Below are 109,443 nucleotides of genomic sequence, written 5' to 3'. Positions count from 1 at the left end.
GCTCTCGGCGTCGCCGCAGTACCCCGACGGTCTCGCGAACTCCTCGGGGCTCGTCGGCCGGTACTTCATGGATCACGTCTTCGCTGGCATGGGCGGCCGACTCGACCGACCGACGAGACAGAACCACGTCGGGTTCAACACCAGCGAGTGCCACCAGTTCTACGACGACGAAGCGCCGGTGAACGGCCTCAAGCTGGAGTTTCTCAACTACGCCGGCCCCTCGCCCGTGATGGAGGCGCTGCGGAGCGAGACGTGGGGCGACGAACTGCTCGGCCAGTTACGCGAGTCGTACGGCTCTCACGTCGCGATGGGTGCGCTCGTCGAACAGCTGCCACGCGAGGAGAACGCGGTCACGCTCGACGACTCCCGAACCGACGACCACGGCAACCCCGTCCCCGACGTTCGCTGGTCCGTCGACAGCGAGACGGAGGCGGCGCTCGAACGGGCCAACGAGATCCAGCGACGCGTGTTCGCGGAACTCGGCGTCGACGTCGAGTGGTCGGTCGGCCCGGCGGAGACGGGACCGGCGTTCCACCACATGGGGACGACGCGGATGGGGACGGACCCGGCCGAGAGCGTCGTCGACGCCGATCTCCGGACGCACGACGTCTCGAACCTCTGGCTCGTCGGCAGCGGCGTCTTCCCGACGGGCGGGGCGATGAACCCGACGCTGACCATCGCGGCGCTGTCGCTGCGGGCGGCCGACGCGCTCGACGACGCGTTCTGACTCGCCGCTTCGACGATCGGGGTGTGTCACGAGCTGTCGAACCACCACCGCACTCTTGTGTCACCCGTCCAATCACTCTCCAGAGCCCGATGCTCCTCGACTGAACTGTCCTCCGGTCGCGTCGCTCGACGGACACAGCCCTCGTGCTGGACGGCGACTCGACCCCTCGTCTTCGGTCACCCCGTGTGACCACGCACCGGTCTCCGATCCTCGCCGTCGCACCTGACTGCGGCGGCGGCCGGCCGGCGGGCAGTTCGGACGCTCCGTCACGTTCGTCTCGTCACGGCGGTCGGCACCACAGACGCGTATGCAACAGTCACGACAGCAGCCAGCACTCGTCGTCGCCCGACACGACCCGAGAGAGAAGCGAACGACCGCCGAACTGACGGCCCTCGCCGAGACGGCGGGATACACCGTCGTCGGCGAACTCACTCAGACCCGCCCCGAGGACGCCGCCTACCAGTTCGGCCGCGGGAAGGCCGAGGAGCTCGCTCGCCGCGTCGCCGAGCACGGGGTCGACACCGTCCTCGTCGACAACGCGCTCTCGCCGCAGCAGGCGCACAATCTCCGCGCACTCGCGCCCGACGGGACGCAGTTCGTCGACCGTCACCGACTCGTCCTCGACATCTTCGCCCAGCGCGCGGGGACGAGAGCGGCGAAACTGCAGGTCCGACTCGCCGAACTCCGGTACGAACTGCCCCGAGTCCGCCAGGAGATCCGCCTCGAAGCCGAGGCGGCCAACGAACGCCGAACGGTCGCGGGGATGAACGAGAAGGAGCACCGCCGCGTGCTCGACATCCAGGAACGCATCCAGCGCGTCGAACGGAGACTCGACTCGCTCGGCAGCGTCGAGAGCGACCGACGAGCGCGTCACCGACACGCGGGTCGCGACCTCGTCGCACTCGCCGGCTACACCAACGCCGGGAAGTCGACGCTTCTGCGACGACTCGCCGACGACCTCGACGTCGAGGGTGACGGAGCGACCGACCCCGATCATCCCGACGAAGCGACGACGGCCGCGACGGCCGACCGACTGTTCGAGACGCTGGAGACGACGACTCGCGGCGTCTCGACCGACGGTCGACGGCTACTCGTCACCGACACGGTCGGGTTCGTCCGCGACCTGCCGCCGTGGCTCGTCGACGCCTTCGAGTCGACGCTGTCGACGGTCTACCACGCCGACGTCGTCCTCCTCGTCGTCGACGCGAGCGACCCCCGTTCGGAGGTCCGCGAGAAGGTCGACACCTGTCGGGACGTGCTCGACGACGCCGACGGCGTGATCCTCCCCGTGTTGAACAAGGTCGACCGGTGTTCGACCGCACACGTCGACCGACTCCACGAACTGTGTTCGGGGTTCGACGCCGACCCGGTCGCCGTCAGTGCCACCGCGGGGACCGGTGTCGACGAACTCCTCGCCCGCGTCCGGTCGGCGGTTCCGACCGCCGAGGCGACGCTCACCGTCCCGAACACGGGCGAGTCGCAGGCGCTGCTCTCGTGGGCACACGACCACGGGAGCGTCGCCGACGTCCACTACGACGGCGAGACCGTCACCTTCGGGTTCGTCGGTCGGCCGACCGTCGTCGAGAGAGCGCATTCGAAGGCGGCGGACGTGAACGAACCGGGGTGAACGAGGAGCGCAGACAGCGGGACGGGGTCGCGTGTCGTCCGCGGATTCATCCCGTCAGAGCGCGTATCTCTCCTCTCATGCCGACAGTGCAGACGAACGGTGTCGAGACGTACTACGAGGAGCGAGGCGAGGGACGGCCGGTGGTGTTCGTCCACGCCGCGTTCGTCGACCACGTGATGTGGGACGAGCAGGTCGCCGCGCTCGACGACTACCGGACCGTCGTCTACGACGTCCGCGGCCACGGACGGACCGGCGGGTCGCCGCTCTCCGAGTACTCGGCGACGCTCTACGCTGCAGACCTCCGCGCGCTCGTCGAGGCGCTAGAACTCGAGCGGCCGGTGCTCTGCGGGCTCTCGCTGGGTGGACTGATCGCCCAGACGTACGCGGCGACGTACCCCGACGAGATCGCCGGTCTGGTACTCGCCGACACGTTCACGCCGCCGATCCTCACGCGCGGCGAGTGGTTCCTGCGTCGCGTCGTGCTGAACGCGCTGATCCCGCCGGTCCGACTGCTCGGGCTCGAACGCGTCGAGAAGGCCAACGTGTGGCTGACGGAGCGGTTCTTCGGCGGCGCCGGTGGCGACTACGAGAAGGTCGAAGCGTTGCGCGCGGCGGGGCCGACGGTCACCACCGACGAGTTCGTCAAGATCGTTCGCTCGATGACGCGGTTCCACGACGTGACCGTCGACCTCCCGGCCATCCCGGTCCCGACGCTGGTCGTCTACGGCGAGCAGGAACTCCCGTTCGTCAAACAGCACGCGGCGCGACTCGCCGCCCACCTCTCCCGCGTCGACGTCGTCGAGATCCCCGGGGCGGGCCACGCCTCGAACCTCGACGATCCCGAGACGTTCACCGGCGCACTCCGGGCGTTCCTCGGGGAGATCGTATCGGTCGGAGACGGCGAAGACGTCGACCCAGAGACGGAGCGTCGGCGACCGTCGTCGGCCTGACCGGACTCTCACAGCGATCTGCGGAAGTCATCGTCTCTTTCGACGTTGCAGACGTCTCACCTGTTGAGGTCTGCGTGCTGAAGAGAGAGGATATGTTCAGTACCGCTCACTGCCAGATAGACTCGATGAGTCAGCATCGAACGCGGCTGTGTCGAGCGGTTCAGAACGCTTCCGATACGCTTCGATCAACTCGTGACCCCACGAACGCACCACCTCGTTCTCGGTTTCGACGAACGCGATGCTCTCGAGTCGACGATTCCCTATCAGTACCGTCTCGTCGAAGATAAACAGGATACAGGGAATGGAGCCATCGTAACAGTAGAGGTTGGCGCCTGCCTCGAGGTACTTTTTCCAACGGGTAGACCTGTCTGTGTCTTGGCGGAGAACGTCGAGTTCGTCAGCAGTGATGACATGCTTTGTTTGCAGGTCACCGTCGACCGCACTCTCGACCATCACCTGTTCCAGACCCACGGTTGGCGCGGTATTCACGAGGCACGAAAACACGTCGGAGCCCCGAAACAGATCGATGAGTCGTGTATCGCCTGCACCGACGGCGTTCGGCTCTGGCCTTCGGACGGTCGCGTCGCTGAAATGGTGTAGACCGATGGTCAGTTCTTCCTCCGGCAGCCAGGACACCGCTTCCCCGAGTGTTCGAATCGCGTCGAGGGCTCGAATGTATCGCTCAGTCTCGACCGACACGTACTTGCCCGCTTGGGTGGCCACATACTCGCCGTCGATCGTTCGCTCAGCCCATCCACGTTCGACCAGCTCGGTTAGTATTCGGCGAAGGGTCGAACGTGGGATATCGGTCGACTCGGATAGCATTCGAGGAGTGTACGAGTCTGTCGAGATTACCTTCAGGAGTTGGAGACGGTTTGCCGACCGCGACAGGTGCGCCATGTCTTCCAGAGCGTCGTCTGGATGGTCAGTGACGTCCTCGAGCATAGCGTACTGTTTCGTGCTATGTGGTATCAATGTTCGTACACTGGGGATCTACTTACGGCGTGGGAGAGTTCTCACGGGGTAATTCGATAGTTCTCCCGAGCCACATCATAGGCAGAACGGAGCGTAATCATGGCTACGACCACCGATCTCGAAACATCGACCGTCGAATCGTTCAGAGGTCAACTTCGTGGGGAGGTCCTGCAGCCAGGCGACGGGGGTTACGACGAAGCTCGCACAGTCTGGAACGCGATGATCGACAAAGAGCCTACACTCGTGGCGAGATGCAAGGGAACTGCCGACGTAATCAGGGCAGTGAATTTCGCCCGAGAGCTCGGTCTCCTGGCTGCAGTCAAGGGTGGAGGTCACAACATCGCTGGCAAAGCCGTCTGCGACGACGGTCTACTAATCGACCTCTCGGCTATAAACAACGTCCGGGTCGATCCGGACTCGAAAACCGCCCGTGTCGGGGGTGGGGCGACATGGGGTGACTTCGATCACGAGGCCCAGGCGTTCGGCCTCGCTACCACTGGAGGCATCGTCTCGTCGACAGGCGTGGCGGGACTTACGCTCGGAGGCGGACTCGGCCACCTCGACCGCAAGTACGGCCTCGCTTCCGACAACCTGCGTTCTGTAGATATCGTGACCGCCGATGGTGAGTTGGTGCATGCGAGTGAAGACAAGAATCGAGACCTATTTTGGGGGGTTCGCGGTGGTGGCGGTAACTTCGGTATCGTGACGTCGTTCGAGTTCGACCTCCACGAGGTCGGACCCGAGGTGCTGGCTGGACCGATCATCTACCGCTACGAGGACGCTGCTGCTGTCTTCCGTTTCTACCGCGACTTCATGCGCGAGGCGCGAGACGAGATCCAGTGTTATGCGTTCTTCTCGAAAGGCTCTGCCGAGCTGGGTGTCCCCGAACCGCTTCACGGTGAGACCATCTTCGTCCTGTTCCCCTCCTACGCAGGCGAAGTCGACGAGGGAAGTGAGGAACTTGCGCCGCTCCGGAACTTCGGAGATCCAATCGCCGACGCAGTGCAACCCATGCCATACACGGCGTTACAGAGTTTCGTCGACGACCGGTGGGAAGAGGGCGCTCGCAACTATTGGAAATCGCGGTTCTTCGACGAACTCACGGACGAGGCGATCGACACCATAGTCGAGTACTGTGACTCGTCGGCACCGTTCACGTCGGTGTTCACCGATGGCTGGCTCGGCGGAGCGATCAGCCGTCCCGACCACGACGCGACGGCCTTCCCCCACCGAGACAAGGCGTTCTCGTTCACGATTGGCATGCGCTGGGAGGATCCGACACGGGACGACGAGCACATCGCTTGGGCACGGGACTTCCACGAGGCGTTGGAACCGTATGCCTCCGACGGAGTGTACGTGAACCTCCTCGACCGGGACGACTCCAAACGGGTCCCGGACGCGTACGGAGAACGATACGATCGGCTCCGCGAACTCAAACGAGAGTGGGATCCGGAGAACCTGTTCAGGCTGAACCAGAACATCGAACCAGCCGAGTGAACAGACCTTCTGCTCCTCTGTACGGACGGGTTCAGTCTCAACTGCTGAAGTACGCACTCTCTATTCAGCACACCCACAGAACCCGACTCTGGTATTGTCAAAATCGGTGTGGTGGATAGAGAGAATGTGGGCAGCAGAGAGTCGGTCTTACTCTTCGCTGAGGCCAAGTTGGTCGAACACTTCCTGAAGATCGTAGTAGAGCCGGTCTTCTTGCACTTTCCCGTTCTCAGTTAGTATCTTCGCCATACCGCTGATTTCCATCCCGCGGTGGGTCGGTGGAATCCCGTTGTACTCTCCTTCGTGAGTTGCCGTTACCGTCCACTCCTTCATCACCATCCCGTCGCTGGCGAGTATGTCGTCCACCGTAACGTGCCAGTCGGGGAACCCCGTCCGGAGACCACGGAGGTACGCTTCGAACGCGTCGCGTCCGTGAATCTCGCCGTCGGACATCGAGGGAACGGAAACGTCGACCGATTCGGAGACTACCTCGAGTTTCGAGAAGTCCCCGTTCCACAACTCTCGATACTCCTGTTCGACCTCTCGTGCGGTCGTCGCCATGGGTTGTCACCCCGTTCGACTATGTGGTGTGTTAACAAATAACTGTATATTTCGCAGGTAACCCGACTGTGGGTAGTCCGTTGACAGATGACCGACTTGCGCCCTCTATTTAACACCGCATTTCTGACGACGACCGAAGAGGACACCGACTCGATGTCTGGGCTCTTTTGCTGTCCCTCAACAGTTGCCCCGGCGCGTAGACCTTTATTCGAGGCCGAGCGACTCGGCGTATGAGCCTACTGCACGCAGCGATCGACGTCACCGATATGGAAGCGACCACCGCGTTCTACGGCGACGTTCTCGGGTTCGAACCGGTCGCCGAACTGGAGGCTGGCGGCGTCACCAACGTCTTCTACGGCCACGGCGACGAGATGGAACTCCAGTTCGTCCCGACCGAGGGCGAGGTCGACCCCTCGGGACTGAACCACCTCGCCGTCGACGTCGACGACGTGGACGCGCTGGTCGAGGAACTCGGCGAGGACCGCGTCGAACGCGGCCCCTTCGCCGTCGACGAGTTCGGCCTCTATGTCGCGTTCGTCACCGACCCCGACGGCTACGTCGTCGAGATCATCCAGCCGCAGGAGTAGCGTTCGGTCGGTGTAAGCACCCTTAAGAGTCGTCGCCTGCATCCCACGACTATGCAACCACGGGACCTCTCAGACCACGCTCCGTACGTTCCCGGCCGCGGGACGGAGGAGGTCGCCCGCGAACTCGGCATCGACCCCGAGGCGCTGACGAAACTGTCGTCGAACGAGAACCCGTTCGGACCGAGTCCGAAGGCCGTCGAGGCGGCGCGGGAGGCGGCCCCCGAGATCGACGTCTACCCGACCACCTCGCACGCCGACCTCACCGAGAAACTGGCCGCGAAGTGGGAACTCGACCCCGAACAGGTGTGGGTGAGCGCCGGCGCCGACGGCGCGCTCGACTACCTCTCGCGGGCGATGCTCGAACCGGACGACCGCGTGCTCGTGCCGACGCCCGGGTTCTCCTACTACGGGATGAGCGCCAAGTACCACCACGGCGAGGTGGCGACGTACGAACTCACCGCCGACGACGGGTTCGCACAGACGCCCGAGAGGGTGCTTGAGTTCTACGACGGCGAGCGGATCGTCTACCTGACGACGCCGCACAACCCGACCGGCGCCGAGTTCTCTCGCGACGCCGTCCGCGAGATCGCCGAGTCGGTCGACGACGAGACGCTCGTCGTCGTCGACGAAGCCTACGGGGAGTACTCCGAGCGGCCGAGCAGCATCGGCCTGCTGAGCGAGTACGACAACCTCGCGGTCACGCGCACGTTCTCGAAGGCGTACGGCATCGCCGGTCTCCGCATCGGGTGGGCGGCGGTGCCCGAGGCGTGGGCCGACGCCTACGCGCGCGTGAACACGCCGTTCGCCGCCAACGAGGTCGCCTGCCGGGCCGCCCTCGCCGCTCTCGACGACGAGGACCACGTCGAGCGGACGGTCGAGCAGGCGCGGTGGGCACGGGAGTATCTCGCCGACAACCTCGAAGCACCCACCTACGACAGCGCGGGCAACTTCGTCCTCGCGGAGGTCGGCGACGCGAGCGCCGTCGCCGAGGCCAGCCAGCGCGAGGGCGTCATCGTCCGCGACTGTTCGAGCTTCGGCCTCCCGACCTGCATCCGCATCTCCTGTGGGACCGAGGAGGGGACGAAGCAGGCCGTCGACGTGCTCAACGGAATCCTCGCCGAGGTGGCGGAGGCGTGAGAGTCGTCGTCACCGGGACGCCAGGGACGGGGAAGACGACGGCGGTGGACGCGTTGGAGACAGAGGAGCGGGTCGTCCACCTCAACGACGCCATCCGCGACCACGAGCTGTGGACCGAACGCGACGCCGACCGCGACACGCTCGTCACCGATCTCGACGCCGTCCGCGAGTGGTTGGGTGACTGGGACGGGCTAGTGGAGTCCCATCTGGCGCACCACCTCGACGCCGACAAGGTTGTCGTTCTTCGCTGTCGCCCCGACGTGCTCGAAGAACGGCTTCGGGAGCGCGGCGAGTCGGAAACAAAAGCGAAAGAAAACGCCGAGAGCGAGGCGCTCGACGTGATCCTCTCCGAGGCGGTCGAGTTCCACGGCGAGGAGTCTGTGTACGAGATCGACACCACCGACCGGACGCCCGAGGCGGTCGCCGCCGAGGTCCGGGCCGTCCTCGACGGCGAGCGGGAACCGAGCGCCGGGACGGTGAACTTCCTCGACTATCTATGACGCTCGACCAGTACCGATCCGTCGCCGACCGACTGCTCCGCCCGTTCGTCTCGCTGGCCGACAGCGCCGGTCTCTCGCCGGACGGAGTGAGCGTCATCGCCTTCGGGTTCGCCGTCGCCGCCGGCGGCGCCTTCTACGTCGCTACTCCGCTCTGGTACGCCCTCGGAGCGTTCTTCGTCTTCTGCAACGGGTGGCTCGACCTCGTCGACGGCGCGCTCGCCCGCGAACAGGACGTCGCCTCCGCTGGCGGCGATCTGCTCGATCACGTGCTGGATCGCTACGCCGACATCGTCATCCTCGCCGGGTTGGCGGCGGGGATCGACAACTACGCACTCGGCCTCGCCGCCGTCACCGGCGTGCTCATGACTTCCTACCTCGGCACGCAGATCCAGGCCGTGGGGCTGGGGCGGGAGTACGGCGGTCTGCTCGGTCGCGCCGACCGACTCGCACTCGTCGGGGTGACGGGCGTCCTCGCGGCGGTCGTCCCCGGCGAACTCGTCGCGGGGCTGACGCTCGTCGGGTTTCTGCTTGTGTTGTTCGCTGTCGTCGGTCACGTCACCGCGCTCCAGCGGTTCTGGGGTGCGTGGTCGGATCTCTAAGTCGGCGTCGTCGACTCCGCGACGTCTGAGAATCGACCGCGTGACGGCGGCGGGGCGTGCGTTTTATACCTCGGGCTCCTCTACCACAGACCATGCCCCAGTGCGAGATGTGCGGTGCCGACAAGCCGTCACTCACCACTACGAAAGTCGAAGGTGCCGAACTGCAGCTCTGTGACAGCTGCAAGGACTTCGGGACCGAGGTCCGCACTGAATCTACGAGTTCTACGTCGACGAAGTACTCGACGTCGTCTTCGAAGGCGGATCAGTCCTCGGGGTCGTCGGGGAGTTCGACGTCCTCGTCGTCCGGCGGGAGTACGCGCCGTCGCGACATGTTCGACGATATGGACGAGATCGCGGCGGACTACGACGAGCGGATTCGGACGGCCCGCGAGAAGCAGGGTCTGAGTCAGGAGGACCTCGCCGGTCAGCTGAACGAGAAGGCGAGTCTCATCCGCAAACTCGAACGCGGCGACACTCTCCCCAGCGACGACGTCCAGAAGAAACTCGAGAAGAAACTCGGTATCTCGCTCACCGAAGGGTCGAGCGACGAGGACGCCGACTGGTCCGGCGGGTCGTCGACGACGACGACGCTCGGCGACGTCGTCAAACGGAAGGACTGAACGCGCAGCCGAGGCGAGACCGCCGACGCTTCTGGGTCCGCCGTCTTCACACTCGAATCACCTGCTGTGTTGAATAGACAGACGGCGTCGGGATAGACCGTCAAATCAGTAAGGATGAAGCCGAGGAGGTCGGGTATGGTGGAAGTCGATCTCCTCGACTTCGTTGAGTGGTTCAAGCGTCTAGCCAAACAAGCCTTGGGAAAGCACGCGGGCGAGCCCGCCACCGGCGGGTTCGCCCGCTGGAAGCACGTCGTTATTCACGGGTTTCGGCTCGAAGAGGAGCACAGCTTCCGAGAAACCGCAAATCGGCTGAAGTACATGGGTGACATACGGGACGTCCTTGAGTTGAACAGGAGCGACGTCCCAGATTACACGACGCTGAACAAGTCGTTCGATCGGTTCAAGATGTGGGTGTGGCGGGCGTTGCTGCGCGTTTCAGCGCAGCAACACCCGCAGTCTGGATTCGCCGCTCTCGACAGCACGTTTTTTGATCGAGGCCACGCCTCTGCGCATTATCTCGATCGGTCGAACCAGACGGTTGAGACGATGAAAGTGACGACATTGACCGATACAGCGTCACTCGCTGTTCTTGACGTGCAGTGCCACGCGCAGTGGCCACATGATACGAAATCAGGGCCGCAGGTCGTCCGCCGGAACGCGGACGACCTGCATACAGTCGCTGCTGATAACGGCTTCCAGGATTGGCACTCTGAATACGAGTTCTACAGCCTCAGCGTGGAACCGTTGATTCACTACCGTGGATCGTCTGCGAACGCGCTCAGCAACAACGCGCTCATTCGAGAGCGTGGCTACACCCAGCGTTGGATGGCTGAAACGTCGTATTCGTCCGTGAAGCGCTCGCTCGGCGATGCCGTGCGAGCGCAAACCTGGTATCGAGAGTTCCGTGAAATCGTCCTGATGTTCGCCATCATCAACATCGAACAACTCTGTGATCCGCTCTGATCCCTACGCCGTACCCCTATTCAACACAGCAGAATCACCCGCTCTCTACCTGTCGCGCCGTTCGCTCGGGAGTCGCGACACTCGGTCGAAACGGCCAACGTCCATATGTGGGTGGATTGTGTAGAATCAATGATGGTAAACCGCGTGCCCCTCCACCGTCGCTCGGGCGAAGCCGACGACAGCGGACCTCTCGGACCGACGGAGATCGTCGCTTTCCGTGCACTCCGGTCGCATGCCTGATCTCCCGACGAGCGCCGCCTCCGGAGGTCGCTCTGTGGTCGAGGTGCTCCTCTCGAGGGTCGTCACGAGGTGGTCGCCGCTCGGCGCGCTGGTACCGGCGAGCTGGCTCGTCGTCGGGAGCCACATCCGCGTCGACGTCCAGAGGTTCGACAACGAAGTCCGGTCGACGGTGTTCCGAGCGATCGTAGACTCGCCGGGGGTGTACGTCGCCGCACTCGCCGAGGAGACCGACGTCCCCCGGTCGACCGTTCGTTACCACGTCCGGGTGCTCGAACGGGAGGGAGCGGTGTTCGGAGAGAAGATCAGGGGGAAACGTCGGTGCTTCCCGAGCCACGACGACGACCCGGCGCTCACCGCCGCCCTCGCCGACGAGGTCCTCGCCGACGTCCTCGGGGCCATCGCTCGCGCCGAACCCGCGAGTACCAGCGAGTTGGCGGTCGAACTCGACCGCGCGCCGAGTACGGTGTCCCACCACGTCTCGCGGTTGGCCGAGGACGGACTGGTCGACCGCGAGCGCGACGGTGGCGCCGTCCTCACGCGACTCGTCGACGACGTCCGGCGTCACGTCGAGAGGCGACGACGCAGGTGGAGTTCGCTCGATCTTCCCGCCGACGACTGAACGGGGGGGGACGATCAGAGGGTTTCGACGGTTCGGTTAGAACGCCTTTTCGTTTGTAGACCGTTCTCTGTGACGGGCCAACGCGGCCTGGAGACCCCTATGAAAGACGACACGACGTTCACACTCGACCGTCGAACGGCAGTGAAAGGGCTCGGTGCGGTCGCGACCGCGTCGCTCGCCGGCCTCGCAGGGTGTGCCGACAACGGCGGTGAGGGCACCGAGACCGAGGCGACGACCGAACCCGGAGCGGGCGAGGAAGAGACGACCGAACCCGGAGCGGGTGAAGAGGAGACGACAGAGTCACCCGAAGAGACGACAGAGCCACCCGAGGAGACGGGAACGGCCGAGACGACCACCGAGGACGGTGAGATGCTCGGCAACGAGACGACCGCCAACGGAACGACGACGGAAGACGACTCGATGCTCGGCAACGAGACGACGACCACCACCGAGGAGAGCGCGTAACGCGACCGTCGGTCGAAGACACGTCGACTCCCGGCAGGTGCCCGCTTTCCGGTCGTCCCACTCGTCCGTTCGCCGTCATTCGTTCGCCGTCGTTCCCGTCGACCTCACCTCGCTCAGTACCGACTCCGACTCCGATGACGCCGACTCGTGAACGCGAGGTCCGCACACGGAGCCTGCGGGTAAATCAAGCTATTTACCGCCGCAGTCGAATCCCTCGGTATGTTCATCTTGGTGAACCTGAAGGCGTACCCCTGTGACCCGATCGAGGTCGCGACCGCCGCACGCGACGTCGCCGACGAGGCCGACGTCCGAATCGCCGTCTCCCCGCAGGCGGCGCAGCTCTCGCCGGTGGCCGACACCGGCGTCGAGACGTGGGCCCAGCACGTCTCGCCCAACGAGCACGGGAGCCACACCGGAAGCACGCTCGCCGAGGCCGTCGCCGACGCAGGCGCGGTGGGGACGCTCCTCAACCACTCCGAGAAGCGGATGAAGCTCGCCGACATCGACGCGTCGCTCGACGCGGCCGACCGGGCCGACCTCGAGACGATCGTCTGCGCCAACAATCCGACCCAGGTCGGCGCCGCGGCGGCGCTCTCGCCGGACGCCGTCGCCGTCGAACCGCCGGAGCTCATCGGTGGCGACGTCTCCGTGTCGACCGCAGATCCGGGGATCGTCGAAGACGCGGTCGACGCGGCCGCCGCCGTCGACGAGAACGTCGACGTCTTCTGTGGGGCGGGCGTCTCGACCGGCGAGGACGTCGTCGCGGCGCAGGATCTCGGTGCGACGGGTATCCTGCTGGCCAGCGGCGTCGCCAAGGCCGACGACCCGAAGGCGGCGCTCGAAGACCTCGTCTCCGGGCTGTAACACGGAACATCGCGATATCTCGTTTTCGACGCGCCGTCGACGCCGATACGACCGTCAGCTCAGCGTTCGGGCCACGGCGTCGGGTCGTCGTCGCTGTCGTTGCCGTCGGTCACGCCACCGTCGCCGTCGCGTACATCGCCGACGTCGCCGACGTCGCCGACGTCGCCGACGTCACTCGCCGTCGAGTCGTCTGCGGCGAGGAACGCTGCCTCGATCGCGTCGACCGTCTCGCCGAACTCGTCGGCGTCGAGTCTGTCGGCGTACTCCTCGCGGACGAGTTCCGGAAGTGCGTAGGCGTACTGTCCCCGCCCGGCGTGGTCGACGAACCCGTGTTGTCGGAGCGGTCGGTTTCGGCCGTACGCACGCTGGCTGTCGCCGGTGCCGCCGGCGGCGACGTGGGCGTCGACCGGGTCGCTGACGCGTTGCTCGCGGTAGTGACGGAGCATCCCCCGCGAGACCGGGTCGAGCGACTCGATGACGCTCGTGAACTCTCTGACGACGTCCCGCTGGTCGCGAACCGGCCCGTCGTCAGCCGTCTCGTCTGTCTCCGCCTTCTCCGGGGTAGTCGTCTCCTCGTGCCCCTGGCCTTCGAAGCCGGGGTAGCCACGACCGTCAGGTTCCTCGTGGTCTTCGAGCTCGCCGTCCGCAGCCGTCTCGGCCGCTCGCGTCTCTGTGCTGTCGCGTCCGTCTCTCGCTGGTCGTCCGTCCGTCGCGCCCTGCCCGTCTTCGGCGTTCGCCTCGTAGTCGTCCAGTCCGCGCTGGTGCTCCGGCCGGTTCAGGTTCCGTCCGTCGCCGCCCCGGTACGGTGCCTCCGCGCGCTGCAGCATCGCCTGCGCGAACGTGTCGGCCATGCGGCTCATGTCCTGTGCCTCCTCGAGTTCGCGTCTGAGTTGGCGGATAGTGGCCTCCTTCTCCTCTACCTCCTGTCGGAGGTCGGCGATCTCGCTCTCCCGACGCGCCTTCTCGTCGGAGATGTCACGCAGTTCGGAGACGAGGTCGCCGCTGACTGACTTCAGTTCGGGACGCTCGAAGTCGTCGAGTCCGGGCGTCGCGCCCGCGTCGAACGTCTGCTTGCGGTGGAACTGGACGCGTCGGAGCGACTCGCTCCAGTCGGTCATCAGGAACGCCTCGCCGTTGCCCATGTCCTCGATGGCGTCGGCGTACTCGCTACCGAGGATCCGTCCGACGACTTTGGTGTCGTTGCGCCAGGTCAGGCGGTGCCACACCAGCCAGTCGCACTGCGTGATGTAGTCCTTCTTGACGTCAGCCGGACGCTGGCTGATGCCGACGATTCCGAGGCCGTGTTTCCGGCCGCGTTTGGCGATCTTGATGAGCATCTTGCCGGCCTCGCCCATCCCGCCCTTCTCGGGGATGTACTCGTGGCACTCCTCGACGAGCATCAGGAACGGCTTCTTCAGTTTCTTCTCCTTGGCGAATAGCTGTCGGGAGACCTGCAGCAGCATCTCCTCGGCGTCGGCCTCGTCGAGGTAGCCCGAGACGTCGAGGATGATCGGGACGTTCTGTTCGAGCGCGAGGTTCGCGATCTTCTCTGCGTGTTCGGGGCTGACCTGGATGTCACACTCGTCGTCCGCGCCCGCGTGGAGGATCTCGTACTGCTCTTTCAGCCCGTAGTACTCGCCGTCGGTGTCGACGATGAGCACCGGGAACTGCGAGTCGAGCAGGTTCTCGATGACGACGCTCGCCGTGTTAGACTTTCCGCCTCCCGACTTGCCGGTGATGAACCCACGGCCGGTGAGAATCTCGACGACTGGAAGCGAGACGGGCGTGCCGGTCGGGTCGTCGCCGTCGCCACCGGGTCCGTCGCTCACCTCCGCGACGGTGATAGTTTCCTCGTCTGTCATTCGGTTGGTGGCAACTCCGACCGTGGCCCCATAACTCCTGCTGTCGGCCCGCGACGGCTCACGCTTCGACGGTTCGGCGGAGCCGGAACTGATAACCCGACGGCGACGAGGCGTACTCGTCGAAGACGAACTCGTCGGTCGCCGCCTGTCCCGGTTCGACGGTCGCCGTCCGCTCGCTCCGGAGTCGTCGCCCGTTCTGTAGCCGTACTGTCGCCTCGAACGTCACCGAGACGGCGACGTCGTTCTCGTTGCGAACGCTGTACAGCACCCGGTAGGCGTCGTCGTCGTCGAACCCCCGGGAGTGGACGTCGAGGTTGCGCTGGAGGTCGGGAGCCGTCGTCGCGGTCGGTTCGGCCGTCGGCGTCGGCGACGCCGTCGCGGTGGGCGTGGGCTCGGGCGTCGGCGTCGACGTGGGCCGGTCGGTCGCCGTCGGAGTCGGGTCGCTCGTCGTCGGCGACTGCGTGGTCGCCTCGGTCGACCGAGGGGTCGCCGTCGCGTTCTCACTACTACCACGATCGGCGGAGGGAGGGGCGTCGTCACCGTCGACGACCGTCGCACCCGTCCACCCGACTGCCGCGCCGCCGAGGAGGACGAGCAGGGACCGTCTGTTCACAGTTGCGTCCTGTAACCACCAGTAAAAAATTCCATCGCTCATTCGAACTCACCCAACGACGCCTGTCCGTTCCGCTGTCGTCCGGGACCCGAATCGGCCGCCGCCGTGTCGTCGTGTTCGTCGACGTCGGTGTCGGCGTCGAGCCACCGCCGGAGGTCGTCTGTCGTCTCGGTCACCTCGGTCCCGTCGTCCGACCGGTCGGCGTCTCTCTCGGACGTCTGCGCCGTCTTCGACCCTTCCCAGCCGTCGAGACTCGCCTGCTCTTCGGCCGCGAAACTAAGCTTCGAGACGCGGACGCCCAGTTTCCGAACCTCGGTGTCGGCGAACTCCGCGAGGAGTTCGAGTGCAACCGACTCGACGAGTTCCGGGTCGTCGACCGGCCCGGAGAGCGACCGAGCGCGGGTGTTGACGTCGAACGGGGGCGTGACGGCCTTGATACCGATGGTTCGGTACATCGCCCCGCGCCGTCGGGCCCGATCGGCGACGTCGGCAGCCAGCGCACGAACCTTCTCGCGTTTCGCGTCGGTCTCGGCCGTCGCCTCGACGAACGCCGACTCCCGCGAGAGGCTCTTGGGGCGGCCAGTCGGCGTCACCTCCCGGTCGTCGTACCCCCGGGCCCTGTCGTACAGCTCCCGGCCGCGTTCGCCGAACCGGTTCCGGAGCACCGTCGGGTCGGCGGCCGCGAGGTCGCCCGCCGTCTCGATCCCCAACTCGCCCAGTTCGCGTGCGGTCACGGGGCCGACGCCGTGGACCGACTCGACCGGCAGCGGTGCGAGAAACTGCTGGACTTCGCCGGGTTCGACGACGACGAGCCCGTCGGGCTTGTCGTAGTCGCTGGCGACCTTGGCGGTGCTCATGTTGGGGGCGACGCCGACGCTCGCCGGGACGCCGACCTCGCGGTCGATCCGATCTCGGACGTGGCGGGCGAACCCCTCGGCGAGCGTCCGGTCGTCGCCGTCGACGGGCTGCCACGACGTCCGGCCCGTCACGTCGAGGTACGCCTCGTCGATGCTCACTTCGCGGACGACGTCCGCACAGTCGTGCAGCACCTCTCTGACCTGATCGGCGATCCCCTCGTAGAACTCCAGATCGACGGGTCGGTAGTAACCCCCGTCGGTGTCGTCGCCGTCGAGCCGCTCCTCGTCCTCGTCGCGTGGGGGGAGCAGTTCGAGCGCTTTCGAGATGGGCTGGGCGCTCTCGACGCCGAACTCCCGTGCCTCGTAGCTCGCGGTGGCGACCGCACCGTGCGTCTCCCCGTCGTCGTAGCCCATCCCCACGACGAGGGGTTCGCCCGCCAGGTCGGGTTCTCGGAGTCGCTCACAGGAGGCGTAGAAACAGTCCATGTCGACGTGGAGGACGATGCGTCGCTCCTCGGCGTCGGGCGTGCCGGGTAGCGTCTCTCCGCTCATCGTCTGTCTCTGGGAGGGCGGGGATGCTGAAAGTTCGGGGTGCGGAGTGAAAGTGAACGCTCGGAGCGACGTCACGTCAGTTCACTTCAGTCGTTCCTGCAGGAACGACGGGTGGGCGGCGGTGACGCCGTCGATCGAGAGGATGTCGTCGCTGATGACGTCGCCGAGAGCGTCGCCGTCGGAGGCGCGCACCTCGGCCATCAGCATGTGGTCCCCCGAGGAGGTGTAGAGCGTCTCGACGGCGTCGAGACCCTTCAGTGCGCGTGTCGCCTCGACGTAGCGCTCGCTCTCGACGTCGATACCGACGAGGGCGATCGACTGTCCGGAGAGTTTCTTCGGGTCGACGTCGGCGGAGTAGCCGACGATGACGCCGTCGTCTTCGAGTTTGTTGATGTACTTGCGGACCGTCGGCTTGGACACCCCCGCACTCTCGGCGATGTCGGCGTAGGAGGCCTGCGCATCCGCTTCGAGGGCGGCGAGGATGCGGTCCTCGGTGGAGACGGAGCTCATACGAACCAGTTTCTGTTGCCAGAAAAAATACCTTGCGAACCGGAAACCTGTTGTCCACCTCGAGAAAGGGGCGCACGAACCGGTCTCCGACGGCGAGCGCAGCGGCTGTGCGGTCGTACAATAAAGAAAGCACGCCGAAGACGCGAGACGGCGTTACTTGTGCTTGTCGAGGAACATGTCGTACGAGCGTTCCCACTCGTAGTCCTCGTCGAAGTAACGCTCTGCGAGCGGCTCTTCGGGCATCTCGCCGATGCGCTGTTTCTCCTGCTGGTAGGACGGGCGGTCCTCGTCGACGTAGAACCGACCGGTGAGGACTTTGCCCTCGTGGAGCGCGTCCTCGGTCTCGTGCATCATCTCGGCCGCCTCGCGACGGTCGTGGATGTCGAAGTCGTAGTCGTCGGAGTCCTGCACGTCGATGTACGGGACGTACTGGCGGGCGTCCTTGTTCCAGGTCGGACACTGCGTCAGGAAGTCCACGTGGGCGAACCCGTCGTGGTTCATCGCCTCGATGAGGATCTCCTTGGCCTGGTTCGGGTTGACGGCCGCCGTCCGGGCGACGTACGAGGCACCCGAGTTCAGCGACATCGACAGCGGGCGGAGCGGCTCCTTGGCGCTGCCGTGCGGCTGGGTCTTCGACTTGTGACCCTTCGGGCTCGTCGGCGAGGTCTGGCCCTTCGTGAGGCCGAAGATCTCGTTGTTGAACACGATGTAGGTCATGTCGTGGTTCTCACGAGCCGTGTGCATGAAGTGGTTCCCACCGATGCCGTAGCCGTCGCCGTCACCGCCGGCCGCGATCACTTCGAGGCCGGGGTTGGCGAGCTTCGCGGCCCGAGCGACGGGCAGCGAGCGGCCGTGGATGGTGTGGAACCCGTAGCTGTCGAGGTAGCTGTTGAGCTTCCCCGAGCAGCCGATACCCGTGACGAGCATCGTCTCGTCGGGCGTGCGGCCGACTTCGGGGAGGGCCTGTTTCAGTGCCTTCAGGACACCGAAGTCACCACAGCCCGGACACCACGTCGGCTGCGGTTCGAGGCCCGGCGTGAACTCCTCGCGGTCGATCTCGCGTTCTTCACCGATTGCGCTGAATGCACTCATGTTTAGTCACCTGCCGCGGGGACGAACTTCGTCCGGTTGTGGTCGAGTTCGCCGCCCTCGATGATGTTGACTTCGAACCCTTCGACGACCTCTGCCGGCTCGAAGGGGTTTCCGTTGTACTTCAGGAGACTGGACAGCTTCTCGCCGTACAGTCCGAGCTCCTTCTGCATCAGACCGCGGAACTGGGCCGACGCAGTCATCTCGACGACGAGCGCCTCGTCGACGCTCTCGATGAACTCCGCGACCTCCTCCTCTGCGAACGGCATCACGTCGGAGACGCCGAGCGCCTTGACCGAGTGACCGTTCTCGTTGAGGACGTCGACGGCCTCTTCGACGGTACCCTGCTGGCTACCGAAGGTGATGAGCCCGTAGTCGGCGTCTTCCGGACCGTAGTAGGTCTGGTGGCTGTCTTCCTTGCTCGCCGAATCGAGTTCGGCGCGGATGGCCTCCTTCTTCTGGACGCGACGGTTCAACTGGGCGACGCGGTTCTCGGGAGACTCCGAGATGTGCCCTTCGGGGTTGTGTTCGTTGCCCGTCGCGAGGAAGCGCCCACCCTTCTGGCCGGGGATGGAACGCGGGCTGACGCCATCTTCGACGTCGTGCTGGAAGCGTTTGTACTTGCCTGTGTCGCTGTGGGGCGCGTCCTCGAGCTCCGCCTCCGTCAGGGTCGAACCCAGCGACGGGTTCGGCTCCTCGTCGAAGACGCTGGCGGAACGTTCGCGAGCTCGCCGCCGAGCTTCTGGTCGTAGAGGATGATCGACGGGATCTGGTACTCGTAGGCGATCTGAAACGCCTTTCGCGTCTGCTTGTACGCCTCGGCGGCTGTCCCGGGCGCGAAGACGATGCGCTGGGAGTCGCCTTGCGAGGTGTACATGACGTGCTCCAGGTCGGACTGCTCGGGCTTCGTCGGCATCCCCGTCGACGGCCCTGCACGCATGGCTTCGACGAGGACGACGGGGGTCTCCGTCATCTCGGCGAGGCCGAGCGGTTCGCCCATCAGTGCGAACCCGCCGCCGGACGACCCGGACATGGCCTTCGCGCCGGCGTGGCTCGCACCGATCGCGAGCGCCGCCGCCGCGATCTCGTCTTCGACCTGCTCGGAGATGCCGCCGACCTCGGGGAGGTTCTGCGACATGATGGTGAAGACTTCCGTCCACGGGGTCATCGGGTAGCCCGCGATGAAGCGGCAGCCTTCGTCGAGTGCGCCGTAGGCGATGGCGTCGGAGCCCGAGAGGAGCACCTGCTCCTCGTCGTGCTCGCCGGAGGGAACCTTGACGTCGTGTGCGTCGACGTCGTACTCCTCTTGGACCATCTCGTACGCTTCGTTGAGGATCTCGATGTTGGGTTCGAGGATCTTCTCCGGCATGGCGCTGCTCATCAGCTCCTCGATCCACTCGAGCTTGATGCCGGTGAGTGCACACGTCACACCGACACCGGCCGTGTTCCGCATGACCTCGCGACCGTGGTCACGAGCCATACTGCGGAGGTCGATGTCGTAGACGTGCCAGTCGTTCTCTTCGACCCGCTCGTCGAAGTCCTCGATCTCGCTCGCGTCGAGCAGACCCGAGTCGTAGATGATGACTCCGCCCTCGCGGAGTTCGTCGAGGTTCTCCGACAACGGCTTGATCTCCTCGTTGCCGTAGTAGGCGTTCTCCTGCGGGTTCCGAGCGAACGAGTCGCCGAGCGCGAGGAGGAAGTTGTAGCCGTCGCCGCGTGACTTTACTTCGTCGGCGGAGACACGTACCTCGGTGTACGTGTGACCGCCGCGGATGCGCGAGGGGTAGTGTCGATGGGTGAACACGTGGAGCCCCGCTCGCATCAGGGCCTTCGCGAAGTTCTGGCTCGTCGAGGCGATCCCGTCACCGGATCCCCCTGCGATTCGCCAGATGAGTTCGTCTTCAGTCATATTTGATGTCACGGCCCGCCGTGTCGGGCCACAGTGTCCGATTGTTACGAGGGTCAGACTAAAGACTTTGCTATGGATTAGCAAGAAACGATAATGATGAATCTAGGAGTCTCGAACCATCTGCAGCGATAACCGATAGATTCGAATTCCCTTTTCTGCCGAATAAATCTTTATGAACGATTCTCCGCGCTCGCTCAACCCCTCGGTTTGGAGTGAGCGGTAGATGCGTCGTCGCGAGAGACAAAGGGCGACTGTCACAACAGCTTTTTGACCTATCATATATTTCATTAGTTTTAAAAACCGAAAGGAGATTAACCTCCTCCGAACGAGGATGAAGATCTATCCAGTGATCGCCGCCCTCCTGGTGGTTACGACGTTGGTCCCCGCTGGAGTGGTCGGTTCGGTAGACGAGCCGCCGCTCCCGGATGCGGGGCTCGACCAGACCGTGAAACGTGGTTCAGAAGTGTTACTCGACGGAACAGGTTCTCGTGATCCGGATGGAGAGATCGTTCGATACGAGTGGTCGATCACCACTCCCGACGGTCGCACGGTCACTCCGAGAGACGAGTCGGTTCCGCGCACTGACTTCGCTGCAACAGACCGAGGCCGATACGAGGTGACGCTGACTGTCACCGACGACGACGGTGCATCAAGAACGGACACGATGTACGTCACTGTCGTTCGCGGAGCGGGTCCGGCCGTGCGTATCTCGGGTCCGGAGACGCCGACTGCCGGTTCGGAAGTGACGTACACTGCGTCGCTCGACCGCGGTGCCGCACCGCTCGACCGGATCGAGTGGCAGGTCGACGGCGTCCGCGTCGCCAACCGCTCGTTGACGAGCGATCAGTCGTCGGCGTCGCTCTCCCAGACGTTCGGGACAACCGGGTCTCACACCGTCTCTGCGACTGTCTACGATACGGACGGGCTGAACGACTCTACCAACCACCGACTGGCGGTCGAATCGGTGTCGCTCGATTCGCCGGACTCCGGGTCGACGTCTCCTCTCGCCAGCCGACATTCGCCGACCGTCGACGGGGCTCGACTCGTGACCGGCGAACGTCCGCTCTCGGCGACGTATCGACTGCGAGCTGCCCCCTCGTCCGCCGTTCGGTCGGTCACGTGGCGGACGGAACAGGGAACGGTCGCCACCGGTCGATCGACCTCCATTCGATGGACGCCGGGAGACCACAGACTGTTCGCGATCGTCGACTACACCGACGGCTCGCGCGACGTCGCCCGATTCACGGGCGGAGAGACGGACGTCACCGCCGACCCGGAGCCGACGGTCTCGATAGAGAACCTCGTCACGTCGGGTCGGTTGTCGGGCGACGCACTCGCGACGGACGGCTACGACAACCTCCAGTCAGTCGAGGTCGAACTGGACGGTGACCGACTCGCCCGATGGCCGCGCAACCTCGTCGACACGGGCAAGCGACTGTCCAGTGAGCGACGCGTCTCGTTCGCGAAACGGATCGAGGCGGGGACGGAGCGGACGCTTACGGTCACTGCGACGGACCAACGTGGCCAGACTGTGACGGTCTCGAGAGAACTCTCTCCGACGGGAACGCCGGAGATCGTCGAATCCGGATTCGTCAACACGCCGGTCGACTCGTACCACGAACGGATCGATCCCGAGCGGTACGTCGCGAAGCACGTGGTGAAGATCGATCTGAATGGGGTTGACCCGGAGAATGTATCGACAGATGTTAATCCCGAGATCGGCTCTGTAATAAACCGCGTAGATTCTCCAGAGTATAGTAAACGCCGAGATTACGATCAATCAGATGGCGTACTTAAGATCGTGAGTTATTGGAGTGCTAATGAGCCAGAATTGTACTCTATGGAGCTCACACTATTTCATGATGGCACAAATATAAACGAAATGGATAACAAGTTTACAGTTCAGAATAGTCCTCCTGAAATTCGTCTAAATGTAATCCAGAGCGGTACACCTAAACAGAAGGCAGAGTGGGGCATTATTGTTGACGCAAGTTCTTCCTTTGACCCAGATGGAACACGACTCAACTACGTCTGGTCTCAAGGTGCAGAACCCATTACCTCAGATAACACTACTGCAAAATTTGATTCGCTTCAGAGAGCCAAGGTAGAAGTTTATGACCAAGATGGATATCATTCCTCTCGAAACCATTCTTATCATCAGTACTATGTCCCCGAAATAGGTGAGGTTAGTGCGATACAGGAAGGTCCGTATGGTCCAAACGAAACGATTGAATTCGTAGTGAAGACAGAACCGTATCGGTTTAGCAAAAACACATACGAGGTTGATTTGGGTACTGATATCTCTGGAATAGACTATCACGTAAATGGTTGGACTCGAGCCGGCGAAAATAGACCTGGAAATCCGACAGATATCCGTTACTGGAAGGGAACTATTAGAGTCCCTGCTTCAGAGTTACGAGAACCATCTAATATAACAGTTAGTGTGTTCAACAGAGAGAATCCCGACCGAATCAGAACCTCCACATCGGTCCCTTCAGTGACGGTACTGACGAACGCGACACCTGTTCGGCGAGATCTCGAAGTAAACAACCTACGCTACGTACTCGACCAACAGCAGACCGACCGGCGACGAGTTGGATCCGAAGAGACACGAAACCGCTTGTTCCGAAGAGGGTACACACTCGAAGAACGGGTCCAAACGGGGACAGAGCACGTTCTACAGCAACGGGTTAAAGTTCGAGATGCACAGTACGAAACTGAGAGTAAGCAGTTCTACAGCGCGAGTGTTCGACGGCAGTTCGTCCAACAGTCCTCGGAGTGGACTACTGGTGGTTCGAGAAGAGCCACGGACACTTGGACTTCGACCGAGACTGAGTGGCGAAGCGATCGGTCTGGCCGTGGCGAGTTTACTGGGGAGACTCGTGAAAAGATGGTCGACGATGCTGACTATAGACGCCAACACCAGTACGAATACACACGAGAGATTACGAAGACAGGAACCCGAACCGACTGGGAAACTCGAACCAGAACCGTTGAGGAGACGCGAACCCGAACTGTGAGGAAATGTTCTCGGTATGGCTGCTTCAAGTACGAACGACCCTACACAGTGACGGTAACCGAGAGCTATCGTGTTCCAGTTACCGAGAGATACACGTATACCGTTACGGAGACAGATACGTATTGGAGTTACAATCCTCACCACTATAGCCATACAAATACAGGAAAGAGTCGACTGATCCAGATCGAACCGCCAGAGTACGAAACGCAGTACAAATATCGATTTACCGAGACGCACGAACAGACATATAGAGTATACGAAGCGACTCGCCAAGTCCAAGTCGAACCCCCGCAATACGGTTGGAAGCGTGTTGGTACAGTCAATGGCCGAATGGACGCTTACCGTCGGTCGAGAGACCCTGATTATCGAATCACCGATTCCTCTGTCAGTTACGACTGGATATTGACTAAGAATGTAGGACAGTCGAAAGTAATATCAGATACCTACCAAGATGAGAGTAACGTGCTCGAAACGCGGGCTCGTGTGCAAGGTACGCTTGTTGAACGGATGCTTAACCCGGAGACTGGAGAATTTGTGAGTACAGGTCAAAGTACATACGAGGAAATACATACTGGAGATGGACTAGAAACGCGTTGGGAGATCATCTCACAGCATAGATCAGATAGCGATACAGGATGTAATATTCAGAACCGAGGACACACGTCTTGCGGAGAGATTTCAGCATGATTCGTGTCAGATGGAGTAGTGTATTTGCGACGATTTGCTGTTTATTAGTCGTTTCACAATTTGCGGCCCCAGTAGTTGCACATCCGACATCTGAGGGACCCCCAGCTCTCGGGTTGTCAAACACTACGAGCGATTCTCCTCAGGATCGGACATTGAACTCTTCATCCGGGTCCACATATCCAGTTAGTCTAGTCCATAATGAATCCCTGTCAATCTCTTTGTCAAATTCGAAGAAAAGAACGGATCTAACCAGCATACATGTGTCTGTTGACGGGCGAAAGTTGTATGATTCGACGTTTAACCTCTCGTACAGAGAGACGCGCAACTGGACCTTCAACGTCACACCCCACCTCGACGTCACACGCGACAATCACACAGTGACAGTCTCGACGTACGGTGATTACACGCAGTACAACTTCACCAGAGAGATAAACAGTTCGACCACCGAGTCGATTCCCAAACCCCACATCACCAACGTCGAAGTCACAGACGGCACGATCGACGGAGAGCCCTCCGCAGTCGCGAAAGTCTCCGTCTCCAATCCGAGCATCCAGGCGTACGGGACGAAGCTCATGGTCTTCACCGAGGGTACAGACGGGAGCTTCTACGACGCGACGCTTCCCCCCGGTGAGAACCGAACTATCACCGTCGAACTGCTCGACCAGCGCGGAGCGAAGGTCGCGGGAGAGGCGCGACTCTACACGGAGAACCTCTCGCGATCCGACGGCGCGATGGACCAAGTCGAGTTCGTCGGACAGGCGGGTGAGGACACTACCGTCTGGAACGAGTCGTACGAACCCGTGAAGGCACCGTGGCGCACCGACAACTACGAGTATCAGAACGAGTCGATACAGACTGGTGCAGACGAGACCGGCGTCGTTCCCGGGCTGAGTTGGACCCAGGAGTTATACGCCGGTCTCGGCGTCGCCCTCCTCGGGGTCGTCGGTCTCAAACGAAAGCTGACCTGACTTACTCTTCCACGTTGTCCGGACTTCGCGGGTGGTAGTCCGTCAGGTACTCGCCGACCTTCCCGTCCATCCGGTCGGGGTTGATGTGCCCGCCGAGGAGCATAAAGTCCAGAACAGTGAGTTGGATCATCGACTCGACGACCGGGACGCCGCGGGGCGGCAGCACCGGGTCGTGGCGGCCGACGACCTGGATCTCCTTCTCCTCGCCCGTCTCCCAGTCGACCGTCGTCTGTTTCTTCGGGATCGACGTCGGTGCGTGGAGCGTCAGCTCGCCGTAGATCGGCTGCCCAGTGGTGATGCCGCCCTGAATCCCGCCGTGGGTGTTGCCGACCGGAACCGGCTCACCATCGTCGTCGAACTCCCAGTCCTCGTTGCGGTCGTGGCCGGTCCACTCGCGGGCCTCCTTGCCGAGCCCGAACTCGAACGCCGTCGCCGCCGGGACAGCCATCAGCGCCTGGCCGAGGCGGGCCGAGAAGGAGTCGAAGCGCGGTGCGCCGAGTCCGCGCGGGACGCCGCGAGCCTCGAAGTAGATGCTGCCGCCGATGGAGTCGCCCTCCGTCTGGTACTCGTCGATACGGTCGAGCATCTCCTCGGCCGTCTCGGGGTGGGCACAGCGGACGTCGTTCTCCTCGGAGTGTTCGAGGAGCTCTTCCCACGTCACCTCGGGCGCTTCGATATCGCCGATCTGGTTGACGTGCGCTTTGATCTCGACGTCGTGTTCGGCGAGGATCTTCTTGGCGATCGCGCCGGCGGCGACCCAGTTGACCGTCTCGCGCGCCGAGGAGCGCCCACCGCCGCCCCAGTTGCGCGTCCCGAACTTCGCGGAGTAGGTGAAGTCGCCGTGGCTCGGTCGCGGCGCGGTGACGTAGGGTTCGTACTTGCCGGAGCGGGCGTCCTTGTTCTGGATGACCATCCCGATGGGCGTGCCGGTGGTGTAGCCGTCCTGGACGCCGGAGTTGATGGTGACCTCGTCGGGTTCGCCGCGGGAGGTCGTGATCATCGACTGCCCGGGTTTCCGGCGGTCGAGGTCGCGCTGGATGTCTTCCTCGTTCAGTTCCAGCCCGGCGGGACAGCCGCTGACCGTGACGCCCATCGCCTCGCCGTGGCTCTCTCCGTAGGTGGTGACCTGAAACAGTCGACCGAAGCGATTTCCGTTCATTACCCGTGGGTGTGGGTTCCGGGCATTTAGCGTTTGCAGAAGACGCAAGCAGAGGGCCGTCCCCGACGGAAGAGAAGAGGTGAGAAGAGAAGAAATGAGAAGAGAAGGGGAAGGGGAGAGGAGGAGAGCGAAGAGTGAACCGCTCTACGTACGTCGGACGTCGGCCCCGAGGTCGTAGAGTACGTCGAAGAACTCCGGAAACGACACGTCGACGTGCTCGCCGCCGGCGACGGTGGTCGTCCCGTCGGCGACGAGCGCGGCGACGGCCAGCGACATGACGATGCGATGGTCGCCGTGGCCGTCGACGGTGGCCCCTTCCAGTTCCGACTCGTCGCCGTGGATCGTCAGTACGTCCTCCTCTTCCGTGACCGCGGCACCGAGCGTCCCGAGTTCTTCGGCCATCGCGCTCACGCGGTCGGTCTCCTTGTACCGGACGTGTTCGCAGTTGACGATTCGAGTGTCGCCGTCAGCGACGGCACCGAGCGTGGCGATGGTCGGCAGGAGATCCGGCGTGTCGCCGACGTCGACTTCGACGCCCGAGAGGTCGGACTTGTGGACCGTGATGTAGCCGTCGTCCCGGTTCCACTCGACGTCCGCACCCATCCGCTCGAGCACGTCGACGATGGCGCTGTCGCCCTGCGCGCTCGGGTACGCGCCCGCGACCACGACCTCCTTTCCTTCTTCGGCGGCGACGGCACCGGCGGCGAGGAGATACGACATCGACGAGAAGTCGCCGGGGACGTGGTACTCGCCGTCCGTCGGTTCGTACGACTGACCGCCGGTGACCGAGAACCCGTTGTCGGTCTGCTCGGCGTCGACGCCGAACGCCTCGAGCACCTCGAGGGTGATGTCGACGTACGGGGCGGATTTGAGTTCGGTCTCGAGTTCGACATCGATCCCCTCCTCGGTGATGGCACCGGCCATCAGGAGTGCGGAGATGTACTGCGAGGAGACGTCGCCGGGGATCGAGACTGATCCGCCCGAGATGGGACCTCTGATGGCGAGCGGTGCCTGACCGTTGTCTCTCGTGCTCTCGGCACGACCGCCGAGGTCGTCGATGGCGTCGAGCAGCGGTCCCTGCGGACGCGACCGCAGCGAGGAGTCGCCAGTGAGGACCGTGATCCCGTCGGCGAGCGCGGCGCAGGCGGTGACCAGTCGCATCGTCGTCCCGCTGTTGGCGCAGTCGACGACGTCCGCGGGCACCGCGGGGCGACCGTCGAACCCGGTAACGTCCAGTCGGTCCTCCGTCGCGTCGCGGTCGACGTCACCGCCGAACGCCTCGACCGCTCGCATCGTCGCCTTCGTGTCGGCGCTGTCCAGTGGGTCGTAGACGAGGGCACCGGCGCTGTAGCCGGCGGCGAGGATCGCTCGGTGCGTGTAACTCTTCGAGGGCGGTGCGCGTGCGCGTCCGCGAACGCGAGACTGTGAGAGTTCGATGTCCATACCCGCGTGTCACTGTGTACCCGTATCAGGCTACCGGAGGCGGTGAGTCTGCCGGACGCGACGCCGGTGAACCGCTCACGCGACCGACGGACAGCAACCGATTTACGCACTCGGCGTGCCACGTCGAACCATGCAACCGGACTTCTCTGCACTCGACGACTATCTCGACGAGGTCGACGCCGACGGCTATCTCGTCGACGCCGCCAGCGACGACTCCACGCAACGTTACGTCTCCGGCTTCGACGCACCAGACCCGTTCTTCACGCTCTACACGCCCGACGGGACGTACCTCCTCGTCTCGGGGCTGGAGTACGGCCGCGCCAAGAAGGAGGCCCGCGCCGACGAGGTTCGGCGTGGCTCCGACTTCGACATGCGCGAGAAGATGCAGGAGTACGGCCGCTACGAGGCGGCGGCGCGCGCCCGTGCGGAGTTCTTAGAGGAATACGGCGTCGAGTCGGTCGTCACCCCGCGGCGGTTCCCGCTCGGGTCGGCGGACGAACTCCGTGACCTCGGCGTCGCCGTCGAGGCCGAGACCGAGGACGTCGTCACCACGATCCGCGCCGTCAAGCAGGACGAGGAGATCGAACACGTCCGCGAGGCACAGAAGGCGAACGAGAGAGCGATGCAGGCCGCCGAAGCGCTCGTCGCCGACGCCGACGTCGTAGACGGCGTCCTCCACCACGAGGAAGAACCGCTGACGAGCGAGCGCGTCAAGGAGGAGATCGAGGTCACGCTGCTCCGCGAGGGCTGTGCGCTCGACGAGACCATCGTCGCCTGCGGTGCCGACGCCGCCGACCCGCACGACCGCGGGAGCGGTCCACTCGCCGCCGGAGAGCCCATCATCGTCGACATCTTCCCGCGGAACAAGGCGACGAAGTATCACGCCGACATGACCCGAACGTTCTGTAAGGGCGAACCCAGCGAGACGGTGCGCGAGTGGTACGACCTCACCCACGAGGCGCTCGACGCCGCGCTCGCGGCGGTCGAACCCGGCGTGACCGGCGAGGACGTCCACGACGCTGCCTGCGACGTCTACCAGGAGGCCGGGCTGCCGACGCTCCGCGACGAGCCGACGACCGAGACGGGCTACATCCACAGCACCGGTCACGGCGTCGGTCTCGACGTCCACGAACTGCCGCACGTGAGCACGAACGGCGAGGAACTGAAAGCCGGTCACGTCATCACCATCGAACCGGGTCTGTACGACCCCGACGTCGGTGGCGTCCGCATCGAGGACCTCGTCGTCGTCACGGAGGACGGCTACGAGAACCTGACCGACTACCCGATCGAACTGGTCGTCGACTGATTCGGAAGAGGAGCGGCGGTTCTCCGGTCTACTCCGGTCGTTCGTACTCCGGGTCGAACAGCCACGCCGACGTCGGCCCGGGGTCGGTCCCCTCGACGACGGCGTACTGCGAGAAGTCCTCGACGCCGGCATCCCGGAGCAGGTCCTCGTCGTAGAACTGGTTGCCCGTACACTCGGCCGGGTCACGGGTCAGAATCTCCATCGTCGCGTCGCAGACGACTTCCGGCGTCCGCCAGTCTTCGGGTCGACCGAGGTCGAAGTGTCGGGTCGCCTCGGTCTCGATGGCCGCGACGGGCCACAGGCTGTTGACACCGATTTCGTCGCCGGCGAGTTCCTCCGCCAGCGAGTTGGCGACGAACGTCATCCCGAGTTTCGAGAGCGCGTAGGCCGCCTTGCCGGGGGCGGCCTCCATCCCGAGCGGCGGCGACATCGTCACCACGTGGGCGTGGTCGCTCTCGCGGAGATGCGGCAGTGCAGCGTGCGTCGTCGTGTACGCGCCACGGGCGTTGACGTCCATCAGGAGGTCGAACCGATTCGGCGGCGTCTCCTCGAACGGCGCGAGGTGGATCGCTCCGGCGTTGTTGACGACGATATCCAACTGCCCCCACTCGTCGACCGTCTCGTCGATAGCGCGTTGGACGCTCGACTCGTCTCGGACGTCGAGTTCGGTGTAGATGGACTCACCGCCGCGTTCGCGGATCGTCTCGGTCGTCTCGACGATGGTACCGGGTAACTTCTCGTGCGGTTCGACGCTCTTGCCGGTCGAGACGACCTTCGCACCGGCGTCGGCGAGGCGAAGCGCGAGCGCCTTGCCGATGCCGCGACTCGTCCCGGTGATGAACGCGACCCGTCCGTCGAGCGGCGTCTCCGTATCAGGTGTGTCAGCCATGCCCACGCGTTCGACGGGGGGTCACTTCACCGTTCGTGCACGCGTGACCACGCGTGAAGAGTTGTATGAGGAGCGGCCGCACCGAACCCCTTTTGAAACGTGACGGGCTATCCTCGCGCAATGAACCTGCTCATCGTCGGTGCGGGTGCGATGGGCCGCTGGGTCGCCGACACCGTCGACGCCGACGTCGCCTTTCTGGACCGCGACGCCGACACGGCGGAGACGGCGGCCGAGGCAGTCGCGGGACGCGTCGTCCCGGTCGACACCGAGGAGCGTTTCGACGCCGTCTGCCTCGCGGTCCCCATGTCAGCCGTCATCGACACTGTCGAGAGCTACGCACCGCTGGCCGAGCGAGCGGTGTTCGACGTCACCGGCGCGATGGCCGCGCCGGTCGCCGCGATGCGGGAGCACGCGCCCGACTGCGAGCGCGTCAGTTTCCACCCGCTCTTCGCCCCGCGGAACGCCCCCGGCAACGTCGCCGTCGTCGCCGACGACCCCGGGCCGGTGACCGACGCCGTCCGCGAGGAGATGGCCGCCGCCGACAACCACGTCTTCGAGACGACCGTCGAGGAACACGACGAGGCGATGGAGACGGTCCAGGCGGGTGCACACACGGCCGTGTTGGCCTACGCGCTCGCCGCCGGCGACGTCCGCGAGGAGTTCGCCACGCCCGTCTCGGCGGGGCTCCGCGAGCTCGTCGAGACGGTCACCGACGGGTCGCCGCGGGTGTACGCCGAGATCCAGTCGGTGTTCGGAGGAGCCGACGACGTCGCCGCCGCCGCCGCCGAACTCGCGGCGGCCGACGACGAGGAGTTCGCGGCGCTGTACCGGGAGGTCGCGACGCGGTTCGAGCCGCGGACCGACGAGTCCCTGACGGACGAGTTGCCGGCGACACGCGGCGGAACCGACGCGAGCGACGGGGAGGGTCGCCGATGATCGACCGCGAGGCCGTCCGCGACAACGCGAAGTATCTCCGGCAGGTCCGCCCCATCGACCCCGAGGAGATCGCCGAGTACGTCGAGGGCAACCCTCACCCCGCCGTCGTCAAACAGACGCTGCGCGAGGAGGCGTTCGACCTCGGCCTGCTCGAACAGGAGGACGGCACGTTCGTCCCGGTCGACGACGACCCGGTCGCCGTCCAGCGCTGGGCACCGGAGGCGTTCCCCGACGAGTACGGGTTCGCTCTCGAGGACCTACTCGTCCGCGAGTACGGCGCGAACTGGCACATGGGCGAGTCGGGCGACGCGCTCCGCGAGTCGATCCGCCGGCTGAAGACCGACTACTTCTATCAGAACCCCGTCGAGTACGACGAGGTGGCCGCACTCGGCTACGCCGTCTACCACCTGCCGGACAACTACGCCGTCGTCGGCTACGTCCTCGAGGACCTCGCGAAGAAGGGGCTGCTCCCCCGGACCCTCCGCGTGCTCGACGTCGGTGCGGGAACGGGCGGGCCGGCGCTCGGCCTGCACGACTACGTCGGCGACGACGCGCTCGTCGACTACCACGCGCTCGAACCGAGCGCGAACGCCGACGTGCTCGAACGGCTGCTGGAGGAGACGGGAGAGAACTTCCACACCACCGTCCACCGGGAGACGGCGGAGGCGTTCGATCCGAACGCGTTCGGCGAGTTCGACCTGTTACTCTTCGGCAACGTGCTCTCGGAACTGGAAGACCCCGAAACAGTGGTCGAAAAGTACCTCGACGTCGTCGCCGACGACGGGTCGCTCGTCGCCGTCGAACCGGCCGACCTGAATACGTCGACCGGACTCCGCGAGGTCGAACGCGCCGTCGCCGGTCCCGGGTCCGGCGTCACCGTCTACGCGCCGACGCTGCGTCTCTGGGACGGCGACGAACCGTCGGACCGCGGCTGGTCGTTCGACGTCCGCGACGACCTCGAAGTCCCGGGCTTTCAGCGTCGCCTCGACGAAGCCGAAGACCGCGACGCCGAGGACGACTCCGGGACGTTCGTCAACGTCGACGTGCAGTTCTCCCACTCGATTCTCCGCAAGGACGGGCAGCGCCGGTTCGAGATTCGCGCCGACGGAACGCGACACGCCCGGATGGCCGACATGGAGAGACACGTCACCGAACGCATCGATCTCCTTGCCGTGAAGCTGAGCCACGACCTCTCCGACGACGGCAATCGGGTGTTCAAGGTCGGCGACGGCAGCGAGCAGGTCGAACACTACGCCGTGCTCACCCGACAGTCCGTGCTGAACGAGGAGTTGGCGTACGCCCCGTACGGCGCGGTGCTCGGCTTCCAGAACGTGCTCTGTCTGTGGAACGACGACGAGGAGGCGTACAACCTCGTCGTCGACGCGGAGACCGTCGTCGACGTCGTCGCCGCGTGAATCGGGGGGTCGCTCGCTTCGGATGCCTGCGTCGTCGCTTCGATCGCACCGACGACTCCGGGGTTTCGGTGAACGGCACGAGAAGCGGGAGACGTTCGAAGGGACGGCGACGTGCCCGAGGCGTCGCCGCGTCTGATCAGTCGTCTGCGGGAGCCGCTGCGTCGGTCGCTTCGGGTGTTCGGCCTCGTTGCCAGACGTTCGTCACCGAGACGCCGGCCGGCGGTGTGTGGCTGACGTCTTTCATCGTCTCTGTGGTGTTCTCTTCCGTCATCGTGCAACTCGTTAGCACGGACGACATATTAACTCTTTCTCGAAGGAAATATAGAGGGTTATTACCACATATATTCCCTTAAGGACAGAGTTACACGCCGCCCGTCCGACGACCGACCGTGAGCAGAACCGACGTCTCCCTCCGCCGAACGCCCGACGGTCGCCGTCTGGAGGTCGCCCGCACCGTCGACGCACCCGCCGACGTCGTCTGGGGGCTCCTCACCGACCCCTCCCAGTGGCCCGAATGGGGACCCAGCGTCGGGGCCGTCGACTGCGCGGCCGGCCGCATTCGGACCGGGACGACGGGTCGCGTCCGCGTCGCGGGTGTGTGGATCCCGTTCGAGATCGACCGTTGTGACGACGAGAACTACCGCTGGACGTGGCGAGTCGCGAGGGTTCCGGCCACGGGTCACCGGGTCGACCCGGTCGGCGAGCATCGGTGTCGTGCCGTGTTCGAGGTGCCGCTCCTCGCGGCGGGGTACGCCGTCGTCTGTGAGCGCGCACTGCGGCACATCGAGCGGTTGGCGACGCGACGAGAGTAGTCGGTCCGGTCGCTCCAGTCAGTCCGGTCGCTCCAACGAGAACCGGTCGCGGGTCGTCGCGTAGTAACTGCCCGAGAGGCGGCCGACGGCGTCGAGTTTCGTCACGTCGAGTTTGCCGTCCACCGTCACCTCGTCGGCGACGTGGGCGTACACCACCTCGCCGAGCACCATCGTCGATCTGCCGACCTCGACGGCGTCGGAGAGTTCGCACTCGAAGGCCACCTTCGCGTCGGCGACGCGTGGGGCGTCGACGGTCGTCGCCTCCGCCGCCTCGATGCCGGCGTGGTCGAACTCGCTTTGGCCCTCGGGGAGCGTCGCACTCGTCGCGTTCATCGCCTCGACGAGGTCCTCGGTGACGACGTTGACGACGAACGCCTCGCTGTCGAGGACGTTCCGCGGCGTGTCCTTCAGCTCGTCGCCCGTGCCGACGGGCGCGAACATCACGACCGGGGGATCGTAGGCGACGACGTTGAAGAAACTGTACGGCGCGAGGTTGTCGACGCCCTCGGCGCTCCGACTCGACACCCACGCGATGGGGCGCGGGACGACGCCGCCGGCGAGCAGTCGGTACGCGCCGAACTCGTCGGGGCTCCCCTCCATCTACGCGTCTCCCCCGTCGCCCGCGTTCGTCTCCTCGTCTGCGAACGGATCGATCTCCGTCGTCCCCGGTTCGGCCTCGTCGACGCCGAACCCCGGCCCCGCCGTCGCGAACTCGAAGACGAGTCCATCGGGGTCGGTGAAGTAGATACTCTTGAAGTAGGTGCGGTCTTTGACGGCCGAGACGCGGACGTCGTGGGCCAGCAGGTGGTCGCGCCACTCCCGGAGCGCCTCCTCGTCCTCGACGCCGAACGCGAAGTGGTGGCTCGCGCCGGGACCGGGTCGGCCACGGGAGTCGGGATACTCGAAGTAGGTGACGGTCGTCCCCGGTTCGCCCGCCGGCGTCGGCGAGAAGTAGTAGTGTTTCGTCCCCGGGTCGTCGTAGTTCTGGGTTCGCTTGACGGTGTGCCAGCCGAGGACGTCCTCGTAGAACGCCCGGGTCTCGTCCATGTCGGTGCAGATGTTCGTCACGTGATGCAGGCCGGTGGTGGGAGGTACGTCGGTCATAGAGAGCGTTGAAGTCGTGATCGTAGCGGCGTGTCGATGGCGGCGGTTCGGTGTCCGATACTGCCCGCTAGGACGCCCACGGATATACCCGTTATCGGACACGACCGTCACCAGGTGACGTCGACGTCAGTGGGTCGGGCGCGGTCCGTCACAGAGAACTGCCATCGACGCGGAGCAGTAGTGGCCGAATAGACATATTATCTGAGTAAACTGCGACGTTCGTCACACTAGCTGCCGATATAGTGTGTTAATATTCATTAGTACGAACACTTTTATTACTCTGTCCAGTAGATGTCGGTGGCGCGACCCGCCCTGCGAGCCAGCCTGTCACGTGTGAGCCACGACCGCCCCGCGGCCGCGCCCACCAGAGAACTTCTCGGCCGACGTGAGGCGGACACCAGCGTCCGTCCGCGCCGGTTGCTACGATTGTTTTGGAGCGAGGGCGCTCCGTCCGGCTCGGCTAGAGTGCCGACACTAGTCCCGACGACGGCGACGCCGGTTCCGACGCCATCGAAGAGCTCGACGACGGCTGCGTCTCCCCTTCGGAGTGGTCAAAACCGGAGACCGACACGAACGATCGCGATGTTCGAGGCCAACACCAGACCTGTTTGTAGAAATTTACAACACGTTATATGCGAGGGGTGACAAGGAGGCGAGTAACGGCCACGAGACGACTCGGTGGCCATCAATCAGTTCGGGACCGAGACTTCTCGGTCGCGGGCGGAGCGAACATGAAGAAGACACAGCTACTCACCATCCTTATCGTCGGTCTGGTACTGGTCCCGACGTCGGCACTCGCCGTCGTCGAGGGAGAACCGAATCTGAGCGTCACTGCACCGAACAACCGCGTCGTCGCCGGAGAGGAGGTTGAGTTCACCGTCAACCTCCAGAACGAAGGCGACATCAGCCAGAGTTCGAACCCGTCGCTCAACAGTCAGGTGACGACGGCGAAGGCGGTCACCGCCGAACTCCGCGAAGAGGGGAGTTTCGGCAACCAGGACCCGCCCATCACGGTCAAGACGAACAAGCAGGCCATCGGGAGCATCCCCGACGGTCAGTCGGTGCCGGCGACGTTCTCCATCCACGTCGACGAGGACGCCGACCCCGGCAACTACAAGATCCCGGTCCGGATCACCTACGCCTACACCGAGTCGTACGACCCCCAGAGCGGCGACTACGACCAGGAGACCGAACGCCGGACGGTCAACGTGAACCTCAACGTCGTCGACAGCGCGCGCTTCGAGATCGAGGAGGCCAGCGGCGACCTCGCCGTCGGCGACAGCGGCCCCGTCTCGGTCAGCATCACGAACACGGGCAGCGAGACGGCCAGCGACGCCAACGTGGCGGTGACCTCCGAGAACGCCGACCTCACCTTCTCGGAGTCGAACACGGCGTCGAACTACGTCGGCTCGTGGGAGCCCGGCGAGACCCGGACGCTCACCTACGACGCGACCGTCGTCCCCGGAGCGTCCCCGCGGAACTACGCGCTCTCGGCGACGGTGAACTACGAGGACGGCGACGGCGCGGCGCAGTCCTCGAAGGCGCTCTCCTTCGGGGTGACCCCGCGCGACGAACAGTCGTTCGCCGTCGAGAACACCGAGAGCACGCTCCGCGTCGGACAGGAGGGCGTGCTCAGCGGCGAGATCGTCAACGAGGGCGAGACGGCCGTCCGCAACGCCGTCCTCCGCTTCGAGACGGAGAACCCCAACGTCAACCCGATCGAGACGGAGTACGCCCTCGGCACCGTCGAGGCGGGCGAGCGGGCGAACTTCAGTTTCGACACGGAGATCTCCGAATCCGCGACGGCCGGCCCCCGACAGTTCACGCTGACCGTCGAGTACCGCAACAACGACGGCGAGTCCCGCACGAGCGACCCGCTCGACGTGCAGGCCGCCGTCGACGGGAAACAGAAGGAGTTCTCCGTCGAGGGCGTCAACACGACGTTCGCCGCCGGCGACGACGGCGAGATGACGATGACCGTGACGAACAACCGCGCGGAGACGCTGTCGGACATCTCCGCGAAACTGTTCGTCGACTCGCCCATCTCCGCCAGCGACGACGAGGCGTTCGTCGAACAGCTCGAGCCCGGCGAGAGCGAAACGATCGTCTTCGGGACGAGCGTCGGCAGCGACGCTATCGCCAAGACATACCCCGTCAAGCTCGACTTCCGCTACGACACGCCCGACGGCGACACGTTCATCTCCGAGACGTATCAGGTGCCGGTGACGGTGACAGAGCCCGAAGACGACGGCGGCATCCCGCTGCCCATCGTCGTCGGCGTCGTCGTCTTCGGCCTGCTCGGTGCCGTCGGCTACCTCTACAGTCGGAACTCGTAGATGGACTACCAGCGACTCATCGACTGGACCGACGAACGCATCGTCGAGCGCCCCGAGAGGGTCATCGTCGTCTTCCTGCTCTTGACGAGCGTGTTCGCGGTCGGTCTCGGTAACGTCTCGACGGAGGCCGGCACGGAGCAGTTCGCCTCTGACATCCCGGCGAACGACGCGTTGGAGGCGATCAACGACGAGTTCGGCTCGTCGTTCGCTGCCGACACCGGGAGTACACAGCTCATCCAGCGCGGCGACAACGTCCTCGCGAAGGACCAACTGCTGTACATGCTCCGCGCGCAGGAACGACTCCAGGAGAAGGAGGACCTCCGCGTGAGCAGCACCTCCAGCGCCGCGAGGGTCGTCGCGCAGACGCTCGACCCCGAAGCGACGACGCTCAAAGGGCAGATCGACGCCGTCGAGCGGGCGACGCCGACGCAGATCCGCTCGGCCGTCCGGCAGAACGCCGACAACCCCGGCTTCACGGGGACACTGAGCAACGACTTCAACCGCAGGTCCGCCTCGGCGTCGGCCACCATCGGCGTCGTCACCCACGAGGTCCCCGGTGCGGGCGGGAGCGGCGGCGCGGGACAGAGCGGGTCGAGCCCGCTCACCGACATCCAGCTCCAGTCGGAGCGCGTCGTCGACACCGTCGGCGGCGACATCACCGTCTTCGGCAGCGGCATCACCGCCGCCGAGTTCGGCAACGTCATCACCGACTCGCTGCTCATCGTCACGCCCGCGGCCGTGCTGTTCATCATCTTCTTCCTCGTCGTCGCCTACCGCGACCTGCTCGACCTGCTGCTCGGGTCGTTCGCGCTCCTGATGGCGGTCGTCTGGACCTTCGGCTTCCTCGGACTGGCGGGCATCCCGTTCAGTCAGATGATGATCGCAGTCCCACCGTTGCTGCTGGCAGTGGGGATCGACTTCGGCATCCACGCCGTCAACCGCTACCGCGAGGACCGACAGGACGGGCTCGGCATCGACGAGGCGATGACCGAGGCGACCGACCAACTGCTGGTCGCGTTCTTCATCGTGACGGGGACGACGGTCATTGGCTTCCTCTCGAACCTCGCGAGCGACCTCCCCCCGATTCGGGACTTCGGCATCGTCGCGGCGGTCGGGATCGTCTTTACCTTCCTCATCTTCGGGGTGTTCCTCCCCGCGGCGAAGGTGTGGCTCGACCGCAAGGCCGAGACGTATCCGCTACCGGTGTTCAGCCAGTCGCCGCTCGGCGCGGAGGGGTCGCGCCTCGGCGAGGTGCTCCGCGGCGGCGTCGTCGTCGCGAAGTACACGCCCGTGCTGTTCCTCCTGCTCGCGCTCGTCGCCAGCGCCGGTGCCGGCTGGTACGCCAGCGACGTCGACACCACGTTCACACAGGAGGACTTCCTCCCACCCGAGGAGGTGCCGGGCTACCTGCAGCAGCTCCCCGAACCGTTCGCACCGGGCGACTACTCGGTCGTCGCGACGCTGAACTTCCTCGAAGAGAAGTTCCAGACCACTCAAGGGGGGTCGGTGACGGTGTACTACGAGACGCGGATGGAACGCGACACCGCCCTCGAGGAGATCTATCGGGCGGGCGAGGACCCGCCGGGGTCGTTCGTCAGCGAGGACCGCCGTGCGGACTCCGAGAGCATCGTCACCGTCGTCCAGTCGCAGGCCGAACGCGACCCCGAGTTCCGCCGCCTCGTCCAGCGGAACGACCGCAACGGCAACGGCGTCCCCGACGACAATCTCGGGAAGGTGTACGACCGCCTGCTGGACTCGCCGGCCCGCGATCAGGCGCTGAACTACCTGGCCGAGGACCGCCGGAGCACGCGCGTCGTCTACTCGGTGTCCGCGGACGCCTCGCAGTCCGAGGTGACCGAGGACGGCCGGATGGTCGCAGACCGGTTCCGCGGCGACGACAACGACGCCGTCGCCACCGGCAACACCGTCGTGTTCAAGGCCGTCTCTGACCTCATCTTCCAGTCGGCGGTCACCAGCCTCGCGCTCGCGCTCGGCGCGACGGTGGTGTTCCTCGTCGTCATCTACTGGATTCTGGAGGGGCTGCCGTCGCTCGGCGTGGTCAACACGTTGCCCATCGCCGTCGCCGTCGCGTTCGTCGCGGGGACGATGCGGCTGTTGGGCATCTCGTTCAACGCCTTCACCGCGACCATCCTCTCGCTCACCATCGGGCTCGGTATCGACTACTCGGTCCACGTCGTCCACCGCTTCGTCGACGAGCGCCGCGAACACGATCTGTTCACCGCGCTCGATCGGACCGTCCGCGGGACGGGCGGTGCGCTCGCCGGCAGCATGCTGACGACGACGTTCGGCATCGGCGTGCTCGTGCTCTCGCTGCTGAGCGTGCTCGGTCAGTTCGGCGTGTTGACGGCGCTGAGTATCGTCTACTCCTTCGTGGCGTCGCTGTTCGTCCTCCCCTCGGCGCTCGTCGTCTGGGACCGCTTCGTCAACGACGACCCGAGCGTCCCGATGGGCTACCCGAACGAGTCGCCGTCCGACGACCCGACGACCGGGCGGACGGTCGCCACCGACGGAGGGAGCGAATGACCGACAGCGAACACGACGCCGTCGAGTCGCTCGAGCGACTCGGCCTCTCGAACTACGAGGCGCGGATGTTCGTCGCCCTGCAGAAACTCGGAACGGGAACCGCCCGAGAGGTCCACCGCGTCGCCGACATCCCGCGGTCGCAGGTGTACGGGGCCGCAGACGAACTCGAGGAGCGCGGGCTCGTCGAGATCCAGCAGTCGACGCCGAAGCGCTACCGTCCCGTGAGCCTGGAGGCGGCCCGCAACCGACTCGAGGAACGACTCGAACGCGAACGCAAGCAGGCGTTCGACTACCTCGAGACCGTCCAACGCGAGAAGCGCGGCGAGGAGACGCGCGACGACGTATGGACCGTCCGCGGCCGGGAGTCGGTCGACGACCGGACCGTCGATCTCGCCAGGGGTGCGACCGACCGGATTCTCTTCGCGGCCGTCGACCTGTCGTCGGTCCCCGACGACCTCCTCGACGTCCTCCGCGACCGGGCGGCCGCCGGCGTCGACGTCGTCGTCGTGAGCGAGAACCCCGACGTCCGGGCCCACTTCGAGGCGGCGTCCGCCGACTCGATCGTCGTCGTCGAACCGGTCAGAGAGACGCCGACCGACTTCATGGGACGGGTGTTGCTCTGTGACGACGCCACCGTCCTCCTGTCGGTGCTGGCCGACGCCGCCCTCCCCGACGTGCGAGACGAGACGGCCATCTGGAGCACGGACACGGCGATGGCGGCCGTCCTCGTGCAGATCATCCGCGGCGGCATCATGTCGGTCGTCGACCCGGACGGGTTCGACGGGTAGGCTGCCGTCACTGTCCCGGGGAGCTTTTTCCGCCGTCCCGACGCAGTAGCCGTATGGGTCGACCGGAGCGGTGTCCCGAGTGCGGTGCTCGCGAGTCGCTGACGTCGCGGTACGCCACCGGCGGTGGCTGGCGCGTCGTCGGCTATCGATGCGAGGAGTGCGGTGCACGCATCGACGCAGACGCCCACGGGAGACGGTGAGGCGACTCGGGGCGACGTCGCAGACGGACTCGGCGACAGTCGTGAGCGACCAGCGGCTCCTGTGAACGTGTCACACAGACACATACATATCGCTGCCCCGCGAACGACATCTCGATGAGCGAGCAGGGCCAGGCCGCGGGGACCAGACTCACGCTGGAACTGTGGCATCCGAACTGCTGGGCGCTCGAAGCGACCGCTCGGGCCGACGGCGGCGTGTTGGCACACGCCATCTACTCCACTCCGACGACGGCCGACGAGTCGGTCAACGGGCTGTTCACCGCCTACGCCGACAGCGACGCAGCGGTCGAGGCGCTGTTGGACGCGGTCCGCGAGTCACCCCACGCGGGGACGGTCCGGGAGTTGCAAGAGCGGTTCGGCGGACACAGAGAGGGGAGTCCGCCGGGGAGCGTCGTCCGCGAGTTCTTCCTCGAGTACGACCCCCGCGACATGATCTGTCCGGTGTTGCGAGAACAGGGGTTCGTCCACGGTGCGCCGGTCCGTATCGAGGGTGGCCGAGAGTTCTGGGAGGTGTGTTTCGCCGGGGACAGACGCGACGTCGAACCGCGTCTGGACGACGTTCGCGAGGCGGCAGACGCGGAGGTCGACGTCGTCCGCATCACCGCCGCGGAGCGAGGCGACTCCGAACGCGAGCGGCGACGGCGGACGCTGACGACGACCCAGCGGAAGGTGTTCGACCTGGCGCGAGACCGCGGGTACTACCGGTGGCCCCGCGGGGTTTCGACCCGCGAACTGGCCGACGAGTGTGGGATCGCGAAGACGACGCTGCTCGAACATCTGCGGAAGGCGGAGGCGAAACTGCTCGACCCCGACGGGTGAACGCCTCGACGCCCGCGACGACCGGGCACCGCCGACCCGGAGCCGACGGTCTCGATGGGTCGAACGACGCCCCCACGACTGCGACCGCGACGGGGTCGCCGCCGTCCCAGGGAACGCCGACCGGAACCCGACCATGGTCGGGCAGCACTATATCGACAGCGTTCGGTTAGTAGCTCCTATCAGTCATGATACCAAATGGCAATGACGGGGTGACTCGCAGAGAGCTACTGAAGACGACGGGAACGGGAGGACTCGTCGTTCTCGGCACGACGGCCGGCTGTCTGGAGTCGTCCGACGGCTCCGGCGACGGCGGAACGGGTGGCAACGGGACGGGAGACGGGGGAACGGGGGACGGTGAGACGCAGAGTTCCGGCGACGGGGGTGGCGGACAGGGCAGCTACACGATCGGGATGGTCAACGCCCTCACGGGGTCGCTCGCGCCGTACGGCGAGCGCAACCAGCGCGGGACGCAACTCGCGCTGGCGGCCATCAACGAGGTCGGCGTCGGTCCCGACGAGGGCGAGTTCGCGGTCACTGAGGAGGACAGCGAGAGTACGAACCAGGCCGGCGTCAACGCGGCGCGCAAGCTCGTCACGCAGGACGGCGTCCCGCTGCTCATCGGGGCGGTCGGCTCCGGCGTCTCCATCGCCATCTTCGACAGCGTCGTCTCCGGGACGGACGTCGTCCAGATCTCACAGAACAGTACCAGTCCCGAACTGACCAACAAACCGGACCTCCTCCGGACGAGTCCGTCCGGGTCCGCGAAGGGGAAGGCGCTCGCGAGCCTCGTCGCAGAGGAGCACGACACCGTCGCCGTGACCTGGATCAACAACGACTACGGGACGGGGCTGTCGGAGGTGTTCGCCGACTCCTTCGAGGGCGAGGTCGCCTACAACACGCCGCACGACCAAGACCAGTCGTCCTACCGTGGCATCCTCTCGGAGATGGCCGGGACGGACGCGACCGCGTGGGTGTTCATCACGTACGCCAACGAGTACACCATCATGGTCAACGAGGCGTACGACCAGGGGTACAACGAGCAGGTCGACTACTACGGTGCGGAGTCGACCGTCGCCGACGCCATCATCGAGAACACCGAACCCGGCAGCATGGACGGGATGACCGGCATCACCGAGAGCGCGCCGGTCGACCAGGAGAGCTACCAGCAGTTCCAGTCGGCCTTCGAGTCGGAGTTCGACGCCTCGCCGACCGTCTGGGCGGCCTACGCCTACGACGCCGTCACCATCGCGGCCATCGCCACCGAGGCGGCCGACGAGTTCACCGGCGCGGCGTTACAGGAGGTCGTTCGCGACGTCACGCGACCCGAGGGCGAGAAAGTGTACACCTTCGAGGAGGCGAAAGGGATTCTCGCCGACGGCGGCAGCGCCAGCGACGTCAACTACGAGGGCGTCTCCGGTCCGGTCGACCTCGACGAGAACGGTGACCCGCCGGGATTCTACCAGATCTACCGGGTCGCCGACCACAGCTACGAGTACGGCGACTTCATCACCGGGTAAGATGGTCGACCGTCTGCCGACCGTCCCGGCGCACTCGGAGGTGGCGTAGATGGTCGAACTCGCCCAACTCCTCGTCAACGGGCTGGTGTTCTCGAGCATCATCGTCCTCGCTGCCATCGGCCTCTCGCTCGTCTACAGCATCGCCGACTTCGCGAACTTCGCCCACGGCGATCTGATGACGGTCGGCGCGTTCGGCACGCTCGTCGCCGCAGGGGTGTTCGGCGGTGCGCCGCCGACGCTGTTCGGCGTGACGCTGCCGTCGCTACCGATCCCCGGCGCCGACGTCGTCGTCTTCGAGCTGCCGCTCTCGCTGTATCTGGGTATCGTCGTCGGGATGGCGCTCGCCGCCCTCGTCGCCGTCCTCACCGAACGGTTCGTCTACGACCCGCTCGACGCCGGGTCGATCGAGCTGCTCATCACGAGCATCGGCGTCGCGCTGGGGTACCGCGCGCTCGTCCAACTCGGGTTCGGTGCCGGACAGCGCACGTACGAGATCCAGCGGTCGGGGCGAATCGAGTGGGTACAGGACCTCCTCGGCGTCGCCGTGACGCCGCGCGACGTCGTCATCCTCGGGTTGACCGCCGTGTTGGTCGTCGGTCTACACGCCCTGCTGCAGTACACGACGCTCGGACGGAAGATGCGCGCGACGGCCGACAACGCCGACCTCGCCCGCGTCTCCGGTATCCGAACGGGGGAGGTGATCCTCGCGATGTGGGTCATCGGCGGGGCGCTCGCCGCGGCGGGTGGCGTGTTTCTCGGACTCGACACGCTCGTCCGCCCGCGGATGGGGTTCGACGTCCTGCTGGTCGTCTTCGCCGCCGTCATCCTCGGCGGTATCGGCAGCGTCTACGGCGCGATGCTCGGCGGGTTGGTCATCGGGATGGCTCACGAACTGACGCCGGCGATCCCGTTCGTCAGCGTCGAGTACTCCTCGGCCGTCGCGTTCGTCCTCATGGTCGCCATCCTGCTCGTCCGTCCGAAGGGCATCGCAGGAGAGGTGACCTGAGATGGCCGACAACGACACGTTCGGGGTCGACACCGGCGAGAGACGGATCCTCGGCGGCGTCGCGCTCGTCGTCGTACTCCTCGCCGTCGCCGTCGTCACCGGCGTCGTCCAACTGGCGTTCCTCCTCCCGACGCTCGCGCTCACGGGGATGTGGGCGCTGCTCGCACTCGGCCTGAACGTCCAGTGGGGGTATGCGGGGCTCATCAACTTCTCCGTCGCCGCGTTCTGGGGGATCGGGATGTACTCGGTGGCGCTTTTCACCGCACCGGGGTCACCGCTCGGTTTCGAGCGGGGGTTCCTCGTCGCGCTCGTCGTCGCCGTCGTCGCGTCGGCCGTCGTGGCGCTGCTCATCGGTATCCCGACGCTCCGCCTCCGGACGGACTATCTCGCCATCGCCAGTCTCGGTCTCGCGGAGGTTATCCGCCTCGTGATCCTGAACGAGCGAGAGGTGACGGCTGGGAGTCAGGGGATCAGCGTCGACGCGCTGTTCCCGTGGCTCGTGACGCTCCTCGACGGACTGTTCGCGCCGGACGCACCCGCGTTCCCCTACCGCGGACTCGTCGACCTGCTGTTGGTCGGACTCGCAGTCATCCTGGTCTACGCGTTCCTGCGGCGCATCCACCGCTCGCCGTGGGGACGACTCGTGCGGACGATCCGCTCGGACGAGGAGCTCGCGGAGGCGCTCGGGAAGAACACGTACCGATACAAGATGCAAGCGTTCGTCGTCGGGAGCGTCCTGATGGCGCTGGCGGGCGTCTTCTACGCCTACCAGTTCCGGTACGTCGCTCCGAGCGATCTCGAACCCATCAACACCTTCTACGTGTGGGTCGCCGTCATCCTCGGCGGTACCGGGAGCAACCGCGGTGCGGTACTCGGCGCGTTCACGATCATCCTGATTCGCGAGGGAACGCGGTTCCTCGGCGGAGCGGGACTCGGCGTCGACGTCGACTTCGCCGCCCTCAGACTGCTGTTGGTCGGGCTGCTCATCGTCCTCGTCGTGCGCTACCGCTCGGAGGGGCTCCTGCCGCCGCGACGCGAACTCATCTGGCCCGCCGCCAGGGAGGACGACCGATGAGCGAGAACGGGATGGTCTACGAGGGCGCCAACATGAACAAGGGAGACGTCGTCCTCCGCGCGGAGGGTTTGCGAAAGACCTTCGGCGGCCTCGTCGCGACCGACGACGCCTCCTTCGCCGTCGAGCGCGGCAGCATCACCGGGATGGTCGGCCCGAACGGGGCGGGGAAGTCGACGCTGTTCAACCTCGTCTCGGGGTTCTACGCGCCCGAGGCGGGGTCGGTCCACGTCAACGGCACCGACGTCACGGGGAAACCGCCGCACGACGTCGCCCGCGAGGGCCTCATCCGGACGTTCCAGACGCCGCGAAAACTGGAGGGGATGACCGTCCGCGAGGCGATGATGGTCGGTGCGACGCCACAGACCGGCGAGTCGATCCTCCCGCTGTTTCTCTCGCCGGGGAGAGTCACGACCGAAGAGCGGGCGAACCTCGAGCGAGCGGAGGAACTGCTCGAACGGTTCGAAATCGCCCACCTCGTCGACGAGCCGTCGACCGATCTCTCGGGCGGGCAGTTGAAGCTGGTCGAACTCGCCCGCGGCATCACGACCGATCCGGATATCCTCCTGTTGGACGAACCGGTCGCGGGCGTCAACCCGACGCTCGCGAACGACATCAAGCGGTTCATCCGCGAACTCAACGAGGAGGGACAGACGTTCCTCATCATCGAGCACGACATGCCCTTCATCATGGATCTGGCCGACCCGATAATCGTCCTCGACCAGGGGCGCGTTCTGATGGAAGGGACACCCCGAGAGGTTCGAACCGACGATCGCGTCATCGACGCCTACCTCGGCGGGGCCGACAGCGGTCGGTCGGGGTCGGGAGGTGAGGAGTGAGCGACCACGACCACGTCCTCGAGGTCGACGACGTCGACAGCGGCTACGGCGAGGTGCAGGTGCTCGACGAGCTGAGCCTCTCTCTCGACGACGGGGAGATCGTCTGTCTCGTCGGGCCGAACGGAGCGGGGAAGTCGACGGTGTTGAAGACCGTCTTCGGCCTGCTCAGACCGTGGACCGGATCGATCACGCTCCGCGGCGAGGAGATCGGCGGCGTCGACCCGGCCGATCTGGTCCGGATGGGCGTCGGCTACGTCCCACAGGTCGACAACGTGTTCGGATCACTCTCCATCGACGAGAACCTCCGGATGGGCGGCGTCGCCCGCGACTCCGGCCTCGACGACGTTATCGACCGGCTGTACGACCGGTTTCCGATCCTCGACGAGAAGCGCGCCGCGAAGGCGCGGACGCTCTCCGGCGGCCAGCGACAGGTGCTCGCCTTCTCACGGGCGCTCGTGATGGAACCGGACGTGCTGCTCATCGACGAACCGTCGGCCGGGTTGGCCCCGTCGATCGTCGAGGACGTGTTCCGGAACGTCCAGACGGTCAACGAACTCGGCACGTCCATCCTGATGGTCGAACAGAACGCCCGCGAGGGGTTGGCCATCTCCGACCGTGGCTACGTGCTCGATCAGGGAACCGTCGCCTACGAGGGTGAAGCAGGGGAACTACTCGACGACCCCGAGGTGTCACAGCTCTACCTCGGCGGCGCCGACTACGAGTAGGAAGGAGAACTCGGGTGCGTCTTCGCTCTACGCGAAGACGTCTTCGTAGTCGTTGCGGAGGAAGTAGCGCACCCAGTTGCCGTACGTGCGGTCGGCCGGGTGGTCGGCGATCTGTTCGTACTGGACGACGCCGTCCTCGTCGACGACGTACGTCGCGGCGACACCGGTCACTCCGTGGCTGGTCTGCTCGGTGCCGCTGTACTGCTCTGCGACCTCGCCGTCGGGGTCGGCCAGCAGTTGGATATCTAGATCGAACCGGTCGCGCATCTCGGTGAGCGCGCCCACGTCGTCGGTGACGATCGGGAGCACGTCGACGCCGTCGTTGAACCAGAGGTCGTAGGAGACCTCGCTGAACGTCTGAAGCTGCTCGGCGCAGAAGCTACACCACGCGCCGCGGTTGACGAGCACGACCGTCGGGCCGCGCTCCAGCGTCTCCGAGAGCGAGACCGCCTCGCCTGCCGTGCGCTGCAGCGTGAAGTCGGGTGCGTCGGATCCGTCGAGTGTCACGCCTCTCCGTTCGTGCGGGTGCCTGTAATGGGATTCGCCCCGTGGCGTCGGACGCGCACCGACGCCGAACAGTCTTGTAGGGAGAGGTGAGAGGAGTGGCTCGGTCGATGAGTGACCCCGACGACTCGGTCGGTCAGAACCCCGTGTAGACGCGTGCCAGTTTCGACCCGCCGAGTGCGAGGACGACGAGGCCGACGACGAAGACGCCGAGTGCGACGAGCAGGAGGCGCGCACCGAGCGTCGGACCACCGAGGAACGGGCCGCGGACGATCAGATACCCCGTCGTGCCCGTCAGCAGGAAGCCGAGAGCGGTCAGTGACAGCCACGGGATGGCGACGATATTCATGGATTCGAGACGGTGTAGCTATCCGAAGGCAAACCGTCGTAAAGAAGGTTTCTGCGCGGTCGGGCGGTCCGCCTCGAAGATCGGTCGGCGGTCGACGGAGGAGCGAGGGGCTGTACTCGGCGTCAGCGGCGAATGCGGAACCCCTCTTCGCCCTCGGGTTCGCCGTACTCGACGTCGACCCCGTCGACGTCCGCGGCCGGACTCCCCGTGTGACACCACTCGACCATCGACTCGACCGCCGTCTCGGGTCCCTCGAACACGGCTTCGACGCGGCCGTCGTCGAGGTTCCGAACCCAGCCGTCGACGCCGTGTTCTTCGGCGGTCTCCCGGGTGTTGGCACGGTAGAAGACGCCCTGTACGGTCCCGGTCACGTACACGTGCGCTCGCGTTCGGTCGGACATGGGACAGCGTACACGGCCTGGCGTCAAAAATCCGGCCGCTGTCGACTCCGGCAGAGGGCGAACAGACGGCACAATCAAGTCACAGCGGCGCGAGGCAGTGTGCCGTACGTCCGCAGGTCGCCTCGCGGTGGCTGGCTACGTCACGTGACGTGGTGGTCACGGCATTCCACTTGAACGACGGGCCTGACTCATCAACCTCAAGACAGTTCCCGAACCGCGGTACTCTAAGTGTCGCCAGCGAAACGAGCAGATATGGAACTCTTCGGAACTGCCGGAATCCGGGGGAGCGTCACCGAGACGGTGACGCCGGAACTGGCACTCGCCGTCGGGCGGGCTGCGGCTGCGGACGGAGACGAGTTCGTCGTCGGCCGTGACGGCCGGGTCACCGGCCCGGCGCTCGCCGCCGCGATGGAGGCAGGCCTCGAATCGGCGGGAGCGACCGTCTACCGAGCGGGGATGCTGCCGACGCCCGCACTCGCGTTCGCCTCGCAGGGTCGCCGCGGCGTCATGCTCACCGCCTCGCACAACCCGCCGACGGACAACGGGATCAAGGTCTTCACGGATGGAGTCGAGTACGATCGCGATTCGGAGCGCGGCATCGAATCTCGCGTCGACGCCGGTGTCGGCCCGGTCGCCTGGGACGAGTGGGGCGAGAACGAGCACGTCGAACCGCTCGTCGAGTATCGACGGGCGGTCACCGACTTCGCCGAGAGCCGTGGTGCCGACCTCGAGGGTCTCCGTGTCGCCGTCGACTGCGGCAACGGGATGGGCGCGTTGGCGACGCCGCAGGTGCTGCGCGAACTCGGTGCACAAGTCGTCACGCTCAACGCCAACGTCGACGGTCACTTCCCCGGCCGCGAGTCGAAACCGACGCCGGAGACGCTCTCTGACCTCCGGGAGTTCGTCGCCGACGGCGACTTCGCGTTCGGACTGGGTCACGACGGCGACGCCGACCGCATCGTCGTCGTCGACGCCGACGGCGACGTCGTCCACGAAGACACCGTCCTCGCGATCCTCGCCGAACACTACGTCCGCACGACCGCGGTCGACGACCCCGTGGTCGTGACGACGCCGAACGCCTCGGCCCGGATCGACGAGCGCGTCCGGGCCGCCGACGGGCGCGTCGAGCGCGTCCGGCTCGGTGCGCTCCACGAGGGGATCGCCGCCGCTCGCGCGGACGGCGGCGACGTCGTCTTCGCGGCCGAACCGTGGAAGCACATCCACACCGCCTTCGGCGGCTGGATCGACGGCGTCGCCAGCGCGGCTATCGTCGCCCGCCTCGTCGCCGACGGTGGACTCGACGCGCTCCGCGAACCGGTCACCGAACGGCCGTACCGGAAGGTCAGCGTCGACTGTCCCGACGCGGCGAAGGCGTCGACGATGACGACGCTGGCGACGACGCTGCCGGCCGCGTTCCCCGACGCCGACGTCGACACCGAGTACGGCGTCCGACTGGAGTTCCCCGACGCCTCGTGGGCGCTCGTCCGACCCAGCGGGACCGAACCCTACGTCCGAATCTACGCCGAGAGCGACGACGTCGACGCGCTCGTCGCCGACGTCCGAGCGGTCGTCGACGAGGCAGTCGCCGACGCGTCGTAGCCGTCGATCGTCGGAGGGTTCGCCTCGACGACCGACAGTTCACCTCGACGACCGACAGTTCGTCTTTGTCGCCGTTCTGCCGACCCCAGAGCGACGGGTTTATGGCCACTACTCCGCCTTGTGACACCTAAGGTGTCCATAGATATGGATAGACGCACTTTCATCAAGGGGACAGGAGTCGCAGGAATCGCCGGACTCGCGGGCTGTACGGGCGGTCCGGAGGAGAGCGGCGACGGCGGGGACGGCAATCAGAGCGACGGCGGTTCGGGGGGGAACCAGTCGGGCAACGAGTCCGGTGGCGGTGGCTCGGCGTCGTCCGACGTCAACGTCGGCATGGTGTACGCGACCGGTGGCCTCGGCGACGGGTCGTTCAACGACCAGGCGCAGACCGGCGTCCAGCAGGCAGGCGACGAGTTCGGCGTCTCGCACAACGAGGTCCAGCCGAGCGAGGTCAACGAGTTCGAGACGTTCCAACAGCAGTTCGCACAGTCGGGCAACTACGACCTCATCTGCTGTATCGGCTTCCTGCAGAAGGAGGCCCTCGCGTCGAACGCGCCGGAGTACCCCGACCAGAACTTCATGATCGTCGACGAGGTCGTCGAGGAACCGAACGTCGCGAGCTACGTGTTCGGGGAGGAGCAGGGCTCGTTCCTCGTCGGCCAGATGGCCGGCCTCCTCACGCAACAGGAGTTCAGCGCCGGCGCCGGCGAGACGTCGCCCGACCAGTCGAAGGTCGGCTTCGTCGGCGGCGTCGAGGGCGACCTCATCGGCAAGTTCGAGGCGGGTTACCGCGCGGGCGTCGCCGAGGCCAGCGAGGACGTCGAGGTACAGGTCAGCTACGTCGGCAACTTCAACGACACGCAGGCGGGCAACGAGGCGGCGACGGCGATGTACAACGACGGCGTCGACATCGTCTACCACGCCGCCGGCAACGCCGGAACGGGTGTCTTCCAGGCGGCGCAGGACACCGGCAAGTTCGCCATCGGCGTCGACCAGGACCAGTCGCTGACGAAGTCCGGCTACGCCAACGTGATCCTCGCGAGCATGGTCAAGCGAGTCGACACCGCGGTGTACACCTCCATCGAGAACGTCGTCAACGACTCGTTCGGGGGCGGGAGCACCACGACGCTCGGCCTCGAACAGGAGGGTGTCGCGGCCGTCTACGGCGACCAGCTCGGCTCGGAGATCCCCGAGGACGTGAAGTCTACCGTCGACGAGACGCGACAGGCGATCATCGACGGCGAGATTTCGGTGCCGACCGATCCCTCGAGCCTGAACTAGTCGTTCGGGCTCCCGATTCGAGACCGATTCGGTAGTTGAACCATGATAAATCCACGCTCTTAAGCATACACTCGATAAGCCCACTACCAATGGAACCAGCCGTCCATCTCGACGGAATCACCAAGCGTTTTCCCGGCGTCGTCGCCAACGACGACGTCGACCTGCTCGTCGAGCGGGGATCGGTACACGCGCTCCTCGGCGAGAACGGCGCAGGGAAGACGACGTTGATGAACGTTCTCTACGGACTGTACGACCCGACCGACGGTGACGTGTACGTCGACGGCGATGGACTCGAGACGGCGGGTGACGACGCGGCCCACCGATACACGCAGGCGCCGCGACGCTTCGACTCGCCCGGCGACGCCATCGACGCCGGTGTCGGCATGATCCACCAGCACTTCATGCTGGTCGATCCGATGACCGTCACCGAGAACATCACCCTCGGAAACGAACCGCGGAAGTGGGGCGGACTGGCAGTCGACGCCGACCGCGCCCGCCGAGACGTCGTCGACCTCTGCGACCGGTACGGCTTCGACGTCGACCCCGACGCGACCGTCGCCGACGTGAGCGTCGGCGTCCAACAGCGCGTCGAGATTCTGAAGTCGCTCTACCGCGGCGCGGACGTACTCATCCTTGACGAACCGACGGCGGTACTCACGCCACAGGAAGTCGAGGATCTCTTTTCGGTCTTTGAGGAACTGACCGCACAGGGGAAGACAATCATCTTCATCACCCACAAGCTGGGGGAGGCGATGCACGCCGCCGACGACATCACCGTCCTCCGCGACGGGAAGAACGTCGGCACCGTCGACACCGCGGACGTGACGCGCGAACAGCTCGCGGAGATGATGGTCGGTCGCGAGGTGCTCGAGACGGTCGAGAAGCCGCACGTCGACCGGGGCGAGTCGGTACTCGGGGTCGACGGTCTCTCGGCCGAGGACGAACGCGGCGTCGAGGCCGTCTCCGACGTCTCCTTTACGGTCCACGAGGGCGAGGTGTTCGGCATCGCCGGCGTCGACGGCAACGGACAGTCGGAGCTGATCGAGTCGATCACGGGGCTCCGTCGGCCGACGACCGGGAGCGTCGCCTTCCAGGGCGACGACATCACGTCGTGGCCACGGCAGCGCCGCATCGACGAGGGGATGGCGTACATCCCCGAGGACCGCCACGAGCGCGGCCTCGTGATGGAGTTCGACCTCACGGAGAACGGACTCCTCGGCAGCCAGCACCGCCGTCCGTTCGCCGAACACGGTCGCATCGGGTGGGACCGTGCACGGACGCACGCACAGGACATCATCGACGAGTACGACGTCCGGCCGCCGAACCGCGACGCGACGGCCGAGTCGTTCTCCGGCGGCAACCAGCAGAAGTTCATCGTCGGTCGCGAACTCGAACGCGACCCCTCGCTCGTCGTCGCGACGCATCCGACCCGCGGCGTCGACATCGGTTCGACGGAGTTCATCCACGACCGCCTGCTGGAGCTCCGGTCGGCGGGGAAGGCCGTGCTGCTCGTCTCCTCGAAGTTAGAGGAGGTCCAGGGGCTCTCGGACCGCCTCGCGGTGATGCACGACGGCGAGATCATGGACGTCGTCGACCCCGAGACGGTGACCGAAGAGGAGATCGGGCTCCTGATGGCGGGCGAACCGTTACCCGACGAGTCGAGCGCGGTGAGTCTCCGCGAGGCCCCCGCGGGCGGTCACGCCTCGAGCGGTGAGACGGCGAGCGACGACGCCGGCATCACCGCCGGGGGTGGCGAGCGATGAGCACCGACGGCTGGCGAACGCGTGGACGGAACGCGCTCGAACGACTCGTCCGCGCGTCGGCGCTCGAACGGATCCTCATCAGCACCGCAGCGCTCGTCCTCTCGATGTTCGTGGGCGTGCTCATCATCCTCGTCGCCGGACGGATGACGACGTGTACGACGGCGGCGACGACGTTCTTCGGCGTCGGCTTCTGTTACGACCCCTTCGCCGTCTACGACAGCCTCTTCCTGGGCGCACTCGGCGACCCCATCAACCCGCTTTTCCGACCACTCGAAGGGCAGATCCGGCCGCCGTTCCGCGAGGGCTGGTCGCCGCTGAACAGCCAGATGGCGGTGACGCTTCGCGAGACGACGGTGCTCATCTTCACCGGTCTCGGCGTCGCACTCGCGTTTCGCGCAGGGATCTTCAACATCGGGATGCAGGGGCAGTTGGTCGTCGGCGCGCTCGCGACGGCGCTCACCGTCCTCTGGGCCTCGTCGCTGGTCTCGGGACTCCTCGGGACGCTCGTGCTCGTCCCGTTCGGGCTCGTCGTCGGCGCGCTCGCCGGGGGGCTGTTCGCGGCGATACCGGGTGCGCTGAAGGCGTACGCCGACGCCAACGAGGTCATCACGACGATCATGCTGAACTTCGTGGCGACGAGCGTCGCACTGTATCTCGTGGCGAACCCGTTCAAGGATCCGGAGAGCGCGGCCAACGAGACGGTCGCACTGCCAGACTACGCCTCGATCCCTCCGATCCTGTTCGACCCGCGTGACAGTTTCTCGCTCGTGGCGCTCGGTATCGCACTGGCGCTCGTCGTCGTGGCGTACTACCTGCTCGAGCACACGTCGTTCGGCTACGACATCCGGACCAGCGGAATCCAGCCCGAAGCGGCGGAGTACGGCGGCGTCGACGCCGCGAAGACGATCGTCTCCAGCATGACGCTGTCGGGCGCGATCGGTGGCGTCGGCGGCGCGATGTACGTCATCATGATCCTCGGCAACTACCAGACCGGCGTCCCGGCGTACGGTTTCGACGGCATCACCGTCTCGATTCTCGCGGGGAACAACCCGCTGGGCGTCGGCTTCGCGGCGCTGCTCTTCGGTATCCTGAAGAGCGGTTCCATCATCGTCGACGTGAGCACCGACGTCCCGCCGCAACTCGTCGGGGTGCTTCGGGGGCTCATCATCCTCTTCGTGGCGATGCCGGAGTTCTTCCGCCTCCTCGGGCGGAGGTTCGTCGTCGACGAGCGAGAGTCACAGCCGGTGGCGACCGACGGCGGCGTCGACGCAGACGCCGACGAGTCGGCCGCGACACACGGGGGTGAGTCCGATGAGTAACGTCGCACTCGACCGCACCTCCGAACTCTCGGCGCGGCGCGTCGCGGGCATCGTCGCACTCGGCGCAGTCGCCGTCTTCCTGCTCTGGGGGATCGTCGCACCCGACTCGACGTCGGGACGGATCCTCCGCGTCATGTTCACCAAGAGCGCGCTGTCGGCGACGCTCCGACTGTCGGTTCCGATCGCGTTCGCGGCACTCGGCGGCATCTTCGCCGAGAAGAGCGGCGTCATCAACATCGGGCTCGAAGGGCTGCTCATCATCTCGGCGTTCACGGCAGTGTTCGCGACGGACACCCTCGCCGGCCAACAGGCGGCGACGACGGCCGACATCTGGGGCGGCCTCGTCGTCGGCGTCGTGGTCAGCATGCTGTTGGCGGCGGTGTTCGCCGTCGTCTGCATCGAGTTCCGCGCCGACCAGATCATCGCCGGCCTCGCGGTGTGGCTCATCGCACTCGGCCTCGCACCGTTCGCCTCGCAGGTGATCTACGGCGGGCCGAACACCGCCAGCGTCGAGACGTTCGAAACTATCAGGATCCCCCTCCTCGCGGAGATTCCAGTCCTGGGCGCGCTGTTCGACGCGACGCCGATGGTCTACCTCATGTTCGTCGCGACGGCCGCGTCGTGGTACACGCTGACCCGCACCTCGTTCGGCCGGTGGGTCGTCGCCAGCGGCGAGAACCCGAAGGCGCTCGACACCGCCGGCGTCGACGTCACTCGCGTCCGATACGCGTCGGTGCTCATCTCGGGACTGCTCGCGGGCATCGGCGGCGCGGCGCTGTCGCTCGGCCTCGGCCAGTTCGTCGGCAACGGACAGACGATGGTCAACGGCAAGGGGTTCATCGCCATCGTCGCCTACCTGTTCGGCAACTACAACCCGGTCGGCGCGTTGCTGTCGACGTTCCTCTTCGCCGGGTTGGACGCGCTGCAACTCCGCCTCCAGGCGGCGGCGATCATCGCCGTCCCGCAGTCGCTCGTGCGGACGATCCCCTACATCGCGGTCATCGTCGTCCTCGCGCTGTTCGGGAAGACCCGACTGCCGGAGGCCGCAGGCGAACACTACGAGTCGGGCGACGACTGACGGACGGTTCGGGGGCGACCGTCGCGTCCGCGGCGCGGGAGCGACCGGTCGTCGACACATCCGATCCGTCGACGCGCGAACGACCGATTCGGTGATAAAGAGTTTTGATTCCGGGATTAGGAGTGAGAGGCATGACTACTCACGAGTACGACGTCGTCGTCGTCGGCGCGGGCACCGCCGGTTGTTACGCGGCGGCGACGCTCGCAAACGAGGGACTCGACGTCGTCGTCGTCGAGCGGAAAGACGAGGAAGAGGCGGGCCACATCGCCTGCGGCGACGCGCTGAAGGGGGCCGACGCCTTCCCGGAGGCGATTCCGAAGTCGAAGATCCAACCGGCCTTCACCAACACGGGCGTCACCCACGGCCGCTTCGAGATCCCGAGCCACGACACCGCCCTGGAGATTCCGATCCCGGGCGAACTCGCCGTCCTCGACCGCTGGGAGTACGGCCGACTCGTCATCGAGGGGGCCGAGGAGGCCGGCGCGGAGTTCCACTACGACACCGTCGTTCAGGACGTCGAGCAGACCGCAGACGGTCGCGTGACGGGCGTCCGCGGCAAGCGAAAGGGTGACGTCGTCGAGTACGAGGCCGAGATCACCATCGACGCCGCCGGCGCGCTCTCGCTCCTGCAGGACAAGGCGGACCTCTCGAACGCGACGTTCGACACCAACGTCTCGTACTCGCAGTTCTGTTCGGCCTACCGCGAGGTTCTCCACGTCGACGAACCCGTCGACTACGACGACGCGCTCGTGTTCAAGCCGACGAAGCGCGCGGCGGGTTACATCTGGTACTTCCCGCGCACGTCGACGGAGATCAACGCCGGCCTCGGGTTCCAGATGAACGAACAGCCGATGAAGCTCGTCGAGGACCTCAAACAGGACCTCCGAAACCGCCCCGAGTTCGAAGGCGCGAAAGTGACCGACAAACTCGGCGCGGCGCTGCCGACGCGCCGCCCCTACGACTCGGCGGTCGCGCCGGGGTTCATCGCCGCGGGCGACGCCGCGGGCCACGTCAACCCGACCACCGGCGGCGGTATCGCCGGCGCGGCCTACGCCGGGAAGTACGCCGCCGAGCAGGCGATGGAGGCCATCGCCGCGGGCGACGTCGGAGAGGAGATGCTGTGGCGCTACAACGAGCGCGTGATGGACCACTTCGGCGGTCGCTACGCCGGACTCGACGTCTACAACATCCTCGTCACCGCCGGCGAGGTCGACGACCTCGAGAGCCTGCTGGCGGTGCTCCCAGGCGAGAAACTCGCCGAGGGGCTCTACTCCGGGAAGACCAGCCTCGGCTGGAAGGTCAAACTGCAGACGGCCATCCAGAGCCGCGACTACTGGGACGTCATCTACGACTTCTACAAGACGCGGAAACTCGCCGACGAACTCATCGACCACTACAACCGGTATCCGGGTCGCCCGGGCGCGCTCGCCGGCTGGCAGACCCACCGCGACGACCTGATGGACCGGATCTACGAGACGACCGGCGCGGAAGCGAAGTACTGAGTCTCGAACCCTCTTCACGGACCTCTCGGCCACTTCGTCGGCGTCGAACCTTGCCGAGAACTGTAGCCCCCGTCGCTCTCTCCACGAACTCATCTGGTGGAAACCAAGAGGAGGGATCGAACCCCGTCGTACGGTCTGGAAGCACTATCGGACAGTCCGATAGCCGGCGGACCGTCACACAAAACTGAGCGTCCGATTAGATGGTTCCAACTCGATAGGTTCGAATGTATATTTATACATACTTTCATCGCTCTTTATGCGTCGCCGGAGTGGTGTTCGTCCCATGGCACAGAACAGACGGTCAGTTCTCGGACTCGTCGCATCAGTGGGTCTGCTCGGGGGCGTCCCGTCGCGCGTAGCCGAGGGGCAGGTCACACAGACGTCCGAACCGAAAGCCGAGCGAAGCACAGACACCAGAGAACAAGACGAGGACGCGCTTCCGTCGGCCCCTGCACTCGACTTCCGAGACCAGGAATCCGCGGGCGGGAGCGTCACCGTCACCAGCGCCACGCTCGTCGAGGGCGGGTTCGTGGTCGTCGTCCACGAGGACGAGATCGTCGGCGTCTCGGCGTACCTGCCGGCCGGCCGTCACGAGAACGTAGAAATAGACCTCGACCGGCCGCTTTTCGAGTCGGGAACGCTTACCGCGACCATCCAGACCGACACGAACGGGAACCGAACGTTCGACGCGACGACGGTGAAACTCTCGTGTAGCCAGCGCGACGAGGAGAGTGCCGTCGTCTCGGATACGGCAACCGTCTCGCTCCCCCAGTCTCAGGACGCGGAACTCGTCTTCAGGGACCAAGTGGTCGACGATGCTATCGTCATCGAGTCCGCGACGCTCACAGAAGGCGGGTGGATTTCGCTGTTCGCCCCCCAGGTCGACGATCCGGATATCGACGACTACGTCGAGATCGGTGTGTCGGACTACCTCGAACCGGGCCGCTACGAGAACGTCACGTTCCGCGGCGCCTTCCCCACCAAATCCGGCGAGTGTTCGGCCGAGATCATCGCTCTGTTCGTTCGCGACGTGAACGACAACCGAGAGTACGAGTTCAGTTACCACTTCCCCGGCCCCGACTTCCCGGTCGCCACTGCCACTGAGTCAGCAACCTTGACGAAGGCAGACTGTTCCTCAGAGTGACGTTCTCTACTGTTTAGGTTCAGAGGACGACTGAACCGCAGACGCGAGTACAGCCGAGATAACCGAGCGGTTCGGACGGACTCAGGGCCGCTCTTCGGCTACCCGCAGAATCGCCCCCGAGAGCACGTCGATACCGATCCCCAGTGAGTCCTCGTCGACATCGAACGTACTCGTGTGGTGGCCGCCGGGGTGGTCGGTGCCGACGCCGACGTCGGCCGCCTTCGGCAGCCTCGACCCCCGAGAAACCCGTCTTCGCGGTTTCACTGCCGGGTGCAGATGGTGCGGAGCGCCTTCCGCTGGACCAAAAAGCCGCTCGTTCACTTCGCGGGTAGCCTCGAACGATGGTACCGGACCTTCGCTCGTGGGAAGCCCACGACTTCAGTCGCGGGTGGCCGTCACTCGGCGATAACGCGGAGACTGTCTGGAAGCCGCTGGTACGCCTCGGTGGCGATCGACATCCGCGACGATCGCCGTTGGACGGTGTAGTACGCTGACGCTGTTGGTCCGAACTTCGATTTGTACTTACAGAGTCGAGGGAGGTTCGCTCCGACGAGATCGTAGCGCTTCCGTCCGCGCGACTTCGCCTCCTGAATCACGTGCCAGTCGAGCAGATCGTTGACCGGCACGTCCACGTCGTGTCTCGCACCGCCCTGCCAGCGGTAGACAGTGTCGCCGTACTCTAGCGTCAACACGCCTCCGACTCGCTCGTTCTCCACCGAGACCACGTACGGTCGTATTGCGCCCGCTGGTAACTGTTCGTAGAGCGACTGGGCGTATCGAGACGTGACGCCGTACTCTTTTTCTTGCTCTTCGTGACGTTCACGGATCTGCTCGATGACGAACTCCACTGCATCGGCGTCGCCTTCCGCTATCTCGTAGGCGTCGTCGTCGGTGTTGCGGATATTGCTTCTCGCATCCCGACTAAAACTCGACAGTAGTGTCTCTTCGTCTCGAGCGATGTCGAGGATGTAGGTGTAGGTCGGCGTTGCATCGAAGTCGTTCCACTTGAACGGACGGACGTCGTCGTACCGGTCGACGGTGCGGATATCGACGTAGTCCGGGTCAAGACGGTCGTCGAGCCACGCGAGGCTACTCTCGACGAACCGGCGGTGGCGACGCTCGGACTTCCGTCGTTTGAGCTTCTCGAAGTTGAGGAGCGCCGGTCCGAGCGAGAACACCTCCAGCTGCGGCGGCGGTGAGTACACGACTGTGAACGGTCCGATGGTCGTCTCGAACAGCGGCAAGATGCCGACCGGCTCCTGACCTTTGTAGCCGACCAAGGGGTGGAGGTTCGTCCCCGACTGTTCGGCGAGCGTCGCCAGTACCTCGCTGCGATGGAATATCGAGGTGTATGGTGATTGCTCGACGTGAGAGTTCCACTCGTCTAACTCCGCCGGGTCGATTCTGGTGACGTTAATGCTCATGCTGTTCGATGTATCCAAGCCTGTCACTTCGGGAGGCGACACCGTCGTTGGTCGTACTAGGCGAGCGTTCCGACCGTATAGAACGCAGCACCCCTTTCAGTCTCGCTCGCTTCGGATTCTCGGAGAGCCTCATCACGCTGTCTGTCGTGGGCGAGTGTATTAGTTAGAATTCCGTTACTTCTCTCTCGCAGACCTATACTATCGTTGACTGAAGAGTAAGCCGTTGTTACTACCATCGTAGCCGTGAGGCTGCGAGAGTCTCTCTACGGCACAGATGCTCGGGTCTGCCGTCTCGGCGATCCGAGACCCGCATAGCGACGAACCGGGCGACAGGTTCAGCAGCCCGTCTTCCGACTCAGGGTCGCTCTTCAGCAACCCGAAGAATCGCGCCCGAGAGCACGTCGATGCCGATGCCGAGCGACGCCTCGTCGACGTCGAACGTGCTCGTGTGGTGGCCGCCGGGGTGGTCGGTACCGACGCCGACGTAGGCCGCCTTCCCGCCGTGTTCCTGCACGCGCTGCATGAGGTACGTCGCGTCCTCGCTGCCGCCGAGGGAGTCGGTTGGGAGAACCGAGGTGACGCCCTCGGTCGTACCGGCGACGTCGGCGACGACGTTTCGAATCTCGTCGTCGCTGCGGGCGCTCGGTGCCATCCCCTCGGTCGTGACGTCGACCTCACAGCCGTGCATCTCGGCGGCCGACCGCAGGGTACGCTCGGCCTTCTCGCGCATGTACTCCATCAGTTCGGTCGTCTCGCCGCGCACCTCCCCCTCGATGAACGACTCTTCGGGGATGATGTTGGTCGCCGTCCCGCCGCCGACGAGGCCGGCGTTGACCCGGGTCGCCCCGTCGGAGTGCCGCGAGATGCCGTAGAGGTTCTGGATCGCCGTCGCCATCGCGAGCACGGCGTTGTCGCCCTCCTCTGGTTTGGCTCCGGCGTGCGCCGGGTGGCCGGAGAAGTCCGCGCGGAAGTGATGCACCGCGAGGAAGCCGTCGATGCCGGCGACGATCTCGCCGGTCGGGTGATCGAGCCCGAGATGAACTGCGAGCAGATAGTCGACGTCGTCGAGGTGGCCGCTCTCGGCCATCGGCTTCCCGCCGGAGATGAGCTCCTCGCTCGGTTGGAAGAAGACCTTCAGCGTCCCCTCGAAGTCGCTGTCGAGGACGGCGTCGACGACGCCGAGGCCGAGCGTCGCGTGGCCGTCGTGGCCGCAGGCGTGCATGAACCCCTCGTGTTCCGATCGGAAGCCGCCGGCGACGGGGGCGTGGCCCTCGGCATCCGATTCGCGAATGGGCAGCGCGTCGATGTCGACGCGGAGGCCGACCGTCGGCCCCTCGCCGCGCTTCAGGACGGCGACGGCGCCGGTGTACCCGCCCTCGAGTTTGGTCAGGACGTCCTCGCGTGCGCCGGCCGCGCGGGCCTGCTCGAGCCACTCTGCGAGTTCCGCCTCGTCGGGAACCGACAGCCGCTCGCCGCCGAGCACCTCCGCACCGACGTAGAGTTCGTCTAGCGGGCGCGTCTCCAGTTCGTCGACGATGCGAGCGGTGGTGTAGAACTCTCGCCAGGCCGGTTCGGGGTGCCGATGCAGGTCGCGACGGAACTCGACGAGTTCCTCGGAGATCTGGCTCATGGCTGGTCGGATGGGGCCCTCGGTCATAAGTGATGACGTCCCAGTGAACGAGTGACGACGGGGTGCCGACGCTTCGCACACGTCCTCGGGCGGGAGTGCATCTCCGCGTGACAAAAGTTGAATTCCGCACGGTTTTATACAGTCATCGGTATTTCCACCAATAGATGAGCGACGTCGAATCCGATCCGTCGACCGAAACGCAGCTCCGGTTCCGCGGGGGGCGACTCGTCAGCGCCCTGCCGATCACCTTCTTCATCGTCTGGGCGATCGTCCAATCCGGACTGCTCGGTATCGGCGACACGACAGGACTGGTCATCGGGATGCTCGTCGGCCTTATCGTCGGGTTGTTCCTCGTCAAGGGGCCGTGGAAAGACTACGCCGACGTCATCTTCGAAGGGATGACGCGGCGGGTGGCCGCGACGGCGATCGTCGCCTGGCTCTGGGCCGGCATGTTCGCCCAGACGATCCAGGTCGGCGGTTTCGTCGACGGGCTGGTGTGGGCCGCGACGGCGTTGAGCGTCGGCGCCGCCCTGTTCCCGGCGTTGACGTTCCTCTTCGCCGCCCTGCTCGCGACGGGGATCGGCACCGGCTACGGGACCGCCATCGCCTTCACCGGTCTCGTCTTCCCGGCCGGCATCCTCATCGGGGCCGACCCGGTGCTCATGTTCGGGGCCATCCTCTCGGGGGCCGTCTTCGGTGACAACCTCGCGCCCGTGAGCGACACGACGATCGTCTCGGCGGTGACGCAGAACGCCGACATCGGCGGCGTCGTCGCCTCGCGCGTGAAGTACGCCATCGTCGCCGCCGCGCTCGCGTTCGTCGGCTACCTCGTCGCCGGCGCGCAGATGGCCGGCCAGGCGATGAACGTCGGCAGCGACGTCGCCGCGGGCGTCGGTCCGCTCGGTCTCGTCCACCTGTTCTCCATCGCCGTCGTCATCGCGACGGCCGTCGCCGGTCGGCACATCATCGAGGCCGTCTCGTGGGGACTCGTCGTCTCCGTGGTGCTCAACCTCGTGCTCGGCCTCGCCGGTCCGAGCGACATGATCGCGTTCAACGCGCCCGAGAACGCCGCGCTCGTGTCACAACTCGACGCGATCCCCCTGATCGGTGCGTTCATCGTCCCCGTCGCGCCGGCCGACGCCGGCGTCGGCGGCAGCCTCTACACGGGTGCGTCGGGCTTCTTCCCGCTCATCGTCCTGACCGTCCTGCTGGTCGCCAGTGCCGAGATCATGCGCGCCGGCGGCGGCTTCGACGCGATCCAGGACTTCCTCATCCGGAGCGTCGCCACGACGGTCCGACGCGCGGAGCTGACGATGGTGCTCGGGACGGCATTGGTCAACGCGACGGTCACCATCAACACCGCCGCCGAGATCGCAATCGCGCCGTACATCCGCAACCTCGGTGAGCGCTTCAACATCAACGGCTATCGCCGCGCGAACATCCTCGACGCCAACACCTCCGCGCTGGGGTACATCTTCCCGTGGGGGGGTGGCCTGCTCGCCGGCTACGGCGCGATGCAGAACCTCGTCAACTCGCCGGCGACGCCGTGGTTCACACAGGAGATGCTCGTGAACCCGGCGTCGGTGTTCCCCTACGTGTTCCACGGCTGGTTCCTCGTCGGCGTCTTCATCGTCGCGGCGTGGACCGGGTTCGGCCGCGAGTACGTTCCCGACCGTCAGAGCGAGGAGGTGAGTCGCGTATGAACTTCGACAAACTGCTGGCCGGGTGGACGTTCCGGACGAGTACGCCCGACTACGCGGTCGGCGACGAACTCACCGTGTTCGTCACCGGGACGAACGGACCGACACCTATCGTCCGCGTCGGCGACACGGTCATCAGCCTGCCGGACGTCGAGGATGGACGCCCCCTCGTCGACAGACGTGTCCGCATCCGGGTCACCGAGTTCGACTCCCAGCGACACGAGGGGCAAGGCGAGTTGCTCTCCGTCTTCGACGAAGAGGAGTAACTCCAGAGGCGTCACCTCGTACCACTTCTCTCGACCCGCCATCGGTGAGCGACGCTGGCCGGGTCCGCAGTCACGAAAGAACGGAGAGTCAGTTCTGCCGGTGGCCGAGCGGTTTCTTCTGTTCGACCTCGATCTCGACGTGGACGCTCGCGGGGAACTCCATGTGGCCCACCTCGCGGGCGATGTGGTCGGCACCGTGGATCTCGAGCTTGCGGGCGTACACCGTGTAGTCCCACGAGGAGAACTCGTCGCCGACTCCGAGGTTTCGGTACTGCGGGACGCGGATCCGTTCCGGCGGTTCGGAGTGCGGTCCTTTACACTCCGCGCCTTTGCGTTCGATCATGGCTTTCAGGTCGGAGACCACGTCGTCGAGGACGGCGCGGTCGCCGCTCTGAAAGCTGAGTTTGGTTACGAAGGTCATAGGCTGGGTAACTACCATCAACTGCGGTCACGCAGCCACAAAAACGCATCCATCGTCGCATCTTTCCCTGTCACACAACCCGACTGCACACCGTCGTGCGCGGGTGTGCCGACTTACAGACGAGACGACGACTGTCTGGGGTCGTGACTCCGGCACACGGGTCCGTGTGAGACGGTCACTGGAATCGACCCGTGTCGCGGGTCGAGAGTCCGATATTCTCTTAACGTCCCGCGAATTACATCCGGCAATGACGGTACAAGCGGTCAGTGCTGGAGCCATCCTCTTCCGCGACACCCGCGGCCGACGGGAGTATCTGCTCCTGAAGAGCCGTCCCGGGGACTGGGAGTTCCCGAAAGGCGGGGTCGAGGGGGACGAGGAGCTTCAGCAGACGGCGATCAGAGAGGTCAAAGAGGAGGCAGGGATCGGCGATTTCCGCCTCATCGACGGCTTCCGCGAGGAGTACGACTACGTGTTCGAGGCGAACGGCAAGACGATCCACAAGACGGTCCACCTGTTCATCGCCCGCTCGTTCGAGGCCAGCGCAGAGCTCTCGAAGGAGCACCGCGACCTCCAGTGGCGCGACTACGAACAGGCGATCAACACCATCACGCAGGACGGCCCGCGTGACATCCTGAAGAAGGCCCACCAGTATCTCGACGATCTCATGGAGGAAGACGAAGAGGACGGGTCGAAGACGTACCTCGGCTGACCGGGCCATGTCGCGTTCGCCACCCCTCGCGGCCGCCGCGGCGAGCGACTGCGCTCTCGACCCCGACACCGGCGTCGGGAGGGTCCGCCCGTGACCTACGGCGACGCGGAGTTCGGCTTCGAACTCCTCGCGTGCCGCTGGGTCGAGTTGGCGTGGCCGCCCGAGGAGCGACGCGACTCGGCCGTCGTCGTCTCCAGACAGCTGGGCACACAGAAGCGTCGCTGGGACACCGTCGTCGTCGAGGCCGACCCCGAGGCGCTCGTCGCTCGCCGACAGTTCGGTACCGACGCGATCGACTCGGATCTCCTGCACGTCGTCCGCAACGCGCCCGAAGAGTGGGCGTGGTATCGCGACGCCCTCCCGCATCCGGGCTACCCGTGGCGCTACGTTCTCGCGGCCGTTCACCGAGCGGCGGCCCGCGGCGTCGTCGAGAAGCGCAAGAACGGCAACAGAGTCGAGATCCGACGCGTCGCGCCCTACCCCGACTGGATCGAGCGGATCGTCGCCGTCGAGCACAAACCGGACCTCGACGCCAGCGCCGCCCGCGCGCTCTCCGACCAACTGGCCCACGACGTCGAGACGGCGCTCGCCGACGAGGTGTGGGTGGCGACGGCGGCGACGGAGGAGAGCGTCGAGCCCGCACTGCTGGAGTCGATGCCCGTCGAGGTGGGCGTCCTCACGCTCGACTTCTCAGACGGGGTCCACGCCGACGCGGGCGACGTCGCGTGGTATCCGGGGTCGCTGGACCCGACGGTAGATAGCGAGCGGTTCGGTGCCGACGAGAAGGCCGAGAGGCGGCTCGCCATCGCCGAACGCGCCTACGGGAAGGGCTGGCGGTCGTTCCACGACACGATGCGGCCGGACTGCCGCCACTTCGAACTGCGACGCGAGGGCCGCGCGCTAGTGCCGTGGTGCGCGGCGAAAGAGCGCGGGCAGACGGCCGCGGAGTGTTCGGGGTCCTGTCCGGAGTTCTCGCCCGAACCGCCGCAGTGGCGGACGAAGGGGTGGCCCATCGAGGGTGGTCCCGGGAAGGGTATCAAGCAGTTGCTGGAGCGGCGGCGCGAGTGGGTTCGGGAACGAAGCGAGACGCCGACGAGGTGACCCTACACCGCACCGCACCCTCGGTCGCCGTGCCCGCCGCCACGGGCCGACCCCGCAACGTCACTCAGTCGTCGACACGGCGGCACGCGCCAGTCGGACGCTCCCCGCTCACCGGCCGAGCGTCTTCGCCGTCCACTCGGTTATCGTGTCGTCAGTCTCGCGCATCCGCTCGACGAGTCGCCGTGCGAGCGACCGTCGGACCTCGCGGTACTCCGGATGGTCGACCAGGTTGGTGAGTTCGGCGGGGTCCCGTTCGAGGTCGTACAGTTCGTCGCGGTCCGGGGCGTTGTAAACGTACTTGTAGCGCTCCGTCCGGAGCATCCGCTGCGTGTAGAGGCCGAACTCGTCGCCGTGGTACTCCGCGAACACCGCATCGCGCCACTCGTCGGGGGGCGTGCCTTCGAGGAACGGACAGAGGCTTCGGCCGTTGACGTCGGACGGGACCGCCGCACCGCCGATGTCGAGGAAAGTGGGCATGAGGTCGACGAGGTTGACGAACGCCTCGCAGACGTCGCCGGCCGAGACGACACCGGGCCACCGGACGACGAGCGGAACGTGGTAAGTGTCCTCGTACATCATCGGTCCCTTGTTGAACTGGCGGTGGTTGCCGACGAAGTCGCCGTGGTCCGACGTGTGGACGACGGCGGTCGAGTCGTCGAGGCCGAGCTCCTCCAACGCCGAGAGGATGCGGCCCATCTGCTCGTCGATGAGCGTCATGAACCCCCGGTACTTCGCGACCAGTTCGGCCCAGCGGTCCCAATCGAACGACGAGACGCCGCGGTAGGAGACGTACTGTTCGTGGACCGCAGGCTTCCCGTCGAACGTCTCGGCGAAGGTCGCCCACGGGTCGATGTCGACCGGGTCGTACATCGAGGCGTACGGTTCGGGGACGACATACGGATGATGCGGCCCGAGGAAGTCGGTTCGGTGGAAGAACGGCCCGTCGGCGTCGCCAGCCGCGTACTGACGCAGTCGCTCGATGGTCCGTTCGGCGAGATAGTAGGGACGGGTCGCCTCGACCGGAACGTCCGACGTCGCCGCGAGAACGTCCGCGTGCTCGTAGTCGTTGCGGACGACGTCCGTCAGTTCGATAGCCTCCGGGTCGACACCGAGTTCGCGCTGGTAGTCACGGAACTCCGACTCGAGGAGTTCGTCGTGGTGTCGGTCGCTCCCGCCGAGATACTCGAAGCCGAAGTCCGACGGACCCTGGGTCCGACCGACGTGCCACTTGCCGAGGTAGGTGTTGTTGTACCCGGCATCTCGAAGCAGTTCGCCGAACGTCGGCAGACTCGGCGGGAGGTTCGGTCGGATCGCGTCGCGCTCGTGACAGTTGTTCAACATCCCGTGGGAGTGGGGGAACAGACCGGTGAGCAGTGACGCGCGAGCGCTCGTGCAGATGCTGATGGGCGTGTACGCCCGCTCGAATCGCATCCCTTCGTCGCCGAGACGGTCCACCGTCGGCGTCTCGGTCGGCGACTCCGGCGCCGTGAGATCGTACCGTTCCTGGTCGGTCAGCAGCAGCAGAACGTTCGGGCGCTCGGACGTCATCTCAGAGATACCCCAGATCCCGCAGCCTGCTCTCGGTCTCGGGGTTCACGCTCGTCCGACTGTCGACCGAATCGAGGTTCGCGACGTCGTCGAACGACCCGAGGCAGGATTCGAGACGGTGTTCGAGGTCGGCGACACGTTCCGGCTTCTCGGCGGCGACGTCGCTCTCCTCGTCCGGGTCGTCGGCCACGCGATACAGTTCGCGCGTCCCGTCCGTCCGGGCGATGAGTTTGTACTCGTGTCCGCGAACGGTCCGCACGCCTCGCTCGTAGTCGTACAGTTCCTGGGGAACGTCGTCGAACCGGTCGGCGAGCGTCTCGACGGACGGCTGGGGTCGAACGTACTCCGCGAACGCGTACGCTCGCGGGGGGTCGCCCCGTTCGGGGTGGAACGAGCGTCCGTCGAACTGCCGTCGAGCCCGCGAGTCGTCGAGGCCAGCCGCATCGAGGAGCGTCGGGGCGAGGTCCACCTGTTGAACGAGGCGGTCGGTCCACCCGCCGCCGTCGAACTGTCCGCCGCTGACGACGAGTGGGACGTGCAGCAGCGTGTCGTAGGCGCAGTACTGGTGACCGAGAAAGCCGTGGTCCCCGACGTTCTCGCCGTGGTCTCCGACGACGACGAAGACAGTATCTTCCCAGGCATCCGCCGCCGAAAGCGCACGGCGGAGGTCGGCGATTCGGTCGTCGAGGTAGGCGATCTCTGCGCGGTAGAGTCCACGGAGCGCCTCGAACTCGTCGGGTGAGAGATCGAACTGTCCGACGTCGTACTCCCGCGGTGCCTGTGGGATGGCACTGGCGTCCTCGTAGCTCCACCCCGTGGGGAGGAACGCCGTCGCGTACTCGCGTGGGGGACGATACTCCAGATGCGGTTCGATGAAGTTGGCGAAGAGGAAGAACGGTCGGTCACGGTCGTCGATCCACTCGGTCGTCCACTCGACTGAGCGCTTCGCGCCGTCGTCGTCACGCGTCTCGTCGGGAGTTATCTCTCGAAACGTCTCGAACCCACGGTCGAACCCGAACTCCTCCGTCACCCACGTGTTGTTGGAGAGGCCGGCGGTATCGTACCCGGCCTCGGCGAACATCTCGGCGAGCGTTCGGTGGGAGTCGTCGAGCGACGTATGTCCCCCGTGGGACCCGTGGCTGTTCGTGTAGACGCCCGTGAAGAGCGAGGCGTGAGAGGGGAGCGTCCACGGGGCACTCGCGTACGCGTGCTCGTAGCCCGTTCCCGTCTCCGCGAGGTCGACGAGCGTCGGTGCCGTCTTCGGGTCCACGTCCTGCATTCGCGTCGTGTCGGCGACGACGAGCACGACGTTCGGCGAGTTCGAGGACTGGCGAGAGGAAGTCACGTGATAACCGTCGACGGGAACTGCCAAGAGCCGTGAGGTTGCATTTTCAACGTCACTTCGGTCGAACGCCCGACGGCGTCGACGCGCCTTCCACTGCCGGTGGAGGGGACAGCAGAGTCGACTCTCGAGTCGGCCGTTAGACGACTTCGACGTCGACGGCGTCGCGTTCGACGGCGAGTTTGAACGTCGGGACGGTCCGGTAGACGACTTCGACGACCCCCTTCCGGCGGAGACTCTGGAGCGCGCTGCGGACCTCCTGTGCCTCGGGGTCGACGTCGAACCGCTCGCGGAGTTTGTTCAGCACGCTGACGACGCTCTCGGAGCGGTCGTCGGGACCCGCGACGACCTGGAACACCTGCGATTCGAGTTCGGGGACGCGGATGACGCTCGGGACGCCGCCCTCCTCCTCTTCGTCGCTCTCGACGCCGGGGTCGATACCGAGCAGCTCCGCCGCCTCCGCGGTCGCCCGGATCAGACTGTTGTCGTCGCGGTAGTAGTACTCCTTGAGGTGGTTCTCGAGGTACTGGTGGACCTCGCTGCCGCTCTCTAACTCCCACCGCTTCTGGAGTTCTTTGTTCTTCGTCGGCTGCAGGCGGACGATGTCGCCGAGCCGTTCTTCCTCCTCCTCGGTGAGTGCCATTATCTGCGTGTCTGCGGCGGGGACATATTTACGTTCTGGAACGGTCAACCCGACCGACGGCGCTGTACCCGACGACTCCCCCGCCGACGACGCCCTCTCCGACCCACCGACTCGTGTGGAACCGCGACGCCCTCCGGACGCTCCGGTCGACGCTCGACTACGAGTTCTGCGTCCAGCGACCGCCGCCTGCCCAACGGTTATCACGGTGCCCGACGACCGCTCGCACATGTCTTGGGACACCCTGACGCTCGACGTCGACGACGACGGCGTCGCCACGCTGACCGTGAACCGCCCCGACAAACTGAACGCGCTCAACGTCGAGACGCTCGAGGCGATGGAGGAGGCGCTCGACGAGGCCGAGTCACGGGGGGCGCGCGTGCTCGTCATCACCGGTGCAGGCGACAAGGGGTTCATCGCGGGAGCGGACATCAGCTACATGCAGGACCTCACGACGCCGGAGGCGCAGGCGTACGCCGAACTCGGCCACCGCGTCTGCGACAGCATCGAGTCGTTCCCGGCCCCAGTCATCGCCGCCGTCAACGGCTACGCCTTCGGCGGCGGCTGTGAGGTGGCGCTGGCCTGTGACCTCCGGGTAGCCAGCGAGCGCGCCGTCGTCGGACAGCCGGAGATCGACCTCGGGATCGTCCCGGGGTGGGGCGGAACCCAGCGACTCTCGCGGCTCGTCGGCGACGAACGCGCACGGCGACTCGTCTTCTTCGGCGAGCGTATCGACGCCAGCGACGCCTACGAGTACGGACTCGTCGGCGAGGTCGTCGCCCACGACCAACTCGACGACCACGTCGCCGAGATGGCGAGCGAACTCGCCGCCAAGCCGAAGTACGCGATGCAGACCGCGAAGGAGGCGCTGAACCTGGTCCACGAGGAACCGCAGGCCGCCGGCCTCGCCTACGAGCGTCGGGCGTGGAGTGGTCTGTTCGGCACGCACGACCAGCGGGAGGGGACCGCCGCGTTCGTCGAGGACCGCGAACCCGAGTTCGAGTAGTCGAGGATTACCTCTCGCGGTCCCGGGTTCGAGTAGCCACAGGTTACCGCTCGCGAACCCGAGCTTGAGTCGGGAAAAGCCGACTTACCATCTGCATAACAAAGCCGAAACTGTCCGATGTGCAGCCATGAACCCCCTCACGGTGCTCGTACGACGGCTTGGGAGCGAGTCGGACGCAGCCTACGAGTGTAAGCGATGTGGCACACGCCATCGGGTCCAGTATCACGTCTGTCCGGTCTGTGGGAGTTTCTCCGTCGAGACCGAGACCAGCGAACGGGCGTGGGTGGACGAGGGGTCCGACGAACGGCAGACCGGCTGAGAGAGATCCGTCAGATCACCGGTCTCGAATCGTCTCAGACGGTCTGACAGTCCGAACGGACGGACGGTACCGGCGAAGCTAAGTGTTCCGGACCCGAATGAAAAATCGTTATGAATACGGTGAAGCTCAGCCGAGTCGAATCGCTCTTCGAGACCCTCCAGTACCCAGTTTCGCGCGAGGAGGCGGCCGCCGAGTTCTCGGAGACGCGGGTGCAGCTCGCCGACGGCGAGGCCAACCTCGGCGAACTCGTCTCGGACGCACGGGCGAAGTCGTTCCACAACCCGGACGAACTGTACGCCGAGCTGAACAACACACTCCCCATCGAGGCAGTGGGCGAACCCGGCCAGTCGGACGGAGACGCCTGAGCGGTCGTCCGGTCCCACGTCCGCGACACGACCGAATCCAGGGGTTTAAGTGCGAGAGGAGAGTGATTAGCCAAATATGGAATTCTGCGACGAGTGCGGTTCGATGATGAAGACGAACGATGACAAGTGGGTCTGCGGGAGCTGTGGGTTCGAGAAGCTCCGCGACAGTGCCAAGGAGGCACAGATGGTGACGACGCAGGGGCAAGAAGAGAGCGAGGTCGTCGACGTCAGCGACGCCGAGGACAAGGGGCTGCCGACGACGACGGTCCACTGTCCGAAGTGTGGCAACGACCGCGCGTACTGGTACATGCAGCAGATCCGCTCTGCCGACGAGTCGGAGACGCGCTTCTTCGTCTGTACCGAGTGCGAACACAAGTGGCGCGAGGACGACCACTAGATGTCGTCGACGCCGGCCGTCCCCGCCGAACTGTTAGACGGCTGGCGACTGGTCGACGAGCGGACCGAGACGCCGTTCGACATCACGCTCGTCACGGTGACTGCGCACACGACCGTCTACGAGGACCCCGACCTCGCAGCGACGCTCCGCGAGCAGACGGGAGTCGACGGGCCGGGGCGGTTCTTCCTGACGAGTCACGTCGTCCTCCGGCCACAGCCACCCACGTCGGAGGCGCTCCGACGGCTGGTGACCGACCGCGTCGCCCACGACTTCGCTGGACGACTGCGCGACCGCGGGTTCACGAGCGTCGAGCAGACGGACCAGCGGTCCTTCTCCGTCGGCGGTGCCGACGCGCGGCTCGCGGCCTACGAGGGAGCGTATCCGCTCGGGGACGGAGTCGAACTCGGCGTCCAGGGGTGGCTCGCGGTCTGGCAGGTCGACGGCGACTTCCTGCTGGCGGGCGGTGCGTATCCGACACACGTTGACGATCCCGCGGGCGGGACGACCGACGCCGTTCGAGCGCAGCTCTCTCCACAACGGTTCCGCGACGAGCTGTTCGAGTTGATCCGGGCCGTCGAGCAGCCGTGAACGGATCGACCGCTCTGTCCGCTCAGTGGGTCGCTTCTTCGAGCACGAGCGTGTCGTCTTCGAGGTAGTGCTCGATCCGGTGGGCGAACTCTTCGAGCTCCAGCAGGTGGAGACGGAGCAGCTCGGCGGTGGCGTGGTCGCCGAGGTTCGTCGCCAGTTCGATATGTTCGCGGACGGTCTCGATGATGTCGCCGTACATCTCGACGTCGTTCGACAGCGACGTCCGGACGTCGTAGACGTCGTTGTCCTCGGGCGAGACGGGTGCCGCCTCCTGGAGGTCTTTCATCCCCGAGATGGGGACGCCGCCGAGCGCCTGCGCGCGCTCGGCGAGTTCGTCCGCAGCCTCCTCGGCCTCCTCGGCGGCCTCGCCGAGGAACTCGTGGACCTCGAGGAACTCCGCACCCTCGACGTTCCAGTGGTGCTTCTTGAGCTGGTGGTACAGCACGTACGTCGCCGCGAGATCCGTGTTCAGCGCGTCGACGAGCTGTTCGACTTTCTCCTGTTCGATCCGGAGCGCCGGACTCGCCTCGACCGTTCCTGCCTGTTGTCTGACCCGCGCTTGTTTGCTCATAACACACATGGTACGGCGGCAACCGTCTTAGAACTGTGTGACTGTCGAGGGCGTCGGAACGGTCGCCGCGGCCGACACGTCTATGCCCGACGAACGGTGACGAACTCCCATGTCCGAGCGCGACGTGACTGTCGACCTCGAGGTCGAGGTCGAAGTCGACACCGAGGAACTGGAGATCGAGACGAGCGGCAAACAGGAGGTCGAGGCAGAACTGGACGCCGACGGCGTGTCCATCGAAGTCGAGGCGGAGATCACGGTCGAAGGCGACGAGGAGGACGGAGACGCAGAAGAAGCGGAGGAAGAACCCGAAGACGACGAAGAAGAACCCGACGAGAACTGAGCGGTCGCTCGGAACCGGCCGTTCGAAGCGACGCGTCGTTCGAAACGACGCGTTCCGGGATGACGACAGCTATTTTAGGCCGGCCTAACAATCTCGTCTCATGCGCGACCCTGCTCGAGTGACACTCGAGACGGAGACCGACGAGCGGACCGTCCGCATCCGCGACGACGAGGGGAAACTCGACGTCGGCGACGCCACGTTCCGGTTCGCAGTGCGAGGGAACGAGACGGCTTCAGAGACGAGCGGCGAAGACGGGGACGACGCCGACGACGCCGACCGTTCCGGCGACGTCGGCGAGGAGACCACCGATCCCGAGAGCGATCCCCGCTATCTCGCGTCGGTGGAGGAGATTCCCAGGAACGGAACGCTTCGATTCGAGGTGTACGACGGACAGTACGGCGTCGAGGGCATTCTCCAGCGGACCGACGGCGACGTCCTCGCGTGGGAGAACTCCTGCCCACACGAACCGAAGGTTCGGCTGGACAAGGGGTTCGGCGCGCTCGTCGACGACGGAGAGCTCGTCTGCCACAAGCACGGTGCCCGCTTCGACTGCGACGACGGCCTCTGTACCCGCGGGCCGTGTCGGGGGTCGGTGCTCGACGCGATCGAGGTGGAAGTCCGTGACGAAACAGTGTTCCTCGCAGACGACCGGTTCGAGGCCGGACACTGTCTAGATAACTAGTTGTCGTCCTGTAGATCCCGCTCTCACCGCCCGAGTGCCGCCAAGACGACGCCCCCGAGGTCCACCCGAGCGGGGTCGACGCCGAGCACGCGGGAGACGAGACCTGGTCGGATATCCGGACCGGCGCGGGCGATGCTGCCACCGCGGACTCTGACGTCGACAGTCACGTCACTCCGGGCCAACCCTCGTTCGACGAGCTGTGACGGGACGTTGTCGGTCCCACGGAGCAGCTCTAGAGCCGTTCGGAGGTCCGGTGCGTCGACGACGACGAGGTCACCGTACCCCGTAACGTGGACATCAGTACCGGCGAGGCTGACCGTCAGATCGGCGGTGACGTCGAGCGCGCGTTCGGGACGCGACCGCTCGTCACTGCTCACGACTGGTCGCGCTTTCCTTTCTGACTCTGGTCACGTGTTCGGATCCGAAGCGTCCCGTTCAGTCGCCAGTGGGCGTGGTCAGCGTCGTCACCTGCGTGGCTCGGCACGTCGACTTCCATCTCCTCGAATTGGTAACTGATCTCGGCTTCGCGACCCGTCAGCCGCTCGTACAGCCCTTCGGCCAGTTCGGGCCAGGTTCGCGTCGTCCCGGCCATCGATTCAGATTCTGTTGCTGTGTCTTTGACACTCATTGTCGAAGCGTAGTAAGCGCGCAGAGAGCATAGCTATTTGCTCGACGAGAACGCGAGAAAGAAAATCCGCCGTTGGCGACAGTCTCGACGTCCTACTCGTAGCGGGCGAACGTGAGGTACGCCGTGTGGCCGACGCCCGCCGTCGACGGGCGCGACCCTCGCTCGCCGAAGTCCATCTGTCGTTGGATCGTCTCGAACGTCTCGACGTCCGTCAGCCCCGCCTCGCGCGCCGCCTCCACCGAGGCGCGGGAGTTCTCGACGAACGGCGAGTAGACGGCGACGAACCCGCCGGAGACCAGGAGATCAGGCGCGCGTTCGACGACCTCCGGCGCGTTCTCCGTGTCGAGCGTGAGCAGATCGAACCCCGAGAGGTCGTCGAGGTGGTCGGTGACGTCGCCGGTTCGGACGTCGACGCGGTCGGCGACGCCGGCCAGTTCCATGTTCTCGCGGGCGACGTCGGCGAACTCGGCGTCGCGCTCGTAGGTGGTCACCTCGGCACCCAGTCGGCCGAGATACGCCGAGAGGACGCCCGTCCCGGTGCCGGCGTCGAGGACGCGGTCGCCCATCGCCGCCCCGGTGTGGCCGACGACGAGCCCCACGTCGCGAGGCATCATCGGCGCGCCGGTGCGCTCGAAGTGGTTGAACAGGTCCGGGCCGCGCGGTTCCCGGACGACGAACTCGTCGCCCAGATGTGACTCCAGCACCTGCCCGGGTTCGACGTCCTCGGGGATGTCGACGATGCCGAGGTCGGTGTGAAGCTCCCCGCCCGGTGCACGGAGATACTCCCGGTCGCCGTGGACGAGGAGGATCACTCCAGCCGCGAGATGGCGGCCGCGAGGTCGCCGTTCTCGGCTTCGAGCGCTTCGCGCGCCTCGTCCTTCCCGACGCCCGCGCGCTGGGCGACGATCTGGACGTCCGAGTCGGGGATCTCCGCATCCGCCTCGGATGCGCTCTCGTCTTGCTCGCCGGATTCGACGGCGCTCGCGCCACCGGCGTCGCCACCCGCACCGCGGGGGCGCGACTCGGGGTCGCCCACGATCTGGTAGGTCTCCTGTCCCTGCGCGTCCATCCGGGTGACCTGCGCGCCGGAGAACACGAGCTCTTCGTCTTCGGTTCGGATGATGACCTCCTCGGCTTCGAGCTCCGTCACGTCGATGCCCATCTGCTTCATCATCTGCTTCATCTTCCGCGGGTTCATACCGCCGCCTCCAAACATACCTGGAGAGTCGGGTGCCGGTACAAAAAGGGTGACGAACCAGCGGCTCTCGGACGTGCGACGTCAGCTATTTGTCCGGTTGCTCTGTAGCCGGGGCATGGTCCTCGACTCTCCCTCCCGCCGGTCGCTCCTCGGTGTCGGGTCGGCCGTCGTCGCCGGCGGTCTCTCCAGTTCGTTGCTCGCGACGACCGGCGACGCACAGTCAGCTACCGCTGAGTCGACGCTCGCAGACTGGCCGCTCGAACGCTACGACCCCGCCGGCACGGGCTACGGTCCGGACGCGACGGGACCGGGCGAGTCCGTCCGCGAGAAGTGGCGCGTCGAACTCGACGACTTCCGGGGCGGACGCGCCTCGCCGATCCTCGTCGACGGCACGCTGTACGTCGTCGGTGGCGGCGTGGCCGCACTCGACCCGGAACGCGGCGACGTCCGCTTTCACCACGAAGGCGCCTACCGGTCGAGCCCCGCCGTCGCACCCGCCGAGGCGTACACCTCGGAGACGCTCGTTCTCGCGGGGTCGCGAGGCTACGTCGGCCTGAACGCGCGAGGCGGCAGAGAGCTGCTCGGTCGGCGAGTCGGCTTCGAACGCTGGTGGCAGGGCGGCGACGAACCCGAGTTCTCCACGTTCGGCCCGCCCACCGCCTCGCCGCCCGTCGCCGTCGACGGCGTCGTCTACGTCGCGGACGCCTCGGCGGACAGACTCGCAGCCGTCGACCCGAGCAACGGCCGGGAACGATGGTCGACAGCGGTCGGAAGAGAGGACCGCGGCGGCCAACCCGGCCGCCCGGCCGTCTTCGACGGGACAGTCTACGTCAGCTACTGGCCCAACAGCGCCGCCGCCTACGACGCGGCGACGGGCGAGCGGCTGTGGCGTAGCGAACTGAAAGAGCAAAACGTCCTCCCGCCGACGGCGACGGCCGAGGGGGTTCTCGTCCCCGACAGAACCGGCGTGACGGCGCTCGACCCCGAAGACGGGAGCGAACGGTGGCGGTACGACCACGGCGGCAACGTCACCGACGGGGCCGTCGCCGTCGCCGAGGGGACGGTCTTCGTCACCTCCAACACCGACGAGCGGTTCGTCCACGCGGTCGACCTGGCGACCGGCGAGGAGCGGTGGCGGACATCGAACGTCGCCGGCGAGACGATCCCAGTCGTCGCCGACGGCGTCGTCTACGTCTCTGCACGCGGCTACGACGAACTCGTGGCGGTCGACGCCGACACCGGCGACGTCTACTGGCGCTTCGAGGCGGAGTACGGCGTCGGCACGCCGGCGGTGAGCGACGGCGTGCTGTTCCTCGTCGGCGGCTACCGGTCGGTCTACGCGCTGGAGGCGGGGCGATGAGCGCGGCCGACGACGACGGCACGGCCGACGTCGAGGCCCAGTCGCCGGCCACGCCGCGCGACCGGCGACTCACCGCGACGGGACTCCTCGGCGACGCGGTCCGGCAGGCGAGGCACTCGCCCGTACTCGTCGTCCCCTTCCTCGTCGCCGGTCTCGTGCTGGCGGGCGTCGACTTCCTCCGCGTCCGCGACCCGGTCCCCGTGGAGGTCACCCCCTACTCGCTCTCGGAGGGGTTCACCGTCAGCGCGTCGCTGTACCCGACGGGGACGTCGCGGACGACGACGGCGCTCGACGCGCTGGTCGACCTGAAGCTGCAGTATCTCGCGTGGGTCGTCGGCCTCGAACTGCTCTCCGTGCTCGCGGTGGTCGTCGCCGGCGCAGTCGTCGTCGCTCGGGTCGCCGACGTGTCGCTGTCGGTCGGCAGCGTCGCCCGGTACGGCGCGTTCGTCGTCGCGCTCGCGGCGGTGCCGTCGGTGAACTTCTCCGGCGCGAGCGCCGTCGTCGGTCTGGTGCTGCTCGTCCCGGCGTACTACGTGAGCGTCCGCCTGTTCGCTCTCCCGGCGCTCCTGATCCGGGGCGACGGGTTTCGGACCGCCGCGCGGCGGAGTTGGGCGCTCGTGGCGGGTGTCGGCTGGTCGGTGTTCGGTCTCCTCGTGGCGCTCGGACTCGTCTACTCGATCGCGGCGCTCGTCCCCGTGGTCGGCCCCGTGCTGAGTACGACCGTCGCCGGGACGCTGCACGCCGTCGCACTCGGACTGCTCGTCGACCGCGCACGGAGCGGTCCGAGAGCCGCAGGCGCGTCGAACGCGACGACGAACCCGGCGAACCTGTCGGACTGACCCACCTTCATGTGGGTTCGCGCTGTGGTTCGACCGTATGTATCTCGCAGACCAGACGTGGCCCGAGTTAGGGGACTACGTCGCCGAGGAGTCCGTCGCCGTCGTCCCGCTGGGGTCGACCGAACAGCACGGACCGCATCTGCCGCTCTCGACCGACCACGTCATCGCCGAGTCGCTGGCGCGGGAGGCCGCCGACCGGACCGGGTTCCTCTGTACGCCGACGGTCGACGTCGGCGTCAGTCCGCACCACCGACAGTTCCACGGGACGATGTGGGTGGACGCGCCGCAGTTCCGTGACTACGTCGAGTCGCTCACGCGAAATCTGACGTACCACGGGGTCGACCGGGTCGTCTACGTCAACGCCCACGGCGGCAACGTCCAACATCTCCGCGAGGTCGGACGCCGCCTCCGCGACGACCGCGAGGCGTACTGCGTCGAGTGGATGTGGGACGAGTCGATCCCGGAACTCGTCGAGGAGCTGTTCGAGACGCCCGGCCCCCACGGCGGGCCGAAGGAGACGTCGATGCTGCTGCATCTCGACCGCGAACACGTCCGCGAGGACCGCATCGAGGACGCCGCGACGGGGGGGTGTCGGCGGTTCCCCGAAGACGTCGACACCATCCGCCACGGCGCGAGCACGTTCTACGACGCCATCGACAACACCGACAACGGCGTCCTCGGCGACCAGCGGGACGCGTCGGCCGAGAAGGGCGAGCGGCTGTTCGAGGCGGCGACGGCCCAACTCGTGCAGCTACTGGAGTGGGTCGACGCCCAGCCGTTCGAGACGCTGATGCCGAAACCGCACGTCGAGTGATCAGCAGAGCGCGGACACGCGCGTCGCCGACGACCCGCCTCCGTTCTCCGAACTCCGCCCCAACGATCGAGTGAGCGTTCACTCGCTCCGGACAGTCGACGAGGGAACGCTTCCGTCGAGACTGTATCTCTCTGGAGACGGTGTACTTTTCCACACAGTTAGTTACGATATTCAGAATTGTTTCGGGCCGAATTTGGGAAAACCTTCAGATTCGCAGAGTGACTACACTCGAAGCGACGACATGAACTCACGAAGACGAAATGTACTCAAGGCTGCTGGCGGTCTCGTTCTCGCCGGAGGACTCGCCGGTTGTGCGGGTGGCGACGGTGGCAACGGCGCAACTGAGACCACGGCGGGCACCGAGACGGAGACGCCGATGGGCACCGAGACGGGGACGCCCGAGGAGACAGAGACGGAGACCGGGACGCCGGACGGCGAGACCGGGATGGTGCGAGTGGCACACGCCTCGCCGGACGCGCCGAACGTCGACGTCTACGTCGACGGCGACGTCGTCCTCGAGGACGTCCCGTTCCGCACGGTGAGCGACTACCTCGACGTGCCGACCGGGACGCGGACGGTCACCATCACCGCCGCGGGCGACGAGGAGACGGTCGCCTTCGAGGGCGACGTCGAGGTCGGCGCGGGGGCGTACACCGTCGCCGCGATCGGCGAACTGACGAGCGAGGACACGGAGTTCCAGCCGCTCGTCGTCGAGGACGACCTCAGCGACCCCGCCTCGGAGTCGGCCCGAGTGACGCTGGTTCACGCCTCGCCCGACGCCCCTGCCGTCGACGTCACCGCCGGCGACGGCGAGACGGTCGTTTTCGACGGCGTCGCGTTCGGCGAGACCGGGACGGCGGAGGTCCCCGCCGGCGACTACACCCTCGAGATCCGTGGCGACACCGAGAACAACGACGGCGAGGTCGTCACCACAGTCGACGTGACGCTCGAAGGGGGCGCGGTCTACAGCGCGTTCGCACTCGGCTACCTCTCGCCGGACGACGAACCGGAAAGCGAGTCGTTCGGACTGGAACTCGTTCAGAACAACTAGATCGCCCCGCCGACTTCGGCCCTCCCTTTTCGACGCGCGTGCTGACAGACGTCCGACAGAAACAGAGTTCTGAAAAGACTGAACTGTGAGGGTGGAGTCCACCCGGTATGGATCCCCGAATCGAACGACACGCGGAGGTTCTGGTCGACTACAGCATCGAGGCCGAGCGGGGCGACGAGGTCGTCGTCACCGCACCGCCGGAGGCCGAAGAGCTCGTCGTCGCACTCGCAGAGAAACTCGGCGAGCGTGGGGCGCATACGACGTACAAGTTCCGTTCGTCGCGTGCCCACCGAGCCTACATGAACGCGCTCGACCCGGAAGACATCGAGGAGTCGTCGGTGTTCCGGGCGACTGTCGAAGCGGCAGACGCGTTCGTCAACGTCCGCGCGAACCGCAACAGCTTCGAGTTCAGCGACGTCGACCCGGCGAAGCTGTCGAAACACCAGCAGGCGAACAAAGAGTCCAGCGACCTTCTCCACCAGAAGCGCTGGGTCATCACCCAGTTCCCGACCGAGGCCGACGCGCAGGCCGCGGAGATGTCCACCGACGCCTACGAGGAGTTCGTCTGGAACGCCATCGACCGCGACTGGCAGGAGCAGTACGAACATCAGGCGCAGTTCACGGAGATGCTCGACGAGGCGTCGGAGGTACACATCGTCAGCGGCGACACGACGGACGTCCGGATGAGCGTCGAGGGGATGCGTGCAGCCAACGACCACGGGAAACACAACATGCCCGCGGGCGAGGTGTTCACCGCGCCGAACCCCGAGAGCGTCGAGGGAGAGGTGCTGTTCGACATGCCGCTCGTCACCCGCGGCCGCGAGGTCGAGAACGTCCGCCTCGTCTTCGAGGGCGGCGAGGTCGTCGAACACAGCGCCGACCGAAACGAAGACCTGTTGACGTCGATGCTCGACACCGACGAGGGGGCGCGTCGCCTCGGCGAACTCGGCATCGGGATGAACCGCGGCATCGACGCGTTCACGAAGAACATGCTCTTCGACGAGAAGATGGGCGACACGGTCCACATGGCGATCGGTCGCGCCATCGACGAGAACGTCCCCGAGGGGAAGGAGGGCAACGACAGCGCCGTCCACACCGACATGATCGTCGACATGAGCGAAGACTCGTTCATCGAACTCGACGGCGAGATCGTCCAGCGCGACGGACGGTTCGTCTTCGAGGACGGGTTCGAGGGGTAGTCGACGGTCGTCACCCCGCTCGACGGCGGACGCAGACGACCGGAGTAGACGACTGGCCACAAACGTTTCCCGACCTCGCCGACGAGTCAGGACGATGGGCCCTATCCGAACTGTTCTCGCTTTCTTCGGACTCGCGTTCTATCTGGCCGCGGTAGCGACCGGTCTGTACGCTCTCACGCTCCTCTGGTCGGTGGTGCAGTCGTCCGGCGGTGCGGGCGCACTGGAGGTCGCAGCCAGCGCCGGCGTGACAGTCCTGTTCCTGCTCATCGGGAGAGCCCTCTCGCAGCGCGGCAAGGGAATGCTCGGCTACAGCGGCGGGTTGGAAGACCGACTGGACCGGTGACTCCTACCCCGAGAGCGCGAGATAGGGGCCGACGACGACGAGGACGACCGCCAACACCCGCTTCAGTCGCGTCTCGTCGACCATGTGAGCGACGCGCCAGCCGACGACGACGCCGACGAGTTCGGGGACGCCCACCAACACGGCGAGTTCGAGCGAGATGGCGTCCTGCACGAAGTAACCGGCGGTGGCGAAGCCGGCGATGAACACCGACTGCACCTGTGCCGCGCCGAGCGCCGCCAACAGTGGGATGCCGGTGGCGACGAGCAGCGGGACGGTGAGGACGGGACCGCCGACGCCGAGCAGTCCGCCGGCGGTGCCGACGAACAGACCGAGGACGCTCGCCACGGCCGCGCCGCGGACGGTCGTCGGGTCGAGCGTCGCCTCGGCGGTCGTCCGCGTCCGCCACCAGATGAGGACGCCGGTCGCCGAGACGAAGACGCCGAGGAGCACGCCGAACAGCTCCGTCGGCAGGATGCCGTTCAGCCGGACGCCGAGCAGCGCGCCGACGATCCCGGTCACCGAGAGGACGGTCGCCAGTCGCCAGCCGCTCGACGACGAGAGTTCGCCCGAACGGACGTAGGTCAACGTCCCGAGCAGACCGGTGGCGACGAACGTCGCGCTGGCGGTGCCGACGACCGTCGCCGGCGTGACCGACGTGAGCGCGAACAGGGCCACGGTGAGGAAGATACCGCCCGGACCGACCGCCGTGATGCCGATACCAGAGAGAAACGCCACGACGACGAGGACGGCCGCGAGACCGGCACTGAATCCGAGTATCATCGTCTCAAAGGAAAACGAGTGGTCGCTAAAAGCTCCCCGAGAAGATAGCCGAGAAGACGCCCTCGGCCGACGAGTAGGCCAGATAGACGGCCAGTATCAGGAGGAGGCTGTTTGCGACGTTGAGTTTCAAGCCGTTCTTGTACTTCCCCATCGTGTCGCTGTCGTTGACGGCCCACAGCAGCAGTGCGGCCGTGATGGGGAGCCCGACCACACCGTTGTAGGCCGGGAAGAGGATGATCATGTCGACGACGCTCAGACCCAGCGTCAGATGGACGAGCGGCGAGAGACTGCCGAGCGCGGTCAGTCCGGCGTAGATGATCTTGAACGCGCGGTCGTTGGCGGTGACCTCCATCCCGTACGCCTGCGGAATCATGTACGCGGGTGCCCACATGATGGGGATGATGCTGTTGAACGCGGCGGCGACGGCACCGACGATGAACGCGACCATCGCCCAGTCGCCGAGCACCGTGGCGAGCGCCTCACCGGGCGTGAGGAACGTCGCCAGTTCCGTGACCCCCGCCGGACGGAGCACTGCGGCGGCGACGACGACGATGGCGATAGTCGTCAGCCCACCGACGGCGTAGCCGATACCGAGGTCGGTTCGCATCGACGAGACGTCCGACTCGTCGTCCCACCCCTTCTGTCCGACGAGGTTCGACTCGAGGAAGAAGTTGGGCCAGAGCGCGGTCGTACCGAGGATACCGGCTGCGAGCGTTATCGCACCTACGTCGGGGACGTTCGGGACGAACCCGGTGGCGACCGACGACAGCGACGGCGACGCCGCTCCCGCGACGATGACGTAGGCGACGAGCAGTCCGAGCATCATCCCGGTCATCACCCGCTCGACCCATCCGTAGTCGAGGATGCCGACGACGATGGCGGCCCCGCCGACGACGAACGCCAGCGGCTGCCAGCCCACCGCGCCGTTCGCGAGGACGGAGATGCCCTTCCCGACGGCGGCGGTCAGTTCGAGCGTCCAGGCGACACAGCCGACCGAGAGGAGCACCGCGACTGCAGTCGCCAACGGTCTCCCCAACTTCCGTCTGGCGAACACCATCAGCGGTTCGCCGAAGATACCGAGTCGGGCGCTCATGTCCTGTGCCATGAATCCGAGGAGCACGGCGCCGACGACGGCCCACAGCAGGCCGTAGCCGTACCGCACCCCGGCGGAGCTGGCGATGAAGACCGACCCGGACCCGAAGTAACTGGCGACCATCACGAAGGCGAGCCCGTACTTCCGGAAGAACTCGGAGATCCCTAAATTCTGTACGACCGAAGCGTAGCTATCGCGTATGCTGTTGCTCATAATATGCGTCGATGACAGCCCCTTCTGTCGGGGGTCGCGTCCATCGAACTAAGACAATGTTACTTCCTGCCGGCTAACGTAAATGCCTGGTTGCTGTATATACAAGCAAACCCGACTACTGGACGCGCGTGCTCACCGCGATTCCTTCGCCGAGCGGCAGCGTCACTGTCTCGAACGCTTCGTCGCTGCGGACGGTGTCGAGGTAGTCGGCGATACCGCGGGTGGCGTCGTCGGCGTCACCCAGCCCGTCGCCGTCGACGTGGGCGAGGAGCGACTCGAAGTCGACGGGACCCGCCATCACGTTGTCAGCGACGACGACGCCACCGACGGGCATCTTCTCGCGGACCGCTTCGAACGCCTCGACGTACCGGTGTTTCTCGTTGTCGACGAGCACGATGTCGAACGGGCCGTCGTAGCCGTCGACGACGTCGATGGCGTCGCCCTCCTCGAACGACGCGCGGTCGACGACGCCGGCGCGCTCGAAGAACTCGCGGGCCATCGCCAGCTCGTCGGCGTCGACCTCGGTGAGCACGACCTCGCCGACGTCCATCCCGCGCAGGAACCAGTACGCCGAGTAGCCGAACCCCGACCCGAACTCGAAGACGCGACGCGCGTCGGTGAGACGTGCGAGGAGTCGGAGCGTGCCGCCGACTTCGGGGCCGACGATGGGGAACCCCCGTTCGTCGGCGTGGTCGGCCATCGCCGCCTGGATCTCGTCGTGGGCGGGGCCGGTGGCGCGGACGAACCGTGCGAGGTCGTCTGGAAGGACAGACATAGTCGGGTGGTCGTGACGCTCGCTCTTCAATGTCCGTCAGCCGGTGACACCGACTGGGTCGCGGACGACGGGTCGACTCGGGGGACGGTGTCAGTCGAAAGGAGTCGGTCTCAGGGCGTCTCGATGTAGGCGTAGTTGTCGCGGACCTGCAGTTTCGTGAGTTCGCCGACGCCCGCGGGGACGGTTTCGACGCCGTCGATGAGCTCCGACTCGTCGACGTCGAGCGCCTCCATCGAGTTCTCGCAGGCGCGGAAGGAGACGCCCTCGTCGAGCAGTTCTCGGACCCGGTCGACCTCCTCCGACTCCGACTCGGTCAGCAGCTTGATCCCTCTCCCGTTGGCGACGAGGACCACGTTCTCGACGTCGGTCGACTCGTCCGCCAGCAGGTTCGCCACGTTTGCAACCGCGTGATTCTGTTCGTCGACGTCGCTCGCGAAGTGAAAGACTGTGCTCATGGTTGGCTCGGATTCGGGGGTGTTCGTCTCCGTCTCCTCGGGTCGCTGGGTCGTCGCGTCGGTAGTCGGGGACGTCGCCGTCTCGGTCGACCCGTCGGTCGAACTGGTACAGCCGGCGACGACGAGTCCCGTTCCGACGCCAGCGAGTTCGAGGAACCGTCGGCGGGAACGACTCATCACCGAACGGAACGAACGGGAACCCCATTACTACGTCGGTCTCGACTCGGAATCTCACCTCGAGTGAATCAGTCACGTCGCCGTCATCCAACAGTTAAGTAGCGCCCAATCCTCATCTTCGACAATGTTCGACTCCGACGACCTGGAACGGATTCGTTCCGCGAAAGAGGAGTGGGAAGAAGAGACGCTCGACCCCACTTTGGAGCGGTTCGGGGAGCGCGAAGAGCAGTTCACGACCGACACCGGCGGTCAGGACGTCGACCGACTGTACACACCAGACGACGTCGCCGATCAGGACTACCTCGAGGACGTCGGCTTCCCCGGCGAGGAACCGTACACGCGCGGCGTCTACCCGACGATGCACCGCGGGCGGCTGTGGACGATGCGACAGTACGCCGGGATGGGCACCGCCGCGGAGACGAACGAGCGGTACCTCTACCTGCTCGATCAGGGACAGACCGGGCTGTCGATGGCGTTCGACCTGCCGACGCAGATGGGGTACGACTCCGACGCCGCGATGGCCGCCGGCGAGGTCGGGAAATCGGGCGTCGCCATCGACACGCTAGAGGACATGGAACAGGTCTTCGAGGGCATCCCGCTGGACGAGGTGTCGACGAGCATGACGATCAACGCGCCCGCCTCCGTCCTGCTCGCGATGTACATCGCCGTCGGCGACAAGCAGGGCGTCGACCGCGACCAACTCCGCGGCACCATCCAGAACGACGTGCTGAAGGAGTACGTCGCCCGCAACACCTACATCTATCCGCCCGAGGAGTCGATGCGCATCATCACGGACATCTTCGAGTACTGCGCACAGGAGACGCCGAAGTTCAACACCATCTCCATCTCGGGCTACCACATCCGCGAGGCCGGGTCGACGGCAGCACAAGAGATCGCGTTCACGCTCGGTAACGGCATCCAGTACGTCGAGGCGGCCATCGACGCGGGTCTCGACGTCGACGAGTTCGCCCCGCAGCTCTCCTTCTTCTTCAACGCCCACAACAACATCTTAGAGGAGGTCGCCAAGTTCCGCGCCGCCCGACGGATGTGGGCGAAGATCATGGAGGAGCGCTTCGGCGCGGAGAACCCGAAGTCGAAGCAGTTGAAGTTCCACACCCAGACCGGCGGGTCGACGCTGACGGCGCAGCAAGTCGAGAACAACGTCGTCCGCGTCGGCTACCAGGCGCTGGCGGCGGTGCTCGGCGGGACCCAGAGTCTCCACACCAACGGGAAAGACGAGGCGCTGTCGCTGCCGACGGAGCAGTCCGTCCGCACGGCGCTGCGCACCCAACAGATCCTGGCGCACGAGTCCGGCGCGGCCGACACCATCGACCCGCTGGCCGGCAGTTACTACGTCGAGTCGCTGACCGACGAGGTCGAGGCGGAGGCGTTCGAGATCCTCGACGAGGTCGACGAGCGCGGTGGGATGCTGGAGGCCATCGAGAACCAGTGGGTCCAGAAGCAGATCCAGGACGTCGCCTTCGACCGACAGCGCGAGATCGAGGAGGAAGAGCGCATCATCGTCGGCGTCAACAAGTACCAGGTCGACGAGGAGGAGGAGATGGACATCGAGGAGGTGGCCGAAGAAGAAGAGCAGAAGCAGATCGAGAGCGTCGAAGCCGTCCGCGAGCGACGCGACTCGGAGGCGGTCGACGCGGCACTCGCCTCGCTCCGCGACGCCGCACAGGGCGACGCGAACCTCCTGCCGCACATCGTCGACGCGGTGAAGGCCTACGCGACGGTCGGCGAGATCTGCAACGTCCTGCGCGACGAGTTCGGCGAGTACAAACAAGGGTTCTGAACCCTCGCCGCCCGGACGCGGCGACTCAGTCCTCCAGCTCGTCCAGGATCGGTCGGTACTTCAACTGCACTTCGTCCCACTCTCTGTCCGGGTCGCTGTCGGCGACGATACCCACGCCCGCAAAGAGCGTCGCGACGTCACTCGTCGAGACTGCAGAGCGGAGTGCAACGGCGAACGAGCCGTTGCCGGCGGCGTCGATCCAGCCGACGGGGGCGGCGTACCAGCCGCGGTCGAACGGTTCGGTGTCGCTGATCGTGTCGAGCGCCTTCTCGGGCGGGAGGCCGCCGACGGCGGGCGTCGGGTGGAGCGCCTCCACGAGGTCCAAGACGTGATAGTCGCCGGCGAGCTCGGCGGTGATCGGGGTCCAGAGATGTTGGACCGTCGCCAGTCGACGGACCGTGCGCTTCCCCGTCGACATGGAGGCGGCGAACGGGGCGAGTTGGTCGCGGATGGCGTCGGCGACGAGTTCGTGTTCGTGGACGTTCTTCTCGGAGTCCATCAGCTCCTCGGCGAGCCACTCGTCTTCGGCGGGGGTCTCGCCGCGGCCGGTCGTGCCGGCGAGTGCGCCCGTCTCGACGGTTCGGCCGCGACGGGTGACGAGTCGTTCGGGCGTCGCCCCGAAGAAACTCGCCGCGCCCGAGGCGGGTTCGACGAGGAAGCGGTGGCAGTCGGGGTACTTCTCGGCGAGGCGATCGAGGATGTCTGGCACCGAGAGGTCGGCCGACAGCGAGCACTCCAGCGCCTGTGCGAGCACGACCTTCTGGAGTTCACCCGAGCGGATACGGTCGACGGCGGCCTCGACGCTGGCGCGCCAGTCGTCGAGCTCCGTCGTTCGCGTGCGGTCGACGACGCCCGGCGGGTCCGCGACGGGACCGGGGTCCGGGAGGTTCGCGAGGCGTTCGCGTTCCTGTTCGAGACGCGCTTCGACCGCCTCAGGGGTGGCGTCGGGGCCGACGGCGTTGACGGTGAGCCACGTCCCGTTGTCGGCGTAGGTCACCTGCACCCGGGGGAGGACGAACCGTGCGCCGGGGAAGTCGGTCCACGGGGGGCGTTCGGCTCCGTCGTCGTGGAAGGCGAACCCGCCGAACAGTCGCGGACAGGCCGCCTCGGTGCCGGCGTGGACGTTCCCCGTCTCGAACAGTCGCTCCGCACGGTCGCGGATACGACGGAACCGGTCGGGTCCCTCGGCGGTGAGCGTCGCTGCCGTCTCGCTGCCGACGACGGTGGCCTCGCCGGGTGCGCTCCAGACCGTCCGAGGGGCGATCGCATCGCCGAGAACTGCTCGGAACGGCGGCGTCTGAATCTGCACGGCCCGACTGACCAGCCCTTCGCCGACGGTCGCCGGGTCGCGTTGCGGCGCTCCCATTAAAAAGCTGTCAGGGCCGCGTGCCCTTTACCCTAACTATACCGCTCCTCCTCCCACGGGTTCGCCGTGTCGGAGTAGCCGCGTTTCTCCCAGTACCCCAGTTCGTGGTCGGTGAGGAACTCGACGCCCGAGACCCATTTCGCCCCCTTGTAGGCGTACTTGTGCGGGGTGACGACGCGAAGCGGACCGCCGTGGTCGGCCGGGAGCGGCTCGCCGTCGTACTCGTAGACGAACAGCACGTCGTCGCGCATGCACTCCTCGAGCGTCAGGTCGGTGGTGTAGCCGTCGAGCGCGTGGAACATGACGTGCTCTGCCTCGTCGGTGACACCGGCAGCCTCGGCGAGCGTCGGAAACGAGACGCCCGTGAACTCGCAGTCGAACTTGCTCCAGCCGGTGACGCAGTGGAAGTCCTGCACCTGCGTCTCGCTCGGCAGGTCGGTGAACTCCTCGAACGTCAGTTCCAGTCGGTCGTCGACTGCGCCCCACACCTCGAAGCGCCACGTCTCGCGGTCCCACGACGGGGTTCCGCTCTTCGACAGCACGGGGAATCGGTCCGTCTTTCGTTGTCCCGGCGGCAGTCTGTCTCCACCGAACTCCCGATAGACGTCGGTGACGTTCTCGGCCATATCGGAGCCTGGGTCCCAGTTTACCTATGGTTAACGACTTCCCCCGAGTTTTTCTATCCTGTATCCTGTGTAACCGCTTCGTGAACTCAGGTTTGCCAGGCAAAAACATTCTTTCCCGTGACGACCACTCACAGGGGACGCCGCCCGTCAATTATAAATACGCCCTATCCAAAGCGTCGGACGTTCAGATGCCGAAAGTAGAGTTAAACATCCCCGAACATCTCGAGATGCAGATCGCCCAGATGGTCGAACAAGGCGAGTTCTTGAACCGCGAGGAAGCCATCGAAGACCTCCTGTCGACCGGGATGAAGGCGTACAAGACGAGCGGCCCCATGGACGACAACAACGAACCGGGGTTCGAAGACGACGGTATGATGGGTCACGAAGACGAGTACGTCTTCTGACCCGTGAGACGACTGCACACGACCGGTCTCTGCCCTATGGCAGAGGGACGCAACAATTCTTAAAACGACAAAGTGCGTATCGCTCCGTATGCATAAAGACGACCTGCTTGAACTACACGAGCAGATGGTGACGATCATGGAGTACTTCCGGTCGCAGGAGAACGTCGACAGTTCGCTGTTCGAACCGTACGAGGAACTCAGCGTCGACCCGTCGCACGTCCACAAATCCAAGAGCGAGCACAAACACGCCGTCTTCGTGCTCGGCAACGCGCTCGCCAGCGCGATGAGCGACGACGAGTTCTCCAGCGCCGGCCGCGTCGGCAAGCGGATGGAAGAACTCGCCAAAGACGCCGAGTCCAAACTGTAGTCCGGAGTTCTTTGTCGGTGGCGACAGTCGCCGCGCGACACGACGAGGCAGTCGAGAGCCGTCGCTGTCTCTCTCACATCGCGATGTTCAAGAACGGTGACCCGTAGTGTCTGCTATGGTCCCGACTCTCGAGAGCCTTCCCGTCCAACAGGCGGCGGTCGTCGTCGCGCTCGCCGTGTCAGCCGGCGTCGTCTGGTGGCTCGACCGGCCGGCGGGACACTGGGAGCGACGGCTCCGCTCGCGGTTCGTCGCTGGTGTCCCGTGGGGAACGGTCGTCAGCAGCGGTCTCGTTCTCGCGGTCTACCTCTTCGTACAGGGCGGACTCGACCACTGGTACGCGCCGACGGTGATCCCGTTCACCGCGTGGTCCTACACCTACCTACTCGGGATGGTGACCGCGCCGTTCTCGCACTCCGGACCGGGCCACCTCGTCGGCAACCTCGTCGGCACACTCACGTTCGCGCCGCTCGTCGAGTACGCGTGGGGCCACTTCCCCCGTGAACGCGGCGAGTCGTCGTTCTCGTCGTGGCGGACGAACCCCTACGTCCGTGCGTTCGTCCTCTTTCCCGCCGCGGTCGTTCTCGTCGGACTCGCGACCTCGTTCTTCGGACTGGGTCCGGTCGTCGGCTTCTCCGGGGTCGTCTTCGCGTTCGCCGGGTTCGCGCTCGTCTACTACCCGCTGGGCACCGTGCTGGCGCTCGTCGCCGGGGAGGTGCTCCGGCTCACCTACGGCGCGTTCCTCCGTCCCGTCTCCCGCGTGTCGAGCCAGGAGGTGTTCTCGACGCCGTGGTTCGCCGACATCGCGCTGCAGGGACACGCGCTCGGGTTCCTCCTCGGCGTGGTCGTCGCGCTGTGGCTCTCGGAGCGCCGTCGCGACGACCACCCGTCGGCGCTCCGCCTCTGGACCGGCGTGCTGCTCTTCTCGGTCTCGCAGTCGTTGTGGGCCGTCTACTGGTTCCGCGGCAACGGCGAGTTCGTGCTCTACCGCGCCGGCGGGCTGGCGCTCGTCGTCCTCTTGGCGACGCTCGTCACGCTCGCCGTCCGCGCGGGCGACGGTCCGTTCGCCCGCTGGGACGCCGCCGGTGCCGGACGAGCGAACTCGCTTCGCGGGTCGGTCTCGCGGCTCTCGCGGCGACAGGTAGCGTTCGTCGTCCTCCTTCTCGTCACGGCGTCGTTGGCGGGACCGGGAGCCGGCGTCAACCTCCTCACCGTCGCGGACGACGACCGCTCGGAGCAACCCGTCACGGTCCGCGACTACGACGTCACCTACGCCGAGAACGTCCAGAACCGGATGGTCGCCGTCGCCGACGTCGAGGCGTTCGGCGAGACGACGACCGTCAACACCTCGGGCGTCATCGTCCGGAGCGCCGACCGCAACATCTGGATCACCGCCGTCCCGAAGTCGCGACTCGCGTTCGACGGAACCGTCCCCGTCCGCGTCGGCGGACTCGGGTGGCGCGAGACCGTCGTCGCCACTCGCGAGGGGTGGGAGGTTGCCGGCAACGGGTCGGTCTACCGCGTCAGCCTCGGCGTCGACGGCGAGCAGACGACCGTCTTCGCCTCGGAGTCGAGGCGGGCCGAACCGGTGCTCGCCGGACGGAACGTCTCGCTCGCGGCCGACGACGAGGGCTACACCCTCCTCGTCGAGAGCGGGAACGGGACGACGCGCGGTCGGCTCCCGGCGACGAACGAGTCGGTGACGCTCGCGAACGTCGAGTTCACGAACCAAGGAGAGAAGCTGATGGCTCGGACCGAGTCGGGGACGACGGTTCGCGTGGCGACCAAGGAGACCTACAACTAGGTCCAGTCGATCCGGTAGACCTCGGTGTCGATCTCCCGACGGTCGGTCTCGTGGAAGTCGAACTGCCGGTCGAGCGCGAACGTCGCCCGGAACGCGTGAGTGACGTCGCCGCCGTTGTCGGCGGCGAACGCCTCGACGAACTCCCGACTCCCGGCGTTGTGGACGGAGTACGAGACGTCGGCGACGGCGGCGGCGGTGACGAGAAACGCCCGGTCGGCCCCCTCGTGGCCGTCCTGCGCGCCGAACGGCGGGTTCATCACGACGGTGACGGGGTCGCCGAGACAGAGCGGTGCGCGCGTGGCGTCGGCCTGTAGCCAGTGGATCGGAGCCGCCGTCCCGACCCGCTTCTCGTTCTGGCGGGCCGTCTCGAGCGCCGCGCGGTCGAGTTCGACGCCGACGACGCGGGCGGGGCCGCGGAGCGCCGCACCGAGCGCGAGCATCCCCGTTCCGGTGCCGAGGTCGACGACGGTCCGACCCTCGACGTCCCCCTGGAGGTCAGCGACGTGGACGACGTGGGCGGCGAGCTCCGGCGGCGTCGGATACTGTTCGAGTGCGACCTGCGGGTTCTCGAAGCCGGCGACGACCGACAGCTGTGCCTCGAGCGCGGATTTCGTCGCCATCAGCGGGAGAGCGAGCGGTCGTCGTCGTCCGTCAGTGTGAGTCGGACGCCCTCCCGGTCGGCGCGTTCGGCGAGCGCCTTGAGCGCCGGACGTACCTTCTCGGGGGCGGCGACGGTGTCGACGTCGACGGCGAGACGACTCGCACCGAGGAATGCGGCGGCGCGAACGTACTCGCGGAGGTGGTCGACCTCCGTCTGCGTCGCGAGCGAGCAGTCCTCCTCGAAGCAGGCCGTGACGGCCAGCGTCGCCGGCTGATACCCCTCGTCGGCGAGTTCGGCCTTCAGATCGCGCAGGTACGACGGCGCCGTCGACTCCAGCGCCGTCGCGTCCAGTCGCACCGAGGTGACGTCCGCCGGCCGACACGCCGAGACCGCCCGTTCGACGTTCGGAGAGTGGGTCGTGCTCATGCTACTCACACATATTTCGGGGTTATACAAAAGTGTTTGTGAATGTCCATGAGTTATATCTCGGAGAGAAACGTATCATTACCGAGTAAAAATAACGTGAATAATGCTAGCGACTAATGTGAACTCACAGCATATCACGACAGGGGAGTCACACGCTCCCCTCCCCCCTTTCGAGCGTAGCGCACACAGCCCCTAGCCGTAGGTCTCGGTCGTCACGACGGATCCGTCTCCGTCGCGAACGGTCACCGTGTCGCCGTCGTTGTTCCACACGGGCGACGCTCGTCCCCAGTAGAGTTCTCCAGCCGTGTCGCTTCCCTCGCCGGTGTGAATCGTCACCGACTCGTCGGGTGCGACCGTCGTCCCGTCCGGGACGGTGTAGACGTGGTCGGCCGCGTCGGCGACGGTCCACCCACCGAGATCGAGCGTCGTCGATCCGGTGTTCCGCAGCACGACGTACTCGTCGTTCAGGTTGTCGCCGTCCGGACCGTCGGCGTCGGCGTGGACGGCGACGTCGAGCGGGGCGTCACCGAAGTCGGCCGTCTCGCCGCCGCTCGCGGTCGTGACGGTCCCGCCGTCGGCAACGGCCGTCGCACAGTTCCAGAGTCCACGGTTCGCCTCCTGTGCTCTCTGCTCGGCGGCGGCGTACCGGTCGCGTTCGACGAAGTCGCTGTCGTACATCCGGGCGTAGCCCTCGGCGACGAGACGGTAGTTGAACTGCTCGCCGTCGAGATAGACGTAGGCGAGCAGCCGGTCGTAGTAGCCGCGTCGCCCCTCGTTCTCGTCGAAACCGAGGCGGACGGTCTCGCCGGCCAGTCGGTCGGTCGCGAACTCGCTCGCGCGCTCGCCGTACCCACCGAGACACTCTCGCCCGGCGTCGGTGTCGGGAACCCCCTCGAACTCGTCGGGCGCGTTCTCGGAATACACCTCCGGCGTGTCGACGCCGAGCAGACGGACCGTATCGCGCGTGCCGTCCTCGAACTGTACCTTGATCGTGTCGCCGTCGACGACGTCGACGACGGTGGCAGTGACGACTGGGCGAGTCGACGGCACCGGCGACCCGGTCTCTCCGACCGTGGTCTCAGTAACTGGTGACGCAGCCGACGTCGCGGTCGACGGGTCGGTCGTCGACGGGTCGGTCGTCGACGGATCGGTGGTCGTCGGGGAGGCACAACCGGCCGTGACGACGAGAAGTGTGAGACAGAGGAGGAGACGCGCGCGAACCATCGTTCGGAATCATTCGGACGCACGGTATATAAACCCCGAGTCAGACATCGACAGATATCTATTCTTGGACCGACTTATCGGCAAAAAAATCCGGGAAAGACGTGTATCAGAGCCGAGTGGTACAAAGGTTTAAATTCGCTCTCGTCCACAAACCTTATAATGGAGCGTCCAACTCGTCAGCGTCAGCAAGCGCAAGAGGTCGAACAGGAAACGGACGAGACCGTACGTTGTCCGGAGTGCGATTCGACTGACATCATCACGGACGCCAACCAGGGGGAACTCGTCTGTAACGACTGCGGGTTGGTCATCGACGAGCAGTCGATCGATCGGGGACCGGAGTGGCGGGCGTTCAACCACTCCGAACGGCAGTCGAAGTCACGCGTGGGCGCTCCCATCACCGAGACGATGCACGACCGCGGGTTGACGACGACCATCGACTGGAAGGACAAAGACGCCTACGGACGGTCGCTCTCCTCGGAGAAACGCTCGCAGATGCACCGGTTGCGAAAGTGGCAGGAGCGCATTCGCACGAAGGACGCCGGCGAGCGCAACCTCCAGTTCGCGCTCAGCGAAATCGACCGCATGGCCTCCGCGCTGGGCGTACCACGCTCCGTGCGAGAGGTCGCCTCGGTCATCTATCGCCGCGCGCTCAACGAGGACCTCATCCGCGGACGCTCCATCGAGGGCGTCGCTACGAGCGCGCTCTACGCCGCCTGTCGACAGGAGGGAATCCCGCGGAGCCTCGACGAAGTCGCCGAGGTGTCGCGCGTCCCGCAGAAGGAGATCGGTCGCACGTATCGCTACATCTCCCAGGAACTCGGGCTCGAACTCAAACCCGTCGACCCCAAACAGTTCGTCCCGCGGTTCGCCTCCGCGCTCGAACTCTCCGAGGAGGTGCAGGCGAAGGCGACGGAGATCATCGACGTCTCCGCGGAGAAGGGGCTACTGTCGGGGAAGTCGCCGACGGGGTTCGCCGCCGCCGCCATCTACGCCGCTTCGCTGCTCTGCAACGAGAAGAAGACCCAACGCGAGGTCGCCGACGTCGCGCAGGTCACCGAGGTCACCATCCGCAACCGCTATCAGGAACAGATCGAAGCGATGGGGTTCCGGTAGACCGGGTCGACCGTCTCGTCGCTACACTCTCTTTCTCTTCTCTCTCCCTCTCTCGGCCCCGCCACGACCGACGAACACGCCGTTGCGGCTCCGACGGCGCTCACCGGCGCGTGTAGACGAGGACCTCTCGGTTCCACAGCGCGAGTTCGTACTCGGTCACCCGATAGCCGTCGAGTCGGGCGTCGAGCGCCGCTCTGTACTGCGGTTCGGCGACGACGACGGGCGGCGTCTCGTCGAGTGCGTCGAGTCGCGTCGCGTTCGAGACGCTCGAGGTCTCGGCGTCCATCCGCTCGAAGTACCACGGCAGCGGCAGGCGGTTCCCCCACGACTCGGGCACCGGCGGGTGGTCCGCCGACGCGTCGTCGGTGAGGTAGAACCGTTCGCCGACGTAGACGACGTCGGTGCCGTCGTTGCCCGCGATCGCCGCGGAGGCGTTGGTCGCCATCCCCCCGAGGTCGCCCGCTGGCTGTCCGTACTGCGCCATTCGGTTGTCCCGATCGCTCGGGCCGTAGACGCTCGACGCGGTGACCGCGCCGGCCTGTGCGACGACCGCGAGCAACAGCAGCGCGGCGACGCCCGTCCGGGAGGCGTTGCGGTGGCCGACGGCCGCCTGCGCGAACCGGACGACCTTCGCCGCGCCGACCCCCGAGAGCAGCGTCAGCGGTGCGAGGCTGTGGACGACGACCCACGGCGCGATCAGTTCGGTGACGACCGGGAAGAAAAGCAGCGACGCGCCGGTCCAGTAACTCGCGAAGGCGACGACCGGCCGGTTCTCGCCGGCGTAGCGTTCGACGGCGAACCCGAACAGACCGAGGGCGATCATCGGCGCGGCCAGCGTGACCACCAGTTCGAAGTGGCCGACGAGATACGAGATGAACTCGTGGCCGTCGCGGTACTCCAGCCGGACGCCGACGAACTTCCGGAACGACCCGTAGAACGCCTCCTCCAGTACGGCCGGGAAGGTCGCCGGGTTCCAGAGGTCCGGACCGGTCCCGTCCGCGCTCCGCGGCGCGTAGAAGAACAGCACGACACCGACGGCGAGGAGGAACGCCCGCGCCAGCGGCGTCGCCCACGCGACGAGCGTCCGGCCGTACCGCGAGACGCGGTCGAGTGCGGTTCCGCCCTCCTCGCGGTAGACGCGGACGTGGTCAAAGACGAGCCAGGCGGCGACGAGCCAGCAGGCGACGTAGCCGACGACGAACCCCGAGGTGGTGAGTGCGAGTGCGCCGGCGAGCGTCGCCCCGTAGAGGTAGCGCCGACGACCGGTGTCGACGAGGCTCACCAGACAGCCGAAGGCGACCAGCGAGAAGGCCGCGAGCGGAAGGTCGCCGCGGAGGAACCGCGAGTAGTAGACGAGCGTGGGGCTGAGTGCGAGGACGGCCGCGAAGAGGACGGTCTCGTCGGCGGCGAGTCGGCGGCGGAAGAGGAGCGCGGCGAGCGGGAGCAGTCCGCCGATCAGCGCGACCACGAGGCGAGCGGAGAAGTCGGAGGGACCGAGCAGGGCGAAGACGGGTTGGTCGACCAGATAGAGGAAGGGACCGCCCGCGACCGGTCGGTACTCGAACGCGCCGGTCTCCGCGAACCGGAGCGTCCAGTAGCCGACCCGCCCCTCGTCCCAGTGGAACGACCGGGCACCGAGTCCGACGAGGCGAACGGCCAGCGCGAGGAGGGTGAGGGCGACGACAGCGAGGGTGACTCGCCCGGTGCGGTCGGCCGAGTCGGCAGCGTGCGACATGTGCGGCCATCCACCGCCCCGGGGCAGAAAGCTTTCGACTTCGAGGACGAGAGCGACTCTGACACGTCGGTCACGCCGGTCACGTCGGTCGCCCATCTGTTATCTCGCCGACGACGTGCGACGAGCTGCAGTTCGCAAACGTCAACACGCTCGCACCCGCTCTCTCCGATATGACACTGCTGGACTCGTTGCCACCGCGACCGCTCGACGAGGGCGAGGTGACCGCGCTGAACCGCTCGGACGCCGTCGAACTGGCCATCGCCGTCGACGAGGACGGTGCCACCGACGCGGTGTTGCTCGCGACCGACGCGTGGGTGAAGGCGCTGCTGCTCGGCGACGGCGGCTGGACGGTGGTCGAGACGGTCTCGCTCGACGACGCCGAGCGGTACGAGGCGCTACGGACCTGCGAGGAGACGGTCCGCGAGGCGCGCGAACAGAGCGAGAGCGCGTAACCCGCGTTCCACGCAGTCGACTCCTCGGCCACCTCCTCGACCGCTCCGCCCCACCGTTCGATTCTACTGTGTTGCGCCCGTACTAGCAGGGATGTACGACGAGATACTGCTCCCGAGTGACGGCAGCCCCGCAGCGGCGGCGGCGCTCGACCACGCTCTCGACGTGGCCGAACGGTGTGGTGCTCGACTCCACGCCCTCTACGTGGTCGACCAGTCGGCGGTCGACGGACTACGCAGCGGGTCCGAGCTCGTCGCCGCCGCACTCGAACGCGAAGGGACGGAGACCGTCGAACGGATCGAACGGGCGGCGACCGACCGCGGCGTCGACGTCGCGACGGCCGTGCTCGCGGGCACCCCCGTCGAGACGATTCTCGACTACGTCGCCGACGAAGGGATCGAACTGGTCGTGATGGGGACCCACGGGCGAACCGGCGTCGACCGCTACCTGTTGGGGAGCGTCACCGAGCGCGTCGTCCGCGGGGCCGACGTGTCGGTGCTGGTGGTACGCGAGGCCGAGGACGCGGCGGAGACAGACAGGGAGACGGAGACGACACCTTCCGAGACGGCGGACGTCTGACTCGCGGGCGACACGAGCGGTCCGCTCGGCAGGTGGTCGTCGGAAAAACGGACGTCGATGTCCGGAACGCGAGTCGCGACTCTCGGGAGTCGCGTCGCTCACATCCGACGGAGTCGGATCTCGTCGTCGGTGATCGCCTCGATCTCCGACTTCTGGAGCGGGTAGGCGTCCTCGTCGGTGTGCTCCCAGCCCAGTTTGGCCATCAGTTTGTCTTTCAGGCCGGGTTCGGCTTCGACGTAGGCCGTCCCGTGTCGCACCTCCGTCACCATTCCGACGTCCTTCCCGTCGGCGTCGACTACTTTCTTTCCGACCTCGTCGTCTGTGATCTCGAACGTTTGTACCATCGTCTTTCACCTATCTGCGAGCGACGCCTCTCGTCGCAACGTATGACTGGGGGTCGTCGCTCGACAGTAGAGAGACGACCGCTCGACTATTGAACGCTGTTGCGGGTTCCACAGAGTGTCCTGTCTGACCCACCGAGGCGACGGGCGGCAGAACGAGGTTGTCGTCGACTTTCACGGGAGAGAGCCATGGACTTCTCCGATAGTCCCTCTGCAAATTCTTTCTGAGCGAACACCCCCGACGGGGGTGTCACCGGAATGCCTTAGCGCAATTCACCCTCCTGGAGTCTTGGATGATGAATTGCAGTCCGTCGTTCTCCCGGTGCTCCGAAAAGGATGATGGCAAAATGTGCTGGAAGACACCACGGTCGCGTAATCCAGTAGATTGCTGAATACGTCCTCGCTATTCAGCACGCCGACGCTGACAACTCCCCGAGAGTAGACTGTCTGAATCCGTTTGAGAACCCTATAACAGTCCCGAGGATGGTGGAGACACGGAGTCCGGTCGTGTCCACAACCCACTTGACCTCCCCCCGAGAGATGTGACCAATGACACGCGTCACCGTCTGGAACGAGTACCGACACGAGAAACACAGCGACGAGGTCGCCGAGGTGTACCCCGAGGGGATCCACACGGCCATCGCGGACGGGCTGGAGGAACACGGCTTCGACACCCACACCGCGACGCTCGACGACCCCGAACACGGACTGACGAAGGGCGTCCTCGACGACACCGACGTGCTGACGTGGTGGGGCCACCGCGCCCACGACGAGGTGGCCGACCACATCGTCGAACGCGTCCACGAACGCGTCCTCGACGGGATGGGGCTCTTGGTGCTGCACTCGGGGCACTACTCGAAAATCTTCAAGAGACTGATGGGGACGACCTGCTCGCTGAAGTGGCGCGAGGCGGGCGAGAAGGAACGGCTGTGGGTCGTCGAACCGAGCCACCCCATCGCCGACGGCCTCGACGAGTACGTCGAGGTGCCGGAGGCGGAGATGTACGGCGAACGCTTCGACGTCCCCGCGCCGGAGACGCTCGTGTTCAACTCCTGGTTCGAGGGCGGCGAGGTGTTCCGCTCGGGTTGCTGTTACACCCGCGGGTCGGGACGCGTCTTCTACTTCCGACCGGGCCACGAGACGTACCCCATCTACTACCGCGACGAGATCAAGCAGGTGCTCGCGAACGCCGTCGAGTGGGCCGCACCGGGCGGCGGGCCGACGCCGTCGTTCGACAACGCCGAACCGCTGGAAGAGCTGTAACTACAGCACCGACTCGGGCGACTCGCCCTTCAGCATCGCCACCGACATCTCCACGAACAGGTCCGTATCGATCGACTCGACGACGTGGGCGTTCGGCTCCTCGCCGAGCATTCCGTTCTCGTCGACGAGGCTGTAGCCGCGGGTCATCCCTTCGCGCTCGTCGACGTCGACGTAGTAGTGGCCGACCTCGCCGCGCAGTTCCGGCGCGAGCATGAGCGCCGCCGCCAGCGAGTCCGGTTGGGTGACCGCGTCGACGCCCTGTTTCTCGCGAGTGTACTCCCGGACGTGGCTGGTGATCTCGCGGTAGAACTCGGCGTAGGGGGTGTCGATGGTCTCGATGCGCTCCAGGACGTCTGGACCGAACGTCCCGTCCTCCATGCAGAGCCCCCAGTCGACCAGCGTCACGTCGAGTTCGTCGACGACGACCTTCGCGGCGTCGGGGTCGACCCAGAAGTTGTACTCCGCGCTCGGAGTGTCGTTGCCGAGGGTGTTGACGGCGCCGCCCATCACCCACACCTCGTCGAGCAGGTCGTTCAACTCGGGTTCCCGCCGGCAGGCGAGCGCGACGTTGGTCAGCGGCCCGATACAGAGCAAGGTGAGTTCGCCGGAGTGCTCGCGTGCCTGCTCGACGATGACGTCCGGTCCGTAGCCGTCCGCCGAGGGGACGTCGGTGTCGGGAAAGAGGTCGCCGCCGAGTCCGCCCTCGCCGTGAACGTGGTCGGCGAACTCGTGGTCTTTGACGAGCGGTCGCCGCGCGCCCTCGTAGACCGGAATCTCGTCGGCGGCGTCGGCGAGTTCGAGCGTGTACTTCGCGTTCTCGACCTCGTACTCGAACTCGACGTTCCCCCCGACGATCGTCACCGCCTCGACCGAGACGCGGTCGGAGGTGAGAGACATCAGGAGTGCCTGGGTGTCGTCGCCGGCGGTGTCGGTGTCGACGACGACGCGGCGTGGCTCGTCGCTCATAGGGATGGAGTCACGGCGGGGGCTGAAGTGGGTTACGCCCCACAACTCCCCTCACCGTCCGCCGGGGCGTTCGCGGCTACCGGCTGCCGAGGACGCTCACGAACTCACCGTCCGCTGAGGACGTTCGTCGATCCACACTCCGGACAGCGTGTCATTCGACCCAGCGGCGGAGACTCGACGTGGTCCCACTCGGTGCCGCCCGCCGGTGCTGTGAAGCCGCATTTGAGACACTTCGACAGGTTCGGGGCAGTTGCTTTGGTCGCCATGTGATAACAATTATCACAATCGTTCATAGAAGTTTCGTCGGTCGCGGTCGGCGTGCTCCGACGAACACACCGGCCACACGAACACGCTGACCGCACGAACTAAGCGACTCCCGCACTTGGGGTGAGTATGGCCCAACCGACCGCCAGTCAACGCCGACTGCTGTACGGTCTCTTCGCCGTCGCCATCCTCGTCGCGATTCTCGGTATCGTCGTCGTCTGGTTCCTCTCGGGCGGTATGTGAGAGACGAGGCTACGAGTCGTCGCCAAACGTCTTCCCCGCTCGGTCGTCGGCTTTCATCCGTCTGAGCGTCGCCGCCGCGTTGCTCGCGTCGTAGCCGAAGAAGACGTCCTTCGCGTAGGCGTCTGCGACCTCCGTCGCGTGGACGAGGTCGTCGATGTCGACGTCGACGGCGTACAGTTCGACGGAGAACGGCGTCCCCTCGTCGGGGTCCTCTGGCGTCCAGTTCAGCAGGCTCTGGAACCCCTTGGCGATCGTCTCGAGCCAGTAGGTCGTCCCGTAGTGCGTGTCGTACAGCGGGACGACGAACTCGTCGACGTGGTCGGCGAGCGCCTCGACGTCGAGGCCGGCCCGCCGGTAGAGATGGCCCGGATACGGGTCGGGGTAGAGCGTGAGGTAGGTCCGTCCGGGGATGCGGTCGGCCGCCTCGGCGACGAAGTCGGAGATCACCGACGCGCGCCACGCGAAGCGGTCCTCGTAGTCGCTCTCCGCGAACAGTCGCGCACACCGCTCGCAGTGGCAGTACTCCTCGCGCGGAAAGCCGACGTCGTCGAGTCGGACGTCGCCGTTCTCTTCGGCGCAGTCCTCGACGATCTCGAGCAGTCCCTCGCGGTACTTCTCGTGGGTCGGGCAGATGTACGCCCAGTCGAAGTAGGTCCGGTCGCGTGTGGCGAGTTCGCCCGCGTCGTCGACGGGGACGAGCTCCGGATCCTCGTTTGCGGCGGCGTTGTCGCCGAAACACGACACCATGTTGACGGCGTTCGGTAGCGGCGCGGCCGCGCGACCGGTGACGTCCTTGACCTCGTAGAACCCGCGGTCGAACTCGGACCACTCGACCTCCGGTGCGTTCCGCGTGACGACCCCATACATACCGTGGCGTTGGAGAGCCCCGTGCCTAAGTCGTTCGTTCCCGAGGAGCGTCGACCGCGTGAGAAAGGGCGTCTCGGACTACGCTTCGACTTCGACCTCGACCGGTTCTGCGCCGGCGGTTGTGAACACGTACGCCATCGCGACGACTGCCAGTACGACCACGAACTTCGCCTTGTGAGACATGGGCGAGTTGAGGGAGTACATCGTCAAAACGTTTCTGGAGCGCGTCAGACGACCGTCAGCCGGAACCGCCAGCGCAACGAGAGACAACCCGTCGGACGCTCGTCAGGCGACGTCGAGGTGGTCGGCGATGTCCTCGCGGATGATCTCGCTGCAGTACGTACACCGGACGCCGTCGTCGACGACGTCGAACTTCGAGACGACCGGCTCGTTCGCCTGGGTGATGCAGTTGCGGTTCGGACACGACAGGACGCCCGTGACGACGTCCGGACGTTCGACGCGGAGTTTGTCGACGACCTCGTAGTCGCGGACGATGTTGATCGTCGCCTCCGGCGCGATGAGCGAGAGCACGTCCACCTCCGACTGACTCAGCTCGCGGTCTTCGACCTTGACGATGTCCTTCTTGCCGAGGCGGTCGGAGGGGACGTTCATCCCGATGCTGACGGACTCGCCGGACGCACCGTCGATGCCGAGGATGGCGAGGACGTTGAGTGCCTGCCCGCCGGTGACGTGGTCGATGACGGTACCGTTGCGGATCTTCGAGACGCGGAGTTCGTGTTCGCTCATCGGTCGTCCTCCAGCAGAGAGTCGAGCAGCGCCATCCGGACCGGGACGCCGTTGTGTGCCTGTTCGAAGTACGTCGCGTGCGCCGTCTCGTCGATCTCGGGAGCGATCTCGTCGACGCGCGGCAGCGGATGCATCACCGTCAGGTCGTCCTTGGCGGCCTCGAGCGTCTCGAGGTCGATCTGGTACTCGCCGGCGACCTGGTGGTACTCGTTCTCGTCGGGGAACCGCTCGCGCTGGATGCGGGTGACGTAGAGCACGTCCAGCTCCGAGAGCACCTCCTCGAGGTCGGTGTGCTCGCGGACCTGTGCGCCCGCCTCGTGGAGGTCGAACCGGACGCTCCGCGGCAGGCGGAGGCTCTCTGGGCTGACGAAGTGCTGACGGGCGTCGAAGTTCGTCAGCGCCATCGACAGCGAGTGGACCGTCCGCCCGTACTTCAGATCGCCCATGATGCCGATGGTGAGGTCGTCGAGTCCGGCGTTCTCGCGGATCGTGAACAGGTCCAAGAGCGTCTGACTCGGGTGCTGGCCCGCGCCGTCGCCGGCGTTGACGACGGGGACGTCGACGAACTCCGTCGCCAACTTCGCGGCTCCCTCGCTCGGATGCCGGAGGACGATGGCGTCGGCGTACCCCTCGATGACGCGGACGGTGTCGGCGAGGCTCTCGCCTTTCTTCACCGACGACGACTCGACGGACCCCATGTCGGTGGTGTCGCCGCCGAGCCGTTTCATGGCCGTGTCGAAACTCATCTTGGTTCGGGTGCTCGGCTCGAAGAAACAGAGCGCGAGCACCGACCCGGCGCGTCGCTCCCGGAACGCCGCGGGGTTCTCGGCGATGTCGGCCGCCCGGTCGAGCACCGCCTCGATGTCCTCCCGCGTGAGTTGGTTCGCGGAGATGAGGTGGTCGTGGCGCATCGTTTGGTCTGGCACCGTGCAGGGGCTTGAATCAATCGGGTCGGTCTCTGTCCGGGGTTATGCGTATCCGTGTCTATCGAGGCCGGACAGAACAGTTATCCGCCACCCACCGCTGTCGACGGGTAGGATGCCCTCCACAGCCCGACCGTCAGCCCGTCGTGCGCTTCTGGTCGTCGCGCTCGCCGTGACGCTCGGTGCGCTCGTCGCGCCCGCCGTCGTCTCGTCCGAGGAGACGCACACACTGTCGTACGTCGGTGCCGACGACGAGGCGAGCGCCGTCCACGACGAGGCGTACTTCTGGTCGGCACTCGGCGACGAGCAGCGCGCGACGCTGACGTCGGCCCGCCGGTCCGGCACCGTCGCCCTCGCCGACCGGCCGTGGTTCCTCGACGGCGACAGCGAACGTGACGACGACGGCGGCGACGTCCGGTTCTCCGTCGTCCGCGACGAACGCGTGTACCAGTATCGACTCGACCACATGATCTCGCCGTGGTGGCTCGACTACCGGACGGAGACGGCGCTCGCCGGGCTGGCGCTCACCGTCGGGACGATCGGGTGGAGTGCGGTTCGACGAGTCGACACGCTGTGGGAGTGACCGACTCACTCCTTCAGGTTCTCGTCGAGGAAGACGAGCGTCTCGTTCCAGGCGTCCCGCGTGGCCTCGGGGTGGAACCGCTCGCCGCTCGGGTTGGCGAAGGCGTGCGGGGCGCCTTCGTAGACGTGGATCTCCCGTTCGACGCCGAGTTCGCCGAGCGTCCGGTCGAACTCGCGGACGGTTTCGACCGGGATCGACTCGTCCTCCGCGCCGAAGATACCGAGGACGGGCCCGTCGACGTTCCGTAACTCCGACTCGTCGGTCGTCAGCGACCCGTAGTAGATCACCGTCGCGTTCAATTCGGTGTCGCTGAGGCTCAACTGGAGGCTCTGCCCGCCGCCGAAACACCACCCGAGGCTGGCGACCCGGTCGGTGGTGTACGGCGCTGCGCGGAGCGCCGTGACCGCGCGGTCCATCTTCGCGAGCGCCTCCTCGGGGTCGTTGCGGACGTCGCCCGCGAGTTCGCCGGCGCGTGCAGAGTCGGTCGCCACCTCTCCGTCGTAGAGATCGACGGCGAACACGACGTAGCCGTGGCCCGCGAGGACGTCGGCCATGTGCTCGATGTTCTCGTTGAGTCCCCACCACTCGTGGACGAGGACGACGGTGGGGTAGGTGCCGTCGTCCGCAGGCCGGGCGAGGTAGCCCGGCGTCCCGTCGACGGTCGTCCGCTCGGTGGTGATGGGGGTGAGGTTCTCGACGGCGACGATTGCGGCGTTGCCGCCCGAGACGGCGACCTGACACGTCCCGTCTTTCTCGATTTCGCCGGGTTGACAGCCGACGTGCGCGGGTCCGTCGGTCGGCGTCGTCGTGTCCGTTTCGCCGGCGTCGTCCGACTCCCCCACCTCGCCCGGTCCGGTCGTGTCGGACGAGGGGTCTGTCGTCGGTGTCGGCGACGAGGTCCCGGCCTCTCCTTCCTGAAAGGCGGTACAGCCACCGAGAACCACCAGCACGGCGACGGCGACAGCTGTGACTCCGGAGACGTTCATACCGTGTGAAGACGTGCCAACCGTGGAAAGCCGTTGTGTCGGATACCGCGGAGGGTCGGACGGTCCGAACCTATCGGGCGTCGGCGTGGTTCACCGACTCAGGGCCAGTTGCCGCCCTGTTGGTAGGCCTTGGCGACGCGCTCGATGGCCACGACGTAGGCGGCGGTGCGGAAGTTCGCGAGGTCGTTCGTCTCGTAGGCGTCGACCATGTTCTCGAAGGCGTCGACGATGATCCGTTCGAGTTCCTCGTTGACGCGCTCTTCGGTCCAGTAGAAGCGCTGACGGTTCTGCACCCACTCGAAGTACGAGACGGTGACGCCGCCGGCGTTGGCGAGGATGTCCGGGAAGACGTGGACGTCGCGTTCGGCCAGCACGTCGTCGGCCTCGGGCGTCAGCGGGCCGTTGGCGGCCTCGACGACGACGTCCGCCTTCACGTCCTGTGCGAGGTCGCCGTCGATGGCGTTCTCCAGCGCGGCGGGGACGAGCAGGTCGACGTCGAGCGTCAACAGCTCCTCGTTCGTCAGCTCCTCGTCGTAGTCGTCGTAGCTGGTGACGCTGCCGGACTCGTTTTTCGCGTCCTTGACGGCTTTCGGGTCGAAGCCGCCTTCCTTGTAGATCCCACCGCTGGAGTCGGAGACGGCGACGACGTCCGCGCCGAGATCGTCGACGAGACGCGCCGCGATCCAGCCGGCGTTCCCGTACCCCTGAACGGCGACGGTCGCGCCTTCGATCTCCTTGCCGAGGTAGTCGAACGCCTCGCGGGCGGTGAGCATCGTCGACCGACCGGTCGCTTCCACGCGGCCCTCACTGCCGCCGGAGTCGAGCGCCTTCCCCGTGATGACGCCCGGTGCGGTCGTGTTCTCCAGCGTCTCGTAGGTGTCTTTGATCCAGTTCATCTCCCGCTGACCCGTGTTGACGTCGGGTGCGGGAATGTCGCGGTCCTCGCCGATGAGCGGGCGGAGCTCCTTCGCGAAGGACCGCGTGATGCGTTCGAGTTCCGACTCGCTGTAGTTGGCCGGGTCGATGACGATCCCGCCCTTGCCGCCGCCGTAGGGGATGTCGACGATGGCACACTTGTACACCATCCACCCCGAGAGCGCCTTCACCTCGTCGCGAGAGACGTTCGAGTGATAGCGGATACCGCCCTTGTACGGGCCGCGATCGCCGTTGAACTGCGATCGGAACGCCTTGAACACTTCGACGGTGCCGTCGTCCATCTCGACAGAAAGGTTGGTCTCCAAGACGCGTTCGGGATGTTTCAGACGGTTGACGACGTCCGACTCGAGGTCGAGCGACGCGGCGGCGTCGTCGATCTGCTCCTGTAGGGATTCGAACGGGTTAGCCTCGTCCGACATAACCGATACACTGCTTGGGCGTTGGTTAAGTGTGCCGGAATAACATGCCACACGAACGACCGTGATAGACCGGAGCGGCCGTCAGCGTCGTGGTTTCGCTCCCTCGGTCACTCTTCGCCTCACCACTCGTCGGCCGCACGCGCCCGCTCTCTGACCCGTTCGGCCTGAGCGATCAGCGGTGCGTCGATCATCTCGTCGTCGACGCGGAACACGCCGCGACCCTGGGCGTCGGCCTCCTCGCGGGCGGTCAACACCGCTCGCGCCCACTCGATGCGCTCTGCGTCCGGCGTGAACGCCTCGTTGATGACGTCGACCTGCGCGGGGTGGATCGCCATCTTCCCGTCGTAGCCGAGCGTGAGCGCGAACTCGGTCGCCTCACGGAGGCCGTCCGTGTCCTCGAAGTCGGTGTAGACGGTGTCGATCGCGTCAACGTCGGCGGCGCTCGCCGCCAAGACGACGTGTTCGCGGGCGTAGAGTACTTCCGTCCCCTCGTCGGTACGCGTCGCACCGATGTCGGCCGCCAGATCCTCCGCCCCGAAGACGAGCGCGTCTGTCGCGCTCGCCGTCGCGATCGAGTCGGCGTTCAGGACTCCCGCCGCGGTCTCGACGAGGGCGAAGACGGGGAGGTCGAACCCCGTCTGCGTCATCCGCTCTTCGATTCGGACGACGTCGTCGAGGCCGCTCACCTTCGGCACCATCACCGCGTCGAGTCGGAGGTCGTCGTCGAGGACGGCGTCGAAGTCGGCGGCAGCAGCGTCGCCCGGGTTCACGCGGACGCACACCTCGGCGTCGGGGTCGAACGCGGGGTCTGCGAGCACCTCGGCGACCGCGTCGCGAGCCTCGTTCTTGCGGGCGGGCGAGACGGCGTCTTCGAGGTCGAAGACGACGGTGTCTGCGCCCGTACTGGGGGCTTTGCGCATCAGGTCCGGGCGGTCGCCCGGCGAGAACATCACGCTACGTCGGGACATACCGTCCCCATCGTCCGCCACCGATTTGAAAGGAGGTGGCCGCCGGGTCAGCGACGCTCGTCGCGTCGGCCGCGCCGCCAGAGAACACCTGAGAGCACTGCCAGCGCGACGAGCGAACCGACGACGCCGAACCCGGGACTCTCCGTCTCGGTCGTCTCCGCCGTCGCCGGTACTGTCGGCTCCGCAGTCGTGGCGTCGCCCGTCGGCACGGTCGTCGGCGAGACGGTGGGTTCGGGCGTGGGTGTCGGTTCCGGCGTCGACGTCAGCGTCGGTTCGGCGGGCGGCGTCTGCGTCGGGGTCGGAGACGGCGTGAACGTCGGCGTGGGTTCCGCGGTCGGAGGGACGTCACCGATACGCAACACAGCGGTGTACTCCGATGGGGTCGTCCGTGGATTGTAGGTCACGTTGACGGTGTACATCCCGGCCTCGGAGGGGTTCACGATCCGGTACGAGAGGACGACCTCGTCGCCGACGCGGGCCGACCGACCTCCCTGTACCTCGATCGAGAGCACCCGTCCACCGTCTTCCGACTCGATGTCGGTGATGTCGTCGTCCAATCTGACGTCGACGGCGTCGCCGGGTTCGTCGCCGTCGCGGTCGATGCCGAACTCCTCGATGCGGTTGTCGTCGAACTCACGAGTGTCGACGCCGGCGTCACCGTAGTCGATTCGGAGCCCCCGGACGTCGCCGGTCGTGTTCTCGTCGACGGGGACGACGACGACGTGCGTCGTCGACACACCGGGGTCGGTCGACTCGGCTTCGACGGTCGGCGTCGTCGCCTGCTGTGCGAGGGTCGCTCCGGGAAGCGCCAGCGCGACGAGCCCGAGGACCACGAGTCCGACGAGCGCGATGGATGTCGTAGTGTGAGTCATGCCTCTCGCAGTCGGCACGTCCGTGCAGAGTCCGTCTCCCGTCCGCGGGGAGAGAGGGCGAACGTGGCCGATGCTCCTCTAGAGCGTCGCGTCGCGACAGCATCAACTATCCCCTCCCGACGACAGCCGAACGTTCAAGACGGGGGACGCGACCAGACGCGCCGTGGTCTGAGAACGACCACGGAGCGGGCCGCGGGTGTGTGCCACGTCGCTCCGTGAAACTCCTCCACCGGGAGACTGGCTATCCGTGGCACCTGCTCGCTCCGTCAGAGGGAGGCGGTCCACAGCGGAGAGAGGGTTGCGCAGTGAGACGTCCGTCGTGCCGTCAGGGCCACAGCCCGCGCGCGTCGTGTGCCTCGGCGACGCGCGAGAGCGCCACCAGGTAGGCGGCGTCTCGCCACGTCACGTCGCGTGTCTCGTACTCGCGGCGGACCGCGTTCCACGCCTTCAGCATCTCCGTCTCGAGTTCCTCGTTGACGCGCTCGAGCGGCCACTGGCGGCGGTTGATGTCCTGCAGCCACTCGAAGTACGACACCGTCACCCCGCCGGCGTTGGCGAGGATGTCGGGGATCACCGGGACGTCGTTCCCCTCGAAGATGACGTCGGCGGCGGTCGTCGTCGGCCCGTTCGCCCCCTCGACGACCATCCCCGCCTGCACGTCGTTAGCGTTCTCGGCCGTGAGAACGTTGCCGACGGCCGCCGGAATGAGGATGTCGACGTCGAGTTCGAGCAGTTCCTCGTTGCCGAGCTTCCGCGGTGCGTCGTAACCCGAGACCATCCCCGGCCGTTCGTCGTGGCCCTCGACGTCCTTGGTGTCGAGACCGTCGGGGTCGTAGATCGCACCGTTGACGTCGGAGACGGCGATGACCTTCGCGCCCCACTCGTCGAGCGACCGAGCGGCGTTGGCACCGACGCTCCCGAACCCCTGGACCGCGACGGTGGTGTCCTCGATCTCCCAGTCGTAGTAGTCGATCGCCTCGCGGGCGACGATGGCGACCGAGTGGCCGGGAGCCTCCTCGCGCCCGTAGGAACCGCCGATGACCGGCGGCTTTCCGGTGACGACGCCTGGAATCGTCTCGCCCTGCTGCATCGAGTAGGCGTCCATGAACCACGCCATCGTCTGGGGGTCGGTCCCCATGTCGGGAGCGGGGATGTCCTTCATCGGCCCGACGAAGTCACGGAGTTCCTGGGCGAACCGTCGGGTGAGCCGTTCCTTCTCGTCGGCGCTGAGCTCTTTCGGGTTGACGACGATGCCACCTTTCCCGCCACCGAACGGGAGGTCCATGACGGCGCACTTCCACGTCATCCACATCGAGAGGCCGATACACTCGTCGGCGCTGACCTCCGGGTGGTAGCGGAGACCGCCTTTGAACGGACCGCGGACGCTATCGTGCTGGGCGCGGTAGCCGGTGTAGATCTCCGTCTCGCCGCTGTCGCGTTTCAGGGGGATCGACACCTGATGGACCTTCGTCGGGTGTTTGAGACGCTCGACGACGCCCGGGTCGACGTCGAGGTGGGCCGCGGCGCGTTCGAGCTGTCGACGGGCGGTTTCGACGGCAGTCTCCTGTGCTTCTGGTTCTGACGGACTCGTTTCCTGCGACATAGGTTGGTGTGTTGACCGTGCCTCACGGCCGTACCGCGCCGTGAGACTACCCGCCGGCGGACCGATTGGACCGTCTCCGGCTCCGGCGGGCAGTTGTGAGACGATTCCTCGTCGTGGTGTATAATCGTTATTAATCGGTTTTGGTGATGCCAGTTATTGCCAATCGTCACGGTTTTCCGTGATACGGGTGCACGAGGAGTATGCCCGGACGGTACTACGAAGAGTTCGAGGTCGGCGAGACGATCGAACACGACCGACGTCGCACCGTGAGCGAGAGCGACAACCAACGGTTCTGCGACATGACGATGAACCAACAGCCGCTCCACCTCGACGCCGAGTTCGCCGCCGACACGCAGTTCGGCGAGCGAGTGGTCAACGGGATCTACACGCTCGCGCTCGCGGTCGGTGTCTCGATCCCCGAGACGACGGACGGAACCATCGTCGCCAACCTCTCGTACGACGACGTCTCACATCCGCACCCGGTGTTCCACGGCGACACTCTCAGAGCGCAGTCGACGGTAACCGAGAAACGCGAGACCTCCGACGGCGAGCGTGGGGTCGTGACGATGCACGTCGAGGCGTTCAACCAGGACGACACGCTCGTCTGCGAGTTCGACCGGACGGTGCTCTCGCTGAAGCGAAAAGAAGCGGAGTAAGCGCGCTCAGAGGTAGAGAGCGGCGAGCAACGCCGCATTGCTCACCCCGGCGACCGCCCACGGGAGGCTGAGCCCCAGCGGGACGACGCCGCGGAACGCCGACGGCATCAACCACCACGCAGTCACGCCGACGAGGAGCGCCGACCCCTTCAGCACCGAAAACGTCCCGAACAGTCCGAACGTCGGCAAGAGGGCGTTCACGAGCGGGTTCATCTCGGCGAGTCCCACTCGCAGTCCGTACGTCGTCGTCACGACGTCGAGTGCGAGCGTGAGTATCGCTAGTGTCCAGAGCGCTCCCTCGTGGGAGGTTGTTCGCTCAGCGCAGCGGACGATACACCGCTGGACGGCCGTCTCGGTCGTCGGGGGGTCGACTCCGGAGCGAGAGGGGGTTGCCAAATCAGTCACCTCCGCGGGCGAGCGTGCCCACGTACCTTCCCCTTCGACGGGAACCCCCGTTAGTAGAGTCCACCTAAACGACCGAACCAGTCCGGTAACGACCCCTTACACGACGTTCCCGGATGGAGTCGACCGAGTCACAGGATCGTCCCGTGTTTCTTGTCCGGGAGCGACTTCTCGACGGTCTCGTAGAACGCGAAGCGGTTGGTCAGTTCCTGCCGGAGCGTACTCGGCGGGACGACCTCGTCGATGACGACCTCGCTGGCCATCCGGTGGACGTCGATGTCGCGGCGGTACTCCTCGCGGAGTTCCTGTTCGCGTTCCGCCCGCTCTTCGGGGTCGTCGATGGCGTCCAGTTTGTTCGCGTAGACGGCGTTGATGGCCGCCTCGGGACCCATGATGCCGATCTCGCCCGAGGGAAGCCCGATGACGCTCTCGGGGTCGTAGGCGGGGCCGCCCATCGCGTAGATACCCGCGCCGTACGCCTTCCGAACGACGACCGTCTGTTTCGGTACGGTCGCCGACGACGTAGCGTAGATGAACTTCTTGCCCTTCTCGAGAATCGCGTCTTTCTCGACCTGTGAACCGGCCATGAATCCGGGCGTGTCACACAGGTAGAGCAGCGGGATCTCGTAGGCGTCGCAGGTCCAGATGAACTCGGCGGCCTTCTCGGCCGCGTCGGGGAAGATGGCACCCGAACGCTGGGTCGGTTGGTTGGCGACGACGCCGACCGGACGACCGTCGATGCGACAGAAGGCGGTGACGATCTCCGGGCCGTAGTCCGGTTTCAGCTCGAACACGGACTCGGCGTCGGCGACGCGGTCGAGCAACTCGAAGACGTCGTAGGGGCGGTTCGGCGCCTCCGGGATGAGTTCGTCGATGCCGTCGGGGGAGTACTTCGGCGGCTTCGGTTCCGCCTTCGGCGGTTTCTCGCCGGCCTTGTCCGGCAGGTAAGAGACGAGCTGTGCGACGAGTTGGCGGGCGTGCGCCTCGTCGCTCGCGACGAGGTCCGCACTACCGGAGTACTTCGCGTGGACCGACGGTCCGCCGAGGTCCTGCATGTCGATGTCCTCGCCGGTGA

At 65.9% G+C, this 109,443-nt stretch carries 114 protein-coding genes and 2 pseudogenes (2 of these 116 only partly in view); 63 read left to right on the top strand and 53 right to left on the bottom strand.

The genetic code is table 11. The features are described 5' to 3' along the window. The 3 genes from EOHIBHHM_RS18375 to EOHIBHHM_RS18365 form a co-directional block, all read left to right on the top strand. Positions 1-727, top strand: partial view of a GMC family oxidoreductase gene (locus EOHIBHHM_RS18375; RefSeq protein WP_497253174.1) — the final stretch only. The gene continues 872 nt to the left of window position 1, outside the view; 727 of the gene's 1,599 nt are visible here — the last part of the coding sequence; its start codon lies off the left edge, out of view; the stop codon is at positions 725-727. A 307-nt stretch (positions 728-1,034) separates the two neighbouring features. Beyond that, the gene (hflX, locus tag EOHIBHHM_RS18370) at positions 1,035-2,354 is read left to right on the top strand and encodes a GTPase HflX (RefSeq protein ID WP_497253172.1); all 1,320 of its coding nucleotides are present in this window, start codon (positions 1,035-1,037) and stop codon (positions 2,352-2,354) included. 77 nt (positions 2,355-2,431) lie between these two features. Next, positions 2,432-3,304, top strand: a complete 873-nt coding sequence (locus EOHIBHHM_RS18365; protein WP_497253170.1) for an alpha/beta fold hydrolase — start codon at positions 2,432-2,434, stop codon at positions 3,302-3,304. A 96-nt stretch (positions 3,305-3,400) separates the two neighbouring features. Here EOHIBHHM_RS18365 and EOHIBHHM_RS18360 read toward each other — a convergent pair whose 3' ends face one another. After that, a complete protein-coding gene (locus tag EOHIBHHM_RS18360) occupies positions 3,401-4,249 on the bottom strand; it encodes a helix-turn-helix transcriptional regulator (RefSeq protein ID WP_497253168.1) in 849 nt (282 codons plus the stop codon). A 129-nt stretch (positions 4,250-4,378) separates the two neighbouring features. Here EOHIBHHM_RS18360 and EOHIBHHM_RS18355 point away from each other — a divergent pair, with 129 nt between their 5' ends. Beyond that, the gene (locus tag EOHIBHHM_RS18355; protein WP_497253166.1) at positions 4,379-5,776 is read left to right on the top strand and encodes an FAD-binding oxidoreductase; all 1,398 of its coding nucleotides are present in this window, start codon (positions 4,379-4,381) and stop codon (positions 5,774-5,776) included. A gap of 147 nt (positions 5,777-5,923) precedes the next feature. Here the strand turns inward: EOHIBHHM_RS18355 and EOHIBHHM_RS18350 are convergent, their stop codons facing one another. Further along, positions 5,924-6,334, bottom strand: a complete 411-nt coding sequence (locus tag EOHIBHHM_RS18350) for an ester cyclase (protein WP_497253164.1) — start codon at positions 6,332-6,334, stop codon at positions 5,924-5,926. Between the two features lie 230 nt (positions 6,335-6,564). Here EOHIBHHM_RS18350 and EOHIBHHM_RS18345 point away from each other — a divergent pair, with 230 nt between their 5' ends. Genes EOHIBHHM_RS18345 through EOHIBHHM_RS18330 form a run of 4 tightly spaced genes read left to right on the top strand, consistent with a single transcriptional unit; the run spans position 6,565 to position 9,157 of the window. Further along, the gene (locus tag EOHIBHHM_RS18345) at positions 6,565-6,921 is read left to right on the top strand and encodes a VOC family protein (protein ID WP_497253162.1); all 357 of its coding nucleotides are present in this window, start codon (positions 6,565-6,567) and stop codon (positions 6,919-6,921) included. A 51-nt stretch (positions 6,922-6,972) separates the two neighbouring features. Continuing rightward, positions 6,973-8,058 carry a histidinol-phosphate transaminase gene (hisC, locus tag EOHIBHHM_RS18340; RefSeq protein WP_497253160.1) on the top strand — a complete coding sequence of 362 codons (1,086 nt, stop codon included), beginning with the start codon at positions 6,973-6,975 and terminating at the stop codon, positions 8,056-8,058. Next, positions 8,055-8,558 (top strand): adenylate kinase family protein, encoded by a 504-nt coding sequence (locus tag EOHIBHHM_RS18335; protein ID WP_497253158.1) that lies wholly within the window; start codon positions 8,055-8,057, stop codon positions 8,556-8,558. Before hisC ends, EOHIBHHM_RS18335 begins: the two co-directional genes overlap by 4 nt. Further along, the gene (locus tag EOHIBHHM_RS18330) at positions 8,555-9,157 is read left to right on the top strand and encodes a CDP-alcohol phosphatidyltransferase family protein (RefSeq protein WP_497253156.1); all 603 of its coding nucleotides are present in this window, start codon (positions 8,555-8,557) and stop codon (positions 9,155-9,157) included. The genes EOHIBHHM_RS18335 and EOHIBHHM_RS18330 overlap by 4 nt, the downstream gene beginning before the upstream one ends. Here EOHIBHHM_RS18330 and EOHIBHHM_RS18325 read toward each other — a convergent pair. Continuing rightward, on the bottom strand, positions 9,114-9,365 hold the full coding sequence (locus EOHIBHHM_RS18325) for a DUF8138 family protein (protein WP_497253154.1): 252 nt from the start codon (positions 9,363-9,365) through the stop codon (positions 9,114-9,116). The two genes, EOHIBHHM_RS18330 and EOHIBHHM_RS18325, sit on opposite strands and share 44 nt — an antisense overlap. On the opposite strand from EOHIBHHM_RS18325, the gene EOHIBHHM_RS18320 reads away from it, so the two are divergent. From EOHIBHHM_RS18320 to tpiA, 5 genes are all read left to right on the top strand, one after another. Further along, a complete protein-coding gene (locus EOHIBHHM_RS18320; protein ID WP_497253152.1) occupies positions 9,250-9,777 on the top strand; it encodes a multiprotein bridging factor aMBF1 in 528 nt (175 codons plus the stop codon). The two genes, EOHIBHHM_RS18325 and EOHIBHHM_RS18320, sit on opposite strands and share 116 nt — an antisense overlap. 138 nt (positions 9,778-9,915) lie before the next feature. Next, complete coding sequence (locus tag EOHIBHHM_RS18315; RefSeq protein ID WP_497256876.1) at positions 9,916-10,740, top strand: IS5 family transposase; 825 nt, start codon at positions 9,916-9,918, stop codon at positions 10,738-10,740. Positions 10,741-10,972: 232 nt separating this feature from the next. Beyond that, positions 10,973-11,599 carry a winged helix-turn-helix transcriptional regulator gene (locus tag EOHIBHHM_RS18310; protein WP_497253150.1) on the top strand — a complete coding sequence of 209 codons (627 nt, stop codon included), beginning with the start codon at positions 10,973-10,975 and terminating at the stop codon, positions 11,597-11,599. A 99-nt stretch (positions 11,600-11,698) separates the two neighbouring features. Then, complete coding sequence (locus EOHIBHHM_RS18305) at positions 11,699-12,064, top strand: hypothetical protein (protein ID WP_497253148.1); 366 nt, start codon at positions 11,699-11,701, stop codon at positions 12,062-12,064. A 219-nt stretch (positions 12,065-12,283) separates the two neighbouring features. After that, entirely contained in the window at positions 12,284-12,928 is a 645-nt protein-coding gene (gene tpiA, locus EOHIBHHM_RS18300) for a triose-phosphate isomerase (RefSeq protein WP_497253146.1), read from the top strand. Positions 12,929-12,987: 59 nt separating this feature from the next. On the opposite strand, the gene EOHIBHHM_RS18295 is transcribed toward tpiA, so the two are convergent. The 6 genes and pseudogenes from EOHIBHHM_RS18295 to EOHIBHHM_RS18270 form a co-directional block, all read right to left on the bottom strand. Continuing rightward, a complete protein-coding gene (locus tag EOHIBHHM_RS18295; RefSeq protein ID WP_497253144.1) occupies positions 12,988-14,790 on the bottom strand; it encodes a helicase HerA domain-containing protein in 1,803 nt (600 codons plus the stop codon). 58 nt (positions 14,791-14,848) lie between these two features. Continuing rightward, positions 14,849-15,403 (bottom strand): hypothetical protein, encoded by a 555-nt coding sequence (locus tag EOHIBHHM_RS18290; protein ID WP_497253142.1) that lies wholly within the window; start codon positions 15,401-15,403, stop codon positions 14,849-14,851. A gap of 38 nt (positions 15,404-15,441) precedes the next feature. After that, on the bottom strand, positions 15,442-16,812 hold the full coding sequence (dinB, locus tag EOHIBHHM_RS18285; protein WP_497253140.1) for a DNA polymerase IV: 1,371 nt from the start codon (positions 16,810-16,812) through the stop codon (positions 15,442-15,444). A gap of 81 nt (positions 16,813-16,893) precedes the next feature. Beyond that, positions 16,894-17,322 carry an HTH-type transcriptional regulator LrpA1 gene (gene lrpA1 / locus EOHIBHHM_RS18280; RefSeq protein ID WP_497253138.1) on the bottom strand — a complete coding sequence of 143 codons (429 nt, stop codon included), beginning with the start codon at positions 17,320-17,322 and terminating at the stop codon, positions 16,894-16,896. A 153-nt stretch (positions 17,323-17,475) separates the two neighbouring features. Next, on the bottom strand, positions 17,476-18,414 hold the full coding sequence (locus tag EOHIBHHM_RS18275; protein WP_497253136.1) for a thiamine pyrophosphate-dependent enzyme: 939 nt from the start codon (positions 18,412-18,414) through the stop codon (positions 17,476-17,478). Positions 18,415-18,416: 2 nt separating this feature from the next. Continuing rightward, positions 18,417-20,320: pseudogene (locus tag EOHIBHHM_RS18270) on the bottom strand (2-oxoacid:acceptor oxidoreductase subunit alpha). Positions 20,321-20,651: 331 nt separating this feature from the next. Between EOHIBHHM_RS18270 and EOHIBHHM_RS18265 the strand changes: the two are divergent. Beyond that, the gene (locus tag EOHIBHHM_RS18265) at positions 20,652-24,026 is read left to right on the top strand and encodes a PKD domain-containing protein (protein WP_497253134.1); all 3,375 of its coding nucleotides are present in this window, start codon (positions 20,652-20,654) and stop codon (positions 24,024-24,026) included. 377 nt (positions 24,027-24,403) lie between these two features. Further along, a complete protein-coding gene (locus EOHIBHHM_RS18260; RefSeq protein ID WP_497253132.1) occupies positions 24,404-24,994 on the top strand; it encodes a hypothetical protein in 591 nt (196 codons plus the stop codon). A gap of 1 nt (position 24,995) precedes the next feature. Here the strand turns inward: EOHIBHHM_RS18260 and aroC are convergent, their stop codons facing one another. Then, positions 24,996-26,153, bottom strand: coding sequence for a chorismate synthase (gene aroC, locus EOHIBHHM_RS18255; RefSeq protein ID WP_497253130.1), 1,158 nt, complete (start codon positions 26,151-26,153; stop codon positions 24,996-24,998). Positions 26,154-26,297: 144 nt separating this feature from the next. Continuing rightward, entirely contained in the window at positions 26,298-27,596 is a 1,299-nt protein-coding gene (gene aroA, locus EOHIBHHM_RS18250) for a 3-phosphoshikimate 1-carboxyvinyltransferase (RefSeq protein WP_497253128.1), read from the bottom strand. Between the two features lie 130 nt (positions 27,597-27,726). On the opposite strand from aroA, the gene EOHIBHHM_RS18245 reads away from it, so the two are divergent. Then, positions 27,727-28,902, top strand: coding sequence for a M24 family metallopeptidase (locus EOHIBHHM_RS18245; RefSeq protein WP_497253126.1), 1,176 nt, complete (start codon positions 27,727-27,729; stop codon positions 28,900-28,902). Positions 28,903-28,930: 28 nt separating this feature from the next. Here the strand turns inward: EOHIBHHM_RS18245 and EOHIBHHM_RS18240 are convergent, their stop codons facing one another. Then, on the bottom strand, positions 28,931-29,791 hold the full coding sequence (locus EOHIBHHM_RS18240) for an SDR family oxidoreductase (RefSeq protein WP_497253124.1): 861 nt from the start codon (positions 29,789-29,791) through the stop codon (positions 28,931-28,933). Positions 29,792-29,911: 120 nt separating this feature from the next. On the opposite strand from EOHIBHHM_RS18240, the gene EOHIBHHM_RS18235 reads away from it, so the two are divergent. Both EOHIBHHM_RS18235 and EOHIBHHM_RS18230 read left to right on the top strand, forming a co-directional pair. Further along, a complete protein-coding gene (locus EOHIBHHM_RS18235) occupies positions 29,912-30,727 on the top strand; it encodes a prephenate dehydrogenase/arogenate dehydrogenase family protein (protein ID WP_497253122.1) in 816 nt (271 codons plus the stop codon). Then, the gene (locus EOHIBHHM_RS18230) at positions 30,724-32,142 is read left to right on the top strand and encodes a small ribosomal subunit Rsm22 family protein (protein ID WP_497253120.1); all 1,419 of its coding nucleotides are present in this window, start codon (positions 30,724-30,726) and stop codon (positions 32,140-32,142) included. The genes EOHIBHHM_RS18235 and EOHIBHHM_RS18230 overlap by 4 nt, the downstream gene beginning before the upstream one ends. 136 nt (positions 32,143-32,278) lie before the next feature. On the opposite strand, the gene EOHIBHHM_RS18225 is transcribed toward EOHIBHHM_RS18230, so the two are convergent. Then, complete coding sequence (locus tag EOHIBHHM_RS18225) at positions 32,279-32,413, bottom strand: DUF7989 family protein (RefSeq protein ID WP_497253118.1); 135 nt, start codon at positions 32,411-32,413, stop codon at positions 32,279-32,281. A gap of 118 nt (positions 32,414-32,531) precedes the next feature. Between EOHIBHHM_RS18225 and EOHIBHHM_RS18220 the strand changes: the two genes are divergently transcribed. After that, complete coding sequence (locus EOHIBHHM_RS18220; protein WP_497253116.1) at positions 32,532-32,954, top strand: SRPBCC family protein; 423 nt, start codon at positions 32,532-32,534, stop codon at positions 32,952-32,954. 18 nt (positions 32,955-32,972) lie between these two features. On the opposite strand, the gene EOHIBHHM_RS18215 is transcribed toward EOHIBHHM_RS18220, so the two are convergent. Continuing rightward, positions 32,973-33,554, bottom strand: coding sequence for a flavin reductase family protein (locus EOHIBHHM_RS18215; RefSeq protein ID WP_497253114.1), 582 nt, complete (start codon positions 33,552-33,554; stop codon positions 32,973-32,975). Continuing rightward, the gene (locus EOHIBHHM_RS18210) at positions 33,555-34,058 is read right to left on the bottom strand and encodes a VOC family protein (protein WP_497253112.1); all 504 of its coding nucleotides are present in this window, start codon (positions 34,056-34,058) and stop codon (positions 33,555-33,557) included. A 731-nt stretch (positions 34,059-34,789) separates the two neighbouring features. Between EOHIBHHM_RS18210 and EOHIBHHM_RS18205 the strand changes: the two genes are divergently transcribed. The 10 genes from EOHIBHHM_RS18205 to EOHIBHHM_RS18160 all read left to right on the top strand — a co-directional run bounded on the left by EOHIBHHM_RS18205 (position 34,790) and on the right by EOHIBHHM_RS18160 (position 45,922). Next, positions 34,790-36,394 (top strand): COG1361 S-layer family protein, encoded by a 1,605-nt coding sequence (locus EOHIBHHM_RS18205; protein WP_497253110.1) that lies wholly within the window; start codon positions 34,790-34,792, stop codon positions 36,392-36,394. Then, positions 36,395-38,938 (top strand): efflux RND transporter permease subunit, encoded by a 2,544-nt coding sequence (locus tag EOHIBHHM_RS18200; RefSeq protein ID WP_497253108.1) that lies wholly within the window; start codon positions 36,395-36,397, stop codon positions 38,936-38,938. Beyond that, positions 38,935-39,726, top strand: coding sequence for a TrmB family transcriptional regulator (locus tag EOHIBHHM_RS18195; RefSeq protein ID WP_497253106.1), 792 nt, complete (start codon positions 38,935-38,937; stop codon positions 39,724-39,726). The genes EOHIBHHM_RS18200 and EOHIBHHM_RS18195 overlap by 4 nt, the downstream gene beginning before the upstream one ends. A 53-nt stretch (positions 39,727-39,779) precedes the next feature. Further along, positions 39,780-39,926: a hypothetical protein gene (locus EOHIBHHM_RS18190; protein ID WP_497253104.1), complete on the top strand. Its 147-nt coding sequence runs from the start codon at positions 39,780-39,782 to the stop codon at positions 39,924-39,926. A gap of 114 nt (positions 39,927-40,040) precedes the next feature. Beyond that, positions 40,041-40,763 carry a helix-turn-helix domain-containing protein gene (locus EOHIBHHM_RS18185; protein ID WP_497253102.1) on the top strand — a complete coding sequence of 241 codons (723 nt, stop codon included), beginning with the start codon at positions 40,041-40,043 and terminating at the stop codon, positions 40,761-40,763. Between the two features lie 209 nt (positions 40,764-40,972). Further along, entirely contained in the window at positions 40,973-42,280 is a 1,308-nt protein-coding gene (locus EOHIBHHM_RS18180) for an ABC transporter substrate-binding protein (RefSeq protein ID WP_497253100.1), read from the top strand. A gap of 49 nt (positions 42,281-42,329) precedes the next feature. After that, positions 42,330-43,286, top strand: a complete 957-nt coding sequence (locus tag EOHIBHHM_RS18175) for a branched-chain amino acid ABC transporter permease (RefSeq protein ID WP_497253098.1) — start codon at positions 42,330-42,332, stop codon at positions 43,284-43,286. Between the two features lies 1 nt (position 43,287). Further along, positions 43,288-44,361, top strand: coding sequence for a branched-chain amino acid ABC transporter permease (locus EOHIBHHM_RS18170; RefSeq protein ID WP_497253096.1), 1,074 nt, complete (start codon positions 43,288-43,290; stop codon positions 44,359-44,361). Further along, positions 44,358-45,197, top strand: coding sequence for an ABC transporter ATP-binding protein (locus tag EOHIBHHM_RS18165; protein ID WP_497253094.1), 840 nt, complete (start codon positions 44,358-44,360; stop codon positions 45,195-45,197). Before EOHIBHHM_RS18170 ends, EOHIBHHM_RS18165 begins: the two co-directional genes overlap by 4 nt. Next, positions 45,194-45,922 (top strand): ABC transporter ATP-binding protein, encoded by a 729-nt coding sequence (locus EOHIBHHM_RS18160; protein WP_497253092.1) that lies wholly within the window; start codon positions 45,194-45,196, stop codon positions 45,920-45,922. Before EOHIBHHM_RS18165 ends, EOHIBHHM_RS18160 begins: the two co-directional genes overlap by 4 nt. A 27-nt stretch (positions 45,923-45,949) precedes the next feature. Here the strand turns inward: EOHIBHHM_RS18160 and EOHIBHHM_RS18155 are convergent, their stop codons facing one another. From EOHIBHHM_RS18155 to EOHIBHHM_RS18145, 3 genes are all read right to left on the bottom strand, one after another. Continuing rightward, complete coding sequence (locus EOHIBHHM_RS18155) at positions 45,950-46,429, bottom strand: peroxiredoxin family protein (protein ID WP_497253090.1); 480 nt, start codon at positions 46,427-46,429, stop codon at positions 45,950-45,952. A 133-nt stretch (positions 46,430-46,562) separates the two neighbouring features. Beyond that, positions 46,563-46,775 (bottom strand): DUF8132 family protein, encoded by a 213-nt coding sequence (locus tag EOHIBHHM_RS18150; RefSeq protein ID WP_497253089.1) that lies wholly within the window; start codon positions 46,773-46,775, stop codon positions 46,563-46,565. A gap of 122 nt (positions 46,776-46,897) precedes the next feature. Next, positions 46,898-47,176, bottom strand: coding sequence for an acylphosphatase (locus tag EOHIBHHM_RS18145; protein ID WP_497253087.1), 279 nt, complete (start codon positions 47,174-47,176; stop codon positions 46,898-46,900). 252 nt (positions 47,177-47,428) lie between these two features. Between EOHIBHHM_RS18145 and EOHIBHHM_RS18140 the strand changes: the two genes are divergently transcribed. The 7 genes from EOHIBHHM_RS18140 (at position 47,429) to EOHIBHHM_RS18110 (ending at position 56,862) form a co-directional block, all read left to right on the top strand. Beyond that, a complete protein-coding gene (locus tag EOHIBHHM_RS18140) occupies positions 47,429-48,775 on the top strand; it encodes a phosphohexomutase domain-containing protein (RefSeq protein WP_497253085.1) in 1,347 nt (448 codons plus the stop codon). A 144-nt stretch (positions 48,776-48,919) separates the two neighbouring features. Beyond that, positions 48,920-50,056: a BMP family ABC transporter substrate-binding protein gene (locus EOHIBHHM_RS18135; RefSeq protein ID WP_497253083.1), complete on the top strand. Its 1,137-nt coding sequence runs from the start codon at positions 48,920-48,922 to the stop codon at positions 50,054-50,056. 89 nt (positions 50,057-50,145) lie between these two features. Beyond that, positions 50,146-51,819 (top strand): ABC transporter ATP-binding protein, encoded by a 1,674-nt coding sequence (locus EOHIBHHM_RS18130; protein WP_497253081.1) that lies wholly within the window; start codon positions 50,146-50,148, stop codon positions 51,817-51,819. Beyond that, complete coding sequence (locus EOHIBHHM_RS18125; RefSeq protein ID WP_497253079.1) at positions 51,816-53,138, top strand: ABC transporter permease; 1,323 nt, start codon at positions 51,816-51,818, stop codon at positions 53,136-53,138. The genes EOHIBHHM_RS18130 and EOHIBHHM_RS18125 overlap by 4 nt, the downstream gene beginning before the upstream one ends. Next, positions 53,131-54,216 (top strand): ABC transporter permease, encoded by a 1,086-nt coding sequence (locus tag EOHIBHHM_RS18120; protein ID WP_497253077.1) that lies wholly within the window; start codon positions 53,131-53,133, stop codon positions 54,214-54,216. Before EOHIBHHM_RS18125 ends, EOHIBHHM_RS18120 begins: the two co-directional genes overlap by 8 nt. A 131-nt stretch (positions 54,217-54,347) precedes the next feature. Further along, positions 54,348-55,718, top strand: coding sequence for a geranylgeranyl reductase family protein (locus EOHIBHHM_RS18115; RefSeq protein ID WP_497253075.1), 1,371 nt, complete (start codon positions 54,348-54,350; stop codon positions 55,716-55,718). Positions 55,719-56,001: 283 nt separating this feature from the next. Continuing rightward, the gene (locus tag EOHIBHHM_RS18110) at positions 56,002-56,862 is read left to right on the top strand and encodes a DUF7282 domain-containing protein (protein ID WP_497253073.1); all 861 of its coding nucleotides are present in this window, start codon (positions 56,002-56,004) and stop codon (positions 56,860-56,862) included. An 81-nt stretch (positions 56,863-56,943) separates the two neighbouring features. Here the strand turns inward: EOHIBHHM_RS18110 and EOHIBHHM_RS18105 are convergent. The 3 genes and pseudogenes from EOHIBHHM_RS18105 to EOHIBHHM_RS18095 all read right to left on the bottom strand — a co-directional run. After that, positions 56,944-57,081, bottom strand: a pseudogene (locus EOHIBHHM_RS18105) (amidohydrolase); the annotation flags it as partial. 176 nt (positions 57,082-57,257) lie between these two features. Next, entirely contained in the window at positions 57,258-58,286 is a 1,029-nt protein-coding gene (locus EOHIBHHM_RS18100; RefSeq protein ID WP_497253071.1) for a lipid II:glycine glycyltransferase FemX, read from the bottom strand. 355 nt (positions 58,287-58,641) lie between these two features. Further along, positions 58,642-59,916: an amidohydrolase gene (locus EOHIBHHM_RS18095; protein ID WP_497253069.1), complete on the bottom strand. Its 1,275-nt coding sequence runs from the start codon at positions 59,914-59,916 to the stop codon at positions 58,642-58,644. 164 nt (positions 59,917-60,080) lie between these two features. Here EOHIBHHM_RS18095 and EOHIBHHM_RS18090 point away from each other — a divergent pair, with 164 nt between their 5' ends. Both EOHIBHHM_RS18090 and EOHIBHHM_RS18085 read left to right on the top strand, forming a co-directional pair. Beyond that, positions 60,081-61,619, top strand: coding sequence for a Na+/H+ antiporter NhaC family protein (locus tag EOHIBHHM_RS18090; protein WP_497253067.1), 1,539 nt, complete (start codon positions 60,081-60,083; stop codon positions 61,617-61,619). Then, positions 61,616-61,882 (top strand): DUF7513 family protein, encoded by a 267-nt coding sequence (locus tag EOHIBHHM_RS18085; RefSeq protein ID WP_497253065.1) that lies wholly within the window; start codon positions 61,616-61,618, stop codon positions 61,880-61,882. Before EOHIBHHM_RS18090 ends, EOHIBHHM_RS18085 begins: the two co-directional genes overlap by 4 nt. An 88-nt stretch (positions 61,883-61,970) precedes the next feature. Here the strand turns inward: EOHIBHHM_RS18085 and EOHIBHHM_RS18080 are convergent, their stop codons facing one another. After that, positions 61,971-62,303 carry a 30S ribosomal protein S10 gene (locus tag EOHIBHHM_RS18080; protein WP_497253063.1) on the bottom strand — a complete coding sequence of 111 codons (333 nt, stop codon included), beginning with the start codon at positions 62,301-62,303 and terminating at the stop codon, positions 61,971-61,973. Positions 62,304-62,550: 247 nt separating this feature from the next. On the opposite strand from EOHIBHHM_RS18080, the gene EOHIBHHM_RS18075 reads away from it, so the two are divergent. Further along, positions 62,551-63,012: a bis(5'-nucleosyl)-tetraphosphatase gene (locus EOHIBHHM_RS18075; RefSeq protein ID WP_497253061.1), complete on the top strand. Its 462-nt coding sequence runs from the start codon at positions 62,551-62,553 to the stop codon at positions 63,010-63,012. 90 nt (positions 63,013-63,102) lie between these two features. After that, positions 63,103-64,113 (top strand): DUF5787 family protein, encoded by a 1,011-nt coding sequence (locus tag EOHIBHHM_RS18070; protein ID WP_497253059.1) that lies wholly within the window; start codon positions 63,103-63,105, stop codon positions 64,111-64,113. Positions 64,114-64,221: 108 nt separating this feature from the next. Here the strand turns inward: EOHIBHHM_RS18070 and EOHIBHHM_RS18065 are convergent, their stop codons facing one another. The 3 genes from EOHIBHHM_RS18065 to EOHIBHHM_RS18055 all read right to left on the bottom strand — a co-directional run bounded on the left by EOHIBHHM_RS18065 (position 64,222) and on the right by EOHIBHHM_RS18055 (position 67,646). Beyond that, complete coding sequence (locus EOHIBHHM_RS18065; RefSeq protein WP_497253057.1) at positions 64,222-65,661, bottom strand: sulfatase family protein; 1,440 nt, start codon at positions 65,659-65,661, stop codon at positions 64,222-64,224. A 1-nt stretch (position 65,662) separates the two neighbouring features. Then, positions 65,663-67,006: a sulfatase gene (locus EOHIBHHM_RS18060; protein WP_497253055.1), complete on the bottom strand. Its 1,344-nt coding sequence runs from the start codon at positions 67,004-67,006 to the stop codon at positions 65,663-65,665. A gap of 136 nt (positions 67,007-67,142) precedes the next feature. After that, on the bottom strand, positions 67,143-67,646 hold the full coding sequence (locus tag EOHIBHHM_RS18055) for a DUF5797 family protein (protein ID WP_497253053.1): 504 nt from the start codon (positions 67,644-67,646) through the stop codon (positions 67,143-67,145). A gap of 226 nt (positions 67,647-67,872) precedes the next feature. Here EOHIBHHM_RS18055 and EOHIBHHM_RS18050 point away from each other — a divergent pair, with 226 nt between their 5' ends. From EOHIBHHM_RS18050 to EOHIBHHM_RS18030, 5 genes are all read left to right on the top strand, one after another. Beyond that, a complete protein-coding gene (locus EOHIBHHM_RS18050; RefSeq protein WP_497253051.1) occupies positions 67,873-68,649 on the top strand; it encodes an enoyl-CoA hydratase/isomerase family protein in 777 nt (258 codons plus the stop codon). Between the two features lie 127 nt (positions 68,650-68,776). Further along, positions 68,777-68,968 (top strand): hypothetical protein, encoded by a 192-nt coding sequence (locus tag EOHIBHHM_RS18045; RefSeq protein ID WP_497253049.1) that lies wholly within the window; start codon positions 68,777-68,779, stop codon positions 68,966-68,968. Positions 68,969-69,078: 110 nt separating this feature from the next. After that, positions 69,079-69,333 (top strand): DUF5789 family protein, encoded by a 255-nt coding sequence (locus tag EOHIBHHM_RS18040; RefSeq protein WP_497253047.1) that lies wholly within the window; start codon positions 69,079-69,081, stop codon positions 69,331-69,333. A 76-nt stretch (positions 69,334-69,409) separates the two neighbouring features. Beyond that, positions 69,410-69,730: a transcription factor S gene (locus EOHIBHHM_RS18035; RefSeq protein WP_497253045.1), complete on the top strand. Its 321-nt coding sequence runs from the start codon at positions 69,410-69,412 to the stop codon at positions 69,728-69,730. After that, positions 69,731-70,318: a DUF6517 family protein gene (locus EOHIBHHM_RS18030; protein ID WP_497253043.1), complete on the top strand. Its 588-nt coding sequence runs from the start codon at positions 69,731-69,733 to the stop codon at positions 70,316-70,318. It begins immediately after the preceding gene. Positions 70,319-70,340: 22 nt separating this feature from the next. Here the strand turns inward: EOHIBHHM_RS18030 and dpsA are convergent, their stop codons facing one another. Next, positions 70,341-70,889: a DNA starvation/stationary phase protection protein DpsA gene (gene dpsA, locus EOHIBHHM_RS18025; protein ID WP_497253041.1), complete on the bottom strand. Its 549-nt coding sequence runs from the start codon at positions 70,887-70,889 to the stop codon at positions 70,341-70,343. 109 nt (positions 70,890-70,998) lie between these two features. Between dpsA and EOHIBHHM_RS18020 the strand changes: the two genes are divergently transcribed. Both EOHIBHHM_RS18020 and EOHIBHHM_RS18015 read left to right on the top strand, forming a co-directional pair. Continuing rightward, on the top strand, positions 70,999-71,229 hold the full coding sequence (locus EOHIBHHM_RS18020; RefSeq protein ID WP_497253039.1) for a hypothetical protein: 231 nt from the start codon (positions 70,999-71,001) through the stop codon (positions 71,227-71,229). A 100-nt stretch (positions 71,230-71,329) separates the two neighbouring features. Beyond that, the gene (locus tag EOHIBHHM_RS18015) at positions 71,330-71,911 is read left to right on the top strand and encodes a Rieske (2Fe-2S) protein (protein ID WP_497253037.1); all 582 of its coding nucleotides are present in this window, start codon (positions 71,330-71,332) and stop codon (positions 71,909-71,911) included. 23 nt (positions 71,912-71,934) lie between these two features. On the opposite strand, the gene EOHIBHHM_RS18010 is transcribed toward EOHIBHHM_RS18015, so the two are convergent. The 4 genes from EOHIBHHM_RS18010 to EOHIBHHM_RS17995 form a co-directional block, all read right to left on the bottom strand. Next, complete coding sequence (locus EOHIBHHM_RS18010; RefSeq protein WP_497253035.1) at positions 71,935-72,288, bottom strand: peptide ABC transporter ATP-binding protein; 354 nt, start codon at positions 72,286-72,288, stop codon at positions 71,935-71,937. Further along, the gene (locus tag EOHIBHHM_RS18005; RefSeq protein WP_497253033.1) at positions 72,285-72,539 is read right to left on the bottom strand and encodes a hypothetical protein; all 255 of its coding nucleotides are present in this window, start codon (positions 72,537-72,539) and stop codon (positions 72,285-72,287) included. Before EOHIBHHM_RS18005 ends, EOHIBHHM_RS18010 begins: the two co-directional genes overlap by 4 nt. Before the next feature lie 92 nt (positions 72,540-72,631). After that, positions 72,632-73,351, bottom strand: a complete 720-nt coding sequence (locus tag EOHIBHHM_RS18000) for a methyltransferase domain-containing protein (RefSeq protein WP_497253031.1) — start codon at positions 73,349-73,351, stop codon at positions 72,632-72,634. Continuing rightward, positions 73,348-73,755, bottom strand: a complete 408-nt coding sequence (locus tag EOHIBHHM_RS17995; protein WP_497253029.1) for a nascent polypeptide-associated complex protein — start codon at positions 73,753-73,755, stop codon at positions 73,348-73,350. Before EOHIBHHM_RS17995 ends, EOHIBHHM_RS18000 begins: the two co-directional genes overlap by 4 nt. 97 nt (positions 73,756-73,852) lie before the next feature. On the opposite strand from EOHIBHHM_RS17995, the gene EOHIBHHM_RS17990 reads away from it, so the two are divergent. From EOHIBHHM_RS17990 to EOHIBHHM_RS17965, 6 genes are all read left to right on the top strand, one after another. After that, positions 73,853-75,097 carry an outer membrane protein assembly factor BamB family protein gene (locus EOHIBHHM_RS17990; RefSeq protein WP_497253027.1) on the top strand — a complete coding sequence of 415 codons (1,245 nt, stop codon included), beginning with the start codon at positions 73,853-73,855 and terminating at the stop codon, positions 75,095-75,097. Further along, complete coding sequence (locus tag EOHIBHHM_RS17985; RefSeq protein WP_497253025.1) at positions 75,094-75,936, top strand: hypothetical protein; 843 nt, start codon at positions 75,094-75,096, stop codon at positions 75,934-75,936. The genes EOHIBHHM_RS17990 and EOHIBHHM_RS17985 overlap by 4 nt, the downstream gene beginning before the upstream one ends. A gap of 37 nt (positions 75,937-75,973) precedes the next feature. Further along, positions 75,974-76,750: a creatininase family protein gene (locus tag EOHIBHHM_RS17980; RefSeq protein ID WP_497253023.1), complete on the top strand. Its 777-nt coding sequence runs from the start codon at positions 75,974-75,976 to the stop codon at positions 76,748-76,750. 241 nt (positions 76,751-76,991) lie between these two features. Next, positions 76,992-77,801: a DUF4397 domain-containing protein gene (locus tag EOHIBHHM_RS17975; RefSeq protein WP_497253021.1), complete on the top strand. Its 810-nt coding sequence runs from the start codon at positions 76,992-76,994 to the stop codon at positions 77,799-77,801. Between the two features lie 107 nt (positions 77,802-77,908). Beyond that, a complete protein-coding gene (locus EOHIBHHM_RS17970) occupies positions 77,909-79,000 on the top strand; it encodes an aminopeptidase (RefSeq protein ID WP_497253019.1) in 1,092 nt (363 codons plus the stop codon). Between the two features lie 94 nt (positions 79,001-79,094). Further along, entirely contained in the window at positions 79,095-79,343 is a 249-nt protein-coding gene (locus tag EOHIBHHM_RS17965; RefSeq protein WP_497253017.1) for a hypothetical protein, read from the top strand. Positions 79,344-79,346: 3 nt separating this feature from the next. Here EOHIBHHM_RS17965 and EOHIBHHM_RS17960 read toward each other — a convergent pair whose 3' ends face one another. The 4 genes from EOHIBHHM_RS17960 to EOHIBHHM_RS17945 all read right to left on the bottom strand — a co-directional run bounded on the left by EOHIBHHM_RS17960 (position 79,347) and on the right by EOHIBHHM_RS17945 (position 82,836). Then, positions 79,347-80,123 (bottom strand): sulfite exporter TauE/SafE family protein, encoded by a 777-nt coding sequence (locus EOHIBHHM_RS17960; RefSeq protein WP_497253015.1) that lies wholly within the window; start codon positions 80,121-80,123, stop codon positions 79,347-79,349. 25 nt (positions 80,124-80,148) lie between these two features. Further along, complete coding sequence (locus EOHIBHHM_RS17955; RefSeq protein ID WP_497253013.1) at positions 80,149-81,429, bottom strand: Nramp family divalent metal transporter; 1,281 nt, start codon at positions 81,427-81,429, stop codon at positions 80,149-80,151. 115 nt (positions 81,430-81,544) lie between these two features. Then, complete coding sequence (locus EOHIBHHM_RS17950; RefSeq protein ID WP_497253011.1) at positions 81,545-82,204, bottom strand: O-methyltransferase; 660 nt, start codon at positions 82,202-82,204, stop codon at positions 81,545-81,547. A gap of 110 nt (positions 82,205-82,314) precedes the next feature. Next, positions 82,315-82,836: a DsrE family protein gene (locus tag EOHIBHHM_RS17945; protein WP_497253009.1), complete on the bottom strand. Its 522-nt coding sequence runs from the start codon at positions 82,834-82,836 to the stop codon at positions 82,315-82,317. A 124-nt stretch (positions 82,837-82,960) separates the two neighbouring features. On the opposite strand from EOHIBHHM_RS17945, the gene EOHIBHHM_RS17940 reads away from it, so the two are divergent. Continuing rightward, complete coding sequence (locus EOHIBHHM_RS17940) at positions 82,961-84,637, top strand: acyl-CoA mutase large subunit family protein (RefSeq protein WP_497253007.1); 1,677 nt, start codon at positions 82,961-82,963, stop codon at positions 84,635-84,637. Between the two features lie 25 nt (positions 84,638-84,662). Here the strand turns inward: EOHIBHHM_RS17940 and EOHIBHHM_RS17935 are convergent, their stop codons facing one another. Beyond that, complete coding sequence (locus tag EOHIBHHM_RS17935; protein ID WP_497253005.1) at positions 84,663-86,003, bottom strand: isochorismate synthase; 1,341 nt, start codon at positions 86,001-86,003, stop codon at positions 84,663-84,665. A 32-nt stretch (positions 86,004-86,035) separates the two neighbouring features. Next, positions 86,036-86,629, bottom strand: coding sequence for a sulfite oxidase-like oxidoreductase (locus EOHIBHHM_RS17930; protein WP_497253003.1), 594 nt, complete (start codon positions 86,627-86,629; stop codon positions 86,036-86,038). Between the two features lie 188 nt (positions 86,630-86,817). Between EOHIBHHM_RS17930 and EOHIBHHM_RS17925 the strand changes: the two genes are divergently transcribed. The 3 genes from EOHIBHHM_RS17925 (at position 86,818) to EOHIBHHM_RS17915 (ending at position 89,201) form a co-directional block, all read left to right on the top strand. Further along, positions 86,818-87,033 carry a DUF7120 family protein gene (locus EOHIBHHM_RS17925; RefSeq protein ID WP_089824245.1) on the top strand — a complete coding sequence of 72 codons (216 nt, stop codon included), beginning with the start codon at positions 86,818-86,820 and terminating at the stop codon, positions 87,031-87,033. Between the two features lie 88 nt (positions 87,034-87,121). Continuing rightward, positions 87,122-87,400 carry a UPF0058 family protein gene (locus EOHIBHHM_RS17920; RefSeq protein ID WP_497253001.1) on the top strand — a complete coding sequence of 93 codons (279 nt, stop codon included), beginning with the start codon at positions 87,122-87,124 and terminating at the stop codon, positions 87,398-87,400. Positions 87,401-87,515: 115 nt separating this feature from the next. Then, positions 87,516-89,201 carry a rhomboid family intramembrane serine protease gene (locus tag EOHIBHHM_RS17915; protein WP_497252999.1) on the top strand — a complete coding sequence of 562 codons (1,686 nt, stop codon included), beginning with the start codon at positions 87,516-87,518 and terminating at the stop codon, positions 89,199-89,201. Here the strand turns inward: EOHIBHHM_RS17915 and EOHIBHHM_RS17910 are convergent. The 3 genes from EOHIBHHM_RS17910 to EOHIBHHM_RS17900 form a co-directional block, all read right to left on the bottom strand. Then, the gene (locus EOHIBHHM_RS17910; protein ID WP_497252997.1) at positions 89,198-89,821 is read right to left on the bottom strand and encodes an METTL5 family protein; all 624 of its coding nucleotides are present in this window, start codon (positions 89,819-89,821) and stop codon (positions 89,198-89,200) included. The genes EOHIBHHM_RS17915 and EOHIBHHM_RS17910 overlap by 4 nt on opposite strands. Then, positions 89,821-90,228 carry a DUF7961 family protein gene (locus tag EOHIBHHM_RS17905; protein WP_497252996.1) on the bottom strand — a complete coding sequence of 136 codons (408 nt, stop codon included), beginning with the start codon at positions 90,226-90,228 and terminating at the stop codon, positions 89,821-89,823. Before EOHIBHHM_RS17905 ends, EOHIBHHM_RS17910 begins: the two co-directional genes overlap by 1 nt. 192 nt (positions 90,229-90,420) lie before the next feature. Then, the gene (locus EOHIBHHM_RS17900) at positions 90,421-91,452 is read right to left on the bottom strand and encodes a lamin tail domain-containing protein (RefSeq protein WP_497252994.1); all 1,032 of its coding nucleotides are present in this window, start codon (positions 91,450-91,452) and stop codon (positions 90,421-90,423) included. A 159-nt stretch (positions 91,453-91,611) separates the two neighbouring features. Between EOHIBHHM_RS17900 and EOHIBHHM_RS17895 the strand changes: the two genes are divergently transcribed. Beyond that, positions 91,612-92,565, top strand: coding sequence for a transcription initiation factor IIB (locus EOHIBHHM_RS17895; protein WP_497252992.1), 954 nt, complete (start codon positions 91,612-91,614; stop codon positions 92,563-92,565). A gap of 100 nt (positions 92,566-92,665) precedes the next feature. Here the strand turns inward: EOHIBHHM_RS17895 and EOHIBHHM_RS17890 are convergent, their stop codons facing one another. Continuing rightward, the gene (locus EOHIBHHM_RS17890; protein ID WP_497252990.1) at positions 92,666-94,300 is read right to left on the bottom strand and encodes a flippase activity-associated protein Agl23; all 1,635 of its coding nucleotides are present in this window, start codon (positions 94,298-94,300) and stop codon (positions 92,666-92,668) included. A 170-nt stretch (positions 94,301-94,470) separates the two neighbouring features. Between EOHIBHHM_RS17890 and EOHIBHHM_RS17885 the strand changes: the two genes are divergently transcribed. Together EOHIBHHM_RS17885 and EOHIBHHM_RS17880 are read left to right on the top strand one after the other, a co-directional pair. Next, a complete protein-coding gene (locus EOHIBHHM_RS17885; RefSeq protein ID WP_497252988.1) occupies positions 94,471-94,752 on the top strand; it encodes a DUF7964 domain-containing protein in 282 nt (93 codons plus the stop codon). A 91-nt stretch (positions 94,753-94,843) separates the two neighbouring features. After that, a complete protein-coding gene (locus tag EOHIBHHM_RS17880; RefSeq protein WP_497252986.1) occupies positions 94,844-95,329 on the top strand; it encodes a universal stress protein in 486 nt (161 codons plus the stop codon). A gap of 98 nt (positions 95,330-95,427) precedes the next feature. On the opposite strand, the gene EOHIBHHM_RS17875 is transcribed toward EOHIBHHM_RS17880, so the two are convergent. Then, a complete protein-coding gene (locus tag EOHIBHHM_RS17875) occupies positions 95,428-95,673 on the bottom strand; it encodes a DUF8593 domain-containing protein (RefSeq protein ID WP_497252984.1) in 246 nt (81 codons plus the stop codon). A gap of 546 nt (positions 95,674-96,219) precedes the next feature. Between EOHIBHHM_RS17875 and EOHIBHHM_RS17870 the strand changes: the two genes are divergently transcribed. After that, positions 96,220-96,933 carry a ThuA domain-containing protein gene (locus tag EOHIBHHM_RS17870; RefSeq protein ID WP_497252982.1) on the top strand — a complete coding sequence of 238 codons (714 nt, stop codon included), beginning with the start codon at positions 96,220-96,222 and terminating at the stop codon, positions 96,931-96,933. Here EOHIBHHM_RS17870 and EOHIBHHM_RS17865 read toward each other — a convergent pair whose 3' ends face one another. The 5 genes from EOHIBHHM_RS17865 to pyrB form a co-directional block, all read right to left on the bottom strand. After that, entirely contained in the window at positions 96,934-97,899 is a 966-nt protein-coding gene (locus EOHIBHHM_RS17865; protein ID WP_497252980.1) for a nucleoside hydrolase, read from the bottom strand. A gap of 104 nt (positions 97,900-98,003) precedes the next feature. Beyond that, positions 98,004-98,165, bottom strand: coding sequence for a hypothetical protein (locus EOHIBHHM_RS17860; protein ID WP_170864787.1), 162 nt, complete (start codon positions 98,163-98,165; stop codon positions 98,004-98,006). 250 nt (positions 98,166-98,415) lie between these two features. After that, a complete protein-coding gene (locus EOHIBHHM_RS17855; RefSeq protein WP_497252978.1) occupies positions 98,416-99,273 on the bottom strand; it encodes a hypothetical protein in 858 nt (285 codons plus the stop codon). Positions 99,274-99,558: 285 nt separating this feature from the next. Further along, positions 99,559-100,020: an aspartate carbamoyltransferase regulatory subunit gene (gene pyrI, locus EOHIBHHM_RS17850; protein WP_497252977.1), complete on the bottom strand. Its 462-nt coding sequence runs from the start codon at positions 100,018-100,020 to the stop codon at positions 99,559-99,561. Next, entirely contained in the window at positions 100,017-100,931 is a 915-nt protein-coding gene (pyrB, locus tag EOHIBHHM_RS17845; protein ID WP_497252975.1) for an aspartate carbamoyltransferase, read from the bottom strand. The genes pyrI and pyrB overlap by 4 nt, the downstream gene beginning before the upstream one ends. 127 nt (positions 100,932-101,058) lie before the next feature. Here pyrB and EOHIBHHM_RS17840 point away from each other — a divergent pair, with 127 nt between their 5' ends. Next, positions 101,059-101,526, top strand: a complete 468-nt coding sequence (locus EOHIBHHM_RS17840) for a hypothetical protein (RefSeq protein WP_497252973.1) — start codon at positions 101,059-101,061, stop codon at positions 101,524-101,526. 5 nt (positions 101,527-101,531) lie between these two features. Here the strand turns inward: EOHIBHHM_RS17840 and EOHIBHHM_RS17835 are convergent, their stop codons facing one another. From EOHIBHHM_RS17835 to gdhB, 5 genes are all read right to left on the bottom strand, one after another. Further along, a complete protein-coding gene (locus EOHIBHHM_RS17835) occupies positions 101,532-102,512 on the bottom strand; it encodes a dienelactone hydrolase family protein (protein ID WP_497252971.1) in 981 nt (326 codons plus the stop codon). A 98-nt stretch (positions 102,513-102,610) separates the two neighbouring features. Beyond that, positions 102,611-103,867: a Glu/Leu/Phe/Val family dehydrogenase gene (locus EOHIBHHM_RS17830; RefSeq protein ID WP_497252969.1), complete on the bottom strand. Its 1,257-nt coding sequence runs from the start codon at positions 103,865-103,867 to the stop codon at positions 102,611-102,613. Positions 103,868-103,986: 119 nt separating this feature from the next. Then, entirely contained in the window at positions 103,987-104,835 is an 849-nt protein-coding gene (locus EOHIBHHM_RS17825) for an HpcH/HpaI aldolase/citrate lyase family protein (RefSeq protein WP_497252967.1), read from the bottom strand. A gap of 47 nt (positions 104,836-104,882) precedes the next feature. Next, positions 104,883-105,707 (bottom strand): hypothetical protein, encoded by an 825-nt coding sequence (locus EOHIBHHM_RS17820; RefSeq protein WP_497252965.1) that lies wholly within the window; start codon positions 105,705-105,707, stop codon positions 104,883-104,885. A gap of 325 nt (positions 105,708-106,032) precedes the next feature. Next, positions 106,033-107,310: a glutamate dehydrogenase GdhB gene (gene gdhB / locus EOHIBHHM_RS17815; RefSeq protein WP_497252963.1), complete on the bottom strand. Its 1,278-nt coding sequence runs from the start codon at positions 107,308-107,310 to the stop codon at positions 106,033-106,035. Positions 107,311-107,510: 200 nt separating this feature from the next. Between gdhB and EOHIBHHM_RS17810 the strand changes: the two genes are divergently transcribed. Next, positions 107,511-107,966 carry a MaoC family dehydratase gene (locus EOHIBHHM_RS17810; protein ID WP_497252961.1) on the top strand — a complete coding sequence of 152 codons (456 nt, stop codon included), beginning with the start codon at positions 107,511-107,513 and terminating at the stop codon, positions 107,964-107,966. 6 nt (positions 107,967-107,972) lie between these two features. Here EOHIBHHM_RS17810 and EOHIBHHM_RS17805 read toward each other — a convergent pair whose 3' ends face one another. After that, positions 107,973-108,362 (bottom strand): hypothetical protein, encoded by a 390-nt coding sequence (locus EOHIBHHM_RS17805; protein WP_497252959.1) that lies wholly within the window; start codon positions 108,360-108,362, stop codon positions 107,973-107,975. Positions 108,363-108,499: 137 nt separating this feature from the next. Beyond that, positions 108,500-109,443: the 3' portion of an acyl-CoA carboxylase subunit beta gene (locus EOHIBHHM_RS17800; RefSeq protein ID WP_497252957.1), read on the bottom strand. Its footprint extends 814 nt past the window's final position; the window shows 944 of its 1,758 coding nt (coding positions 815-1,758); its start codon lies off the right edge, out of view — the gene reads right to left on this strand; its stop codon occupies positions 108,500-108,502.

This window comes from Halogranum roseipondis (assembly GCF_059695585.1).
Note: the sequence above shows the minus strand (reverse complement) of the source record. Positions and strands in the feature narration are given on the sequence as shown.

What these genes read in the sequence shown, in the direction of transcription:
- EOHIBHHM_RS17900 (WP_497252994.1), bottom strand. Translation starts at nt 91,452, where the DNA reads ATGGTTCGCGCGCGTCTCCTCCTCTGTCTCACACTTCTCGTCGTCACG.
- EOHIBHHM_RS17835 (WP_497252971.1), bottom strand. Translation starts at nt 102,512, where the DNA reads ATGAACGTCTCCGGAGTCACAGCTGTCGCCGTCGCCGTGCTGGTGGTT.
- EOHIBHHM_RS17880 (WP_497252986.1), top strand. Translation starts at nt 94,844, where the DNA reads ATGTACGACGAGATACTGCTCCCGAGTGACGGCAGCCCCGCAGCGGCG.
- EOHIBHHM_RS18195 (WP_497253106.1), top strand. Translation starts at nt 38,935, where the DNA reads ATGACCGACAGCGAACACGACGCCGTCGAGTCGCTCGAGCGACTCGGC.
- EOHIBHHM_RS17975 (WP_497253021.1), top strand. Translation starts at nt 76,992, where the DNA reads ATGAACTCACGAAGACGAAATGTACTCAAGGCTGCTGGCGGTCTCGTT.
- EOHIBHHM_RS18035 (WP_497253045.1), top strand. Translation starts at nt 69,410, where the DNA reads ATGGAATTCTGCGACGAGTGCGGTTCGATGATGAAGACGAACGATGAC.
- EOHIBHHM_RS18125 (WP_497253079.1), top strand. Translation starts at nt 51,816, where the DNA reads ATGAGCACCGACGGCTGGCGAACGCGTGGACGGAACGCGCTCGAACGA.
- gdhB (WP_497252963.1), bottom strand. Translation starts at nt 107,310, where the DNA reads ATGTCGCAGGAAACGAGTCCGTCAGAACCAGAAGCACAGGAGACTGCC.
- EOHIBHHM_RS17830 (WP_497252969.1), bottom strand. Translation starts at nt 103,867, where the DNA reads ATGTCGGACGAGGCTAACCCGTTCGAATCCCTACAGGAGCAGATCGAC.
- EOHIBHHM_RS18275 (WP_497253136.1), bottom strand. Translation starts at nt 18,414, where the DNA reads ATGAGTGCATTCAGCGCAATCGGTGAAGAACGCGAGATCGACCGCGAG.
- EOHIBHHM_RS18330 (WP_497253156.1), top strand. Translation starts at nt 8,555, where the DNA reads ATGACGCTCGACCAGTACCGATCCGTCGCCGACCGACTGCTCCGCCCG.
- EOHIBHHM_RS18130 (WP_497253081.1), top strand. Translation starts at nt 50,146, where the DNA reads ATGGAACCAGCCGTCCATCTCGACGGAATCACCAAGCGTTTTCCCGGC.
- EOHIBHHM_RS18140 (WP_497253085.1), top strand. Translation starts at nt 47,429, where the DNA reads ATGGAACTCTTCGGAACTGCCGGAATCCGGGGGAGCGTCACCGAGACG.
- EOHIBHHM_RS18065 (WP_497253057.1), bottom strand. Translation starts at nt 65,661, where the DNA reads ATGACGTCCGAGCGCCCGAACGTTCTGCTGCTGCTGACCGACCAGGAA.
- EOHIBHHM_RS17860 (WP_170864787.1), bottom strand. Translation starts at nt 98,165, where the DNA reads ATGGCGACCAAAGCAACTGCCCCGAACCTGTCGAAGTGTCTCAAATGC.
- hflX (WP_497253172.1), top strand. Translation starts at nt 1,035, where the DNA reads ATGCAACAGTCACGACAGCAGCCAGCACTCGTCGTCGCCCGACACGAC.
- hisC (WP_497253160.1), top strand. Translation starts at nt 6,973, where the DNA reads ATGCAACCACGGGACCTCTCAGACCACGCTCCGTACGTTCCCGGCCGC.
- EOHIBHHM_RS18235 (WP_497253122.1), top strand. Translation starts at nt 29,912, where the DNA reads ATGAACCTGCTCATCGTCGGTGCGGGTGCGATGGGCCGCTGGGTCGCC.
- EOHIBHHM_RS18110 (WP_497253073.1), top strand. Translation starts at nt 56,002, where the DNA reads ATGGCACAGAACAGACGGTCAGTTCTCGGACTCGTCGCATCAGTGGGT.
- EOHIBHHM_RS18350 (WP_497253164.1), bottom strand. Translation starts at nt 6,334, where the DNA reads ATGGCGACGACCGCACGAGAGGTCGAACAGGAGTATCGAGAGTTGTGG.
- EOHIBHHM_RS17855 (WP_497252978.1), bottom strand. Translation starts at nt 99,273, where the DNA reads ATGTATGGGGTCGTCACGCGGAACGCACCGGAGGTCGAGTGGTCCGAG.
- EOHIBHHM_RS18310 (WP_497253150.1), top strand. Translation starts at nt 10,973, where the DNA reads ATGCCTGATCTCCCGACGAGCGCCGCCTCCGGAGGTCGCTCTGTGGTC.
- EOHIBHHM_RS18360 (WP_497253168.1), bottom strand. Translation starts at nt 4,249, where the DNA reads ATGCTCGAGGACGTCACTGACCATCCAGACGACGCTCTGGAAGACATG.
- EOHIBHHM_RS18225 (WP_497253118.1), bottom strand. Translation starts at nt 32,413, where the DNA reads ATGACGGAAGAGAACACCACAGAGACGATGAAAGACGTCAGCCACACA.
- EOHIBHHM_RS18245 (WP_497253126.1), top strand. Translation starts at nt 27,727, where the DNA reads ATGCAACCGGACTTCTCTGCACTCGACGACTATCTCGACGAGGTCGAC.
- EOHIBHHM_RS18145 (WP_497253087.1), bottom strand. Translation starts at nt 47,176, where the DNA reads ATGTCCGACCGAACGCGAGCGCACGTGTACGTGACCGGGACCGTACAG.
- EOHIBHHM_RS17955 (WP_497253013.1), bottom strand. Translation starts at nt 81,429, where the DNA reads ATGAGCAACAGCATACGCGATAGCTACGCTTCGGTCGTACAGAATTTA.
- EOHIBHHM_RS18020 (WP_497253039.1), top strand. Translation starts at nt 70,999, where the DNA reads ATGTCCGAGCGCGACGTGACTGTCGACCTCGAGGTCGAGGTCGAAGTC.
- dpsA (WP_497253041.1), bottom strand. Translation starts at nt 70,889, where the DNA reads ATGAGCAAACAAGCGCGGGTCAGACAACAGGCAGGAACGGTCGAGGCG.
- EOHIBHHM_RS17925 (WP_089824245.1), top strand. Translation starts at nt 86,818, where the DNA reads ATGCCGAAAGTAGAGTTAAACATCCCCGAACATCTCGAGATGCAGATC.
- EOHIBHHM_RS18075 (WP_497253061.1), top strand. Translation starts at nt 62,551, where the DNA reads ATGACGGTACAAGCGGTCAGTGCTGGAGCCATCCTCTTCCGCGACACC.
- tpiA (WP_497253146.1), top strand. Translation starts at nt 12,284, where the DNA reads ATGTTCATCTTGGTGAACCTGAAGGCGTACCCCTGTGACCCGATCGAG.
- EOHIBHHM_RS17965 (WP_497253017.1), top strand. Translation starts at nt 79,095, where the DNA reads ATGGGCCCTATCCGAACTGTTCTCGCTTTCTTCGGACTCGCGTTCTAT.
- EOHIBHHM_RS18085 (WP_497253065.1), top strand. Translation starts at nt 61,616, where the DNA reads ATGAACTTCGACAAACTGCTGGCCGGGTGGACGTTCCGGACGAGTACG.
- EOHIBHHM_RS17960 (WP_497253015.1), bottom strand. Translation starts at nt 80,123, where the DNA reads ATGATACTCGGATTCAGTGCCGGTCTCGCGGCCGTCCTCGTCGTCGTG.
- EOHIBHHM_RS17825 (WP_497252967.1), bottom strand. Translation starts at nt 104,835, where the DNA reads ATGTCCCGACGTAGCGTGATGTTCTCGCCGGGCGACCGCCCGGACCTG.
- EOHIBHHM_RS18045 (WP_497253049.1), top strand. Translation starts at nt 68,777, where the DNA reads ATGAACCCCCTCACGGTGCTCGTACGACGGCTTGGGAGCGAGTCGGAC.
- aroA (WP_497253128.1), bottom strand. Translation starts at nt 27,596, where the DNA reads ATGGACATCGAACTCTCACAGTCTCGCGTTCGCGGACGCGCACGCGCA.
- EOHIBHHM_RS18200 (WP_497253108.1), top strand. Translation starts at nt 36,395, where the DNA reads ATGGACTACCAGCGACTCATCGACTGGACCGACGAACGCATCGTCGAG.
- EOHIBHHM_RS18090 (WP_497253067.1), top strand. Translation starts at nt 60,081, where the DNA reads ATGAGCGACGTCGAATCCGATCCGTCGACCGAAACGCAGCTCCGGTTC.
- EOHIBHHM_RS18135 (WP_497253083.1), top strand. Translation starts at nt 48,920, where the DNA reads ATGGATAGACGCACTTTCATCAAGGGGACAGGAGTCGCAGGAATCGCC.
- EOHIBHHM_RS18150 (WP_497253089.1), bottom strand. Translation starts at nt 46,775, where the DNA reads ATGAATATCGTCGCCATCCCGTGGCTGTCACTGACCGCTCTCGGCTTC.
- EOHIBHHM_RS17945 (WP_497253009.1), bottom strand. Translation starts at nt 82,836, where the DNA reads ATGAGTCGTTCCCGCCGACGGTTCCTCGAACTCGCTGGCGTCGGAACG.
- EOHIBHHM_RS18230 (WP_497253120.1), top strand. Translation starts at nt 30,724, where the DNA reads ATGATCGACCGCGAGGCCGTCCGCGACAACGCGAAGTATCTCCGGCAG.
- EOHIBHHM_RS18365 (WP_497253170.1), top strand. Translation starts at nt 2,432, where the DNA reads ATGCCGACAGTGCAGACGAACGGTGTCGAGACGTACTACGAGGAGCGA.
- EOHIBHHM_RS18320 (WP_497253152.1), top strand. Translation starts at nt 9,250, where the DNA reads ATGCCCCAGTGCGAGATGTGCGGTGCCGACAAGCCGTCACTCACCACT.
- EOHIBHHM_RS18050 (WP_497253051.1), top strand. Translation starts at nt 67,873, where the DNA reads ATGTCTTGGGACACCCTGACGCTCGACGTCGACGACGACGGCGTCGCC.
- EOHIBHHM_RS17940 (WP_497253007.1), top strand. Translation starts at nt 82,961, where the DNA reads ATGTTCGACTCCGACGACCTGGAACGGATTCGTTCCGCGAAAGAGGAG.
- EOHIBHHM_RS17930 (WP_497253003.1), bottom strand. Translation starts at nt 86,629, where the DNA reads ATGGCCGAGAACGTCACCGACGTCTATCGGGAGTTCGGTGGAGACAGA.
- EOHIBHHM_RS17950 (WP_497253011.1), bottom strand. Translation starts at nt 82,204, where the DNA reads ATGTCTGTCCTTCCAGACGACCTCGCACGGTTCGTCCGCGCCACCGGC.
- EOHIBHHM_RS18175 (WP_497253098.1), top strand. Translation starts at nt 42,330, where the DNA reads ATGGTCGAACTCGCCCAACTCCTCGTCAACGGGCTGGTGTTCTCGAGC.
- EOHIBHHM_RS18190 (WP_497253104.1), top strand. Translation starts at nt 39,780, where the DNA reads ATGGGTCGACCGGAGCGGTGTCCCGAGTGCGGTGCTCGCGAGTCGCTG.
- EOHIBHHM_RS17985 (WP_497253025.1), top strand. Translation starts at nt 75,094, where the DNA reads ATGAGCGCGGCCGACGACGACGGCACGGCCGACGTCGAGGCCCAGTCG.
- EOHIBHHM_RS17890 (WP_497252990.1), bottom strand. Translation starts at nt 94,300, where the DNA reads ATGTCGCACGCTGCCGACTCGGCCGACCGCACCGGGCGAGTCACCCTC.
- EOHIBHHM_RS17915 (WP_497252999.1), top strand. Translation starts at nt 87,516, where the DNA reads ATGGTCCCGACTCTCGAGAGCCTTCCCGTCCAACAGGCGGCGGTCGTC.
- EOHIBHHM_RS18115 (WP_497253075.1), top strand. Translation starts at nt 54,348, where the DNA reads ATGACTACTCACGAGTACGACGTCGTCGTCGTCGGCGCGGGCACCGCC.
- EOHIBHHM_RS17885 (WP_497252988.1), top strand. Translation starts at nt 94,471, where the DNA reads ATGACACTGCTGGACTCGTTGCCACCGCGACCGCTCGACGAGGGCGAG.
- EOHIBHHM_RS18210 (WP_497253112.1), bottom strand. Translation starts at nt 34,058, where the DNA reads ATGACCGACGTACCTCCCACCACCGGCCTGCATCACGTGACGAACATC.
- EOHIBHHM_RS17920 (WP_497253001.1), top strand. Translation starts at nt 87,122, where the DNA reads ATGCATAAAGACGACCTGCTTGAACTACACGAGCAGATGGTGACGATC.
- EOHIBHHM_RS18165 (WP_497253094.1), top strand. Translation starts at nt 44,358, where the DNA reads ATGAGCGAGAACGGGATGGTCTACGAGGGCGCCAACATGAACAAGGGA.
- EOHIBHHM_RS18345 (WP_497253162.1), top strand. Translation starts at nt 6,565, where the DNA reads ATGAGCCTACTGCACGCAGCGATCGACGTCACCGATATGGAAGCGACC.
- EOHIBHHM_RS18095 (WP_497253069.1), bottom strand. Translation starts at nt 59,916, where the DNA reads ATGAGCCAGATCTCCGAGGAACTCGTCGAGTTCCGTCGCGACCTGCAT.
- aroC (WP_497253130.1), bottom strand. Translation starts at nt 26,153, where the DNA reads ATGAACGGAAATCGCTTCGGTCGACTGTTTCAGGTCACCACCTACGGA.
- EOHIBHHM_RS17935 (WP_497253005.1), bottom strand. Translation starts at nt 86,003, where the DNA reads ATGGGAGCGCCGCAACGCGACCCGGCGACCGTCGGCGAAGGGCTGGTC.
- EOHIBHHM_RS18080 (WP_497253063.1), bottom strand. Translation starts at nt 62,303, where the DNA reads ATGACCTTCGTAACCAAACTCAGCTTTCAGAGCGGCGACCGCGCCGTC.
- EOHIBHHM_RS18265 (WP_497253134.1), top strand. Translation starts at nt 20,652, where the DNA reads ATGAAGATCTATCCAGTGATCGCCGCCCTCCTGGTGGTTACGACGTTG.
- EOHIBHHM_RS17910 (WP_497252997.1), bottom strand. Translation starts at nt 89,821, where the DNA reads ATGGCGACGAAATCCGCGCTCGAGGCACAGCTGTCGGTCGTCGCCGGC.
- EOHIBHHM_RS18205 (WP_497253110.1), top strand. Translation starts at nt 34,790, where the DNA reads ATGAAGAAGACACAGCTACTCACCATCCTTATCGTCGGTCTGGTACTG.
- EOHIBHHM_RS18120 (WP_497253077.1), top strand. Translation starts at nt 53,131, where the DNA reads ATGAGTAACGTCGCACTCGACCGCACCTCCGAACTCTCGGCGCGGCGC.
- EOHIBHHM_RS18355 (WP_497253166.1), top strand. Translation starts at nt 4,379, where the DNA reads ATGGCTACGACCACCGATCTCGAAACATCGACCGTCGAATCGTTCAGA.
- EOHIBHHM_RS18030 (WP_497253043.1), top strand. Translation starts at nt 69,731, where the DNA reads ATGTCGTCGACGCCGGCCGTCCCCGCCGAACTGTTAGACGGCTGGCGA.
- EOHIBHHM_RS17865 (WP_497252980.1), bottom strand. Translation starts at nt 97,899, where the DNA reads ATGAGCGACGAGCCACGCCGCGTCGTCGTCGACACCGACACCGCCGGC.
- EOHIBHHM_RS17820 (WP_497252965.1), bottom strand. Translation starts at nt 105,707, where the DNA reads ATGACTCACACTACGACATCCATCGCGCTCGTCGGACTCGTGGTCCTC.
- pyrI (WP_497252977.1), bottom strand. Translation starts at nt 100,020, where the DNA reads ATGAGCGAACACGAACTCCGCGTCTCGAAGATCCGCAACGGTACCGTC.
- EOHIBHHM_RS18295 (WP_497253144.1), bottom strand. Translation starts at nt 14,790, where the DNA reads ATGACAGACGAGGAAACTATCACCGTCGCGGAGGTGAGCGACGGACCC.
- EOHIBHHM_RS18040 (WP_497253047.1), top strand. Translation starts at nt 69,079, where the DNA reads ATGAATACGGTGAAGCTCAGCCGAGTCGAATCGCTCTTCGAGACCCTC.
- EOHIBHHM_RS18005 (WP_497253033.1), bottom strand. Translation starts at nt 72,539, where the DNA reads ATGAGTGTCAAAGACACAGCAACAGAATCTGAATCGATGGCCGGGACG.
- EOHIBHHM_RS17970 (WP_497253019.1), top strand. Translation starts at nt 77,909, where the DNA reads ATGGATCCCCGAATCGAACGACACGCGGAGGTTCTGGTCGACTACAGC.
- EOHIBHHM_RS18185 (WP_497253102.1), top strand. Translation starts at nt 40,041, where the DNA reads ATGAGCGAGCAGGGCCAGGCCGCGGGGACCAGACTCACGCTGGAACTG.
- EOHIBHHM_RS17980 (WP_497253023.1), top strand. Translation starts at nt 75,974, where the DNA reads ATGTATCTCGCAGACCAGACGTGGCCCGAGTTAGGGGACTACGTCGCC.
- EOHIBHHM_RS17875 (WP_497252984.1), bottom strand. Translation starts at nt 95,673, where the DNA reads ATGGTACAAACGTTCGAGATCACAGACGACGAGGTCGGAAAGAAAGTA.
- EOHIBHHM_RS18240 (WP_497253124.1), bottom strand. Translation starts at nt 29,791, where the DNA reads ATGGCTGACACACCTGATACGGAGACGCCGCTCGACGGACGGGTCGCG.
- EOHIBHHM_RS18170 (WP_497253096.1), top strand. Translation starts at nt 43,288, where the DNA reads ATGGCCGACAACGACACGTTCGGGGTCGACACCGGCGAGAGACGGATC.
- EOHIBHHM_RS18100 (WP_497253071.1), bottom strand. Translation starts at nt 58,286, where the DNA reads ATGAGCATTAACGTCACCAGAATCGACCCGGCGGAGTTAGACGAGTGG.
- EOHIBHHM_RS17810 (WP_497252961.1), top strand. Translation starts at nt 107,511, where the DNA reads ATGCCCGGACGGTACTACGAAGAGTTCGAGGTCGGCGAGACGATCGAA.
- EOHIBHHM_RS18015 (WP_497253037.1), top strand. Translation starts at nt 71,330, where the DNA reads ATGCGCGACCCTGCTCGAGTGACACTCGAGACGGAGACCGACGAGCGG.
- EOHIBHHM_RS17905 (WP_497252996.1), bottom strand. Translation starts at nt 90,228, where the DNA reads ATGAGCACGACCCACTCTCCGAACGTCGAACGGGCGGTCTCGGCGTGT.
- EOHIBHHM_RS17870 (WP_497252982.1), top strand. Translation starts at nt 96,220, where the DNA reads ATGACACGCGTCACCGTCTGGAACGAGTACCGACACGAGAAACACAGC.
- EOHIBHHM_RS17995 (WP_497253029.1), bottom strand. Translation starts at nt 73,755, where the DNA reads ATGTTTGGAGGCGGCGGTATGAACCCGCGGAAGATGAAGCAGATGATG.
- EOHIBHHM_RS18215 (WP_497253114.1), bottom strand. Translation starts at nt 33,554, where the DNA reads ATGGAGGGGAGCCCCGACGAGTTCGGCGCGTACCGACTGCTCGCCGGC.
- EOHIBHHM_RS17895 (WP_497252992.1), top strand. Translation starts at nt 91,612, where the DNA reads ATGGAGCGTCCAACTCGTCAGCGTCAGCAAGCGCAAGAGGTCGAACAG.
- pyrB (WP_497252975.1), bottom strand. Translation starts at nt 100,931, where the DNA reads ATGCGCCACGACCACCTCATCTCCGCGAACCAACTCACGCGGGAGGAC.
- EOHIBHHM_RS18055 (WP_497253053.1), bottom strand. Translation starts at nt 67,646, where the DNA reads ATGGCACTCACCGAGGAGGAGGAAGAACGGCTCGGCGACATCGTCCGC.
- EOHIBHHM_RS17990 (WP_497253027.1), top strand. Translation starts at nt 73,853, where the DNA reads ATGGTCCTCGACTCTCCCTCCCGCCGGTCGCTCCTCGGTGTCGGGTCG.
- lrpA1 (WP_497253138.1), bottom strand. Translation starts at nt 17,322, where the DNA reads ATGAGCTCCGTCTCCACCGAGGACCGCATCCTCGCCGCCCTCGAAGCG.
- dinB (WP_497253140.1), bottom strand. Translation starts at nt 16,812, where the DNA reads ATGAGCGGAGAGACGCTACCCGGCACGCCCGACGCCGAGGAGCGACGC.
- EOHIBHHM_RS17840 (WP_497252973.1), top strand. Translation starts at nt 101,059, where the DNA reads ATGCCCTCCACAGCCCGACCGTCAGCCCGTCGTGCGCTTCTGGTCGTC.
- EOHIBHHM_RS18305 (WP_497253148.1), top strand. Translation starts at nt 11,699, where the DNA reads ATGAAAGACGACACGACGTTCACACTCGACCGTCGAACGGCAGTGAAA.